General features: G+C 55.8%; 76 protein-coding genes, 2 tRNA genes and 2 pseudogenes (1 of these 80 cut by a window edge). 50 read left to right on the forward strand and 30 right to left on the reverse strand.

What is annotated here, in order from left to right; translation table 11 throughout:
• Positions 1 to 54, forward strand: partial view of a WecB/TagA/CpsF family glycosyltransferase gene (locus GSQ80_RS18420; RefSeq protein WP_158789118.1) — the 3' portion only. The gene continues 705 nt to the left of window position 1, outside the view; 54 of the gene's 759 nt are visible here — the last part of the coding sequence; the start codon falls outside the window, past its left edge; its stop codon occupies positions 52 to 54.
• Between the two features lie 120 nt (positions 55 to 174).
• On the forward strand, positions 175 to 882 hold the full coding sequence (locus tag GSQ80_RS18425) for a CAP domain-containing protein (protein WP_158789119.1): 708 nt from the start codon (positions 175 to 177) through the stop codon (positions 880 to 882).
• A 4-nt stretch (positions 883 to 886) separates the two neighbouring features.
• Here GSQ80_RS18425 and GSQ80_RS18430 read toward each other — a convergent pair whose 3' ends face one another.
• A complete protein-coding gene (locus GSQ80_RS18430) occupies positions 887 to 1,282 on the reverse strand; it encodes a DUF302 domain-containing protein (RefSeq protein ID WP_158789120.1) in 396 nt (131 codons plus the stop codon).
• A 197-nt stretch (positions 1,283 to 1,479) separates the two neighbouring features.
• Between GSQ80_RS18430 and GSQ80_RS18435 the strand changes: the two genes are divergently transcribed.
• Positions 1,480 to 1,554, forward strand: a tRNA-Asn gene (locus GSQ80_RS18435).
• Positions 1,555 to 1,564: 10 nt separating this feature from the next.
• On the opposite strand, the gene GSQ80_RS18440 is transcribed toward GSQ80_RS18435, so the two are convergent.
• Both GSQ80_RS18440 and GSQ80_RS18445 read right to left on the reverse strand, forming a co-directional pair.
• Entirely contained in the window at positions 1,565 to 2,758 is a 1,194-nt protein-coding gene (locus GSQ80_RS18440; protein ID WP_158789121.1) for a site-specific integrase, read from the reverse strand.
• Between the two features lie 2 nt (positions 2,759 to 2,760).
• Positions 2,761 to 3,696, reverse strand: coding sequence for a hypothetical protein (locus GSQ80_RS18445; protein ID WP_158789122.1), 936 nt, complete (start codon positions 3,694 to 3,696; stop codon positions 2,761 to 2,763).
• Between the two features lie 24 nt (positions 3,697 to 3,720).
• Between GSQ80_RS18445 and GSQ80_RS18450 the strand changes: the two genes are divergently transcribed.
• Positions 3,721 to 3,975 (forward strand): helix-turn-helix domain-containing protein, encoded by a 255-nt coding sequence (locus GSQ80_RS18450; RefSeq protein WP_158789123.1) that lies wholly within the window; start codon positions 3,721 to 3,723, stop codon positions 3,973 to 3,975.
• A gap of 490 nt (positions 3,976 to 4,465) precedes the next feature.
• Positions 4,466 to 6,070 (forward strand): YfjI family protein, encoded by a 1,605-nt coding sequence (locus GSQ80_RS18455; RefSeq protein ID WP_158789124.1) that lies wholly within the window; start codon positions 4,466 to 4,468, stop codon positions 6,068 to 6,070.
• A 947-nt stretch (positions 6,071 to 7,017) separates the two neighbouring features.
• Here GSQ80_RS18455 and GSQ80_RS18460 read toward each other — a convergent pair.
• The 9 genes and pseudogenes from GSQ80_RS18460 to GSQ80_RS18500 form a co-directional block, all read right to left on the reverse strand.
• Positions 7,018 to 7,176 (reverse strand): annotated as a pseudogene (locus GSQ80_RS18460) (IS5/IS1182 family transposase); the annotation flags it as partial.
• Positions 7,177 to 8,129: 953 nt separating this feature from the next.
• The gene (locus GSQ80_RS18465; RefSeq protein WP_158789125.1) at positions 8,130 to 12,230 is read right to left on the reverse strand and encodes an RHS repeat-associated core domain-containing protein; all 4,101 of its coding nucleotides are present in this window, start codon (positions 12,228 to 12,230) and stop codon (positions 8,130 to 8,132) included.
• Positions 12,231 to 12,505: 275 nt separating this feature from the next.
• Positions 12,506 to 16,273, reverse strand: a complete 3,768-nt coding sequence (locus GSQ80_RS18470; protein ID WP_158789126.1) for a hypothetical protein — start codon at positions 16,271 to 16,273, stop codon at positions 12,506 to 12,508.
• 713 nt (positions 16,274 to 16,986) lie between these two features.
• Positions 16,987 to 17,541 (reverse strand): non-canonical purine NTP pyrophosphatase, encoded by a 555-nt coding sequence (locus GSQ80_RS18475; RefSeq protein WP_158789127.1) that lies wholly within the window; start codon positions 17,539 to 17,541, stop codon positions 16,987 to 16,989.
• Positions 17,538 to 18,338, reverse strand: coding sequence for an SIR2 family protein (locus GSQ80_RS18480; RefSeq protein WP_158789128.1), 801 nt, complete (start codon positions 18,336 to 18,338; stop codon positions 17,538 to 17,540). The genes GSQ80_RS18475 and GSQ80_RS18480 overlap by 4 nt, the downstream gene beginning before the upstream one ends.
• A gap of 16 nt (positions 18,339 to 18,354) precedes the next feature.
• Positions 18,355 to 18,993 (reverse strand): bifunctional 2-polyprenyl-6-hydroxyphenol methylase/3-demethylubiquinol 3-O-methyltransferase UbiG, encoded by a 639-nt coding sequence (locus GSQ80_RS18485; RefSeq protein WP_158789129.1) that lies wholly within the window; start codon positions 18,991 to 18,993, stop codon positions 18,355 to 18,357.
• Complete coding sequence (locus tag GSQ80_RS18490; RefSeq protein ID WP_158789130.1) at positions 18,990 to 20,513, reverse strand: HTH domain-containing protein; 1,524 nt, start codon at positions 20,511 to 20,513, stop codon at positions 18,990 to 18,992. The genes GSQ80_RS18485 and GSQ80_RS18490 overlap by 4 nt, the downstream gene beginning before the upstream one ends.
• 4 nt (positions 20,514 to 20,517) lie before the next feature.
• Complete coding sequence (locus GSQ80_RS18495; RefSeq protein WP_158789131.1) at positions 20,518 to 21,369, reverse strand: Dam family site-specific DNA-(adenine-N6)-methyltransferase; 852 nt, start codon at positions 21,367 to 21,369, stop codon at positions 20,518 to 20,520.
• A 147-nt stretch (positions 21,370 to 21,516) separates the two neighbouring features.
• On the reverse strand, positions 21,517 to 21,759 hold the full coding sequence (locus GSQ80_RS18500; protein WP_158789132.1) for a hypothetical protein: 243 nt from the start codon (positions 21,757 to 21,759) through the stop codon (positions 21,517 to 21,519).
• Between the two features lie 149 nt (positions 21,760 to 21,908).
• On the opposite strand from GSQ80_RS18500, the gene GSQ80_RS18505 reads away from it, so the two are divergent.
• Positions 21,909 to 22,751, forward strand: a complete 843-nt coding sequence (locus GSQ80_RS18505; RefSeq protein ID WP_158789133.1) for a hypothetical protein — start codon at positions 21,909 to 21,911, stop codon at positions 22,749 to 22,751.
• Positions 22,752 to 22,978: 227 nt separating this feature from the next.
• Positions 22,979 to 23,062, forward strand: a tRNA-Pro gene (locus tag GSQ80_RS18510).
• A gap of 948 nt (positions 23,063 to 24,010) precedes the next feature.
• Here the strand turns inward: GSQ80_RS18510 and GSQ80_RS18515 are convergent.
• The 3 genes from GSQ80_RS18515 to GSQ80_RS18525 all read right to left on the reverse strand — a co-directional run bounded on the left by GSQ80_RS18515 (position 24,011) and on the right by GSQ80_RS18525 (position 26,306).
• Complete coding sequence (locus GSQ80_RS18515; protein WP_158789134.1) at positions 24,011 to 24,604, reverse strand: DUF308 domain-containing protein; 594 nt, start codon at positions 24,602 to 24,604, stop codon at positions 24,011 to 24,013.
• 68 nt (positions 24,605 to 24,672) lie between these two features.
• A complete protein-coding gene (locus GSQ80_RS18520) occupies positions 24,673 to 25,254 on the reverse strand; it encodes a TetR/AcrR family transcriptional regulator (protein WP_158789135.1) in 582 nt (193 codons plus the stop codon).
• 173 nt (positions 25,255 to 25,427) lie between these two features.
• Positions 25,428 to 26,306, reverse strand: a complete 879-nt coding sequence (locus GSQ80_RS18525) for an SDR family oxidoreductase (RefSeq protein WP_216850430.1) — start codon at positions 26,304 to 26,306, stop codon at positions 25,428 to 25,430.
• 919 nt (positions 26,307 to 27,225) lie between these two features.
• Here GSQ80_RS18525 and GSQ80_RS18530 point away from each other — a divergent pair.
• The 8 genes and pseudogenes from GSQ80_RS18530 to GSQ80_RS18565 all read left to right on the forward strand — a co-directional run.
• A complete protein-coding gene (locus GSQ80_RS18530; protein ID WP_254059756.1) occupies positions 27,226 to 28,215 on the forward strand; it encodes a glycoside hydrolase family 16 protein in 990 nt (329 codons plus the stop codon).
• Positions 28,190 to 31,279 carry a sensor histidine kinase gene (locus tag GSQ80_RS18535; RefSeq protein ID WP_216850432.1) on the forward strand — a complete coding sequence of 1,030 codons (3,090 nt, stop codon included), beginning with the start codon at positions 28,190 to 28,192 and terminating at the stop codon, positions 31,277 to 31,279. Before GSQ80_RS18530 ends, GSQ80_RS18535 begins: the two co-directional genes overlap by 26 nt.
• Positions 31,276 to 31,905: a response regulator transcription factor gene (locus tag GSQ80_RS18540; protein ID WP_158789137.1), complete on the forward strand. Its 630-nt coding sequence runs from the start codon at positions 31,276 to 31,278 to the stop codon at positions 31,903 to 31,905. The genes GSQ80_RS18535 and GSQ80_RS18540 overlap by 4 nt, the downstream gene beginning before the upstream one ends.
• Positions 31,906 to 32,194: 289 nt before the next feature.
• Entirely contained in the window at positions 32,195 to 32,446 is a 252-nt protein-coding gene (locus tag GSQ80_RS23125) for a hypothetical protein (RefSeq protein WP_216850434.1), read from the forward strand.
• A gap of 636 nt (positions 32,447 to 33,082) precedes the next feature.
• Positions 33,083 to 33,298 (forward strand): DNA-directed RNA polymerase subunit omega, encoded by a 216-nt coding sequence (locus tag GSQ80_RS18550; protein ID WP_158789139.1) that lies wholly within the window; start codon positions 33,083 to 33,085, stop codon positions 33,296 to 33,298.
• A 58-nt stretch (positions 33,299 to 33,356) separates the two neighbouring features.
• Entirely contained in the window at positions 33,357 to 33,848 is a 492-nt protein-coding gene (locus tag GSQ80_RS18555; protein WP_158789140.1) for a hypothetical protein, read from the forward strand.
• A gap of 433 nt (positions 33,849 to 34,281) precedes the next feature.
• Positions 34,282 to 35,118 (forward strand): PAS domain-containing sensor histidine kinase, encoded by an 837-nt coding sequence (locus GSQ80_RS18560; RefSeq protein ID WP_254059757.1) that lies wholly within the window; start codon positions 34,282 to 34,284, stop codon positions 35,116 to 35,118.
• A 466-nt stretch (positions 35,119 to 35,584) separates the two neighbouring features.
• A pseudogene (locus tag GSQ80_RS18565) lies at positions 35,585 to 35,988 on the forward strand (IS30 family transposase); the annotation flags it as partial.
• Between the two features lie 92 nt (positions 35,989 to 36,080).
• On the opposite strand, the gene GSQ80_RS18570 reads toward GSQ80_RS18565, so the two are convergent.
• Positions 36,081 to 38,729, reverse strand: coding sequence for a glycosyl hydrolase 115 family protein (locus tag GSQ80_RS18570; protein WP_158789142.1), 2,649 nt, complete (start codon positions 38,727 to 38,729; stop codon positions 36,081 to 36,083).
• A 1,167-nt stretch (positions 38,730 to 39,896) separates the two neighbouring features.
• Here GSQ80_RS18570 and GSQ80_RS18575 point away from each other — a divergent pair.
• The 6 genes from GSQ80_RS18575 to GSQ80_RS18600 all read left to right on the forward strand — a co-directional run bounded on the left by GSQ80_RS18575 (position 39,897) and on the right by GSQ80_RS18600 (position 50,803).
• Positions 39,897 to 43,370 (forward strand): TonB-dependent receptor, encoded by a 3,474-nt coding sequence (locus tag GSQ80_RS18575; protein WP_158789143.1) that lies wholly within the window; start codon positions 39,897 to 39,899, stop codon positions 43,368 to 43,370.
• 67 nt (positions 43,371 to 43,437) lie between these two features.
• Positions 43,438 to 44,445: an aldolase gene (locus tag GSQ80_RS18580; RefSeq protein WP_158789144.1), complete on the forward strand. Its 1,008-nt coding sequence runs from the start codon at positions 43,438 to 43,440 to the stop codon at positions 44,443 to 44,445.
• A gap of 68 nt (positions 44,446 to 44,513) precedes the next feature.
• Positions 44,514 to 45,770, forward strand: coding sequence for an MFS transporter (locus tag GSQ80_RS18585; protein ID WP_254059758.1), 1,257 nt, complete (start codon positions 44,514 to 44,516; stop codon positions 45,768 to 45,770).
• Complete coding sequence (locus tag GSQ80_RS18590) at positions 45,767 to 47,533, forward strand: HEAT repeat domain-containing protein (RefSeq protein ID WP_158789146.1); 1,767 nt, start codon at positions 45,767 to 45,769, stop codon at positions 47,531 to 47,533. Before GSQ80_RS18585 ends, GSQ80_RS18590 begins: the two co-directional genes overlap by 4 nt.
• 174 nt (positions 47,534 to 47,707) lie before the next feature.
• Positions 47,708 to 48,889: a nucleotidyltransferase family protein gene (locus GSQ80_RS18595; protein WP_256369917.1), complete on the forward strand. Its 1,182-nt coding sequence runs from the start codon at positions 47,708 to 47,710 to the stop codon at positions 48,887 to 48,889.
• 153 nt (positions 48,890 to 49,042) lie between these two features.
• A complete protein-coding gene (locus GSQ80_RS18600; protein WP_158789148.1) occupies positions 49,043 to 50,803 on the forward strand; it encodes an ABC transporter ATP-binding protein in 1,761 nt (586 codons plus the stop codon).
• A 234-nt stretch (positions 50,804 to 51,037) separates the two neighbouring features.
• Here the strand turns inward: GSQ80_RS18600 and GSQ80_RS18605 are convergent, their stop codons facing one another.
• The gene (locus tag GSQ80_RS18605) at positions 51,038 to 51,340 is read right to left on the reverse strand and encodes a hypothetical protein (protein ID WP_158789149.1); all 303 of its coding nucleotides are present in this window, start codon (positions 51,338 to 51,340) and stop codon (positions 51,038 to 51,040) included.
• 2 nt (positions 51,341 to 51,342) lie between these two features.
• Complete coding sequence (locus GSQ80_RS18610; protein ID WP_158789150.1) at positions 51,343 to 52,308, reverse strand: hypothetical protein; 966 nt, start codon at positions 52,306 to 52,308, stop codon at positions 51,343 to 51,345.
• Positions 52,309 to 52,794: 486 nt separating this feature from the next.
• Here GSQ80_RS18610 and GSQ80_RS18615 point away from each other — a divergent pair, with 486 nt between their 5' ends.
• The 16 genes from GSQ80_RS18615 to GSQ80_RS18690 all read left to right on the forward strand — a co-directional run bounded on the left by GSQ80_RS18615 (position 52,795) and on the right by GSQ80_RS18690 (position 72,927).
• Positions 52,795 to 53,616, forward strand: coding sequence for a class I SAM-dependent methyltransferase (locus GSQ80_RS18615; RefSeq protein ID WP_254059760.1), 822 nt, complete (start codon positions 52,795 to 52,797; stop codon positions 53,614 to 53,616).
• A gap of 461 nt (positions 53,617 to 54,077) precedes the next feature.
• The gene (locus GSQ80_RS18620) at positions 54,078 to 56,825 is read left to right on the forward strand and encodes an SLBB domain-containing protein (RefSeq protein ID WP_254059761.1); all 2,748 of its coding nucleotides are present in this window, start codon (positions 54,078 to 54,080) and stop codon (positions 56,823 to 56,825) included.
• Between the two features lie 48 nt (positions 56,826 to 56,873).
• Entirely contained in the window at positions 56,874 to 58,523 is a 1,650-nt protein-coding gene (locus GSQ80_RS18625) for a capsule assembly Wzi family protein (RefSeq protein ID WP_158789152.1), read from the forward strand.
• The gene (locus GSQ80_RS18630; protein ID WP_158789153.1) at positions 58,523 to 59,845 is read left to right on the forward strand and encodes a Wzz/FepE/Etk N-terminal domain-containing protein; all 1,323 of its coding nucleotides are present in this window, start codon (positions 58,523 to 58,525) and stop codon (positions 59,843 to 59,845) included. The genes GSQ80_RS18625 and GSQ80_RS18630 overlap by 1 nt, the downstream gene beginning before the upstream one ends.
• Complete coding sequence (locus tag GSQ80_RS18635; RefSeq protein ID WP_158789154.1) at positions 59,842 to 61,182, forward strand: lipopolysaccharide biosynthesis protein; 1,341 nt, start codon at positions 59,842 to 59,844, stop codon at positions 61,180 to 61,182. The genes GSQ80_RS18630 and GSQ80_RS18635 overlap by 4 nt, the downstream gene beginning before the upstream one ends.
• 5 nt (positions 61,183 to 61,187) lie before the next feature.
• Positions 61,188 to 62,423, forward strand: a complete 1,236-nt coding sequence (locus tag GSQ80_RS18640) for a glycosyltransferase family 1 protein (protein ID WP_254059773.1) — start codon at positions 61,188 to 61,190, stop codon at positions 62,421 to 62,423.
• Positions 62,410 to 63,876 (forward strand): exopolysaccharide biosynthesis polyprenyl glycosylphosphotransferase, encoded by a 1,467-nt coding sequence (locus GSQ80_RS18645; protein ID WP_158789156.1) that lies wholly within the window; start codon positions 62,410 to 62,412, stop codon positions 63,874 to 63,876. The genes GSQ80_RS18640 and GSQ80_RS18645 overlap by 14 nt, the downstream gene beginning before the upstream one ends.
• Positions 63,873 to 64,778 carry a WecB/TagA/CpsF family glycosyltransferase gene (locus tag GSQ80_RS18650; RefSeq protein WP_158789157.1) on the forward strand — a complete coding sequence of 302 codons (906 nt, stop codon included), beginning with the start codon at positions 63,873 to 63,875 and terminating at the stop codon, positions 64,776 to 64,778. The genes GSQ80_RS18645 and GSQ80_RS18650 overlap by 4 nt, the downstream gene beginning before the upstream one ends.
• Before the next feature lie 140 nt (positions 64,779 to 64,918).
• The gene (locus tag GSQ80_RS18655; RefSeq protein ID WP_158789158.1) at positions 64,919 to 65,284 is read left to right on the forward strand and encodes a cupredoxin domain-containing protein; all 366 of its coding nucleotides are present in this window, start codon (positions 64,919 to 64,921) and stop codon (positions 65,282 to 65,284) included.
• Positions 65,285 to 65,286: 2 nt separating this feature from the next.
• Positions 65,287 to 65,757: a c-type cytochrome gene (locus GSQ80_RS18660; protein ID WP_158789159.1), complete on the forward strand. Its 471-nt coding sequence runs from the start codon at positions 65,287 to 65,289 to the stop codon at positions 65,755 to 65,757.
• Between the two features lie 33 nt (positions 65,758 to 65,790).
• The gene (locus tag GSQ80_RS18665) at positions 65,791 to 67,074 is read left to right on the forward strand and encodes an O-antigen ligase (protein ID WP_158789160.1); all 1,284 of its coding nucleotides are present in this window, start codon (positions 65,791 to 65,793) and stop codon (positions 67,072 to 67,074) included.
• A gap of 132 nt (positions 67,075 to 67,206) precedes the next feature.
• A complete protein-coding gene (locus GSQ80_RS18670; protein WP_158789161.1) occupies positions 67,207 to 67,926 on the forward strand; it encodes a response regulator transcription factor in 720 nt (239 codons plus the stop codon).
• A gap of 37 nt (positions 67,927 to 67,963) precedes the next feature.
• Positions 67,964 to 69,793, forward strand: coding sequence for an ATP-binding protein (locus GSQ80_RS18675; protein ID WP_158789162.1), 1,830 nt, complete (start codon positions 67,964 to 67,966; stop codon positions 69,791 to 69,793).
• Entirely contained in the window at positions 69,774 to 71,387 is a 1,614-nt protein-coding gene (locus GSQ80_RS18680) for a hypothetical protein (RefSeq protein WP_254059762.1), read from the forward strand. Before GSQ80_RS18675 ends, GSQ80_RS18680 begins: the two co-directional genes overlap by 20 nt.
• Entirely contained in the window at positions 71,387 to 72,109 is a 723-nt protein-coding gene (locus GSQ80_RS18685; RefSeq protein WP_158789163.1) for a hypothetical protein, read from the forward strand. The genes GSQ80_RS18680 and GSQ80_RS18685 overlap by 1 nt, the downstream gene beginning before the upstream one ends.
• 287 nt (positions 72,110 to 72,396) lie before the next feature.
• Entirely contained in the window at positions 72,397 to 72,927 is a 531-nt protein-coding gene (locus GSQ80_RS18690; protein ID WP_254059763.1) for a hypothetical protein, read from the forward strand.
• 141 nt (positions 72,928 to 73,068) lie between these two features.
• Here GSQ80_RS18690 and atzF read toward each other — a convergent pair whose 3' ends face one another.
• The 5 genes from atzF to GSQ80_RS18715 all read right to left on the reverse strand — a co-directional run bounded on the left by atzF (position 73,069) and on the right by GSQ80_RS18715 (position 81,009).
• On the reverse strand, positions 73,069 to 74,880 hold the full coding sequence (gene atzF / locus GSQ80_RS18695; RefSeq protein ID WP_158789164.1) for an allophanate hydrolase: 1,812 nt from the start codon (positions 74,878 to 74,880) through the stop codon (positions 73,069 to 73,071).
• 6 nt (positions 74,881 to 74,886) lie between these two features.
• Positions 74,887 to 78,483, reverse strand: a complete 3,597-nt coding sequence (gene uca, locus GSQ80_RS18700) for an urea carboxylase (RefSeq protein ID WP_158789165.1) — start codon at positions 78,481 to 78,483, stop codon at positions 74,887 to 74,889.
• Positions 78,476 to 79,165, reverse strand: a complete 690-nt coding sequence (locus GSQ80_RS18705) for an urea amidolyase associated protein UAAP2 (RefSeq protein ID WP_158789166.1) — start codon at positions 79,163 to 79,165, stop codon at positions 78,476 to 78,478. Before GSQ80_RS18705 ends, uca begins: the two co-directional genes overlap by 8 nt.
• Positions 79,166 to 79,185: 20 nt before the next feature.
• The gene (locus GSQ80_RS18710; protein WP_158789167.1) at positions 79,186 to 79,899 is read right to left on the reverse strand and encodes an urea amidolyase associated protein UAAP1; all 714 of its coding nucleotides are present in this window, start codon (positions 79,897 to 79,899) and stop codon (positions 79,186 to 79,188) included.
• A 78-nt stretch (positions 79,900 to 79,977) separates the two neighbouring features.
• Complete coding sequence (locus GSQ80_RS18715; RefSeq protein WP_158789168.1) at positions 79,978 to 81,009, reverse strand: hypothetical protein; 1,032 nt, start codon at positions 81,007 to 81,009, stop codon at positions 79,978 to 79,980.
• Between the two features lie 317 nt (positions 81,010 to 81,326).
• Here GSQ80_RS18715 and GSQ80_RS18720 point away from each other — a divergent pair, with 317 nt between their 5' ends.
• The 7 genes from GSQ80_RS18720 (at position 81,327) to GSQ80_RS18750 (ending at position 90,678) form a co-directional block, all read left to right on the forward strand.
• A complete protein-coding gene (locus GSQ80_RS18720; protein ID WP_254059764.1) occupies positions 81,327 to 82,112 on the forward strand; it encodes a glutathione peroxidase in 786 nt (261 codons plus the stop codon).
• A gap of 238 nt (positions 82,113 to 82,350) precedes the next feature.
• Positions 82,351 to 83,397 carry a putative urea ABC transporter substrate-binding protein gene (locus GSQ80_RS18725; RefSeq protein ID WP_254059765.1) on the forward strand — a complete coding sequence of 349 codons (1,047 nt, stop codon included), beginning with the start codon at positions 82,351 to 82,353 and terminating at the stop codon, positions 83,395 to 83,397.
• 6 nt (positions 83,398 to 83,403) lie between these two features.
• A complete protein-coding gene (locus GSQ80_RS18730; RefSeq protein ID WP_158789170.1) occupies positions 83,404 to 84,264 on the forward strand; it encodes an ABC transporter permease in 861 nt (286 codons plus the stop codon).
• On the forward strand, positions 84,249 to 85,259 hold the full coding sequence (locus tag GSQ80_RS18735; RefSeq protein WP_158789171.1) for an ABC transporter ATP-binding protein: 1,011 nt from the start codon (positions 84,249 to 84,251) through the stop codon (positions 85,257 to 85,259). Before GSQ80_RS18730 ends, GSQ80_RS18735 begins: the two co-directional genes overlap by 16 nt.
• Positions 85,260 to 85,297: 38 nt before the next feature.
• The gene (locus GSQ80_RS18740) at positions 85,298 to 88,534 is read left to right on the forward strand and encodes a PSD1 and planctomycete cytochrome C domain-containing protein (protein WP_158789214.1); all 3,237 of its coding nucleotides are present in this window, start codon (positions 85,298 to 85,300) and stop codon (positions 88,532 to 88,534) included.
• Positions 88,535 to 88,616: 82 nt separating this feature from the next.
• On the forward strand, positions 88,617 to 90,104 hold the full coding sequence (locus tag GSQ80_RS18745; RefSeq protein WP_158789172.1) for a DUF1501 domain-containing protein: 1,488 nt from the start codon (positions 88,617 to 88,619) through the stop codon (positions 90,102 to 90,104).
• 85 nt (positions 90,105 to 90,189) lie between these two features.
• Complete coding sequence (locus GSQ80_RS18750; RefSeq protein WP_158789173.1) at positions 90,190 to 90,678, forward strand: cytochrome c; 489 nt, start codon at positions 90,190 to 90,192, stop codon at positions 90,676 to 90,678.
• Between the two features lie 7 nt (positions 90,679 to 90,685).
• On the opposite strand, the gene GSQ80_RS18755 is transcribed toward GSQ80_RS18750, so the two are convergent.
• The 3 genes from GSQ80_RS18755 to GSQ80_RS18765 form a co-directional block, all read right to left on the reverse strand.
• Positions 90,686 to 91,093 (reverse strand): c-type cytochrome domain-containing protein, encoded by a 408-nt coding sequence (locus tag GSQ80_RS18755; RefSeq protein WP_158789174.1) that lies wholly within the window; start codon positions 91,091 to 91,093, stop codon positions 90,686 to 90,688.
• 41 nt (positions 91,094 to 91,134) lie between these two features.
• Complete coding sequence (locus tag GSQ80_RS18760) at positions 91,135 to 92,145, reverse strand: MBL fold metallo-hydrolase (RefSeq protein WP_254059766.1); 1,011 nt, start codon at positions 92,143 to 92,145, stop codon at positions 91,135 to 91,137.
• Between the two features lie 81 nt (positions 92,146 to 92,226).
• A complete protein-coding gene (locus tag GSQ80_RS18765) occupies positions 92,227 to 96,006 on the reverse strand; it encodes a carboxypeptidase-like regulatory domain-containing protein (RefSeq protein ID WP_158789175.1) in 3,780 nt (1,259 codons plus the stop codon).
• 418 nt (positions 96,007 to 96,424) lie between these two features.
• On the opposite strand from GSQ80_RS18765, the gene GSQ80_RS18770 reads away from it, so the two are divergent.
• Both GSQ80_RS18770 and GSQ80_RS18775 read left to right on the forward strand, forming a co-directional pair.
• The gene (locus GSQ80_RS18770) at positions 96,425 to 97,363 is read left to right on the forward strand and encodes a LysR family transcriptional regulator (RefSeq protein WP_158789176.1); all 939 of its coding nucleotides are present in this window, start codon (positions 96,425 to 96,427) and stop codon (positions 97,361 to 97,363) included.
• A 343-nt stretch (positions 97,364 to 97,706) separates the two neighbouring features.
• Positions 97,707 to 98,453, forward strand: coding sequence for a RodZ family helix-turn-helix domain-containing protein (locus GSQ80_RS18775; RefSeq protein ID WP_158789177.1), 747 nt, complete (start codon positions 97,707 to 97,709; stop codon positions 98,451 to 98,453).
• A 36-nt stretch (positions 98,454 to 98,489) separates the two neighbouring features.
• Here GSQ80_RS18775 and GSQ80_RS18780 read toward each other — a convergent pair whose 3' ends face one another.
• Genes GSQ80_RS18780 through GSQ80_RS18790 form a run of 3 tightly spaced genes read right to left on the reverse strand, consistent with a single transcriptional unit; the run spans position 98,490 to position 100,085 of the window.
• Positions 98,490 to 99,053, reverse strand: coding sequence for a hypothetical protein (locus tag GSQ80_RS18780; protein WP_158789178.1), 564 nt, complete (start codon positions 99,051 to 99,053; stop codon positions 98,490 to 98,492).
• Entirely contained in the window at positions 99,053 to 99,826 is a 774-nt protein-coding gene (locus tag GSQ80_RS18785; RefSeq protein WP_158789179.1) for a hypothetical protein, read from the reverse strand. Before GSQ80_RS18785 ends, GSQ80_RS18780 begins: the two co-directional genes overlap by 1 nt.
• Before the next feature lie 49 nt (positions 99,827 to 99,875).
• A complete protein-coding gene (locus tag GSQ80_RS18790; RefSeq protein ID WP_158789180.1) occupies positions 99,876 to 100,085 on the reverse strand; it encodes a hypothetical protein in 210 nt (69 codons plus the stop codon).
• Positions 100,086 to 100,464: 379 nt separating this feature from the next.
• On the opposite strand from GSQ80_RS18790, the gene GSQ80_RS18795 reads away from it, so the two are divergent.
• The 4 genes from GSQ80_RS18795 to GSQ80_RS18810 all read left to right on the forward strand — a co-directional run bounded on the left by GSQ80_RS18795 (position 100,465) and on the right by GSQ80_RS18810 (position 107,633).
• Entirely contained in the window at positions 100,465 to 100,713 is a 249-nt protein-coding gene (locus GSQ80_RS18795; protein ID WP_158789181.1) for a KH domain-containing protein, read from the forward strand.
• 134 nt (positions 100,714 to 100,847) lie between these two features.
• On the forward strand, positions 100,848 to 100,991 hold the full coding sequence (locus GSQ80_RS18800; RefSeq protein WP_158789182.1) for a hypothetical protein: 144 nt from the start codon (positions 100,848 to 100,850) through the stop codon (positions 100,989 to 100,991).
• Between the two features lie 156 nt (positions 100,992 to 101,147).
• A complete protein-coding gene (locus GSQ80_RS18805) occupies positions 101,148 to 104,081 on the forward strand; it encodes an FAD-binding and (Fe-S)-binding domain-containing protein (protein ID WP_254059767.1) in 2,934 nt (977 codons plus the stop codon).
• A gap of 162 nt (positions 104,082 to 104,243) precedes the next feature.
• Entirely contained in the window at positions 104,244 to 107,633 is a 3,390-nt protein-coding gene (locus GSQ80_RS18810) for a S41 family peptidase (protein WP_158789183.1), read from the forward strand.
• A 44-nt stretch (positions 107,634 to 107,677) separates the two neighbouring features.
• Here the strand turns inward: GSQ80_RS18810 and GSQ80_RS18815 are convergent, their stop codons facing one another.
• Positions 107,678 to 110,146: a zinc-dependent metalloprotease gene (locus GSQ80_RS18815; protein WP_158789184.1), complete on the reverse strand. Its 2,469-nt coding sequence runs from the start codon at positions 110,144 to 110,146 to the stop codon at positions 107,678 to 107,680.
• Positions 110,147 to 110,584 lie beyond the last annotated feature (438 nt).

Below are 110,584 nucleotides of genomic sequence, written 5' to 3' on the forward strand. Positions count from 1 at the left end.
TTGTTGTATTTGTTGATTCGTTATAGAGAACGCTTGCCAGTGCCACCCGTTTAGGCCAATATAGTAACCACTAGTGGTAACTAATTTCTGGTTACTTTGATTGGTGTTGGCATGAACTTTCGTCTAATTCCGGTAGCATTGTTCTTGTACTGCGGTGTGGCTTCGGCGGCATCTGTGTCAAAGCTCGTGAGCGGCCCAACGGTTGCGGAGCAGTATCTTCTGTCCGCAGCGAATGTGGAGCGGGCACAGCGTGGATTGCAACCGTTGCATTGGGATCGCGCGCTCTACGAGGCGGCGAGCTATCATGCGGAACGGATGGCGGAACGCGAGTCGATTTCGCACCGGTATGTAGGTGAACCGGAGTTGATGGCGCGAGGACAACAAGCCGGCGCGCGGTTCAGCGTGATCTCGGAGAATGTGGCTGAGGCTCCCAGCGCGGTGATGATTCAAGACGCGTGGATGAACTCGGAAAAGCACAGGGAGAATTTGCTGGATCCGAGGGTGGATTCGATCGGGATTCGCGTGATTGGCAGAGGAGACCACTTGTACGCGGTTGAAGACTTTGACCGGTCGGTGACGAGTATGTCGCTGGAGGAGCAGGAAGTGGCAGTAGGGCAGCTCCTGCAGTTGAGATCGTCGGTGACAATTTTGCCGACGACTGCGGATGCTCGGCGCACGTGCTCGATGGAGACCGGTTATGCGGGTGAGCGCAGGCCATGGTTTGTGATGCGGTATACCGCCGATGATCTGACCAAGATTCCGACGATGCTGGAGGAACGGTTAGCGACGGGAAACTATAACGCAGCAGTGGTGGGAGCTTGCCCGGCAGAGGGCGAGCACAACTTTACCGCTTACAGTATCGCGGTGCTGTTGTACCGGTAGACAGCTATTCGGCAGCGCTGCGTGCCAGCGGTTCGATTACGGCAAGGTTCGGCAGCAGTTCGTTGGGGATAGCGTGGCGTTGCTGCAGGTAGGATGGCGCGTTGTAGGTGATCCACACCTTGCCTTCGTTGTCTTCATGGACGAGGATCTTCAGTGGTAGATTGAGGGCGGCGCTTGGTGCGACGAGCATGATGGGCGTGCCTGCGCGAGGACTTCCGAAGATTAAGAGCTTGGTGGGCGGCATGGTCATGCCAGCCTTTGCAGCTTCGCCACTATGATCCACGAGAGCGAAGAGGGTGATGCTCCTGGCGGCTAAAGTTTTGGTGAGCGAGTCTACTGTCTGATCGACCGAGTGATGGCTGGGGATAATGATGATGCCGTGGTAGTTGTCGCTTGTCATGATCACCCTTTGTGGTGTGAGTTGGAGAGACGCTCGAGACTGAATTGCGGCGGAGGCTGGCTATGTCGGCGTAGGAAATGGGTTGCGTGGGAGCAGCTCGCAGTTGATGACTAGGATAACGCCGCTTTGACCCACCCTCGCGCATTTGCTATAAAGGTTGAGGAGCAACCGCCCGGTTGCCTGCGTTCTCCACGCGATCCTGAGTAGCTCAATGGCAGAGCATTCGGCTGTTAACCGAAGGGTTGTAGGTTCGAGTCCTACCTCAGGAGCCATTCAATACAATCAGTTAGCGCGATTCCTTCGTGAAGTATCTTCCGATACCGGGGGAAATACCGGGGACTCTGTTTGAATTGGTGCGCTGCTGATACTATCGACCGCACCCCTCAGCTCGTTTAAAGTGAAGTGGCCATAGCGGGCCGCCATACGAACCATTGTCGCGGTGCTCCAGCCGGCGATCTTTGCAACTTTGGCGATGGGTATTCCCGCGTTCAGCATCCGCGAGACCGCTGTGTGTCGCAAATCATGGAAGCGGCATGGCAATGGATCAATCGCCCCTTTCGAGTCCACGTCACCTTTCAGGATCCGCGCTGCTCTAAGCTTCGCCGCCTCCCATGCTTCTTTGATACTGCCGATGGGCTTCGTGGGGTCACAGTTGTACACCTTTGCGGAGAACAGGTCACCAGCAGCGCCATAACGCTCCGTGGGAAAGACGTAGTGCTCAGGTTCCCGCGCAGGGAAGTGAGTTGCCCAGAAGCCCAGAGCGGCCATTGCTCGCTGGTTAAGAGGGACGATGCGGCCTGTACCGGACATCGTCTTATCTTTTCCCCAGCGTAGGCAGCGGTCCTCGAAGTCAACGCTCCCCCATTGCAGTGTCCGAATCACACCGAACCTTGCACCAGTCTCGATTGCTAGCGTCACAAAGGCAACGAGGGAGCGAGATCGTGACTTGCCGCACGCCTGCAGTAGGGCCGCTTCCTCGTCCGGTGTAATCGCTCTTCCCACGTCATCCCTGGTCGGAAGCATCTTCACGTCTGGCTGCAGCCTCGCCCATTGGCCGGAGCGCTTCAAGACAGCCCGGAGGGTGCCTAACTCGAGATTGACAGTTTTGGGTGAAGCTCCTCCATCCATGCGCTTAAGCTGATACTTAGCCACATCGCGCGGTTCAATGTCACATACGAGCTTTCGGCCAAACTCCGGGAGCAGATGCGCGAGGTTCGCCTTTTCGATCATCACCGATCTCGGTGCCAGTGTTGCCTTCTTCAGGTCCAGCCATGCCTCCGCTGCGACGGAAAACAAGCGGGGCTGTTGCTGCCTGCGAATGCCAGCCGTGCCCTCTTCCAAGTCGCGCCGCCGCTTGGCTTCGACCTTTTGTGCGAGCGTTTTGGAAGCGGTTCCCGTGCTCTCGCGAATTCGCTGTGCATGAAAAACGAAGTCCATCGTCCAAACTCTGCTGCCTTTGTAGCGAAATACTGCCATAACTATTTCCTTTCTGTGCTCTTTTTGCGCCTTTGAGCATTAATTCCGGATTTGCTTTTAGTCCAATACCGCTGATTCCTAAGTGCTCTCTGGCAAGACGGCTTGCAGCCACGCGTACCGCGCTTGAACACAGAAAAATGACCACCACAATTAAGGCAAGTGCCGATCGCTCTATGAGCGAGGTAATCCAAGCGAAGTTGAAAGTAGAGCGCATCCCGGATGCCTGTGAAATCCACGTGTGGCAATTCGACAGCCTCTCCGTTGAATGCGAAGAGTCGAGGCGCATGCTGATTGAATTTCAAGCAGAGGGTGAGATGCGCCATCGGAACTAGATCCGCAGCTTTGACTGACTTCGGGCTGATCCCCGCTATGGCCGACAACGCAAGGATCTCTTGGTCGAAAGTCTCAACGTCCGTTGTGTTCAGCAGATCGCGCAACACGTCGAGGTCGGCGAGTCCGTTTCGGTTCACCTGTTGAACGATCTGAACCATTGTTCGAAATATTCCTTGCTCACGCCGGAGACTGCCCAAATCTTCGCGCACCTTAACCTCCCAGGCTGAAGAAGCATCAATTCCCAACAACCTGCCAGATACCGGACCAAATTCCGTTACGAACGCAATGAGCTTCTCGTCATCCGTGGCGTCGGCAAATTCGTATATGCTCGCGATCTCATCAGGCCGTCCCAGATGTCTCAGGCGGTACCCGCGAAGTCCCTGCAGGATGTCTAACTTTGAACGAAGCTTCGGAGGAACCTGATCCGCTCGTAACGGGTCGGGAGTGTGCCCCCAACCAGTAATGAACAGAGCATCCTTTCTGCGCTCCACTTCTATGCGTTGTGCCCAAATCGGGACGATGGCTTTGTGCATTCCTGGTTTCACTATCCCCTCGATCGCAAGACGCTTACTGTTGCGCAAGACGCTTGTAGATTGATCTAACATCTTGCGATACAAAGGGAGTATGCCATGCGTGAACGCACTAGTCAACGCAAGTTCGCATTAGGAGAAAATCTCATGTCCGCACTCAAACCAAAAAGCAGACTGCTTTCCCTTCCTCAGGCCGCTGAGGAGCTGGGGATGAGCGTCAACACAATCCGTGCTTGGATCTATCAACGAAAAATTACGTTCGTTAAAGTTGGCCGTTCTGTGCGAGTCAGCGAAGAGACAGTGCAGATGATCATCAAGGGTGGCACGGTTCCGGCACTTGTGGAGGGGCGGTAATGACGGCCGAGTCATTCACCGCTCTGCTGGGATCCCGGCGCAGCGGAAGTGGGAAGTGGCTAACGCGTTGCCCAGGCCACGAGGACCGATCCCCAAGTCTCTCCATCTGCGAAGGGCAGCGTGGCCGCGTTCTCCTGCATTGTTTCGCGGGCTGCCGAGTGGTCGACATTCTGTCGTGTATGGGGCTGTCCCGGAGTGACCTATTCGCGGGTTCCCCACCGTCACCCGAGCAGCTTGCGAAACTGCAAGTGGAACAGGTGCAGCTGCAACTCCTGAGACGTAAGGAGCGGGAATGGCTCGCGGAGCCGGCAACAAAAGAGCGAAACTTTGCCGCCGCTTCGTTGGCCTTGGCCGCGAAATTGGCCCTGGCGACAGAGGACAACGCGCTGACAATGGCCTACCACGAAGCGCTCGACAAGGCACGACGCTGGGAACTGGAAGGACAGCAAAGATCCCTACTTCTCAGAACGATAAGAGAGCGTGTGACGGCATGAGCAACGCCACATTTGAAGGTCTGTTCGAGGATCGAGACCGCCTTGGCGACATCAGGGCAGAGGACGTGGGGGAGAGGATAGCCCGCGAGCTGGGTTTGCCAACTGGTACCGGATTTGCACCTCCGTCGAATGATGGGTGGGCCGAACCAGAACGTCTCTTAGAGTCACTGCCTGAGGTGATGCAATTCGATCTGGATTTGATGCCACAGTCGATTCGCCCGCTCGTGAAGGACGTGGCGGAACGCATGCAGGTTCCGCGGGACTTCCCGGCTGTGGCAGCCCTTGCCACACTTGCAGGGGTAACAAACCGTCGGGCCATGATTCAACCAAAAAAGAACGACCATACGTGGCAGGTCGTGCCGAACCTCTGGGGCGGCATCGTAGCCCCGCCGGGGATGCTCAAGTCCCCAGTAATTTCGTGCATGACGCAACCGGCGCGGGCAATCGAGAGCGAATGGCGCGAAGTCTACGAAAAAGGCGGGAAGGACTACCGATCCGCGGTCGAATTTCAAGAGCTTGAGAATGCGGCGTGGAAGGAGCAGTACAAGCGGGCTGCGAAGAGCCCGGGCAACAGCGACCGACCCGCAAAGCTTGAAGCCGGGCTCACGCAGCCAGTGCTTCGCCGACTCATTACCAGCGATGCGACTTTTGAAAGTCTCCATTCCGTTCTATCTGAAAATCCAGCCGGGCTGTTCGTCATTCGAGATGAGTTGACCGGTTGGCTCGCCGGACTGGAGAGACAGGGAAGGGAGCAGGAACGAGCTTTTTTTTTAGAAGGTTGGAATGGCGATGCTGCTTTCACGATTGACCGGATAGGGCGTGGGAGCGTCCATGTCCCCCATGTTTGCATGTCGATGTTTGGCGGCATTCAGCCGGCTCGCTTGCGGAGCTATCTTGCCGATGCCCTGCTGGATGGACCGTCCAACGACGGCCTGATCCAACGCTTTCAGCTCATAGTGTGGCCAGACAAACCATCAAAACTCGGATATATCGACCGGCTGCCGGATAACGACGCTATCGAGCGGGCTGCGCAGGTTTACCGCCGCATAGCGGCTATTGACCCAGCGAATCCGCTGCGGCTGCAATTTGACAACGAGGCTCAGACTCTATTTGAGCAATGGTTGACCGATCTGGAGATGCGCATCTCCGATGATGACGTCTCGCCGACCATGCAGGCACACCTTTCCAAGTATCGGAGCTTGATGCCGAGTGTCGCCTTATTGCTTGCGTTGGCGGATGGCGCAAGCGGAATCGTGGATCTTCATCACGCTCAGCAAGCCTGCGACTGGTGCGAGTATCTGGAAACTCACGCAAGGCGCATCTACTCATCGCAAGGAAGGCCGCAGCATCAAGCAGTGACTCTAAGTGTCAGACTGGCAAAGGGCTGGAAGCGCGACGAAGGATTGTTCACACTGCGGGAGGTATACCGGAATGGATGGACAGGGCTTGATTCACCGGACGCGGCTCGAAAAGCTTTAAGTCTGCTCGAGGAGTACGGCTGGGTCCGCGCCGCCAAATCATGCGGCGACCGTTCAGCGGGGCGGCCGGCGGAAGTGTACATTCGCAATCCGCGAATTGAGGTGCGTCATGCAGGCCAGTAGACGCTGGAGAGATTGGATAGCGCCCGAAAAGACGCAGGAGAATCTCATATCCGAGCTGCCAAAACTGTCAGAACCTAGTTCTGTCAGTTCTGTCAGTCCAGTACTTGGGTATTCTCAGACCGTGGCGCAGTTCGAACGGGCTTTGTCCCCATTGCATGAAATCTTCGATCCTTATGCTGCTCTTCCACCAAGCCCGGAGCAAGACCCCGCAGAGTGGCGCGAGCCGCTGGACAGATGGATAGCATCGCAATGCGTATGTCATTGGAGGCTGCACGGCAACGTCGGCGGTTTACACGTCGCTTTTTCCGAATGGGAGGTTGAGCAGCACGAGCCTCCGTGTTCGCGAACCGTATTCGAGCGCCTGTTGCTGGAAAATGGTTGGAAAATGAACCCTACGCTTGCGTTGGTGTACGGCCTGTCACTTCGCACGTATGTATGTGGGGATGAGAACCTCTCAAAGCTTTTGTCGCGTTGATCAGTTTAGATCACCGTTCTCTTTAGGTGATTGGCTTGAAAATCGAGGAAGAAGATGATGATTGAAGCAAAGCCTCAGGACAGGTCAGCCATCGCTGACCGTTTCATTTCCGTACGGCGGAGGATGAGATTGTCACAGGCTCGCTTAGCGAGCTACATGGGTGTGTGCCGTCAGACCGTCTCTAAGGTTGAAAATCGCCGAGTGTTGATCCACACCACGACATGGTATCGATTTTGCGACTATGAACTCAGGGCGCATGAATTCAGAATTAGGTAGTTATCGAGAGATTTCATGCAGTATCGGCCGCGTGAGATGACTGGGCAGAAAGGCGACATGCCCGCATTCTTACTTCGTGACACCATTTCGTCGCAATCGAAATAAGGAGAACCGCGTTTCGAACGTCGGAGTATTTCGGCATGTGGTTTTCGAGTACCAGAGGCGAATTATAGAAGTCGACTAGGGCGTGTTCACGCTATCTGAGGGCTTCGACGATGAAGGCGAAGTTGAGGAAGCCGATGAACAGTATGTCGAGCTTCTCGAAGCGGGAGAAGATTCTGCGGAAGCCCTTGAGTCTCCGGAACAGCCGTTCGATCTCGTTGCGCTTCTTGTAGAGGGCGCGGGCGCTCCAAGGGGGGATAGGAAACAGAGCGCTCGGAAACTGCCCCCTCGACCTCCTAAACTCACTTTTGTGCAATCTGTAGAGGAGCGGCGGCTTCACAGCGCACCCCTTGAGAGGAGTTCGGGGGGGCCACAAGGGTGTTCGCGAGCGAACGTTGAGGAATGTTTGGCGTCGATGAAGGCACATGTGCCGAGACGGTTATGCGCGGCGATCGTCCGCCAAACCTTGTCCTCCAATCGAACAGCATTTACTAGCCAAGCTGCTGTTATGGCGCCCGGCTTGAAGTTACCCAAGTTGCTCTGCGCATCCCGTTCTTTGCTAATAATGAATGCGTTTCCCGTTTGATCGATCCATTGGTCATTCCAATTCGAGACTTTCCGAAAGCACAGTCTTCATGATTTCTTCTGACTCGTTTACATCCGATGGCTCGCCAATGAATGTAAAGGACCACGCAACATCCCCAGATAAGCAATCCAAGACAATCGCGCCGCCCCCTTTGGGAAGCGCCATTCGAGCGCACATCACCCTGACTGGACTGCCATCTTTGAATTTGGTTTCAAAGTCACTCCTTTCCAAGAACCCATTATGAATGTTATGAACTGATGACCATTTGGCTATGACGTGGTTCCGATCTCCGATTGAAGTAGTTTTTCTGCGAATCCATAGATTACCTCGCATACCCTTTAGAAGGGACGATGGCTTCTCCACCGTCAGCGGCGGCCCTGAGTGGCTGTAAACCCATCCCATTGGCAATCGCAAACTTATCCCCTGATACGTGACGCTGGGCCGGATATACCAATATGCGAATCCTTGGAGAATGGGGTACGAGATAACAAGCGTCACCAGTACTACCATCATGATTGATGATGCAATCCAGAATCTTTTGCCAAGCGGTCTGTGCCAGAAGGAGCTCATCATTTACTCTCTTTGCCGTCTGATGGTAGTGATAAAAAACATAGGCGCGCTTATTGTTGGTCTGGTGCAGGTGGTGGCGGTGGCGGTGGCGGTGGTGGCGGTGGCGGTGGAGTTTGTGTCGAATCAGGCGGCGTAAGCGTTGGAGCAATTGGGGGGGACGTCAAGAGATCCTCGGCTTTCTTTGCTCCGTCCGTTATAGCTTTTTCGGTCGGAGTTGCCGTCTCTGGGACTAGTAAGCTTTGTAGATTATCGGCGATCGTCTCAGCAGCGATGGCCAACGCGCCTCCAAAACCCGGAATATTCTGTCTGGCCCGGTCATAATCTTCCTGAGCCCGTCCCCGCTGGTCGGCTGTCAATCTGTCATTCCCCATCGCATCAAATGAAGTTTGCATCAGGGTCTTATTTGTGTCGGCTTCTCGCAGTGTCATAACAATAACGGTCGCAGCGACCATGGTCTGCCCGACCGGATTATGCGCTGAGATTGTTATAGCCACTTTGTTGAATGCGTTTGCAAGCCACTGGCAGCAATGTCCGTCTGGGTCGGTCATGTAGACCGGATTGTTAAGCACGTAGCCATAAAGATTGAGACTCTGGGGATTTCTCAGATCAGCATACGGTATGCCGGTTGGAGTATTGCTCCAGTCAGGAGACATCCATCTCCCCATTGAGCTTGCGTAATAGCGAGCGCCGAAGTAGTCGAGCCCACTCTCTGCGTCTCTTTCTTTGCCGGTGAACAGATGTTCGGTGGGCGTGGGCGAGCATCCCGCACCATTGCCGTATGGAAGACTCGGGCAAGTCCGTTCGAGTACGCCAGCGGCGTCCGTTTGTGCGCGGCGGGTGCCAAGCGGGTCGTCGAAGTAGAAGTGAGTGCCATCCGCGTCGTAGGTTCCCAGCAACTTGCCGCCTGCCCAGATGTTGGTGTGGTGCCAAGCCATGACGCCGTTCGAATCCATCTCCAGTTCAGTGAGCTGTTCATTCGACGGACCGAGAATGTAATCGCTTATGGTCGCAAAGTGATTGGCCACCGGGTCGCAGCTCATCGACGAGATGGATCCCCTAGCAACCCGTGTTCCATCGGCGCCATATATATAGCCGGTCATCGCGCCGCCGACTTTGTAACTGTAGACGGCGCAGAGGCGTCCCTCAGCATCGTAGAGATATTGATTTGAACCGTCATCTCGCATATCGCCGGCCGCATCATAAAAGACCGCCGCAGCGTTGACGGTGTATCCAGCCGATGCACCAATGCCCGAGGGGATACTTGCAAGCTGGTTAGAGCTGTTGCTTTGGTAAACATATGTGGCTACAACACCCGTTTCCGAGGAAGGGCATGCAGCGGTTTGCAAGTTTTCAGCGAGACGATTACCAAACCCGTCATAAGCCCAGCAGAGATGCTGGTTACCATACGGGCCCGAAGACGAATTTCCGATTTGCAGGCGGTTCAAAGTGTCGTAGCTGAAGCCCCAACTACCCATGACGGGATTTCCCATGGAAAGGTCGGAATAGCTGGTCACGTTGCTTGCCCCGTCGTAGCCAACATCGAAGCTAAGAATCGGCTGCGGTGGCCCGGTGTCCGGGTTAGCTCCGCCGCTGAGGTTTCCGGTTATTGGAGGAGATGCGAAGGAAGGTTGGCTGAAGTCTGTGGAATCGTAGCCACCGGTTGGTGTCTGGATCAAATACGCGTAGTTTGTTCCGGCTCCTTGTACCTTTGCCACGAGATTCAATTGGTCCTTCACCGCAGTGAGGCTGACGAAAGATCCAGCCGTGACCCCGCTCGCGAGGCCCGACGCAATCGAGCTTGGCGATGCGTTGGCCCCATATGTAGTGGTTGCCGCCAATACCCCACCAACAGTCAACGTCACTGTTCCTGTATCGGAGATGCTTGAAAGCACGGTCAGGCTTACCGTTTTAGTGACAGTGGAATAAGCAGAACTGGTAGGGATAAAGGTCACTGAAAGCGTGCCAGTGCCCGTCGCCGGCACCGTACCGGCAAGTGGATTATAGATAAATGTCCCCGGCACCGAAGCTGTCGCGTTCAACTGGATTGCAGACAGAGCCGTACCGTATGCGATCGGAGTCGGCGTCGACCAGGTGACCGTGGGTGTCGTTTGGGTTACAACGAGATTCACACTCTTGGTCGCTGTCGTGTAATTCGCGGCGTTGGTTGGTGTGAATGTCACCGAGAGGGTATCGGTCCCGCCCCCAGGTACGGTGCCGGCGGGCGGAGTATAAGTGAACTGCCCAGCAGCGACATTGCAACTTACCGGGTAGCCGCCGCCATATGCGTTAAACGTTTGCGGGCCAGTTGGGGGCGTTGTCACATAAGCGTTCAAGTAGTAGCCGCCAACCGCTTGGCCGCCGTATCCGGGCTCGGTCCCGCTAGCCGCATAATAACCCACCACCTGACCCGTCGTTATCGCAATGGGTGGGGAGGCAAACGTCTGCAGCCCCGAGCTAGCGGCCGCTGTCACGGTGAAACTATTGGCGACCGTGTACGACCCGCCGCCATTTGGATTGAAGATCACAAAATTGAGCAACTGTCCGGCGACCGGCGCTGTGTTGTAATACGTCGTGCACGACTGCAACACCCCTGCTGAGAGTGGAGCAGTGCTCAATACAAGGCCCCCGATATTTTGTACACCCGTAGTGGGTGAAACGCTTGTGTTTGGTGCAGCGGATACCGAAGCGTTCAACTGCGCCGCCGACAGCGCAGTCCCATACGGAATTGGCGCTGGCGTTGCCCACGTGATCACAGGTGTTGCCTTATTCACCGTCAATGTCACAGTTGATGTCGAAGCAGTGTAATCCACCGTATCAGTAGGCGTGAAGGTCACCGAGAGCGGAACGGTACCGGCCGGCGGCACCGTTCCTGGTGGTGGACTATAAGTAAACTGACCACCTGAAACTACACAGGCTACTGGGAAAGTGCCGTGATAGTTGGTGTAGCTTGTCGGGCCACTTGGAAGCGTTTCCACGTTATTGAGGAAGTAGGAGCCAAACTCATCGGGCGCTTGATAAATCCCGGGCTCCGTCCCGCTCGCCGTCCAAAAACCTACCCTCTGACCCGCCGTTATTGCGATGGGAGGGGCGGTAAAGGTTTGCAAACCGGAGCTCGCAGCTGCCGTCACTGTGAAGCTATTTGCGACGGTGTAGGAGCTAGTGTTGTCAAACGTACCGAGGCTTGGTCCATTCGGAGTGAAGATCACAAAGGTGAGGGACTGGCCAGCGGCTGGTGCAGCGTAATAGTAGGTCGAGCATGACTTTAATACACCTGAAGCGAGAGGGGCGTTGCTCATTATGAGAGTCTGCGCGCTCTGTGTATTAGTAGGCGTGGGTACGCTCATGTCTGGGGTAGCCATGTCCGATGCAACCTTGCAGCTTACCGGGTTCCCGCCATAATTTAAGCTGTAGGTCGTGGAACCGGTTGGAAGAGTCGCCTGACCGCCGAGGGAGAAGCCCCAGGTCGCTTGGCCACCGGTCCCTGGCTCCGTTCCGCTTGCCGCCCAATATCCCACTAGCTGTCCCGCCGTAATTGCAATGGGAGGCGTAGTGAAGGTCTGCAAGCCCGCGACCGCGCTTGCGGTCACAGTGAAGCTATTGACGATCGTAAAATTCCAACCGCCGGAATTATTAAGGATCACAAAAGTGAGTGATTGCCCAGTAGGTGGTGCTTGTGGGTAATACGTGGTGCACGACTGCAGCACGCCGGCCGAAAGCGTAGCCGTGCTCAACGCGACAGTCTGCGTACTCTGTGCAGAGGTAGTAGGCAAGACCGTTGTGTCTGGAGCCAAAGCTGCCGACGCATTGAGCTGCGTCGACGATAGCGCGGTGCCATACGAAATCGGCGATGGTGTTCCCCATACGATTGCTGGCGTTGCCTTGTTTACAGTGAGCGACACAGTCTTAGTTGCAGTTGCATACAGGGTGGTGTTCGATGGCGTAAAGGTGACTGAGAGCGTTTGTGCGCCAGCCGGCGGCTGTGAGCCGGCGGCAGGTAAATAAGTGAATGTTCCCGCTACTGCTGTCCCGTTGTAGGTTGCTGTTGCGTTCAGTTGGGTCGCCGATAGAAGCGTGCCGTACGTGATTGCGGCTGGATTCGCCCAATTGACGACCGGAGTCGATGTCTGGGCAGAAAGTGACAGCGGGGTCAAAGCGAGGAGTAGAGCCCTGACCCCGCGCCTGACCCAATCACGTGTCTGACTCCCCTCATATTCGACGTCATAACGTCGAATATCTCGTCGGTCTCGTTCCAGCCTGATTGACCGACGGTTATCGTTCCTCATGATATGTCCCATCCGGCTACCTTCTCCGTATTCACTTGCCGTGTTTGAAACAACTGTCTAATTGCCACTCACTAGTTGTGGGCACGAAGGTGCCGAACTGAGCTGGCGAAGGTTCTCAACCTAATGAGGTCTTTGGATCAGGACTATTGCTTAGTCTGCTCGGCGCCAGTGATGGTGACGGTCGTCGTTCCACTCGTCGGTCCCGTGTTCGAGCCAACATCGTTCTCGCATGTGAGTCTTAACCTAGCGTCATAGGCGCGAGTCAAGGTCAACCCGGCACCGTATGTGGCGTTTGCCAAGGCTCCGAATGCAGTGTAGGGAGACGTGATCGAATTGACACATGGTGGACTATTCGTGGTGGCGGGTGCGGAAAAGAGTGGCGAAGGATGAGTGGCTCCATCAGCCCAATTGCTTGAAACATTCACCAGATGCTTCGCGCTGTCGTAATTGTTGGTGAAGGTGACCATCGCAGTTGGGACGGAGGTCGGTGAGGGCGTCGTTCCATCGCTCGATGTGAGCAAATCTCCTGCCAAGTCGTAGGTATAGGCAGGCGCATATACCTTCCCGCTCGCTTGACTAGCGAAGGTAGATTGTTGTTCGTTCAGCAGACGCCCCATAGAGTCATAGGCTGTAACTGAGCGCATTGTGTAAAAGCCCGAGCCTGGCGCGGAAGCAGGGCAAGCACCACTCAAAGCGCTCTGAGTCCACTGCTTCCATAGACGGCCGACTCCATTACTTGCGGCGGCTAAGTCGTACTGATAGCAGGATGATGGAGTAGCTGCTGCATCGCTGGAATAAGTCCTTCCTAACGGACGATTTAGTGCGTCATAAGAGTATGCGATCTTTACGCCTCTCGCATCTGTCTTCAGCGTTAGATTGCCGTTCGGGTCGTAGGTGTAGTTGACCGTTCCAGTTTCGGGGTTGCTCGACGCCAGTAGTCGCGACAAACTGTCATAACTAAAAGCGCGAGTCCTCACGCCGCTAGATCCGGTGATTCCTCCCCATTGCGTGACCGCCGTCAAATCATTGAGCGCGTTATACCCATAATCGGTCTCCATGGATGGCGCATGTGCAGACCCATTCGGCTCCAGAACCTTTGTTAGCCGGCCGAAAGAGTCGAAGGTCCGTTGCCACTGGTTTCCCAGTTCATCGGTGGATGTCGTCACATTGCTCGAATAGGAAGTTGTGAACGTTCCGGTACCCGGGTGCGCTAATGAGGTCTGACGCCCCAATGCGTCGTAAGTGAATGTCGTCAAACCGTAGGTAGGATCGCTTGTACTCCGATAAGGATTGGACACAGTATAAGGAAGACCCATTCCGTCGTATACGGTACTTATATAGTCCGGTTGATCAGGATCTGACGTGACTTCGGTCATAATAATGTGCCCTACTCCATCCATAACGGTGGTTCCGCCTTTGGTCACCGTCGAACTCAGCAATTGCGTCGTCTGAATTGTGGGTTTAGGACCTGCATCATTATAGGAATAGGTCATTTGTCCACCGTCCGGGAAACTTGCGAGCATGAGTCGGTTCCACGGATCATTGCCGTAGGAATAGCTGGACGACTGCCCGTTCTCATCGGTGGCTTTGCGGAGTTCGCCTTTATTGAAATCGTATTGATAAGAAGAAACGTGTTGAACATTGTTCGTAGTCGGGCGGGTAATCTTCGTCAAGTACGTGTTCGTGTTTCCCGAAGGTGACCCGTCGTCTCCCGTGTAATTATCGGCATACGAGAGCATTGTTTGATTGAGATTTGCGTCAGTGACCGTCACAGGCTGCCCTGTCGTGTCATAACTCACTTGCGTGACTGAATTTGCACACGTTTGACTACTGGTAAAGCACTTCTTCGTGATCGTGGTGGGATTGCCGCGAGATACGGTTGAACTAGAACCGTAACTTGCCTCGTCGTGGTTAAGAGGGGCAGGGGACACGGATGCCACTGCGAATTGATCGTACGCGTAGTCTGTCTCTGCAACTAGCGATCCGTGATCATAGGTCTTGACCGTTGCAGGCTTGCCCCACATGCTCGGTAGACTGTCGCTATAAGAGCCGCTCTGCGTGACCGAATAGACCGGAAGGGACGGAGTTGGACCGAAGGCCGCGTAGGTCATCACGGTCTCGCGGGAAGGAGTAGTGCTGGGACGGGTGCATGTTGAATTAACAACTCCATAGTCGAACTCCGCAATGTCATTCTTCACGTCGGTTTGAGAGAGGTAAGGGCTCGTGCCTGATTGTGCGTAATCACTGGGATATGTTTGATAGCTATAAAATGCTCCGCTAACAAGACCGTTGGGGAGGACTGTGCACTCACCTGCAAGATGAGCTTCGGCGTACGGGCCTGACCAGACCTTCACGATAGTCTTGAGCACGCTTCCAGAAGTATCGTAATAAATAATCGTACCTTCTTGTGGAACGCCCGAAGTAGTGATGTGCCCCAGGGTTACAGGGAAATTCACTCCAAAGTTGTAGTTATAGACAGTCTTAAAACTTGGGTGCCCCGGTCGGAGTAAATCAATTGTGGTCACCGTTGTCTGTTTGGTCGCCCACTGAAAATCGTTTTGATTCGTCCAGGTGGTGCTATATGAGAAGTCCTGCTCCGTTGCCGGATTGACTCCGTCGTAGCTCACGACGCGTTTGGTAATTGCTGGAAAATCATGGTGAAAATTGCAAAACGTCGAGTTGGCTGTGGGGGGGCCGTTGTTCCAAAACCATGGGCCCGTTCCTGCCACCGGCTCAACCGTCCCTGGCATAGCCCCGAAAGCGTTACCAAAGCCCATGGATTCAGCGTTGACGTTTGTACCCCATGTGTACGTTACCGACGCCCCCGTTGGATAAGTAATCTTGTCGATTAGACCGTATGCGGGATCGTAAGTGAAGGTGTAATACAATCCGTCTGGGAGTTCGATTCCGGTGTATTTTGCATACATCGTTGTAGAGCCGTTACTGGTGGTCCATGTTTGGACGTTGGCGGAGTTTGTGTTGTATTTACCTCCACAAAGGGTCTCCCCAACCGAGGTGATGTCGGTATACCCAATCCGGTAAGTCATGGACTGATTAGCTACTGTATATGTGTAAGGTATCGAGTAACCCGGAAACGTAATCTGGTGAGTTCCGACGCTCGGGGCGAAACCCGAGGAACCGGGCATTGCTGTTCCATCGCCAGGCGCGTAACCTGGCCGTCCAGTTCCCCTCGGTGAATTACCATTTGCATCGCCTCCAATACCATTTCCGTACACGTCTGCAACGAGGGCGCTAAATGGACCTGGATCGCCTGGCAGTGTCTCGGCGGGAACCACCCCGGCAGTGACGGCTTTGTACTGAGCGTCCCCCCCCGTTAGAAGGGGTTGAATGCCGTAATATGTAGCACAACTCGCTTGGCCATCCATTGCAAGGGCGTTGTTAAGGACACTCATTATGTTTAGTAGGAAGAGATTGTGCTTTCTTCCTTCATCATCCTCATACACAAACCCAGTGTTGACTTGACAAGCCGTGTCCTCAACGTCCGTTACTGGATAGGTAAAAGTCCGCTGACGTTGGTACGTGAGAGTGTTCGGACCCGTGTTTACGGAGTCCGTGCTGCCACCAGTTGCATAGTTGAGATTATTGGTGTCCCAAAGAATCGGTTGACCGACGTTGGCGACGCACATCGGAGGTCCATATTGGAATGTTTCTACAGAGTAGCCAGTCTCCGGCGGGCAAATCGTCATTTGCTGCCACATGTTGACGGTATGCTCTTCATCGGAGTCATACATAAAGGCATACATCGGATGATTGAAACCGCGCTCCTGAGGTGGGTGAACTGCGATGCGCACACTCAACGCGCCGTTGGCCGGATTAACCGTCTCGTCAAGATCATGTATGTAGTCATGCCCATCTCCTGGGCTCGGTGTCCGAGTGATATTTGTTGTCATCCCGTAAGTGTTCGCGGGGACTTGCTGTGCGCTCAATCGGCGAGGTGGCGCAAGCAATGCAAGGAACGGCAGGAGTAGGAGGATCCCTGGAGCATTAGCAATCCATAGTGGAATGGGCTGCCGAACGAGGCCACCAAGCTTCCCCTTCTGAGCAAAGGACCGCTCACACGACAAAGAAGAACCTGACGACCCAGGCCGATTATTCACGAAGACTGGGAGTGAGATCGATCGGGATGGCACAGCAATGAAGCGGTTGACAAGACGCTTGCAGGGGAAAAAGCTCGACTTACCCACGTGTTCTTAGTCCTCTCCGTACAAACCAAAGGAAGGGATGGTGCATTTGCAGCTCGTCGGCCGCTTTTGATATCGGATCGGCAAAACATACTGAATCAATAGCCGCATGTCAAGAAATTTAAATCGTTCTCCGAAAAGCATTAGGCAACGCGATTTTTCGAAGAGGTTGTCGTCAGTGATCGTGATAACAGTGACTCACACTACTTTTGGCCGTCCCGCTTTTCTGTCGTGATCTCGTCCACCCCAGTGGGAACTACCTTTGTACTAGTGACTGAAACGAACTGAAGTTCATCCGGCGAATGGAGTGCCCGATCTTTTGTGCCATTGGATGAGGATCGTTTGCTTAGCAAACGCATCAACCCGGGTTCTTCTCGCTTGGTGTCCGACCTCTATCGAGAAAATGCAGAAATCATTTCGGGTTACCCCTGGTTTGCTCTCAGATAAGCTGCGAACTCGCCCCAGGCTTTGGCTGCCTGGGAGTACCTCGCCTTTTCAGGGAAGCCCATTTCGGCGTAAGTCCGCGTATCGCCGTTTGGGATAAATATAGGATCCCATTGGAATGCATAGTCTCCCCGGGAGCATTCGGAAATGGTTCCCTTCGTTTCGCCCTTGAAAAGGTGTACGCGTTTCCCGTCGCAATATCCAATTACAGTTTGGGCACTTGCAGCGCGTGATTCGTTCGCGTCTAAGAAATTACAAACTTTGTCAGCTACAGAGTCCCACACGACTTTGGAGAGACCGCCCGGTAGACCTTGTAGTGCTTCAATCGAAAGCCCTCCATGCTCAACTGCACACGGTCGTCCGAGGCGAGCATAGGCCTTCAATGCCTTATCCCTCGCGATGACTTCCAGATTGAGGTTCAAAATCTCTTGAATCGGATATTTGAACACCTGAAGATCTACGGGCGCGTCTTGGAGGTATTGAGTTACTTCCTGCTCTTTGAACGGGTTCATCGTAACGAAATAAAGCTTCATGACAGATTTTCCATAAAATCATCGAGTCCTTTCGACTGATCCATCGGATTGAGCTCAACTACGACCACGTCCCATTTTTCCAACAGATTCCTCTGAATGGGAGTGAAACTTGAACCCGTCATTATTGCAGTCGGTAATTTTTCGGAAAGCTTATGAGCTTTTCGTAGTTTCATAAGTTTATAGAGCATTAGTCGGATGTTCATATCGCTGAAACTATAACCAAGGAACAATAGCGTTTTCCCAAGCATATCGCCGCGAAGCTTTATATCAAGAGGCGACTCGAACTCGAGGCGTTCAAAATAGTCCGACTCGGTTAAGACAAGACTCTCGTCATCCGTAAACGTTCCATGAAACTTGACAATTTGTGGAACACCCTGCCGCATCTCTTGTAGATGGTCGATATTGGCTATCACATGGCAATCTTTACCATGCAGTTTGAACGCTCGCTCGATCGTGTCTTCGTAGTTTGTTGTGTATATCAATGGGAAGTTGAGCGTGGAGAGTTTTTCATGGGCCTTGGACTTTATGATGTCTTCGTCCGAAGCGTTTAGCAACTTATCAAGCTTGCTCCTCAATTCACCGACCGAGCCTTTCTGTGCCACGTAGTACTCAGCCAACTGAAGATAGTCCCCGCTGAGCTTGAACACATCCGGGTCCCATGAAAGATCCTCAGCAATCAAATCCAGTAAACCGCTCCATGTTGGAAACCTGAAGCGCGCAGACAGGCCAGCTCCCACGAATGGTATGAGCTTGCCTGCGAGGAGAATATCCTTACACTTCTGGATTTGATCGTTCATGGGACTCGTCATGTACTTATTTAGGTTCGATGGTCTGCCTCATCCCGAGAATCCGTGTCATCGAATGCGTATGAGCGATTCCGTTATGCGGATGAGTTTCATGCAAATCGCGATCATGGGCTTCTAAGATCTGCAAGTTTTTGAAGATATCGACATAAACTTGGTGCCTAAGTGTGGTGGGATAGAACCCGGGATGTGCCGCCGCCAGATCTTGCAGTCTGCTATTGAACGCGCAAACCACAAGGTACCCACCTTTTCGCGTCATTCTAATCAGGTGTTTCGAAACCTCGCGTATGCTTTGCTCATCGGCCAGGCAATGCAACAGCCCATAGGCGATTACCACATCGAATGATTCGGACGGGAAATTTTCGGCCATAGCATCACCGACGTAAAAGTTGACGTCTTTGACCTGGAGGGCTTCTCTGGCCGCAAGCGCATGATCAATGGCAATGTCTGAAACGTCGTATGCGTTAACCAATGCGCCTTTGCGAGCGAGATAGAGAGCATTCTTTCCTTCGCCACACCCGACGTCCAGAATCCGGAGCCCCTCAAATGATGGTATTTGTGATTCTAGCGACAGCACCAGGCTGCTAGGCTGTGATCCCCAGAAGCTAGGGCATGCTCGATAACCCGCATCGTAGCCTCCATCAGTCATTCGTATATCCCCTGCATCAGCTTCCGAACAGCCTGTTCATATTTCAATTTGCCAGTCCAGTTGTATAGAATCGCATCAGCATCGGCAATGAGTTTCTTAATGTCGGCCTCAACGGGAGCGTCGCAAAGCTTCAGAAACTTCTCGATCTTGACAGTTAGTCCGCCTCGTCCTAGATAGAACTCATAAGCAATATGAGGAGGTGTGTAGACAAACAGGAGAGCGATCTTCGTGGGATAAGCGAGTTTTTTTAGAGCTTCGACGGTCGCTCTCTGGCGGATTCCATCGATTAAAACATGACCGTCAACTCTCTTAGCCTCTTTCAGCAGAGCAGCCGCCAAACGCTCCGGCCCCCGATTCCTCTGAATGAATGCCCATGCCTTATCTTGAAATACTTCTCTTGTGGTCGATGAAACGGGCGGCATTTTGATGAATTTGGCCATTACCCGCCCGGTGTTGATTTCACTATATCCGTATTCTGCCGTGAGAATCCGAGTTGCCGCCGACTTACCGCTTCCAATTCCACCAATCAAACACAGAATGTGTCTGCCTTGAAAGGGCGCCTTTCGTCTAATTATCGAGGATGGCTGTGTTCGAACCATGTGTGGATAAAATTCGGTGAGACAGAGTTGAGACCAGTATTCAAACTCTCGTAATTCTTCGCTGAAGTCTGCCAGATCGATCCATCGGAGCTGGTTAATCGATTTCTCCCCTTTGACCGGTCGCTCCCAAGAAGTTGAGTGTGAGAGCTCGTACCTGAGAACGACAGCGAGGTGCTTGCGCCCCGTCGCGGAAGAATCATCGTTGAGGAGACCAAGGATGCTCAACCCCTGCCCGGCGCGGAGGCGCGCGACATCTTGTTCTGGTAGCTTGAGCTCTTCTAGAAGTTCACGTGATGCGTTATCAAAGATTAGCTGCTTGTAATCCTGATAGTTATAGAGTGTTCGGTCCAGATCCGAAACATGTCCGCCAAAACCGATGCAAAGAGACCCCCTCAAGTAGTCCTCAACTCGATTAAACTTTCCGCGTCTGAAGCAAAGAAGTCGATTGTTATGCGTGACCAGTGTGTAGGTCAAGAGTTGCTTGATATCTTCGCGCTGTTCCGCTTCCATTCGGGCAATCGGCTTGCAAACTGCGTCGTTCAGAACAATCTGGAAGTAGGTCTTCCAACTTCGTTTGATGCCTTGAAATCGGCCCGCTTTATCCAGGATCTTGCTCGGACAAACCAACACGACCTCATTCGCACCAGAAGGTAGCTGGGGCGTAGCGCTATACGCGGTAAGGTGGCTGGCAAAAAGCTCCCGTAAAAAAAATGTGTTTGGCGCTGTCCTTACGAACCGAGAAGCGCTATTTCGGATGACATCGACAGTGAGCTTCGCCTTCATTGTTTGATGAGGAGTGTTTCCGCTGAGTTTGTCAGAGAATAAATCGTCGTCTTTTGCTGCATCAACGATTGCCTTAGGCTTCATCGGACGCAGGTGTTTGCGCAGGACCGTTTCGGCGATGTCTAAAAATTGTCCCATCAGTTCAACTCTCAAGCTTTCGGCGAAGCCTTGCGCGGCTCAAATCGATTGTTCGTGAGACCAAAAGCCATTCAATACAAGAGCCTCTGCCTGCAGAAGTCGCAGCCATGCACGTTGTCCTTTCAACTTCGATTGCATGGAAGAGCGCGTTGCTGTAGAGTTTGCGAACGTCTGCGTGGTGAGCATTGGATATGATAATCCGCGATCCGCGCATCGCTAATCGCTGCAGAATTCGCGCCAGATCCTCCTGGTCTTCCCAGCTGAAAATGCGATTATTGTATCTTCTGAATCCATTGTTATCGTGCTTGACCGTGTACGGAGGATCGACATAGACAATATCACCCCGAGGACTCACCTCATCCAGCGTCTCACGAAAATCCTGGCACTTAACCGCCGCGTTCCTTAGCGCCTCAGACGCACCGTTGATTCCACTCGGATCACAAAGCTTGGTCCCGGGCTTACAGCCGAAAGGAACGTTGAATTTGTTGTTCTGATTTACACGGTAGAGTCCGTTATAGGCCGTGCGGTTTAGGTAGATCAGTCTGACGGCTCGGTTCGCATCCGTACGTGGCCGGGAGTCCCGCATGAGGTCAAAAACATCCTTGTTAATCTGCATGCTGCCGAGACGCTGTAGGAGCAAAGCCGGGGTGTCTCGTACTGCCCGAAAGGCGGCTATCAATTCCTCGTTGCTATCAGCGAGAAGAGCTTGTTTCGGCCGAAGATGGAAAAACGCAGCGCCGCTGCCTACAAACGGCTCGACCAGACGCGAATGAAGCGTGTCACCGAAGATCGCGCGCAACCTCGGCGCGAGCCATCGTTTTCCGCCAGCCCACTTTAGGAAAGGAAGTTCGCTCATCACGTCGGATGTCTTGAGGATACGCTTCGGGTCATATCGCTACAACGCGCGCCTAATCGACTAGCCGCACTACCCGATGCTCGGGAAATGTCTGCTTACAAGCAGCTCACGCGGATTGCCGTGCGATCAAATTCGGAAGTATGTGCTTTACGCAAGGGGCGGAGGATTTTGAGCCAGCAAAGCGTTGATGGCTAGGATTTCCGCATCATCTGGCCTCGCGCATTCCTCCGCGTCCCCGTCATAGATAAACATCTCGACCTGTTCCGAAAAACGCGGATCGCTGCGAAACAGAAATTGCTGCTCGCCGCTATGGTTGATTTCATCGTGAATAGTGCCTCGTCCCGCCTGCGGCGAAAGAACTAATCGAACATAAGAACCATCTTTCAACATTTGACCTCTCATAAGTCTCGGTTAGCCCAGCCAAACGGCTAGAATTGGTGGATTCTAGTAGCGAAAGCCCGGCACGGTGGCCGGGGCATTCGACGTGAGGCTCGATACCCACATCGTAACGCCCCACGTCGCGCCGCAGCAAGGGTGCGATGCCAAAAGCTCCAGCAATACCTCCAATTCCTGCGCTTTCGGTAAAGCACGCGCATCAGCTCGAAGCTATAGAGCATGAGCTTTCCCGCGCTTTGGAAGGATGTGTGGATGGGTACGGTGAAATCCATAGTCTGCTTAAAGCTGAGACATACCTACAGGCGTACACCGTGCGGATTTTCGACTTCTACGTCGGTTCCTACAGTGGTTTCATGGACACACATCTAAAGGCGTGGTTACCCGATCTAAAGATGAAGTCCATTGAGTGGGTTATTCACGCTCTTGCAAACTTTAGCGGCGTTACCAGAGAGATGCTGAGAGAACAGTTTGTGAAGCTCAGCGCCACTGTTGATACACATCTCACATCCATTTATGGCACCTCACCCAACCCACTCTTAGCCGGACTCGCTGAGTCTCCGCCGGCACAGGCTTCGCCTAAGTTAGTTCCGCTGCCCCCATTGCCGCCTAATGTTCGGGAACACATGGACGCGGCACCTGCATACGAGGCGGTTTCACGCGCTACGAACGACGATTACGCAAAGGCGGGGGTTGATATGTCTTCCGCTTCACCACTGCTCATCATGGCTCACGCCGCTACGCACGGGGCTAAAACCACACCCGCCAAACGACCACGTCTCTCAGCGTCTATTCACTCACCGTCGGCCGCGTCAAAAATGGAAGCGTATATGAAAGCTAAAGGGCTGAATCAGACGGAGTTTGCGATTACGGCGGACACCACGGATAAGACAATTCGGAAGTTCCGGCAAACAGGGCAGGTCAAACGTAGCATTCTCGGCGGCATAGCCAAGGCAATGGGGACGACTAGGGAAGAATTGCTTTCATAGTAGATTCATGGGTTTACAAAGATATCTTCCGTTCAAGTTCCGTTTAGATTCCGATCCGCCGATTAGTTTCCCCTTGTCTTCCGCAACAATCCCGTTCACGAGCAGTTCGCGTTTTCGCGCATCCCGGCAAGATGGGAAGCATAGAAACGAAATACCCAATTCGCGGCCCTCCTGCCCAGTAACCCAAAAGCAAAGGGGAGCGCCACAAAGGTGCTCCCCTCCCTAATGCGGGCGTGGCGGAACAGCAGACGCACACGACTTGGGATCGTGCCTTGACCGGATTGCGGGTGCAACTCCCGCCGCCCGCACCACAGCTTCAAAGATACTGCTGCTGCACCACGGCAGCAACTGCAAAGTTGACGTCCATAAACTTTACACCTGACGCAACTAATGAGTGGAAACGTTTTAGTCAAACTCTGCGCCTCCCTCTCAGAATCGAAAGCGGACTGAGGAGCCAAATTCGGTCCACGTCGTACCGGCAGGGAGGAGGCAGGACAACTCAAACCTGCGCTCGATTTTCAAGTTCGTCTCAATTGGCGCAATCGGAATACCGAAGCCTTACTTGCTCCGGGTTCTCGAATAATGCAGCCGTGTGCAAATTGGTGTTGGAGAGGTTCCCACCGCGCTTATCAATGTTCCAATGGGCAAAACTCATACCGGGGAAAATACCGGGGACTCTGGACAGCGAACCACACTAAATGGGAACACCTTCAAACGCCACGAAACAATCCTAAACACGCATGGCCAGCACTCCAAATGCAACCACAGTAGCCAGCAGCGTCGGCTCCCGCGCAACTGTTAACCGAAGGGTTGTAGGTTCGAGTCCTACCTCAGGAGCCAAAACATTAATAGAATCAGTGAAATGTGAGGCAGCCAACGGCTGTCAATTTTATTTTGTCAGGTGGCTGTTTTGGTGGATGTTGCGATTGAGGGTGGCAAGAAATATTTCTTGCTGTGACTCTGTTCAGGATGCTTTCTGGCCCACTGGTGGCCGTTCGAGCCTGTTGAAACTCGCCGACCGCTGATTACTATCTTCGAGACGGTCATTGACGAGAGGCCGACTGCACATCACGAAGCCAGGCGTCTGCAACACAGTCCACTTCCCAACCTGTTGGATGAGGCATTCAATTTCGCAACTGCAGTAAAGCGCTCCCGCCCTCGCCTGGACGGCGTGCTGTTGCACGGTAAGCCGAACAGACGAGAATATTCATGGCGAAACAGAGACATGCCTCGAAGCCAGAGCATTCGCTTTCAGGTCATCATTGGCGTCCGGTGGCGACGGCTGCACCAGCCCCCGAGCTCTGGGACAACTTGCGGTGCATCAGGAAACCGGCGATGAGAAAGTAGGCTCCGCCGAAGATTGCGTAGCCTCCCAGGTCTTTGATATGGGTCTTATCGTGCAGCCCACCCAGAATGAAGGCCACACCAGCCGCCGCGGACTGCAGGCCGCTCAGGATCATTGCCCACTGCCCGCCCAGCTGTTTTCTGCGAGAGATGCCGACGGCAAGTTGCGCGAGTCCGGCAGCGAACGCCCAGACGCCAAAGGTGACGACGGCTTGTTGAGGAGACTTGAAGGCGGTGAAGGCTATTCCGATCGCTGCGAGAGATCCCAGAATCACGTTGACGTATTGTGCGGTGGGTGGGCCGGAGCGGGTGGAAGACCTCAGGTCGAACAGGGTGCAGGCGACGTCCCAGAGTGGGTAGAGGATCAGGAGACCAGCGGCCAATGCAGGATTGCTTGCTGCTGTCGCAAGGACGATGCCAGCCCAGAGTAATTGGACAACGGTGCGAGTGAAGTAAAGGTTGCGTAACGAATACGCTTGTTGCTGTTCGATGGGTGCCGTGCTAAACATGTAAACTCCTTGACTATCTTCTAGTTGGTAGGTTGAATGAGGGAACGAAGTCTGGGCAAGTTTGTGCGCTAGGACTCACGCGTGGAGATACGTTGTAATGCGCTGGTGGTCACGGTCTGGAACACATCGCAGTTTCCAAGGGCTCGGGCAGACAGCATGGCCCCATGGACCGTCGCAATGAACGATTGTGCCTCGTCTTCAGGGGTTCCCTGGAGTTTTAACTTCCGCTTCCTGATACCTTCTTCAAGCGTCTCTCGAACCCATACACTTAGCTCTAGAAAGTGTTGCCGGACCTCGAAGCGAACTTCCTCAGGAAGGCTTGGCAATTCGGCTGCCAGCAGGGCGGCGATGCAGAACGGCTGGCTCTTGTCTCGAATGCAGCCTTCCCAGTGCTGTACATAAGCACAGAGTCGCGCCAGAGGGTCGTCAATCTTTTGTGTTAACAACTGTGTCCCCTGTTGTAGCCTCTCTCGATGAATTTTGAGGACGGCAACAACCAAGCTTGCTTTCGTCGGAAAGTGATGATGGATACTGGCCTTCCGAATGTGGACTGCCTCAGCGATATCGGCGTAGCTGAATGCCGAGTAGCCTAGATCGGAGATCAGGGTCTTGGCGGTTTGGAGGATGCGATCTGCTGTTTCTCCCTGCATGTGTATATGACTACCTACTAGTAGGCAGCGATGCAAAGAATTTTGTTCGATAGGCTTGTCCTCGGAAGAGTCCTCAGAAACGCGCATGCCGGAAGTGCCCCGATAGCCTCCGATATGCCGACTTAGGGGTTACTGATCGTGCGATCTTCGGCTAGGTGAGGAGTCTTTAATCGCTAATAGGCAAATTCGGCTTTATGCCGCTGGATAAAGTCGGTCAGTTTCGCCGGCTGCTTTCCAGTAATTATGGGAAAGTTATCAAAGGTATCGTCAGCGCCGGGAATCGTGCCCGCTGCATAACGTTTCCAGTGGTCGTAGACGCAGTTCATGTAAGCCATCTCAGCGCCCGCACTCCTCATGGCTTCAAGAAATACCTCCGGCGGGAGCGGTTCGTAGCGGAAGGGCTGACCGACGATAGCGGTCAACTTTTCCGCCAATTCACCGAAGGTAGCGGCATCATACCCAAGCCGATATGTTTGCCCGCTGTGCCGGCCCGGATGAGCCAACGCGAGAGCAGCAACTTGTGACACGTCGTCAATGTCCACCCAACTCAGGCGAGCGCCTTCCACGAAGGCGTTGACGATCCCGTTCTTGATTGTCTTCTCGCCGCCGTAGCTGAGCAAATTCTGCATGAACGTTTCAGGACGCAGGTGCGTGAAGGAAAAGCCAGCCCACTCGATGTAACGCTCAACGAACTGGTGCCAGGCCCAGTGAGCGATCGTGGTGTCGTCTCGGCCACATGCGCCCAAGTGGACGACATGTTGCACGCCGGCCTTCTTCGCGTTATCCAATAACGCTTTACTTTGGCGGAGCATGTCGACGGTATAGCCGGTGAGCACGAACAATCCGTGGATACCCTGGAGGGCGGGCAGATGGGTGCTCTCATCGTCCAGATCGAGAATGACGGCGGCAATGCCTCTGTCCGTAAAGGCGCGTGCTTTCTCTGGGGAGCGCACTGCGGCCACGATCTCGACTTGTTTTTCGTCCATAAGGCGGTCGATTGTTCTGCTGCCGACTTGCCCAGTGGCTCCGGTAATCAGAATTTTCTGCTTCACGCCCACGCTCCGTCCTGACTAGTAGATGCGCAAGGCATAAGGAAGCTTCCTAACGGAATCCTAAGTACCGATAGACCCGCTTCGCCGAATGAAACTATCCCACCAGGCGTTCCGGTTTGTTCGGCTGAGAGAATTTTCGCAGCTCATGGACAGGAATGAGAAGCCTTGTGCCGACTCCTCGAACGAGGAGCTGTTTATTAGCAACGAAGTAATCGAGCGCGAAAACTGATAGAGAGCATCCGGCGGCACCGCCAATTGCGTTTACGTTTCGAGCTACGGCAATGACCTGGAAGGCAGGTATGAGCTTGCCTCACCTGACCGCGACAGCCCCAATTTGCGCATTTTCCCGATGAGGGTCATGCGTTTGAGTCCGAGTCTCGTTGCGGCACTCTCAGGTCCGCCGATTTTCCGATCTGTATACCTGACAGCTCTCAAAATATGATCGAACTCCGTCGGGGCGAGGGTCTCAATTGAGACGAAACGAACACTCCCGAACGGTCCAGGCTATCCAGAGGCGATCGAAACACCAAACCCGGCGAGAGAATGACAGCTCGTTCTATGAAATTTTGCAGTTTGCGCACATTGCCAGGCCAGTTGTGTTCCACCAAGGCTGACATCGTATGTTCCGGAATTGTCTCTATATATGACTGAGAACAAAGCTACGATAATCCAAAAACGTGGTGCGATAGCCGGTAGATTGTGTAAGCTTTTGCTTGCGGAGTTGTGATTTCCTGTCAATCCTCTTGCGCGCTGCATTTCTGCCCCTCGTTAAGACGAATCGGCTTCGCTCACTGTCAGATATTGCGACATTTGGAGGAATATGAAACCTTCCCGTTGCACGTCCTCCATCAAAAAGCATCGATCGAATAGACTTCTCATTTTCATGAGCGTCCTTCTCTCTGCCTGCAGTTCGAATAGGATGCCTCCTAAGCCAAGCGTTCAAATCACGCTAGTCCCATCCGCTAATCCTGGAGGTCCGGTACAACTGGATTTTATTGAAGGACGGGCAAGCGGTGTGAAACCCGGTCAACAGATCGTACTTTACGCACGCAGTGATATTTGGTGGATTCAGCCTTTTGCGAATCAGCCGTTTACGAAAATTCAACCCGATTCGACATGGAGAAACTCGACCCATCTCGGCACCGATTATGCAGCGATCTTAGTTGAGCCCGGCTTTCACCCTGCAACCAAGGTTGCGACTTTGCCCGCACAAGGCAACGGCGTGGTCGCAATCGCTACTTCAAAGGGCATGCCTGCGGCACCGATTGTTTCTAAGGTCATCCACTTTAGTGGATATGACTGGAGCGTGCGTAACACGGCGAGTGACCGAGGAGGGCAACCCAACTCTTACGATCCATCGAATGTGTGGACCGATAAGAACGGTTTCCTGCATCTTCGCATGGAGGAGCATGATGGCCTATGGACATGTGCCGAGGTGAGTCTGACTCGCAGTCTGGGTTATGGCTCATACATCTTTGTCGTTCAAGATACCGGTCATTTTGGGCCATCTGCGGCTCTGGGGTTGTACACAAATGATGACTTTCGAACGGATGACCTTCCTGGAGAACTTGACATCGAATTGAGCCGCTGGGGTATTGCAGACAGCAATAATGCGCAATATGTTGTCCAACCTTTTTATGTCCCTGAAAACGTCTCTCGATTCACGGCCCCGGCCGGAGTGCTGACGCACATATTACGTTGGGAGTCCGGACGTGCTTCCTTTAAGACTGTCCGTGGATCGGGGATAGGCTCCGGAGCCGCGACCATTAGTGAACATATCTTTACCTCGGGGGTTCCGACTCCTGCCAAGGAAACGGTTCACATGGGCTTGTACAGTTATCGACCTACGAAGAGCTCTTCTCAGCAACCGATCGAGGTTGTGATTGAAAAATTCGAATTCCTACCGTGAAACCGTGATGCAGAGGCATCGGCTACGCAAGGGACTCATACAGGGGATCGTGCTCTTATGTCTTGTGAATACTGCTTTTGGATTAGACCCTAGCCGGAGACTCTCACAATACGTACATGACAAGTGGGGTGAGGATAAAGGATTTATTGGAGGAAGGATTTACGCCATTCGCCAATCGGCCGATGGTTATTTGTGGATTGGAACCGAAAGAGGTCTGGTTCGATTCGACGGATCGAATTTCATTCTGATCCAGCGACCTCTTCCGGATTCGCCTCCGATTGGTCCCGTGCGCGGCCTCGTTACCGATGCCAGCGGGAATCTCTGGATTCGTCTCGAAGGTCCCCGCATGCTGCTTTATCATGATGGGAAATTTGAGGATCCATACAGTCGATTCGATCTTCAGGGCATCACGTTTACAGCGATCGCTTCCGACGACAGGGGTCGCGTCATTCTCTCCGGACTCGGGGACCGGACAGTCCGATTTGAGGGAGGACGCCTGGAGACCATAGTCGGTGCAGAGCAAAATCCCGGTACTGTCATCTCCCTGGCTGCGACGCGAGACCAGAGTATATGGCTCGGCACACAAGACAACGGTCTCTTTCGTCTGAGCCAGAATCGCATTTCCGCAGCTGCCGAGGAGCTCAAGGGTTCGAAGATCAATGCCCTTCTACCCGCAGACACCGGCGGCCTATGGATTGGAACCGACAACGGCATTCATTTGTGGGAGGGCGGCGTACTGGCCACCCTTAAATTAACTTCTTCGCTGAAGCAACTACAGATTCTGGCGATGGCCAGAGATCGTGACTTAAACATCTGGATTGGAACGAACCATGGCATCGTGCGCGTTACTCCATCCGGCGCTGTTTCGCTCAACCCTAAGCCTGGGTTCGAAGTAACAGCAATCTATGAAGATCTCGACGGAGATATTTGGTTTGGGGGTTCTCGAGGAGTCGAGCGACTGCGAAATGGAATGTTTACAACCTATTCGGCTTCTGACGGTCTTCCGACAACCGGCATTGGCTCAGTCTACCCCGACTCCACGGGTCGGATCTGGTTTGCGCCGCTCTCCGGTGGCCTCTATTGGATGAAGGAAGGGCAAGTCGGTCATATAGCTGTTGATGGACTGGAACATGATGTTGTGTATTCCATTAGCGGTGGTGACGGTGAAGTCTGCGTCGGTCGGCAACATGGCGGTCTCACCTTGCTGACCGACAAGGGGGATTCATTTGCGGCCCATACCTATACACAGGCGGATGGCCTGGCGCAGAACAGCGTTTATTCCGTGCACCGTGATCGCGATGGGACGATCTGGGCTGGGACTGTAAGCGCTGGCGTAAGCAGATTGAATGGCGGGAAATTTACCAATTATTCGGACTCCAGTGGACTCCCCTCAAATGCTGTCAATTCCATAGTCGAAGGCTTCGATGGGACAACATGGTTGGCTACCCCCAGCGGTTTAGCTTCGTACGCAAATCGGCATTGGACGATTTACACGGCTAACGACGGCCTACCATCGTCAGTAGTAAGAACAATCTTTGAAGACACAAAGCACGTGGTGTGGATCGTAACTCCCGGCGGTCTGGCGTACATATCCTCCGGAAAGATCAAAGTTCCAGCGAGGTTGCCTGAAGCGTTACGGGAGCAGATCTTCGGAGTTGCGGAAGACGGGATGGGTTCTCTATGGTTCACCACCTCGGATCACGTACTTCGCGTCAACAGGGACGGGCTTTTGAGCGGACTGCTCTCTGATACCGATGTGCAAAGCTATGGAATCGACGACGGCCTCCAAGGGGTGGAAGGCGTGAGTCGGGACCGCACCGTAGTTGCTGATCCTGAAGGACGCATCTGGATCTCACTTAAGTCGGGATTGTCCATGGCCGATCCCATCGTCATCTCCAGAAGTTCGATCCCGGTCGCAGTGCGAATCGAATCTATGTCCGTTGGAGGCAATCGGGTTAATGCGCAGAACCCCATCAAGATTCCCTCTGGAATTCAGAGCATTACCTTGAATTACAACAATATTAACTTGGCTGCACGAGAACGCATCCGTTTTCGCTACAAGCTCGATGGTTCCGATCAAGGCTGGAGCGATATCGTTGCGTCAAGGCAGGTTGTCTATAAAAACCTGGGCCCTGGAACCTATCTCTTTCGCATTGTTGCCTCCAACAGTGTCGGACTTTGGAATGGTCCGGAGGCTTCTGTCCCTTTCGTGATTGAACCTGCGTTCTGGCAAACGTGGTGGTTTCGAGTGGCTTGTCTTGCAGTGTGTTGCTTGACGATCCTCGCCATTTATCGCTTGCGCATTCACCAATTGACGAAACGATTGAATGTTGGCTTCCAAGAGCGGCTCGCCGAGCGTACACGCATTGCGCAGGAATTGCATGACACGCTGCTGCAAGGTGTTCTGAGCGCCTCTCTCCAGCTTGATGTAGCGGAAGACCAACTCCCGGAGGACTCTCCCACTAAACCTCTCTTGAGACGGGTCCTGCAATTGATGAGTACAGTCACTGAAGAAGGTAGAAATGCGCTGCGCGGGTTGCGCACCACGGATTCGGGCAACCAAAACCTTGAGACCGCCTTCTCGCGACTGCGACAGGAATTACCCCTCGATGACAAAACTGATTTCCGCGTTATCGCGGATAGTGTTACGCGTCCATTGCGGCCGCTGATCCGAGATGAAGTCTATCGCATTGGCCGCGAGGCTTTATTGAATGCATTTATGCATGCACAGGCGAACCGTATCGAAGTCGAAGTGGAATATGCGAGCAGACATCTTAAAGTGTTGGTGCGAGACGATGGCCGTGGAATCGACCCTCAAGTGCTGCATTCAGGCCGTGAGGGGCACTGGGGACTCGTCGGCATCCGAGAGCGCTCCGAAAGAATTGGCGCTAATCTAAGACTTCGAAGCCGCATTGGCGCGGGAACTGAAATAGAGTTAACGGTTCCCGGCACGATCGCATTCCAAAAAGGTTCGAATGGCCCGATAGTGCAGTGGTTTCGTTGGCTCAGCCGGGAGAGGCTAGAGACACCGGAGCATGACAAAGCGAAGCGAGTACATAAATGAGCACTACCCCAAGGATTCGAGTCTTCTGCGTTGACGACCATCCTCTAATGAGAGAAGGCATTGCGGCCGTCATCAGGAATGAATCCGACATGCAATTGGTTGGAGAGGCATCAACTGGATACGAAGCCATTCAAGGATTTCGTGAACATCAGCCCGACGTGATACTCATGGATGTCCGGATGCCGGATATGGGGGGCATCGACGCATTGCTTGCCATTCGCACAGAGTCTGCAGATGCCCGGGTGATCATGCTAACGACGTTTGAAGGAGACGCCGAGATTCAGCGCGCGCTAGCGGCGGGAGCGCAAGGTTACATGCTCAAAAGCATGCCCCGAAAGCAACTCGTTGATATGATCCGCAAAGTGCACGCCGGGAAGAAACAAATCCCCCCCGAGGTCGCAGTTCAGCTCATCGAGCATATTGGGGATGAAACGTTGAGCAAGCGAGAGGTTGAGATCCTTCAGAAGGTCGCAGGGGGAAATCGCAACAGCGACATCGCAGCGCTCCTTTTCATTTCTGAAGAAACGGTGAAGGGACATATCAAGCACATCATGGAAAAACTTGGCGCAAACGACCGCACCGAGGCCGTCGCTGTCGGAATTAGGCGCGGGATCATACATCTCTAGTTTTACCCACACTTCCGAGTGCCCTGGAATTTCCAAGTGGTACAGATAAAGCACTCCTTCTGGGGGTTCAATTCGCAGAGAAAGAAGCTAGCCTCCTATTGGCGCATCTTTGTGCCTGAGGAGGCACCGGATGCAAAGGCTCTTTTCCAGCTTCCCTGAGGGTTGGCCAGGCATCGGCCTCATCTTTCTGCGGCTTACCGTTGCCGTCAATGCAATCGTTTGCGCAATTGACGCGTTCGCTGGACCCAACAGTCATGCGATTTGCGCTTGGGTCATTGGATCGCTCGCAATGGCTGTTGGAGCGGCAATTTTCGTCGGCTTCCTCACACCCGCTGCAAGTGCAGTGGCAACGATTAGTTATCTCCTGATAGGCGTTTCGCCGTCTTTGATGACTGAAGCGAACAACCACATCAGTGCGCTAACTGCATTCAATCTGGCTGCGATATCTGGCGCGCTTGTCTTACTTGGCCCGGGAGCTTTTTCATTTGATGCGCATCTCTTCGGTCGTCGCGAAATCATCATCCCTGATCGCCGCGTTTGACTCGTCGATGATCCTCAGGAAATTTCCGAACTTCATCGAGATTGAACGCAACCAGTGGTCCCCATGCCTAGGAATCAAATCCCTAAATAGTGGTATCCGATACCCATCCGTCGCCAGCGTTGAAAATACCTTCCTTCGCGGGATGCAATCGTCCGAGTCTTCCTTCATAGTCACTTTAGCAGTATCGAGCACGGAAGACGAATCAGAGAATTGCGAATCGTCGGTTCTCTGAATCGGATGAAGCTTCAATTGGAGGTTCAGTTTTCGTGATGTTCCATTTGGATTATCTTTCTTGTCTCTTCACCATCCTAGCGACAATACTGCTCGCGCGAAAATCTTGGATCGGATTCCCCGTCGCAATAGCCAACAGCTTGATCGTCTGTGTAATTGCATTGCGAACATCACAGCTTGGCTTTAATTCCGCGAAGCTGTTTTGCATTGGCGTATTCGCGTTCAGCGTGCGGTCGTGGCTCAAGGAACGAACCAATCCAAGTCGAGATCAGGCGCAGCGACAGAGATCGCTAGTCGTACCTACACCTAAGGGTGCGCCTCAAAAACAGCTGCCATCGTCACACTGCAGATCATCAATCCTAAAGTTAACGTCTACAACTAAGATTGGGCTTCCGGAGGAACACAATGCGTGCTGACTTAACATTTATGGCTCTCGGCTATGAACCGAATCGCTATTTACTCGCTCGGCTGATAGCGAAGGCAACCCGCAAACTGCATCGCCCTAACACCCGGGTGCAGGATACGATGAACGACGTGTTCGAGCGGTTCGGCTGCTCAAAACCAAGAGCAGACCGCGGTGCTGCGGAGGCGGCCAGCAGTTCGGAAGGCCATGCTGCATGACGCCCCCGCAGTTAATTAGATTTCAGCCCTCCCCCTTACGAAGCTAGGAGTAACAACCATGGCAACTTCATTCACATCTGTATCATTTGCCCCATCACCGAAAAGCGCATCATGGTGCTTCTTACTGCTCGAGCATCTGGATGAGTTCGCGATGCTGGCATGGTATCTCGTAGCAGATGGCAAGCTCGTCGAAGATACATTCGCGCGCACGATAGTGAAGCTCGATATGACTGCATTTGAATCTTCCATGCCAACACTCACTTACAGTCAGGCTCGAGACGTTCTCATCACCCAATCGATTGCTGTACTGTCAGACGCGCGAAGAGAGGAAGATGAGAACCAGTTTTTTCAGCCGAGTTCGACTGGTAGCTTGCCCGATCTCCCCCGCCTGGCATTCATACTGAGATTGATCATCCGTTCGTCTGAAACAGAAGTTGCGAAGTTTCTCGGTGTATCTCCATCTGAGGTGCAAGGGCTTGTCATGGATGAGATTGACCGTCTTAGCTCAGTTCCGCCTCTCTCCGTATCGGCAGTTTGTTATGACGCATAGGTGGCCTTTAGTTTCGGACGCACCATGAATAGGTACAAAGATCTGCGAATTTCATGGCGGCCCAGCCATGGGTGCGATTGCAAGAGTGCTTGTAGCCGATCGTCCTGCTGAGCTGGCCACCGTATAGCACGATTGCAGGTATTCGACGCAGTCAACAATTTCAAAGAAGTGAAAGAAAAGACAGATAGAACCATCAACTCCTGGTCTCGAACGATGGTATGCCGCACGAGCCGGGAACCACACCCTCGAAGTCGCAGGCGCCAGTCATTCGATCTATGTCTCCAAATCACAAGGAGAAACGGTGAGTACACACCCTGGGAAAACAGAGAGTTCAGGCCGAGGCAATATCCTTATGTTTGATAAGTGCGTTGATCTGGATCTGCGAAAGGAGCCGCAGCGGCCTGCGTCACGTCAACTAATAGAGACAGAGAGGATGTCGACAATCGGCAGGATGGCATGCTCGATATCCCACGATATGCGCCACTCGCTCACGGCCATCTATGCGAACGCCGAGTTCCTCGAGCGCGACGATATATGTGCGTGCGTACGGGCTGAGCTGCTGCTCGAAATTCAAGAAGCGGTGCTCGCGATGACAGAGCGTATTGAATCATTGCTGCAATTCGGTAGTAGCGGACGGAAAAGCCCGCTTGTCCGTGTACGTGTTTCCCAGGTTGTTGAGAAAGCCGTTGCGGCAGTGAAGTTTCATCCAGACGGGCGGAACGTGTCCATCATAGTCGGCAAGTTCCCGCCGACGGAAGCAGACATCGATGCGAGGAACCTTGAAAGTGCCATATACAACTTGCTGCTCAATGCCTGCCAAGCTGCGGCATGCTCGACTCACGTGCCTGAGGTGAAGGTCCATTTTACGGAAGTCGATGAACGGATCTACCTCACAATTCTAGACAATGGCCCTGGCATACCTGTCTCGGTCCGAAGGACGTTGTTCGATCCGTTCGTGACGGCAGGAAAACCCAACGGAACAGGCTTGGGACTCACCTTTGCTCGTCGAATAGCTGAAGAACACGGCGGTAGCGTCTGCCTCGAAGAATCGAATCGAGAGAGAACGGTATTCACACTGAGTCTTACGAAGAATAGATTGTTACCTTTAAATGATCTGATTGCCGTAGCGCCTGCTCTCTCCGATGAGAGGATCGTCGGTTCCTTCCGGGGAATAGAGTCTGGCATCGACGAACTCGACGGGATGGTTACCTCGCCCTCAAGCGGTGAACACGGGTACAAATCGGAGGCTGTTATCTGCGGAGAGGAATAGCTCCCGGCTGATCCAAAGGAAGAACGTCTTGATCAACTCAATACCGGACTCTGATTACGGTTGAGAATGAATTGGCAGCGGCGGCCTCGGCATCACGGCCGAACCAAGGTCCTCGAGGTAGCGTGGCCGAGGACATTATTGTACCGAGTTTCGCGCCTACGAAGACGCGAAGAGAACAGTGCTTTAGGTGGCCCTTCCGTCTCATTGATGTCGGCATTGAGATCGAAACAGGCCTGTTGTTCGACAGTGTTTGAGGTCATCGCTCGTCACCTACATTGCGTTCACCATGTTATTTTCGGGCGATAACACAGTGTGTGTCCGGACCGCTCAACAAAGTCGCGGGCTAACTTCGAGGAGGACTTTCCCTCCACGGAGCGTGTGCGCTACAGCTTCCTTGATGGCCGACAGTGGATAGATTGCAGCGATCGGAGCGTGAAAGCGGCCCGCGGCTATTAGCGCTGACGTCTTGGTGGAACGACATTCGCGTTTTGTCATCCTGGTTAAAACGCAGAGCAAAGATACAGCAACCGTCGTCGCCGCGCTGAGCCGGCAGGTTCGTGAACTCCCCGCGTCTTTGCGGCGCTCGCTGACCTGGGACCGCGGACTGGAGATGGCCAAACACAAAAGCTTCACCATAGCTACGAAGGTGAACGTCTACTTTTGCGATCCGCAGAGCCCCTGGCAGCGCGGTACAAACGAAACATCAACGGGCTACTGCGACAGTACTTCCTCAAGAAAACCTACTTGTCCGGCTACTTCCAGGCCCACCTCGACAAAGTGGCACTGCAACTCAATCAACGCCCGAGGAAAACTTTGGGCTTTGAAGCTCCTGCTAGTAAACTCCAAGCCAGCGTTGCATCGACCCGTTGAGATCGCCAGACTTTGCGGGAACTTCGGGCAGGTAGCTTTGGAAGACGCCGTTTTTCAAGCACCAGGAAGGAACGTATGGACACGTTAAGAGCTCAACGTTGGCTGAACGCCGCCGCAGCGACAGCATCGTGTGGGCTTTCGGGGGGCCCAAAGTAGCTGGGTCTGAGTTGGCCGTGCGCGATGATTACGCTCTCCAGGACGACGGCAGGGTCTACCGCCCAAATATGCAGCGTATGCTCGCCGGGCTCCGAGATCGGGAGTGGGACCTCGACATTTCTGGCGTCGTCGCTGACAGCAATGTCCCAGTCAAGATTGGTGTTGTGCTCCAGGGTGTCGATCACTTGGCGCGGTCCATCGTCGAAGGAGATGGCCACGCGAAGCCCGCGACCCGGAACGAAGTTCAGGGTCGGGGCTAAACGCAAGTGCAGCGTGAGGTCTTTCGTGTCATATAGGTACACGCTGTAGCTCAGGCTCGCGGGTGAGTGGATATCACTCGACGCATCGACAGGAAATACAGTCATAGCGGACTTGCCCTCGCCGTAAGCTGGCAGATCTACCCAGTGCGCTTCCGCGGAGTTGAGAGCTCCGCCAGTGCGCGCGGATGTGTCGGCTGCTTCTATGGCCACGACGTTGTCCTGCTCGACGAAGCCTTTGAAGTCATCGGGCGGCGGCTGACCGGAAGCCTGGACCAGTTGAGCGTTGTGCAGGAATCCGAGTAAACGGCTGGAAGGTTCGTTCGGAGTGATGTGCAATTCGTGACCCCCCGGCTGAAGCTCAGTGACAGCGGGCATGGCGTTGGCGGGAGGCTCGTTCCAGTACGTGTAGCCGATGTGGGTTTGATCCATCATGTGGTCCCACTTTCCACCCAGGAGTTGATGGTTGTATTCGTCGGTTAGCTGCTTGTCCAAAGTGAAGCGACGCTCTACCTCGGACTTGTACTCGTTGGTCTTCATATCGCCCAGGCGTGAGCTGAAGGCATTGCGGCCGGCAGCGATGTACATGAGCGCGACATTGCCGCTGGCATCCACCGGGTATTTGACCAATTCGAAAAAGCTTGCCTGTTCGTCGGCGGGCAGTTCCTTCGCGAGAGCGTCGGTTCGCTGGATCAGACCATTCCACTCGGCCGCCACACGATCGGCCTCGTTGTAGTTCGTGATGGAGAATGTGTTCGGATCCAGTAGTTCGGGTTTACGGGCGCTGTTCAGGCGAGTGTATCCCTCGACGATGGAAGCAATATCCTCGGCATGATCTGAACCAAATTCGCGCTTAGCCCAATCCACGGTAAATTGATGCAGGTTGTCCTGATTCCAGCGTGCCGGTGTGCGGGCATAGTCGAGAAAGAACTCGATGGGGAATTCCATCGGTTTCAGATCCCCGACATTCACAATCCAGATGCGATCCGCACCGTAGGTTAGCGCGATGTGCATCTGCTCCCAGATCTTGGGAACATAGTTGGTGTTAAGCCATTTGTAGGAGCGAGGCCCTCCCACATAATCGAAGTGATAGTAGATACCGGTCCCACCCGAACGCTTTCTCTCCTCTGACGTTGGGACACGGCGCAGGTCGCCCCAGTTATCGTCCGACCAGAGCAGGGTTACATCGTCGGGCACCCGCATGCCTTTCTCGTAGTAATCCTGCACCTCCTTATACAGTGCCCAGAGCTGGGGGACCTTTGTGATATCCGAATTCACTGTCTCTTTCAGGATCTCGCGCTGTTTGGTGACGATGGTTTCGAGCTGCTGACTGCCCGCCGCGGCGGACATCGGAGTGTCGCCCAAACCACGCATCCCGACGGTCACGATCTGCTCATAGTTCTTATTGCGGATCATTCCCTCGCGCCAATATTCGTCAATCTGTTTTGAATTGGTTGAATAGTTCCAGGGACCATGATTCGGATTCTGAGTCCATTCTTTCTCGGCGCGCATCATCGGTTCTTCATGCGATGTACCCATCACGATGCCATATTCATCCGCGAGCCGAGTGTTCTCGGGATCATCCGTAGCGAAGGCGTTGTTCCACATCGCCGGCCAAAGGAAATTCGCCTTGAGCCTCAGTAGAAGCTCAAACACCTTCGTGTAAAACTTGGAATTCATCCCGCCGAACTTTTCACTTGTCCACCCGGACAGCGCAGGCGCCTCGTCATTGAGGAAGATGCCGCGGTATTTCACCGCAGGCTCAGGTTGCAGGTGTCTACCGGGATTGACGATCAAGGTGTCGTGGTGCGGAATGCGGACGTCTGCCCACCAATACCAGGGCGAAACCCCGATTTGTTCGGAGAGATCATACGTGGCGTAGATGGTGCCGCGCTTGTCTGCTCCAGCGAGAACGAGCGCGCGGCTTATACCGGGAAATGGATTCCCTACGATAGTGGTTACTGCAGATTCCCAGTGGCCCGCAACGCCGGAGGCGTCCAGCTTGTGGCGGCGAATGAGATCGTCGATCAACGGGCTATGGCCGATAGTGCCCAGGATGATCGGGGTGGTCTTACCCGCATCGCCCACCGCGTTGAGAACGACCGGAGTTTCTCCTGAAACGCGTTGAATATCGTCGCGAAGGTCCCCCGCAACCCGCACCACGCCAGGCCAGTCGTCCTTGCTGACTAGAATCGGTGTCGCTTTCCCATGGCTGACAATCGGAAAACCTGGAGAGTTGGCAGTGAATGCGACATACGGCTGCTCCCCGATGCTCTGGGTACGGCTCACACCCACAAAGAACATAAAGAAGATAAAAAGCGCTTCCAACCTAACAACTTGCTTCACTCCGAGTACACCCCTAATGTCCGGATGAGAAAGAACAAACACTCATCTCATATGCCCACTCCAAACCCATTAGAAATCTAGTCGCGAGCTATAACCAAGGCGTGTGTCATCGGACCATTTGTCCACGCCCACCAAGAATACGGCTATGGACGGAAAGTTTTGGAGCTGAGAATACGGCTGGTCGGACAAATACTAGAAATCCCCCCGATAACCAGGGAATCGGGGAGATTCGCACTCCAGGCTGCGCTGTTCCTGGTTGGTGCGTAGAACATGAGGTGAGGGCCATTGTGGCCGTCGTTATCGGTAAGATAGGACGGATTCGCCACCATGTAGGACACGGCACCCGGCTCAAGAGCGGGCAATTCTTTCCTCTCGAATGCCGCCTTGATTGTGGCGATGACTCGACCTTGGAATGGCCGGCCAGGATTCATTCGGTGCGTTTGTAGGCATACGGAGGGCGTCTGGAGCGGCGCGGCGGCCAAGGGCGGTTTCCGCGTTGCAATGCATGGTCACAGCGAGTGGTTCCTTAGCAAGTCGCTTATAATGAACGATATATGCGGCCTTGAGCTCTCGCGGTCCGTCATCTCGTTAGGTGCAACGTCGCCGTAAATATTCATCGTGGTTCTGATGTGGCACATCACCTTCTGTTGCACGGCTACGGTGGTGCCCAGGCGGCCAGCCACAAGCGGAAGGTGTGTGTCCCAAGGTGGCAGCAACCGTGGCCCGCTCAAGCTCACAGCAGCCCCCGTATATGAGCGGGGAAGCCTGCCTGGCCTGATGGGGATTGCGATTATCCAGTCATTGGCCCCAAGAACGTGGCGCGGTGCTTTGTCGATTTCGGGCTTTGGAGCAATTCCGGTGTGAGTCGAAAATCCGTGCGGAACCTTCGGTATTAACATCGACTACACGTTGATATACCACGCCACGTCGAATGCTCAACCGAGACCCCAATTGATCTATTCGTACCCTTTTTACGTGTCATGCCCTCTGGATCTCGTGTAGAAAGAGTGACAAAGTGTGGACAAGGCGGTGACAAGCGCGCGTTCAACCGTCCGTAGACTTTGATGGACAACGAAAATTTCCAATCAAAAGGTATACGTGAAGCATTCCAATCATCTCGCTAAGTTTTCAATATGTTTTCTACTGCTGATGGGAACTGTTCTTGGCCAGACACCCGGCACAGGCGCAATCTCAGGTCTTGTGTACGACCCGGCAGGCCGAGTCGTACAAAATGCTGAGATTCTGGTTTCGAATGAGGCAACGCACGCGGCTCGGAAGGTAACGACAACCGCCGAGGGGTTCTACCGCGTGCAGCTGCTACAGCCAGGCTACTACTCAGTCATGGTGACGTCTGTTGGGTTTGCACCTCATACTTCGCGAGCAATTGAGGTCACAGTGAGCGAGACGACGTCGCTGAACGTGTCCCTGACGATTGCTACGGCGAGTGCGAGCGTGCAGGTTGCGAACGATGCGGAGGTGGCTGAGCTGGAGAGCTCAACACTCGGCGGCCTGGTCAACGAAACCGCTATACAGGGACTGCCGCTTTCCAATCGCAATTTCACGCAGATTCTCGGGTTGTCGCCAGGCGTGGTTGTAGACCTGCCGAACGCGACACTGATGGGAACCGGATCGCAGAATGTTGCATCGGATGGCGCGACTCCGACGGCGAACAATTTTCAATTCAATGGTGTGGATGCCAACAACCTTGTGGAGAACTCGTTTGCCATTGCGAACACCTCAGAAGTTGGCGTGGCGATTCCTGCACCAGATGTGATCGAGGAGTTTCAAGTACAAACCGCAAACTTCGACGCTGCGTACGGGCGCGGCACCGGGGCGAATGTCGATATGGTGAGCAAGAGCGGCTCCGATCGATTCCACGGCAGCGCCTGGGAGTTTGTACGCAACAACATCTTCAATGCGAATGACTTCTTCCTGAAGCAGGCTGGACAGCCCAGATCGGAGCTGAAGCACAATCAGTTTGGAGGGACGGTTGGTGGCCCCATCGTACGAGACAAGACATTTTTCTTCGTTGGCTACGAAGGCTTGACCGAAGTCAATGGCCTGAGCCCAGGGTCGAAGGTAACGGCTATCTACCCGCTTCTCACCTCTGATAGGTCGGCGGCGGCACTGGGTGCTTTGTTCTGTCCCGCAGACCATTTGAATGACATGGGGCAACCCGCATCGGGTTATCTGACACTAGCCGGTGGTACGCAGGTTGCGTGCGATGGATCGAATATTAATCCGGTAGCGCTTGCGGTCCTGAACGCGAAGCTTCCCAGTGGGCAATTGGCTGTACCGAACCCCCAGATAGCATTGCCGAATACGGGCCCGGATGCTTCGGACCAACTGCCTATGGGGCAGTCGACGTTTTCTATTCCGGGGCGCTTCCGTGAGGATCAGTTTTCGATCAACGGCGATCAGATGCTGAGCCAGAAGAACACGCTGGCCGGACGCTTTTTCTATTCACGTGCGACCCAGTCACAGGCGTTTGAACCGAATTCTGCGGATGTTCCGGGTTGGGGTGGACAGCAACTGGCACGTAACACAATGTTTGTGCTGGCGGATACCCACGTCTTCAACTCGAATTTATTGAATATCGCGCGATTTGGTTACATGCGCTTCGATGGTACTTCGAGCATCGTGAACCCGCTTACTGCGGAAGCCATTGGAATTGATACGCCGACGGGTATGGTGGGGCCCGATTCCAACGCCCCAGGCATCTGGGCTGGCGGACTGATGATTGGCGACGCCGGCACGCCCTCGCAGTGGCAGGTTACAAATTCCTTCATCTACCAGGACACCTTTTCATGGACGCGTGGCCGGCATAACGCACGATTTGGTGTGGAAGTGAAGCGGCACGAAGTGGACGAAGACCAGCCGGTGGAGACGGATGGGTTACTGCAGATTGCGACCTTCAGCGATTTTCTGGTTGGACAGAGCGCAGAGCAGAATGGCAGCCCTTCAGGACTGAGCAATGTGACGAGCTCTACGGCCGGTGGAGGCATCTTCCGCAGAAACGAACGTTATACAGATTTTGGCGGCTTTGCGCAGGACGATATCAAGCTCACAAGGCGGCTGACGATTAATGCAGGCTTGCGTTACGAGATCTTCAGCGCTCCGATAGAAACAGACGGACGGCTAGCAAACTTCAATGCGAATATTGCCTCTACGGGGCTAGTCCCAGAAGCGGGCACTTTCAGCGGATTTACTATGCCGGCGAACTTTACAGGAGCGGTGCCTGCGGGTGTGGAGAAGACATCGTTCTCGGGACTTTATAAGACACCGCTTGGAGACGTCTCGCCTCGATTTGGATTTGTGTGGCAGATGACGGACAAGCCGGTGCTGGTAGTCCGTGGAGGAGTTGGCCTGTACTATGACGAGCACTCAGGCAATCTTGCGGAACAGACTCTGACGCAGCCGCCATTTGCGTCGTTACAGATTCTTTCAGGAAGCCAGAGTGCGGCGGCTACGTTGCAGAATCCATTTGTTCCTCACGTGCTGCCCAACTCCAGCTATCCCGTTTTCACGCCCCGCACACCAACGTCGACCCCGTTTATCGAGGGAACGAACCCGAACATGCTCGATGGCAGAACCACCGAGTACAACCTGAATGTGCAGTACGCGTTGGGACACAGTTACGTGCTTCAAGTGGGATATGTGGGGACGAATTCGAACCACCGATCGGGGCAGATTGAGTTCGATCAAGCTTCTCTGGCCAGTCCCGAGAACCCGGTGAACGGCCAGACGAACAACTCCATTGCGAATGCCGCACTGCGTATGCCGATTCAAGGCGTGAGTGAGGGCTCGTTGTTTACGGACTCGGTCTTCGTCGCGAACTATAACGCATTGCAGGTGAGCGTCACCCGACACATGCAACATGGATTCCAGTTCCAGGGTAGCTATACGTGGTCGAAAAACCTGGACCAGGTAGCCAATGAGACTGGAACTGATGTCTTCGAACTCCAGTTACCAACGGACAATCAACGCAATCTTCTGACATCGTACGGTTTGGCTGGGGACGACCGCGACCAGCGGGTCGTGTTCAACTTCACGTGGCAGACCCCTAAGCTCCATAAAGGACCGACAGCCACCCGCTATCTGCTCAACGACTGGGTTTTTTCGGGGATTGGCGTATTCCAGTCGGGTATTCCTCTAAGCGTTTTCGACGGCAACGCAGGTTCCGTCTATGCACTGTTGGGAGGAGAGGTAAGAGCCGAGCGGACGGGTAGTAATCCATCGACACACGGGTCGTTGTTCTCCCGTGTGCAGAATACGTATCTCGACGCGACTGCATTTACGCGAGCTCCCGAGGCACCGAACGGGACGAGTCTTGCCGATCAGGACTTCGGCAACAGCGGCGTAGGTATTGTGCGCGGCCCAGGACAACACAATATAGACATGGCAATTGAACGCCGATTCCCGATCAAAGGCGGGAGCGCCTTCGTATTCCGAGCAGAGGCCTTTAACCTGACGAACACGCCCCAGTTCGCCAATCCGAATACAAGCCTGGGTTATACGGACGCCACACAGGTGAACCCAGTTGCCAGTTCTACTTTCGGGAAGATTACCTCGACATTAACCAATCCGCGCATTATCCAATTCGCGGCAAAGTATCAGTTCTAACTAGAGAGGATTGAGCGGGACGGAGCAGGCTTCTGCACCGTCCCGGTCGTTTCAACTGCAAATGACGATGATGACGATTCGAGAAATTGAAGCGGCGTGCGAGGCAAAGCAATCCCTGGATTTTTCCAGGCACGAGGTTGACGCTCCCGCGCTTTCGCTGAAGAAGATGTTTTACCCCTTTGGTTTTCCTGCCGAGGTGAGTACGAACTGCGCCGAGGTGTTAGAGATCATGGACGACCTCTGGGGGAAGTTCGAGGAACAGTACGACACGGAGCCTATCCTTGTGGACGTTCATGTGGTTGAGTGCAGCTCGATGGAGTGCCCGCCGATGCCGACCTACCGATTCATGACGCCGCTGCATATCGTGGTTGCGGATGGAGACAATTACTGTGTCAACGATCTGCAACGAAGCAGGTCGCAAATCACGATCTCACGAGCGGCACTCCAAAACAGGCTTTACGCAGGCTATTTTCTTCTAGGCACCCCAGCTACACACGTAGCGACGCGGTTCACGACGCCGGTGCACGCGGGATGCGTCGCGCTGGATGGGAGTGGGGTGCTGCTGTGCGGTGATTCGGGTGCGGGCAAGTCGACTCTCTCTTACGCGTGCGCTCGAGCTGGATGGACGTATATTACGGATGATGGAGCTTTCGTGATCAACGATCGAGAAGACCGCATGGTGACAGGCGATTGCCATCGTGTACGTTTTCGTCCGCCAACTGCGGAGTTGTTTCCGGAATTGAGGGGACTCGAGATCACGCCGCGCGCTACGGGAAAGCCTTCTATCGAGCTCCAGACAGCACCGATGTCGCATCTGCAGTGCGTGCAGAACGCGCAGGTGGATTACATCGTGTTTGTAAACAGGCACTCAGGCGGTCCGCAGGAGCTTAGGCCCTACCGCTTGGACGTGGCCAGGTACGCCATACAGCAGGTGTTTTATGGGATGCCGGAGATGCGTGAGAAGCACAACGAGACAATCGAGCGCTTACTCGAAGCCGAGATCTTTGAGCTTCGTTATACCGAGCTGGACTGGGGCATCGAGCGTTTGCAACGGTTGGTCCGGGAGGGAAGATAGTGGAACCGCCGCTAGCTCAAGCAGGCGCCGGGAAGGGAACACCTATCTGGAAGAGCCCTGGAGCGTGGTTGCAGGAGAAGAATCTGAGCCGTGGTTTTTGGATATTTTTCACGGCCGCATTCTTTTTCGATTTTGGGTTTGCGATCTATGTCTTTCTCTTTAATCTTTACCTACTGGACCTTCACTTCAACGAACGGATGATGGGGTTGATCGGTGGGGCGATGACGCTGGGTTCCGTGGTGGGGACGCTTCCTGCGGGTCTGCTGGGACGGAAGTTCGGGATCCGCCCGCTCATGATCGTCTGTTTTATCGCTTCCACGGTGCTCTGTGCTTTGCGGGTGGTGATCGTGTGGGAGAACGCACAGCTTATTCTGGCATTTCTGAGCGGATTAGCCATGTGCCAATGGGGCGTATGTTTTCTTCCGGCGCTGGCGCGGCTTACGACCGAAGAAAATCGCGCCTCGGCCTTCAGCCTGATCTTCTCCGTGAGCATTGGTACTGCCACGCTTGGCGGTATTGTGTGCGGATACCTGCAGCAGTGGCTAAAGATGGCCGGATTCGTGCTGCAGCCAGTCGAGGTGAAGAAGATCATTCTGCTGAGTGCCTGCGGCATTGCAGCGATGGGGTTAGCGGCGGTGCTGCGTCTGAAGATGCCTGCGCCTCTGCAGGAGGAGCAAACGCCGCAGGAGAGTCAACGAAAAAACTGGATGCCACATCCCTTCCTCCTACGCTATCTGCCGGCAATGGCATTATGGGCAGCCGTGATAGCGGCGTTCACGCCGTTTGCCAATGTCTACCTGTCGAAGAACTTGCACGTTCCTATGTCGCACATCGGGCTTATTTTTTCCCTGGCCCAAGTTGTGCAATTTTGTGTTGGACTGCTGACGCCTGTGTTGTTTCGGCGTCTAGGCATGATTCCTGGGATCGTTGTGACCCAGGTCGCTACGGCTGTGAGCTTGGGATGCCTGGCCGCGACGCACAATCCGCAGGTGGCAGTAGGCCTTTACCTCGGCTTCTCTGGATTGCAGTGGATGAGCGCTCCAGGACTGTACAACCTTCTGATGAGCAGGGTGCCGGACGAAGAACGTAGCACTGCGGCTTCGGGTGCATTGTTCTGCAATGCGGTGGTTGCATCGGGAGCGACGGCGGGAGCGGGGATTTTGTTCGTTCGATTTGGATATCCGCATGTGTTGATGGGCATTGCGGCAATGGCCTTTGTGGTGGCGATGCTGTTCTGGTTGCTGGTGGGGTCTATGGACCGCGGCGTGCCGATGCAGCCAAAGACCAAAGTCGGCTCGCTTAGAGAGATCGAGGTCGAGGGATGAAACGAGTCTGCGTGGTGCTTCTTGTTATGACGTTTGCTAGTGTTTCAAAGGCCAGGGCATTGCAGCCGGGAGGGGTGCAGCTCCTGTGTCATCGGACTGCGAATCAGGATGTTCCGGAGAACACGCTGGAGTCGCTGGAACAGGCGGCTTTGCTGGGCTGCAACGTGGTGGAGCTCGACGTGCGGCGCACGCTGGATGGGGAGCTGGTACTAAACCATGACGGCGTTCTGGAACGGCTGACGGATGGCATCGGAGAAGCGGAGACGACTTATTCCGGCGATCTGGAGCTGCGCGATTTTGGCGGATGGATGGGCGACCGGTTTGCCAGGATGCGAGTCGCCAGATTTGAAGATGCTCTGAGGCTGGCCCGCAAGATGGATATCCGGCTGGTTGTAGATATGAAGACGAAGGGCATGGGCGCGGATGTACTGGAGCTACTGCAGCGCGAGGGTATGCTTGAGCGTGTTCAGTTCAATGGCGAGTGGTCGGATGTAAAGCAACTTTATCCAGCGGCAACCGACGCAGGCACCGGGACGGCGTGGGTCCAGCCTGGAGTGACGGCTGAACAGGTAAAGGCATATCACCACGAGGGCAAAGCTGTCGTAGCGAATTTTTCCGCCAATGAACATCAGTTGGATCTGGCCGCTATGAAGGCCGCCGTGGCTGCGGGTGTGGATGGAATCAACGTGGACTATCCGCGTCTGGGTGCCGATGCGGTGGGGCGTCCGGTCGAGCGGAAGATCCATGAATTAGGGGTCGATGCCAGCTCCGGACAAAATCCTTCGCGAGCGAAAGCCATTCTGGCGCTGTCGAGGTATCGTGGGTTTCCTCTGCAGGAGAAGTTTGCCGGCTGGATGCTGGATGCCGACGATAATGTTTCGCGTGCGGCGGCTCTAGCGCTCGTAACGGCGCGGCCACAGCCACCTCTGTCGGTGTTTGCCGAGGCACTGCAGTCGGAACATCAGGATGTGCGGGCCAATGCGGCATGGGCCCTGGGGATTCTCCACGCCCCTGCCAGTATGTTATTGGCGCTGTTGCAGGACAAGGATCCGCGCGTGCTGCAGGAGGCGTTGATGGCACTGTCGCGTGCTCCGGGCGATGTCCCTACTGCGGCGCTGTTGCCGTTGTTATCGAATGAGACTGCGGCGGTGCGCGGGGCGGCGGCACTGGCGTTGGCACGGCACCAGCCTGAAATTGCGGTCAAGGCGATTCCAGTGCAGATGCGGTTGGAGATGAAGGCCTCGTTGAAGCTGGGAGAGGACTATGCGCGGCGCGGCAAGCCAGAGCTGACGCAGCCAGAGATCGATGAGATTTCGGGCCGTTTCCGCAGCCAGATGAAGATGCTGCAAGCGCTCTCCATGTTGGAAGGGCCGGGAGCCACCCAAGCGCTGGAGGAATTAGCGTTCGAACCGGGTGAGGGATTCACACAGTTTGACAGCATGGTGGCGGGATTTAAGCTGTGGGACAGGATTGGAGCCGATGCGCAGCCGGCCGTCGAGGCGCTGGGATCGAGCGACAGCCAGATGGCGGATCGCACGGAGTGGATTCTCGTGCAGGCAGGTCCAGCCGTGCTGCCGGACGTGAGGAAGGCCCTCGGAAGCGAGAAGCCCTCAGTTCGAGAGCGAGCGATTCGGATTGTCGCCTGGCAGGGGGATACAGAATCGTTGGAGATATTGCGGACGATGCTGAAAACGGATGAGCCGGATGCTGACCTGGTGTCGTGGGCCATCGAAAAGATCGAGAGTCTTCGATCTAAGGAATAGACGCGCCCGACAACATCGTGGCAATCCGCTGACACCGTCTTGACAACTTCGTTCAAACGCTGCACAAAAATCGAGGTTGGGCCTATGCAGCGCTCTCATACAAACACGAAGAACTATTCTCTTAGCAGGGTGCAGCAACTTCGCGAGGCCATCTTGTTGACCTTTTGCGACCCTATGCCTGCGGAGTGTGAGAGGCTGCAGAAACTTCCCAGCAGGAGATGGCAACCGCTGCTAACGTGGCTGGATACTAGCGGATTGGCTCTGTATTTCCTTGACCGCGTCACGCAATTGGGACGGTGCGAGATGCTTCCACCAGCGGTGTTGGCGCGTTTGCAGCAGAATCTAGTGGACAGCACTGAGCGCACTAGCAGCATGATCGCGGAATCGACCGCAATTCATCTCAGTCTGCAAAAAGCCGGTCTCTCCTATGCAGTGCTAAAGGGATTCTCATTGTGGCCAGTCTCCGTGCCTAAACCTGAGCTGCGCTCGCAACTGGATCTGGACTTTCTGATCCCGGCGGGGAGCGCGCCTGAGGCGCGGAGGATTCTCGAGGCGAGAGGCTTTCGCCTAAAAGCCATCTGCGGCAGGAGCTGGGAGTTCAAGGCGGGTACACCCGGCAGGGCTTCGCTGAAAAACCTCTACAAGCCCACACTTCATCGCAGCGTGGAGCTGCATCTGGAGACGAATGATCGAGGGTCGGACTCACTGTTGGTCCGCACTGAGAAGCTCTGTTTTCATGGCGTCTACATGCCGGTTCTTCACCCGGTTGACCTGTTCCTGGGGCAGGGGCTGCATCTTTATAAGCACGTGTGCGGAGAGTTCTGGCGTGCGGCCCACCTGATCGAGTTTCGCCGACACGTTCTGACGCGATATCACGACACAGCTTTTTGGCAGGAGCTACGGACGCTTGCCGAAGGCAACTTGCGGGCAACCGTAGGACTGGGCGTGATTACACTCTTGATCTCGCGTACGATGGGCGATTTTGCCCCGGAGGAGCTTACCTGTTGGACAAGCGACCCGCTACCAATTCGGATCCGGTTATGGGTCGAAAGATATGGCCATCAGTCGGTCTTTGCCAGCCATCCCGGAAGCAAACTTTATCTCGTGCTTCAGCGGGAGTTAGAACGTGCAGGCCTGTCGGCAAAACGGTCACTAAGCCATGCGTTGTTGCCCACCCGCTTACCGCCGGCTATCGCTCAAGCCTCGGCGAATGAGAGTTTGTCGGCGCGTCTCGTCCGGTATCGCAGGCAAGCAGATTTCACGTTGTTTCGACTACGGTTTCATCTTGTGGAGGGATTGCGCTATCTATGGGAGTCTAACCGCTGGCGGCAATATGTAAACGCGCGTGATCGGTAGATGGAATGTAGGGGAGTGCACGGTCTGGGCCACCGCGGGATTTTAGCTCCCTATGGACAGACGCAGGCACCGTGCACGCTGGTTACAATTCGTTAACAATTCGGCGACAGCTACCTGACAACTTGACCGCGGAAGATTGGTAGATTCATCGTGATGGAAACCCAGCCGCGTGCACGTTCTAAGGATCCATTGGATGGAGAACGGTCCGTTGGCTGGCGCCCTACGATTGGTGAGCGTTTGAAGTTAGCGCTTTCTCTTGTGGGAAAGCAGGAACGTTTAACTTTTCCTTTGTTGATCGCAGAGAGAGTAATTGTAGGTTTTTGCGACCTGTTGCTCGCGGGTGCGATGTATCTTCTTTTCCTATTGTTGCAGGGCGCATCGCCTGTACACCATGGGTGGTGGACCCCGAAGTCCACTCTATCGGCAGCATTCCTCACGGCAACCCTCCTCCTCCTAAGAGTTTTGTTGGATCTCGCGTCGACACGCTCTGTTGTAGGCCATATTCAAAAGATCTATACCGATATTCTTCTGCGGCTGACACATGGCTATAACGATATGCAGTGGGTGCAGTTCGCCCAGCGAAATCGAAGCGAGCTTCTCAACCATGCAATGCATACGGCTCGTGAAGCTTCCAATTTCTACCATCTTGGTATCGAGATAGCAGCCAGCTCTATCGTCATCGCGTGCATGACGATGGCTCTCATATATCAAAGTCCTTCAGCCGCCTGTGGACTTGGTCTAACGACAGGAATGCTTTATGGTGTGCATCGATTTCTAATTCGTAGAAAGTTGCAACGGTCCGCAACTGAACGCGAAGAAGCGCTGCGCACCCTTCAACGGAGCCTGGCGGACATGTTTTCGTCGGCAAAGGAGCTGCGTAGCTATGGGGTGGAGGATTTCTTTTCCAAGCGCATCGCCTCGCAGGCGCGAACCGCAGCAATAAGCCATCAGAACGTAGCCTTTCTTCCCCAGGTCGCACGTATCATCACCGACCAGGGAGTGGTGCTGCTCTTTCTGTGTGTGGTGATCGCTGTAGAACTTCGTCACGGAGATGTGCGTCAACTACTGTCTCTTCTTATGTTTTATTTTGTACTCTCGAGGCGTCTGCTCCCCCTGATAAGCCAGATATCGTTCATGGCGGGTCAAATGGAGAGTTCATACAAGAACGTTCAGATTATCGCAGGGGAGCTGAACGAATGCTCTATACACCGCACAGCGCGACCCGATGCTCAAAGGACAAATGGCGACGTACTTGCCGAACTCGAGCAGGTGAGTTTTTCGTTTCACGAAGGAGTGCCACTCCTTCGGAGTGTGAGCCTATGCCTGCGGCGAGGCGAGACGGTGCTATTGCAGGGGACCTCGGGAAGCGGAAAGAGTTCGCTTTTGAGTATCCTTGCAGGCGTTTTACATCCTGATTCTGGCGCGATACGTATTGATCGCACGGCGGTCGCTTACGTGCCGCAAGATGTAATTTTGCTTGATGATTCGATACGCAATAATTTGATTTTTGGACGCGATGTCAGGAGCGATGCAGAACTCATGAATGCGTTAGCTACCGCCAACCTGGAAGAATTTGTGGCAGCGCAGCCATTTGGACTGGATACAGAAGTCGGGGACAATGGCATCCTTTTTTCAGGTGGCCAACGTCAGAGGTTGGGACTCGCACGGGCGATCGTGGGTGGCGCGAGCCTGCTCTTGTTGGATGAGGCGACATCGGCCTTGGATGAAAAGACTGAGTCAAAGGTGCTCGCGAATTTGCGCGCTTCAGGCGTAGCGATCCTGCTTGTGACGCATCGTGCACCAAGTTGTGATTTCGCTCAACGGGTGTTTCGACTTGAGCATGGCTGCCTAACCGAAGAGTCGATCCGGGCGCATTCATTGTTTGAGATCGAAACGGTCGCCCTGGCGCTGTGAATCGACTGAAGGCGCGCTGTTACTTGTGTCGGCGAATGCATAAATGGGTTGGCCGCCGTCCGCGATAATTACACCGAAGCCGTTGAAGGCCAAGAGTTTCCTGGACTGTGGACCCTGATGCCAGGCTCGACGCGAGGACTCTCCTTGAGCATGCAGGTGGGCGTTGCGAAGCACAAAGAAGCCCTGTTGATTGCAACTCAACAGGGCTTAGTGTCCGCCGAAGACAAGGCTTGGTTATGGGTTGAGGAAGCGCAGCAACTCGGCTTCGTCGCGCATGCTGAGGGAGGCCCTTACGCGCATGTGGCGAACGACGGTGCCAGAGATTCTGGGCGAAAATCCCTCTGGCGTGTTATGGCAACGCGAGCAGTTCTGCTGGAAGATGCGGGATCCTGCGTCCTCATGTTTTTGCTCGACATGAACGGCGGGATGGCCTTTGTCTGGTTGCGTGCTGGGTGGTCGAGCCTGCGTCGCCGTCTGCGCGAGAGCAACCGATGAGCTGAGCAGTACGAAGAAAAGGAGGTTACGTTGTGAATTCATGATCATTTTCCTTTCCAGGCCGGGGTGAGAAACCGGTAGACAATCCCCGTCTGCCAGATGTTGTAATTGCCGGTAGAGGCGAACTCTCGAGAGTAGCTGGTGAGAATTCGCGTGTTGTGGGGGAGGTTATAGTCCAGACCGAAGTCAGCGATCTGCGTATTCACCGGCGGGAGTCCATCGCTCACGACGTCGTCCCGGCGGAAGGTCTGCTGCATACGAAAGAGAGGTTCAATGCGCCCGATGAGGCTATCGAACCCACCGAACGCCTGGGTCCGGTACGCGGTTTCAACCCAATATCCTTGTGCGTGGTGTCCACGAGCGAACTCCGATCGAAGCTGGAATCCGGAGTTCACGGGTTCCCACCACACATGAGCTCCATAGAAATTCTCCTGAACTCCCTGCAGCAGTCGGTTATAAGATAGTCCAACCTCGAGGCCGTGGTTGGGGATGAAAAGGCTGACGCGGCCGCCCGTGGACCGCTTAGCCTGGAAGTATGAATTAGTTACGCGGCTTGAAAAATAGGCGTTGTAACTTAGAGAGTATTTGCTGCGTGAGATCGCGGAGCCGCTCAGCATTCCGCCGGTACCTGTGCCGGTACTCTCTGTGCCGAGGTTCGCAATCAGAGGCCCCTGTTGAAAATTCCCGATCCAGATTGGCGAGAGCCGATCGTTGTAGGTGTTGAACGGGATTAGGTAGCTACCGCCCACAACTGTGATGTGGGGTGAAAGGGTATAGTCGCCCTGGAGATAAGTAAGACCGATGAAATGGGAGTGGTTGTAGCCCGGAAGACCGTTGCCGTTTGGTGCGAAGGATTCAAGCAGGACCGCCCGGGACTCTATAAGCAGTCGCGGACCAATGGGCGCGGCGAGCAGGGGCTCGAATATAGGAAGGTATGTTGTTTGCCCTGCGGTCGTAGCCGAGAAGAATCCGATACCGCCGGAGAGCAGAGGAGTGTTCTGGGCGGCCATCGAACGAAAGGAACAGAACACTACCAAAGTTAGGATGAAAAGCGTTCTTGACCTTGAAAATAGTGAAAGGAGGAATTGGAGTCGTGATCCTGGCATATCCACGACAGTAACTATTCGCCTCGGTTAGGGTGTCTCCCGCTAGTCTGCGTTGTGTCAATTGATTGTCATTCAGTTAAAGTGGGTAACTTATGCTTGGTGCGGCCTCGAAAGAGGACAAATGATGGGCGGCTCATTCATAAATAAATCCGAGAGACCGCAGCAACAAGACAGTGACAATCGCTTTACGCTGACGTGACAACTCAGTGATTGAAGGCCGACTAAAGTTGCCACTATCGCTTTTCGTGTAGCAGCGACTTGGAATTCGAATCGCCACGTCGCCGGATTCTAGGGTGTGCGCTTCAGCGTAGTTCCGAATAGATGACAGTCTTTCAGGAACGATTTGAGACCGAGTGTGGACCGTGAGGGAAATGTTGAAGGACAATCGCCATGGGGATTAGTACTGATCTGAACGAGACCATGCGCGACTGGGATTCGCTTGCGGAAAGGGATGCCCTATGGGCCATTCTCACCGATGCCAGCAAGGTCAACGGTAGATGGGATATCGACGAGTTCATGGCGACGGGCGAGGCCGAGATTCAAACTGTCATGGATCACCTGGCGAGAATCGGCTGTCCTCCGATGACGAACGGCGTCGCTCTGGACTTCGGGTGTGGGGTCGGCCGTCTGACCCAGGCAATTGCCTGCCGGTTTGCTTCTTGTATCGGTGTTGATGTTTCCGGGGAGATGATTCAAAGGGCCGTGCTGCTCAATCAACACACACACTGCCGATACGTTACGAACTCGGATACGAAATTGCCCTTTGCCGATGGCAATTTTTCGTTCATATATAGCAACATTGTTCTCCAGCATTTGCCGCGCCGCCTCGCTGCAGAGTATTTAAGGGAATTTGTAAGAGTACTTGCTCCCGATGGCGTATTGGTATTCGGCGTGCAGGATTCTTTTGCCGTCAATGATACCAGGTCGCTATTATTCAGGGTTCGTCAACAGGTACGAATTCGCTCGAGGATCAAGAACTTGTTGAAGATTGGTTCTGCGGACATGAAGATGCATTGCATGTCCGAAGCCATCGTCCGCCAAGCCCTAGGCGCCGCCGCGGTGGTAGATATTCAGCTCACGAATACCGCGGCAAAGAACTTCAATGGAAGCCTGAGATATGTGCAGCACGCGCCGACGACGGGATACATCGGAAAGCAATATTCCGTTACAAAGACGCCTCGTCCTTTGCGTACTTATAGAGATGTCCGTTAGTTTGCTCAGTGCTGCCTGGGGTTTCCTTGTGTGTCGGGATCACCTGGACGCTACAAAGCCTTCCTCTCCGGCACTCTAACAAGACAATGACAATTCGTTGACCGACGCATGACACCCGGACTGTCTCGGTTATTTACGGTGAGAGTGAAGAGAGAAGCCCAATGCCTGACTCCTCCAACATCTCCCGTTATTTCCGTGCCGCGAAATGTCATCCTTCGCAGACGTTACCCATTTGCGATCGACTGCTCTGGGCGGTGTTGATTGCGGTGGTGCTGACAATATGTACGTGCCTTCCTGCAGCACGAGCGCATGGTCAGATCCCGACTGGCGCAGCTCCGTCGCAAGGTACAGCGCAGACTGGAACAGGGGATACCTCGTCGGATTCGACAGGAATTTTGTCAGGCTTGTCACCTTCAGATTCCGGAGCATCTTCGGATACCGACCAGGATCGCAATTCCTCGATGACTTCAGGTAACGGGGGAATTCCGCTCTCTCTTTCTTCCGACCAGATTATTCATATCCTCCAGCAGAATCCGGACCTCGTCGTTGAGTTGAAGTCTCAGGTCGCTGATCGTCTCCAACAACAGGGAACGGAAGTCGACGCAAATAACATTACGGACCAGATGCTCTATGACCAGATTGCGACGAATGCCGATTTGCGCACAAACATCACAACATTCTTGCGAGCGCGTGGGTATGTATCCTCCAACGATCTTCCTACGACGAGCGCAAACGTGAGCGATGGAAGCGTGGATGGCGAGCCATTCCCCGGGCAGCACTCGTCCGGGGGGACTGACGCGGCCAGACTTGCCGCGGCTTCTGGCCTTGATTCCGGGACATCACCGACGGATCAAACGGATAATGCCGTGACATCGATTCAATCCATGAACTCTGTGGGGAACACAACGGTTAGCGAGGAAAGGCGGGGACGTGTGGCGGGGAATGCGTCTACTGACGTGCCGAAGGTTCTTCGGCGGCCGACACCTTACAACCTTCAATCGATGCGGGATCTGTACACGCAGATTCCTGAACAGTCGGCTTCGTTGAAGCGGTTCGGTTCCGAGGTCTTCGTGAACCGGAATATGTCCGCGATGGCGCGTGGAGGTGCGGGTCGCGACACTCCACTCGATGTGCCGTTGGGCCCAGACTATGTTATCGGGTCAGGGGACACCCTCACGATCAACATGTGGGGTGGGATGACCCAGAGCATTAGCCGCGTCGTCGATCGGGATGGCCGCATTCTGTTGCCCGATGCCGGATCCCTTGATGTTGCCGGGCTCCCGTTGCAACGAGCAGAAAGCTTAATTGAGGAAGCGCTCAAACGGCAGTATCGAGATGTACAGGCGACCGTCACAGTCTCGCGTTTGCGGTCGGTGCGCGTCTATGTTGTCGGCGATGTGCAACGCCCCGGCGGCTATGACATCAGTTCACTCGCAACGCCATTGAGTGCGCTTTATGCGGCTGGCGGACCGACATCCGTGGGTTCTCTCCGCGTCGCACGCCATTATCGGGGGCAACAGCTGATCGAAGATGTCGATTTGTATGACTTTCTGCTGCACGGTGTCCGCAACGGAAGCGCTCACTTCGAAAGTGGGGATACTTTGCTCGTGCCGCCGGCCGGCCCGCAGGTGGCGATCTCCGGTGCGGTAAAGCGGCCTGCGATCTACGAGGTTAAGTCTGGTGACGCAACGCTTGGTTCCTTGATCAGCGATGCCGGCGGTGTCACTGCTTCGGCCTCGCTCGGCCATATCAGAATCGATCGCATAGACAGCAACCATCAACGCGAGACGATAACGTTGAAGGGCGCTGACGATGGAAGTTCTCCAACCGGAGGCGATGCCGTTGCAACCTACCAGCTGAAAGACGGTGATCGCATTCGCATCGGCCTCATCTTGCCGTACAGTCAGCGAGCGATTTATCTGGAGGGTCATGTGGCCCGTCCTGGCCGCTTACCTTACACCGACGGCATGCGCCTCAGCGATGTGCTTCACAGCTATCGCGACATGCTACCGGAGCCGGCCGCGCATGGTGAAGTCGTTCGGCTTGTTCCCCCAGATCTCCATGCCGAAACCATTGAATTCGATGTGCCCGACGTACTCATCGGTAATGCAAATCTAGATCTTCAACCGTACGATACCGTTCGCATTTTTGGTCGCTATCAGATTGACGCGCCGAAGGTCAGCATCCAGGGCGAGGTGCTCAGGCCGGGGACCTATCCGCTGTCGAAGGACATGACGGTCGCTCAGCTTGTCCGCATGGCTGGCGGTTTCAAGCGTGATGCGCTTCTGACTAGCGCCGATTTGACGAGCTACGGAATAGTCGACGGAAACCGAATCGACGGAAGACTCGCGACGGTTCCAATTGGAGCAGCAGTCAGTGGAAGCAGTCCAGGCGCGGATGTTTCGCTCAAGCCTGGAGACATATTAACGATTCATCAGATCACCGGTTGGAACGAGATTGGCGAATCGGTAACGATCGTCGGACAAGTGAGATTTCCAGGGACGTACGGGTTTCAAGAAGGAGAGCGGCTTAGTTCCGTTCTTCGGCGGGCTGGAGGGTTCCGCGATACGGCCTATCCCACTGGAGCGGTGCTGGTCCGGGAACAGGTGCGCCAACTGGAAGAGAAGAGCAAGCAAGAGCTCATTCGTCAGATAGAGACCAGTTCGGCCTCCGCGCGCCTTTCGCCAAACCTGGGATCGGGGGATTCCGGAACAACACTTAAGCTCATCCAGGCGCAGCAAGACCAGGTTTTATCGCAACTGAAGAGCCAGCCGTCGAGCGGCCGCCAGGTCGTCAACATAACCGCTGACATTGATAGCTGGGCCAATACAGCTGCAGACATCGAATTGCGTCGAGGAGATGAGTTGACTATTCCGAAGCGGCCGAGCTTTGTTCTCATAACCGGCCAGGTCTATAACGTCACCGCACTTACCTTCACCGAGGGCAAGACCGCAAAGTGGTATCTCCAGCACGCCGGCGGGACTAGTGATGCTGCGAACCGTAAAAGCATCTTTGTAATCCGCGCGAACGGATCGGTGGTTGGACGTCACTCAGGAGGTGAAAGCGTGCTTTCCACGAAGCTTGATCCCGGCGACGTTGTAGTCGTGCCTCAGAAGGTGATCGGCGCTTCGCTCTTTTGGCGAAATCTACTAACGGCCGCACAGCTGGCCTCATCGATTGCTATTACTGCAGCTGTGGCGAACCTCTAGTAAGCGATGGTCTCGCCACGTTCCATAACGTTTTTCCTCGTATGTCTGATGCCCACGACGATGACTCAAGCTAGCTACCCATTCAATACGCGCAACTCGGCGGACATGGCATCGACATACGTGCCAGTGGAGAGTTGGGTTTATCCCGCTCTCGATCGTCTCGCAGCCGAGGGCTTCGCTCCGAGCGCTATTTTCAGTCTTCGTCCGTGGACGCGCATCGCCTGCCTTCGCTTGGTCGAGGAAGCGGAGAGACGCCTCGCGCTTGATCAAAAGCCGCCAGCGGATGCTGCTACGCTCCTGCGCAGTCTTAGAGAAGAATTTGCCGTAGAACGGCTGCGGGTAGATGGAATGCGCAACAGTGACCTCCGTCTCGAGTCTGTTTATGCGCGGAGTACAACAATTGTGGGAAGCCCGCTCACGGATGGTTATCATTTTGCCGAAACCATCGTCGATGATTACGGGCGCCCGTTCGGCCAGGGAGAAAATAACTATACGGGAGTCTCCTTTCACGCTGCGGCTGGGTCCTTCGCCGCGTATGTCAGCGCGGAAGTTCAACGTGTCCCATTCGATGCCGCACCGGATGCGACGGTCCAGCAGGCGATCGCTGCAGCCGACTTCACCTCTGAAGGAGCTCTTGGTCCTCCTTCTGGCTTTACGCGTGGACGGTTGTTGGACGCGTATGTCTCCTATACCTTTTCGAATAACCAATTCACCTTCGGCAAGCAGACGCTGTGGTGGGGACCGGCACGGAGCGGAGCGACCCTCTTCAGCAATAATGCAGAACCGGTGACGATGCTCCGCTACGATAGGGTGAACCCTCTGATCCTCCCGGGTTTCCTGAAGCTCCTGGGTCCGATGCGCATGCAATTTCTTCTGGGGCGGCTATCGGGTGCGCAATTCGTGCAGGCGGACGACAGTATTATTGGGCGCCCCGGCTTTGCGTTAGGAGATCAACCTTTCATTCATGGGGAAAAGCTCGCCTTCCAGCCCACGGAGAACTTTGAGTTCAGTGTCTCGCGTACGGTGCTCTTTGCTGGCGAAGGCGCGCCGTTCACGACCCACACCTTTCTGCGCAGCATCTTTTCAGTGTCCGGGGGAAATGAACAAAACGATCCCGGGGACCGGCGCGTCGCCGTCGATGCGACGTATCGAATACCAGGATTGCGCAAGTGTCTGACCGGTTATGTCGATGGGTTTTCTGAAGACCAACCGTTCCCGCCTATCTATCCGACGGAAAGTGCGTGGATCTCCGGCTTTTTTCTTCGCTGCGTGCCAGGCCTGCCCCGTTTGACCGTCCGCGCCGAAGGTCTTCTATCGCCCCATCGAGACCTTGCCTTTCCCGGTTTCTTTTATTTCAACGTTCATTATTTGAGCGGATACACCAACAACCGACAACTCATAGGCAGTTGGATTGGGAGGGAGGGTGACGGTGAGCAAATATGGACGACGTGGAATCTTTCGCCGCGGTCGTCGATCGAAGCCAGCTACCGGGGCATGACCGTCAATCGCGAGTTCCTGCAAGGTGGTGCGTTACACGATTTCAGTGTGGCCGCCAATCTACAGGTTCATCACGAGTGGTACTTGAGGCTGGAAGATCAAGCAGAATGGTGGCGATTTCCTTTGCTCTCAACAACGCCCAAACGCAACGATGAATTCACCATTCAGCTCTCCTATATGCCCATTGGGAAGGTGAAATAATGACAAGCTCAGCCACAGTGCCCGCCGTTGATGAGACGGAGTTGCTCGCGGCCGAACACAACACGCACTGGGCGACGCGGGCAAGCCTTCTTTGGCAGCACCGGCGAATACTCGCACGTGTTGCGGCGATTTCTCTGGCCGTGGGCCTCTCTGTAGCGTTCGCCATTCCGAAACAGTACACGGCGGTGACCACCATCATGCCTCCTGACCAGCAGGGTTCCAGCGCGATGCTGCTGGCTGCACTGGCAGGACGGAGCGGTGGTTTAGGTGCGCTCGGCAGCCTTGCAGGTGGCATTCTAGGCGAGCACGCCACAACGGCGCTCTTCATCGATCTCTTACAGAGTGGAACAGTGAGCGGTCATCTTATCGAGCAATTTAACCTCAAGCACGTCTATCACAAACGCTACAACGTTGATACGGCCAAGCATCTCGCCCGCGTTACGAAGATTACCGACGACAAAAAGAGTGGGGTCATCACAATCAAGGTGGAGGATCATGATCCGGTGCGGGCTCGCGATCTCGCCCAGGGATATCTCGACGAGTTGAACCGGCTTGTTACGCGGACCAGCACCTCCGCAGCGCGCCAGGAACGTATCTTTATTGAACAACGGCTCCGCAAGGTTCAAACGGATCTTGAACGTACAGAGCTGGAGCTCAGCGAATTTTCAAGCAAGAACAGCACCATCGACATCAAGGAACAGACGCGAGCGATGGTGGATACGGGCGCACGTGTGCAAGGGGAACTTCTGGTTGAGCAATCCGGCCTTCAATCGCTCCGCCAGATCTATGGAGACGGCAATGTGCGTGTGCGCGAGACAGAGGCACGTATCGCCTCACTCCAACGCGATCTCGACAAGATGGCTGGCTCATCGGCTCCTCTCATTCCACAGGTCGCTGACGGCAGTGATGCAAAATCTACTCCCGAAGAAAAGGGGGAGCTCTACCCGCCCTTGCGGCAGCTTCCTCGTCTGGCTGTTCCCTACGCGGATCTCTACCGCCGTGTGAGAGTGCAGGAAGCGGTCTTTGAACTCCTCACGCAACAGTATGAAATCGCCAGCATCAACGAGGCGAAAGACACCCCTGTTATCAAGGTGATCGACCCTCCGGGGGTACCTGAGCGGAAATCCTTCCCGCCTCGTATTCTGCTCGCTCTTCTATTTACCTTCATTTCATTCGGTGGAGCATCGGCCCTGATTCTGGTACGGCACCACTGGTCGAGCGTCGATCCCCGCGATCCTCGGAAGCTGTTGATGTCAGAAGTCCTGTCGGTACTGCGTAGACGCTTCCCGACCGTCTTTGCGCGGAGGGGACGTGCGGTATGAAAAGACACCTCACCAATGCCGTGTACGGTGTCCTGGACTATACCTCGTATCCCTTCGGGATGTTGATGGCGGCGCCTGTTATTCTTCACAAACTCGGCGCAGCGGAGTATGGCCTTTGGATGATCGCTACGGCAGTCGTGAGCGCCGGCGGCATCATCGCCTCCGGCTTCTGCGATGTCAACATTCAGCGAGTGGCGCGCCTTCGCAGCAACGGAGAAATCCCTGCCGTGGTGCAGACGGTTCGCAGCATGATGGGTATTAACCTTGTGCTCGGCTTCACGATTGCATTAGCCGTATGGATTGCAGCGCCCTTTGCGGCACGCCACATTGCGGTCTCAAGTCTCACGCCAGTAAGGGAGTGTCTGATCTGCGTCCGGATGGCGGGTGGGATGATCCTGGTTCGCGCGGTTGAAAGCGTCGGTGTCAGCACGCATCGTGCCTTCGAGCGATATCGCGGCACGGTGCAGATCAGCGCAGCGCTCCGTCTGCTGACTCTCGCTTCTGCGGCGATACTCGCGCTCGTTGGATGCCGCACAGTGAGCATCCTCATGGCGACGGCGGTCTTTCTGGCTGTGGGTACCTACTTTCAGTTTCGAGGACTGCGCACCCTTCTCGGGCCTGTCGTCCTGTGGCCCACCTTTCACCTTCGTGAGGCGAAGGCATTGGTTGGGCTCGGCGTCTTCCCGTGGCTACAGACGCTCGGCGGCGTCGTCTTTGGGCAGTTCGACCGGATCCTCCTGGGTGTCTCCCTCGGAGCACTTGCAGTTGCCCCATACGCGTTATGCGTTCAGTTTGCGCAACCTGTCTTCGGCCTGACTGCCTCCGGCCTTCACTTCCTGTTTCCTTATCTTTCCGGACGTGTAGGTACGCTTCCAAACGCAGCGCTGAAACGAACGTTACTCAAGGCATTCGTTGTAAATGCGTTGTTGGTGGCTAGCGGTGCAGGCCTGCTGATTCTCTGTGGCAATCGCTTGATCCGACTGTGGGCAGGTTCGGCAGTGGCGAACAGCGCGAAGGAAATCTTTGTCCCAATTGTGCTTGGCTCGGCGCTGATGGGATTAAGTGTCACTGGGACGTATGCCATGCAGGCGCTTGGCCTCTTTCGGACAGTTGCCGTGGTCAGTCTGGGTGGAAGAGCGGCGATGTTGCCGGTCATGATCTATCTTTTGCACCACGCGGGCCTGCGTGGATTGGCTGCAGCGCGCGTGTGCTACGGATTGATCGCTTTGATTGTTTACCTGCCATTGGTTCGTGAACTGGGGAATACCAGAAAAGGTATGAGTTCTGCGTGGGCCATGGCCGCTCCTGGGGACCTTCAGGAGGGATCGCAACCGTGAAAATCATGGTCACTGCGGCTTCTTTCTCCTCGGAGATCTCCGGGATCCAGCGCCACGCCTTCAACCTGGTCCGGTGCCTCCTCCGCCGGCCAGAAATTTGCAGAGTGGACCTCGTGGTGGCTCCATGGCAAACGCAGCTCGTGCGAACCGCCGGCCTTCACCGTGACGTCCGCCTGACCACCCATGTCGCAGATATGAAGGAAGCTTCGCTGAGTCGAAATTTCTGGTACTACCGAAAGCTGCCATCGCTGGTCGCCCGGCTTCAACCCGATCTTGTTCACCTTTCGTACCCTGTGCCCATCGATGCCGGAACGTTCGGCTGTCCCACGGTGCTGACCCTGCATGATCTCTATCCTTATGAGATCCCTGAAAATTTCCGATTTCCTCAGGTCATCGTTAACCGCCTCATCCTGAAACAGTGCCTCAGAAGTGTAGATGCTATCGCCTGCGTCTCGGATACGACGATGTCATGCCTGCGACAGTACGTACCGGCTTCTACGTATGAAAAAGCTTTACGAATCTACAACTGTGTCGAGCCAGAACCGCAGAGGATTGTACGATCGCCGATCCCAGACTGGTCGGGTGAATCATTTCTGCTCTGCGTAGCGCAGCATCGCCGAAACAAGAATATTGTTCTACTCCTGGAAGCTTTCCAGCGTCTGACCCTTGCAAAGTCTATCCGTCCAAGCATGAAGCTGGTGGTGGTTGGTATTGAGGGTCCAGAGACGCCGGGCATTCAACAGCGGATATCGGATCTTGGATTAGCTGCCCGGGTTGTTCTGCTTCGAGGTTTGTCCGAACCGGAATTGCAGTGGTGTTACACGCGTTGCGAAGCGGTTGTCGTTCCATCAAAAGCCGAAGGTTTTGGTCTACCTGTTGCTGAAGCTCTCCTGGTGGGGTGTCGTGTTCTTTGCTCTGATATTGCATCCCTTCGTGAGATAGGCGGAACACATTGTGACTACGTTGCATTGGGGACCGATGAAGAAGACGCGCTTGCCAAAGCAATCGAAGCAACTATTCAAGAGCCGCGGAAGGAGCCCGTTTTGCTTCCTCATCTGTCGGCTGAGGTTCTTGCGCTTGAGTATTTGAAATTTTATCGCCAACTGCTGTCATCTCGAAGGTCTCTGCCGAACGTGAAACGCAATGTGCGGTTCAGCACGGCGGCGCCGGGAACACAGTCATCAGACTCGAACCTGTCCTCTGGAGCTGTGGAGCAAGGGGGGGTACATGGCTGCATCTGAGTCGCAGGTTCCAAGTCTTTATGCGGATGCTCTAGAAGACATCCAAGTGCGACGGCCAGCTCTTTCGCGGGAGTCATTCCGCAGAGCAATGATTCTGTCGGAGCTGTCTGCGGACTTTCTTACCTGCGCGATCGCTGCGATCGGGGCATACTTTCTCCAGTTATATTTCGGCGCACATGTTCAATGCCCGATCCGCCAGGTTGTCGCCGTCGGCATTCTTCAAGGGATCTTCGCCGTGCTTCTGCTGCAAAGGATGAGGGCATCGGAGGTTGACGCGAGCCTGCTGCGCATTCGGGAAACCGAACGCGCCTTCCGGACCTCCGTCCAGACACTTTTTCTTGTCTTGTTCATGACGTTTCTATTTAGGCTCGACTTCCCGCGGTCCGCAATTCTCATAGCGCTCGGACTGACTCCGATCCTGCTGATCGTGCAAAAGCAGACGTTTTCCTCGATCTTGCGAATCCTGCATGCAAGAGGATGCGGCATCGAACGCGTGGTTGTTTATGGTGCGGGAGAGACCGGGAAGCACGTTGTGTCGACGCTGTTTTATTCACCCCGACTAGGGTTCCGTCCGGTAGGCGTAATTGGGGACATGTCTGCGCGCGCCGGCAGTTCTATGTTCGAACTGGGTTATCGGCGCAGTCACTCGGTTCCAGTAGAACGCGGACCGGTCACTCCGGCTCTTCTGAAATCTCTCGGTTGCAGCTTACTGATCGTAGTGATGCCGCCAGCGTGCTCGGAAGACATCACTGAAGTGATGCATGCCGCGAATCAGGCGGAAACGCCAGTTGCCCTGATGTCCCGGATTTTGCCGCAGGACAGGAGCCGGGAGGCATCCATTGAAGTGGATGGGTGGCAAGTAGCTGCTCCCTCGGAGCCGAGTTCCCAGTGGCCCTACCTGTTCATCAAGCGTGCTATGGATATTGTTGTGTCGTCACTGCTGTTGATATTGCTTGGCCCTTTCCTTCTCTTGGTTGCGCTGATGATTCGACTAGGGTCGCCAGGCCCCGCACTCTTTGTACAGAAGAGAGCGGGGAAGAATGGTGAGCTTTTCAATATCTACAAGTTCCGCTCAATGTATACAGGAACCCCGAGATACGATGTCTCTCCGACTGAATCGAGCGATCCTCGGATCACCGGGCTGGGACGATTTCTCAGGCGGACTAGCCTGGACGAGCTGCCCCAGTTGCTCAACGTGTTTCTGGGGAACATGTCGCTGGTGGGGCCGCGGCCGGAGATGCCGTTCATCGTCGAGCGCTACAACGACCAGCATCGGCGAAGGCTTCAGGTGGCTCCGGGAATCACCGGCTTGTGGCAACTGAGCGTTGACAGAGCGTTGCCCATTCACGAAAACATTGAGTATGACCTCTACTACATTCGGAACCGCACGGTCTTTATGGACGTCGCTATCCTACTGCACACTCTACTTTTCGCGATGGGTGCCGGAGTATGACGAGGCCGGTTGAACTTCCAAAGCCTGGATCATCGCTTGGAGTAGCCCGCATACCCGTTCGCCAATACGATGAAATCCCGATTGTGCCTGTCTCGGACTTCTTTCAGGAGTACGCAAACGTCTTGGGAGTCAATGTTTCGGCTATCGATCTTGACCGGGCAGTCGAGATGGCTGATCGATGGATATCCGCGGAGAATCGAGGATACATCTGCGTCACTGGTGTGCATGGAGTCATGGAAGCCCAGTCGGATCCGGAATTCCAGCACATACTCAATCACGCATTCATCAACACGCCAGACGGGATGCCGATGTCGTGGGTCGGGCGACTGCAGGGATTCAGCAAGATGGATCGGGTGTTTGGTCCGGATCTTATGGCGTCCTTATGCCAGCTTTCGATTGAGCGAAACTATCGAAACTTTCTATATGGTGGCGAACCCGGGGTTGCGGAGCTCCTAAAAGAGAAGCTCGAAAACACATTTCCGGGTTTGCAAATCGTTGGCACGTATACGCCCCCGTTTAGAAACCTCACGAGTGAAGAGGAAGAAGATATCTTCGGTCAGTTGCAAACGTCGCGACCGCACATTCTCTGGGTCGGCCTCAGCACTCCAAAGCAGGAGCGATTCATGGCACGTTATATCGATCGCCTTCAGGTGCCGCTCCTGGTGGGCGTGGGTGCGGCATTCGACTACCACACCGGGCGTATCAACGATTGCTCTGACTGGATCAAAAGCGCAGGCTTGCAGTGGTTTCACCGCCTCCTCCAGGATCCAAGGCGCCTCTGGAAACGGTATTTGAAAAACAATCCCGCGTTCCTCTGGAAAATTGCATTGCAGCTATCCAAGCTCAAACGATACCCCACGTCAGGCAAACAGACGCAACGAATAGTAAGAACAAGATCGTGACAATCTGCTAACGCGGGTATGACAAGCCGCCACCGTTCGACTAGGTAGGGTAGATGTGACCGACCAATACGGTTGGTGCTGCGGGGTGAGTCGCCGGAATGCACCACTCGGATTGGGAGCGCAGACCTAAAGGAGATGTAATGAAAACAAGCTTTATGAGACGGGGAATTTTGGTTGGGATTTTGGCTGCGGGCCTCTTCCCGGCGTATCTGGCTGAGGCCCAGGATGCGCCTCGCAGAATCGAAGTAACAGCGAAACGCTTTGCATTTGAGCCCGGAGAGATCACTTTGAAAAAGGGTCAACCGGTCGTTCTGGTTTTGAAAAGCACGGACGCCGCGCACGGACTCCGCTTTCGCGAGTTAAATGTAGATATCAAGGTTGGTGCGAATGGCACAAAGGAAGTGCAGTTCACACCGGATAAGGTTGGAGACTTCGTCGGGCACTGCTCTGTCTTCTGCGGTTCCGGTCACGGCAGCATGATGCTCACACTGCACGTGGTGGAGTAGAGATGCACCGGCTCCTGACATTCACTTCGGCGATTCTTGTGCTGGGGATGGTCGGCTGTAAGGCAAATCCTCCGGGTAAGGTCGAGGCGAAGACCATGACCTTCGCTAAACATCACATCTTCGTAGGAAATAAAGGCCAAACGAACCCGTTGCCATCGGACGCCAACACCTGGGCCGATGGCAAGGAGGCTTTCTCCCATTATTGTGTTGCTTGTCACGGGATGGATGGTCAAAACACGGGTGTTCCCTTTGCCGATCACATCTCACCGCCGATTCCGCTGTTGAACTCTAAGGAAGTGCAGAGCTACACCGACGGCCAGCTCAAATGGATATTGGACAACGGAATCAGTCCGTCCGGTATGCCTGGGTCGAAGGGAACTTTGAGCGACGACGAACTCTGGTCCATTATTGTTTACCTGCGACGACTTCCACCTGCGGGCAGTCAAGGTGCGCCGGACATCTATAACCACTGAAACCACTGAGTGATTCGCTTACGCGAGGCGTAAATGAGCATGCGCGGCAGCCCAACAGAGAAGCAGCGAATCAGAATCCCAGCCGCGACCGGGCTGTCGGTTCTTGTGGGGTCCTTCTTCTCCTTCAGGGTTTTCATCATGCTACTTTCCGTGCGGCTTCTCGGAACTAGCGAGCAGGCCGGCGTTGAAATCAGTCTCGCACTGAATTTCCTTCTACTCGCGCTCGTCGCCTTTCAAACAATCGGAGCGGCTGACCCGGAGGGCGCAAGGGTGCTGCGGCTCACAAGTGCGCGTTGGGTATTCATTTTTTTGTGTATTTCCTGCATGAGCCTGTTTTGGAGTGCCACGGCGTCGATGCCAGCTGCCATCGTTTATTGGTGTGCAATGGCGGCGGACGTTGGGATGGTCGTCCTTTTACTTCGTATGGGTCCGGTGAAAGAGGTTGCCACCAGTCTCATGAAGGGCTACGTCGTCGGTGCGTGCGTGGTTGCAATCATTGCCTGGCTACTACCGGCCCAGTCGGACCTTCGCCTGGGTGATGAGGAACTACTTGGACCCAACCAGATCGGATATCTTTGCGCATTCGCTTTATTCTTTGTGCAGTACCTGATGCGCGAGAAACTTGGGAAGTGGGTTCCGGCGACGTTCATTCTTGCCGTAACACTGCTGCGAAGTCTCAGCAAAACATCCATCGTCGCGTTTCTTATCGCGGAGTCATTTCTGCTGATGAAAGACAGATCCATACGCCGCAGAACGAAGGTTATGCTTATCTTCGCCGGCATAGCGACAGTAGCCGCATTTTCAGGTCTTCTCACGTCTTACTTCGACATTTATACGAATGCCGGAAACAGTCCCGAGACCCTTACCGGCCGCATCGGCATTTGGACCGTCATTTTAAGTGAGGCGGTTCAACAGCCATGGATCGGCCATGGTTTCCACGCAGTGTGGAATGTGATTCCGCCCTTTGGAGATTTCGAAGCGAGGCATGCACACAACGAGCTCATCCAACAGTTCTACGCGTATGGCATAGTTGGGGTTTGTATGCTGGGCGGTCTCTACGGGAGCTTTTACGCACAGGTTCGACGGGTTTCCTCGCCTTCCATGAGAACTTTCTGGCTTTCTCTTCTGCTCTTTGTTCTGGTACGTGGGCTGACGGATACAGAACCGTTCGACCTCTCGTTTCCCTTATGGGCGATCGTCATGATCAGCATGCTGATTGAGAACAGTCAGGCTCTAAGGGACGCACAGCCGGCTGGGAATCCTCGAGGACAATTCACCAGAGCCACCACGCCCCAAGTTCTTGCCTCGAACTTATAGGGGGAATCTGGCGCCTCGTGCGAACGCAATTGTCATCCGAATGTCATTTCTAAGCTCTTCGATGGAAAATACCAAGTCACTTCCACGAGAATAGAATGGAGGTCTTGAACGATGATCGCGGATATGAATGTAATGGAAGAACGAATTGAGCTCGATACAACGCCGTCGGCAACTCTAGGCACGATCCTTATCATTGAGGACGACCCTCGCATGCAGAAGGTCTTGCGCAGGATTTTTATCGAGGAGCAGTACGCGGTTGTCGTTGCGGGTGATGGCCAAACCGGGCTTGATTTATTTCGTAGCGAACATCCTCTCGCCGTCGTTCTGGATCTTATTCTTCCGCGAATTTCCGGGCGCGACCTTTGCCAGGCCTTTAAGAATCTTTCCAGCGAGACGCCAATCATCGTGCTGAGTGCAATCAGCGAGGTTGTCGACAAAGTGCTGCTGCTTGAGTTGGGTGCTGACGATTATGTTACGAAGCCCTTCAGCCCACGAGAGCTCACAGCTCGCGTTCAGGCAGCAATTCGGAGACAACGTAGACCTGTGGGAGCCTCCATCTATCGTTTTGGGGACTGTGAGATCGATTTCAAGAGTATGAATGCGCGGCGTAAGGGAGTTCCCGTAGTCCTGACTGCGCACGAGTTCAAGCTACTGAAGTTCTTCACCGATAATCTTGAGCGGGTACTTACACGAGAGGTGCTCCTCAACGAAGTGTGGGGATATAGCTCGTATCCGACCACGCGCACCGTGGACAACCAGATCCTGAAGCTCCGCCAGAAGCTGGAACCGGATCCCGCCAACCCCAAACATCTGCTGACGATTTACGGCGCAGGCTACAAATTTGTCCCATAATCTTAACGTCGGTCGATGGCGGGATGATGAGGACAGTATGGAGATAACCAGCACTCGCGGGAAGCACGGGATACGAACGCATGTCCTGCTGGTTGTCGCTATGGCGCTTGTCATCGCAATCGTCACATGCGGGTGCCTGTTGCTCATCCGTCATCGCCTCCGTGCGCAGGTTACCGACGATCTGTCTCAGGATCTCGATCATTCTGTCATCACATTTCAAGACCTGCAGGCCGAGCGAGTAAGCGCATTGGATCGCGAGAGTTCACTTCTTGCGGAGCTGCCCACGTTGAAAGCGCTGATGACGAGTGGGGATGAGCTCACCATCCAGAACGGAGCCACGGAATTCTGGCAGCTTAGCGGAAACGATCTGTTTGCGCTCGCCTATCCGGACGGCCGGGTAGTGGCCGTCTATACCAAGGGCACGCCAGTGGATGCCACTATCCGCCAAGGATTGAAGACGCTACTGGCTTCTCCCCAAAAACGCTATCTCATCGATGGGCAGGGGCTGTACGTCTGTTCTGTGCGTCCGTTGTACTTTGGTAGTGATGAGGACGGCACCCTGCTCGGGTATGTCATCAGCGGTATATCGATTGAACGAACTGTGCGGCAGATCAGCCAGCCGACCGGCGTGGAAGCAACCTTTCTCAGTGAGGGGCAAGTCGTGGCAAGTACACTGAGCCAATCCGGCCAGACGAGCCTCAGGATGCAGCCAGGATTGTTTTCAGGCACACCCCAGGCGCCGTCTACCGTGAATTTCGGAAGCATTCGGTATCTCGCCGCAACGGAGGATCTCACCGCGGCTGCCACATCTCCGCTGAAGCTGGTGGTCCTGAAATCCTTCGAACCGGCAGAGCGTTCGATCAACCGAATCAACCGAATGGTGTTAAGTGCAGGCTTCCTCGCGCTTCTCTCAGGTACTGTTCTGATGATTGCTCTTTCGCACCTCCTGACTCGTCCACTCGAAGAGCTTTCGAGGAGCGTCATTGCATTTGGCAGCGGCAACGACCCATACCGAATACCGCGATATGGTACCCAGGAGGTAAGACAGCTAAGCACCGCATTCGCCGGAATGATTAACGAAATCAAGCAAAAAAATCGGGCATTGCTGGAATCCGAACGACTTGCGACCATCGGACGGATGGCAAGCTCGGTCTCTCATGACTTGCGTCACTATCTCGCTGCGATATACGCCAATTCGGAGTTTCTTGCATCCGGCCGGCTATCAGAAACTGAACGAGCAGAGATCTTTGCGGACGTTCGCGCGGCGGTGCATGGCACGACCGACATGATCGAATCACTGCTGATCTTCAGCCGTACAGGTGCAAGCGTGAGAAGGTCGCCCGAACTCATGGCAATATTGCTGGAACGAGCGGCCGCTGTGGTTCGAGCGCATCCCGATGCCGAAGGCGTTTCGCTGGTGACTCGTCTCGGCGAGCCTACGGAGACGGCCGTCGTCGTCGACGGAAAACAGATTGAACGCGCGGTCTGCAACCTTCTCCTCAACGCTTGCCAGGCTGTTCGCACGACTGGAAAGGAGGCCAGAATCGTGATGACGCTGGAAGTCCATCAGGAGCACATGACCGTCAGTGTCATAGACAACGGCGATGGCATCCCGGAAAGCATTCGCACCAGTCTTTTTGAACCATTTGTGAGCGAAGGGAAACAGAAGGGAACGGGCCTCGGGCTTACATTAGCTCATTGCATCGCCGTAGAACATGGAGGAGAGGTCGTTCTGCTGAGCAGTATTCCAGGCGAAACGATATTTCAAATGACAGTAGCGCGGGAGATTCAAACACCAAATGCACTGACCATGTCAGCAACGGGCCCTCACGACGAGGTTCACCAACATGAAAATTTACAAGCCTAAAGCAAAACAGCAACCCATGATGCCGCTTCGGAATTTATGGCCCATGTTGTCGGTGCTGATCTTCGTTTGCGGCTATTCCGGACCTTGGTTGCTCGCACAGTCGACCCAACCCGCGAATCAAGAGAGCGTTCCGGAGCAGATTCAAAAATTGACTGAGGCGATGGCAAAGGCACAAAGCCAACTCGAACAATCGCAGCATCAGCTGGACGAGCTGCGCCAACAACTGGCCGCACTGCAGAGCCAGATGGCACAGGCGGGATCTGCAGTGACCCTTCCGGCATCAACCGCTCCAGCTGCGACATCATCATCGGTTTCTTTGCCACAGGTCGTCTCCCCAGCTAAGCCGGCCGCGATAGCCGACCTTCGAGAGCGGCAGGACATGCAGGAATCTCAAATCGCGACCCTCGACCAGACCAAGGTCGAAAGTGAGTCAAAGTATCCGGTGAAGATCACCGGGTTATTGCTGTTCAACGGCTTCGTCAATACGCGGCAGGTGAATATAGCGGCGACGCCGACGTTGGCTCTCTATGGCACCGGAAGCACAGGGGCGTCGGTACAGCAGTCGATTCTCGGCTTTGATGCGCGCGGGCCGCACCTCTTCGGTGCACGCAGCTATGCCGACCTGAGAGTCGATTTCGACGGCAGCCCAACGAATAATGCTCCGACTACCATCTACGCCGGCTACTACAACACGAGTGTCGCGATTGTGCGTCTGAGAACCGCTCACGCGGGCCTGCAATGGCAAAATACAGACGCTTACTTTTCCCTCGATCGTCCCATCTTTAGTCCGGACGCACCGACGTCGTTGACGGCTGTCGCCGAGCCAGCGCTTGCCTGGTCTGGAAACTTATGGACGTGGAATCCTCAGGTCGGGGTTACTCAGGACATTCGGTTTGCGAGCACTCATGAGGTTCGCTTGCAGGGTGCCTTGATCGATGTCGGCGATGCGCCGGTGTCCACGGTATCCGCCTCTGCCGCGATGTCAACGGTTATCCCCACCGCCGCGGAACAGAGCCGCTGGCCTGGAGAGGAAGCTCGCATCGCTTTGCTTGGCTCGAATCTGGAAGAAGGGAGCCACGTCGGTGTGGGTGGGTATTTCGCGCCCCACCTAAGTCCGGCCGGCACCCGGTTCGACGCTTGGGCAACCACGGTCGATACCAAGCTCCTCTTGCCGGGTCGGCTGCAATTCACGGGAGCCTTTTATCGTGGGGCGGCGCTGGGCGGTCTCGGAGGAGGAGCCTACAAAGATTTCGGCTTTCAAGTCGACGCGGAGTCATCCAAGTACTATTTCCGCCCATACGACGATGTAGGGGGATGGGCGCAACTGAAGGAGAAGCTTACCGAACGATTGGAATTCAACGCAGCCTTCGGACTGGATAACGTGTTCGCAAGTCAACTGCGCCCCTACTATGTTCCGGGTGGAACCATGTATCAGAATTTGGCAAGAAGCCAAACCTACACGGGTAATGTGATCTATAGCCCAGTCGCGTATCTCCTCTTTTCTCTAGAGTACCGACACATCGAAAGCATACCGGTCATTGGTGCTCCGGCTGAGAGCAACATTATCGGCATCGCCGCTGGGTACAAGTTCTAATGAAAAACATGCGCATCGCCCTTGCGATCTTTGTCGCCCTCCTGGCGTCGGACACGCTACGGTCGCAAGATCGTCCACCGCCTGGCTCCGCGGCTCAATTACGCCTGCACATCGCCTTCGCACAACCTGGAAAATATCGCGCAGTACCCGCTGTTGCGTGGCTAGAACCGCTGGCGGGGACGATTGTCCCACCGTTCGTCCAGCACGAGACCTACACGTTGACGCAGAAGAATCGCATGTTCCTCCCGCATTTGCAGGTCATTCCGATCGGCGCAGTCGTTCAGTTTCCCAACGCCGACCCGTTCTTTCACAACGTCTTCTCGCTCTACGATGGCAAGCGATTTGACCTTGGACTTTATGAGGCGGGCTCGAGCAAATCAGTTACGTTCTCTCGAGCGGGCGTCTCCTACATTTTCTGCAACATTCATCCTGAGATGAGTGCGGTGGTGCTTGCCCTCCCCACGCCTCTATTTGCCATGGCGGATCCCCAAGATTCTTTCGAACTCCGTAATGTGCCCCCAGGCGATTACAAGTTGCATCTCTGGATTGAGGGCTTGCCTTCATCCGTTGTCGATGGCATGACTCGGTTTGTGCATCTGTCCACGGGAGTCGTCGATATGGGTACGCTGATTATTCCGACGAAACCGAACAGGCCCGCAGGCCACACGAATAAGTTCGGAAACGAATACGACTCGCATCCCAAGTCTCCCTATGATCACTAAGATTCCCGAATCTCCAGGGAGAGTCATCTCTTAATTTCCAGATGCATACAGCCGGAGCCCAGTGAATCGGCAAGTCCTAGCCGATTCACCGTGGCCCTGTTAGTTCTTACAGTTCACGGCAATGGCGCAGCAACGTATTGTTTGTGAGTGTAGGTTTCCATGCTGACGTGCGAATCGGTTGCGGGCATGAAAACCGAACAAATTCTATGACCTTTAGCGCGGCGCGTGTTGACACTGACGCCGCAAATGCATGCACAAGAACCAACATCCGAATAGGAGAACTGAAAATGCAGAACCAAAAGACCCTGATAGTTCTAGCGTTGCTTGGCGCAATGTCCGTCGTTAGCAAACCGATAGTTGCTCAAACGGCGACGCAGAACTCGTCCGGAGCGGGCGCGCCATCCACGGCAAGTCTTGACCAAGACGTCAAGATGCTGCGAGCTGACGTCCAATCATCAAAGAAAGCGATCACAGCGGAGAATATGAACTTGACCGCGGATGAAGCCACCAAGTTCTGGCCAATATATGACCAGTATGCAGCTGAAGTTGCCAAAATCGGCGATTCACGCGTGACGCTCATTAAAGATTATGCGGTGAACTACGACACGATGACCGATGCTCAGGCGAATCTCTTCATACAGAGATCGGCGGCTATTGACCAGCGCTTTACGGCCGCTCGCACGAAATATGTGCCGATTTTTGAGAAGGTCATCTCCGCAAAGAAGACCGCGCTGTGGTATCAGATCGACCGCCGCCTCGATCTTTTGATTAACTTGCAGTTGGCAGGAAATATTCCCGTGGTGGATACCGGCAACTAAGCTCGCAACAAATCGTTGAAGAAGAGCATTTCACAGAACCCCCTTGGAATTCTGGAGTGATGCCCTGCGTCCGGCCGCACTCTTCGAGTTCCGGTTGAGTCATCCCCGACCTTGAAGTGGCTGCCTCGTGAAGCTCGGTCGTCATTTGAGCGATTGAAGGTACTTTCGCCAGCCTCCGAAGTGGGTGATCTCGGTGGCGTTTTCGATTCCGGCTGGTTCGGCGAGGAAGCCTTTGACCTGGGAGCCGTCTTCGAGCCTGAGCGTGCCGATACAGAGCGGTGGGGGAACGCCTTCGACGAAGCTGCCGACGGTGTCTTCGGGGAGTGCCCAGATTTCGACTTCGATGCCTGGGCCTTCGTAGCCGGGGATGTGGACGAGGCCGGGCTTAGGGGGGATGGTGCCTTTGAGTGCGAAGAATTTGTAGTCGGGATGGGTTCGGCAGGTGCGGAGGAGGCGGCCGTTGCGCTGGGTGAGTTGCCAGTTTAGTGGCTGGCCGGAGAGATGGGCGCCTACGACGGCCATTAGGAGGGTGCCGGCGGGGGGGATGGTTGCGGGTAGGGGTTTGGTGTCGGCTAGCTTGCGGTTGGTGCCGCCGAGGGTCGTGGTGGCGTCCGCGGCGCGGTGGAGGCGGTCGGCGAGGGTGAGGAGGCCGGCGTCGTGGAAGGCGGGCGCGATGAGGCTGACGCCGAAGGGTAGGGCGTCGGGGCGGAAGGCGGTGGGAACCGCGATGGCGGAGAGGTCGAGGAGATTGACGAAGTTGGTGTAGGTGCCGAGGTTGCTGTTGAGCTGGATGGGGTCGGCAGTGACTTCGGCGATGGTGTAGCTGCGGGGCGTGGTGGGGAGGACGAGGACGTCGATGGTCTGCCAGACGGGCTTGGTTTTGGCGCGGAGGTCTTCCAGCTTGTAGGCGGCGTTGAAGGCGTCGACGGCAGAGTAGTTGGTGGCGCCAGAGATGATGGTGGCGACGGTGGGATCCATTTCGTTGGCGTGCTGCTGGAGGAAGGGGGCAATGGCGGCGTAGCGCTCGGCTACCCAGGGACCTTTGTAGAGGAGTTGAGCGGCGGCTAGAAATGGAGCTAGATCTATTTCTACGGGTTCGCCGCCTAGGGAGATTAGCTTGTCGACGGCGGATTGGAAGAGGGCGGGATTGTGGGTGTCGCCGAAGAAGTTGAGGGTGGAGGCGGCGGGGACGCCGAAGCGGAAGGAGGTGGCGGCGGACCAGGGTGTGGCTTGAGCGCCGATGGCCGGGATGCGGGAGTAGGGGTCGGCGGGGTCGAAGGCGCGGGCGGCGGTGAGGACTAGGGAGGCGTCGAGGGAGGTTTCAGCGAAGATAGAGACGCAGTCGAGGGTGCGGCAGGCGGGGAAGACGCCCTTGGTGCTGAGGACACCGCGGGTTGGCTTGAGGCCGATGAGGTTGTTGAACATTGCGGGGACTCGTCCGGAGCCGGCCGTGTCGGTGCCGAGTGCGAAGGTGACGAGGCCGCTGGCTACGGCTACGGCGGAGCCCGCGCTTGAGCCGCCGGAGATGTACTCGCGGTTGAAGACGCTGGAGCAGATGCCGTAGGGTGTGCGCGTTCCGACGAGGCCGGTGGCGAATTGATCCATGTTGGTCTTGCCGATGAGAATGGCGCCGGCGGCTTCGAGGCGAGTGACGACGGTGGCGGATTCGGTTGGCATGAAGGCGTAGGCGGGGCAGCCGACGGTGGTGGGGAGACCGGCTGCGTCGATGTTGTCCTTGACGGCGAAGGGGATGCCGAAGAGAGGGAGCTTAACGCGGTCTTCGGGCGAGAGGGCGTCTAGCTCGGCTGCGCGTTGGAAGGCACGATCTGTTGGGACGAGGGAGATCCAGACTGGGTGAAGGCCTTCGGCTTCGATGCGGGCGTAGATGTTCGAGATGACGGAGGAGAGGGTGGTGCCGGAGGCGTAGGCCTGTTGGAGGGTGGTGATGTCCATGGGTTCCTAGGTGGGGCGGATGGAGACTACTAGTTGGCCGGCGTTGACGATGGCGCCTAGTTCGCAGTGGATTTGTTCGACGATGCCGTTGGTGTGGGAGAGGACGGCGATCTCGGTTTTCATGGCGTCGAGGACGATGATTTTTTCGTCGGCGGTTACGGTTTGGCCGGGCTTGACGAGGATTTGGAAGATGCTGGCGGTGAGGGGGGAGGAGACGCCTTCGCAGCCTTCGGCTACTGTCGCGGCGGCGGTCTCCTGCGGCGGCTCGGGGGGCTCGGCTACGGTGAGGAGGCCGGCTTCGCGCCAGCGTTCGCGCTCGGCGTCGAAGGAGGCTTTCTGGTGCGACTTGAAGGCGGCGGCTTCGGGGGCGATGGAGTCTAGGAAGCGCTGGTACTCGGCTAGTGAGAAGGTGGTGTCTTCAACGCGGAGAGGGTAGCCGCCGTGGGGGAAGAGTTCGCGAGCCTGGAGGAGTTCGTCGGCGGAGACTGGGTAGAAGCGGATCTGGTCGAAGAAACGGAGGGACCAGGGGATGCCAGGAGCGAAGGCAGGCGTGGACTTCCAGGCGTTCCACACTTGAATGGTGCGGCCGACAAGCTGGTAGCCGCCGGGGCCTTCCATCCCGTAGACGCACATGTAGGCGCCGCCGATGCCGACGGCGTTTTCGGGTGTCCAGGTGCGGGCGGGGTTGTACTTAGTGGTGACGAGACGATGGCGCGGATCGACGGGTGTGGCTACCGGCGCGCCGAGGTAGACGTCGCCCAGGCCGAGGACGAGATAGCTGGCTTCGAAGACGATGCGGTGGACGTCTTCGATGGAGTCGAGGCCGTTGATGCGGCGAATGAACTCGATGTTGGAAGGACACCAGGGCGCGTCGGGGCGGACGGCTTGCATGTATTTCTGCTGGGCGAGTTTGGCTTGCGGGTCGTCCCAGGAGAGTGGGAGGTGCACGATGCGGGAGGGGACGGTGATGTCCGTGAGCGGCGGCATGGTGCGGTCGAGTTCGGAGAGCGTATCGATGAGTTGCTGGCGCGGAAGGATGCGGCTGTCGTAGTGGATGTGGAGGGAGCGAACGCCGGGCGTGATGTCGATGATGCCGGGGACGTTGGATTCGCGGAGGCGCTGCTCGAGGATGTGGACGCGGAAGCGGAGGTTGAGGTCGAGTTCGAGCTTGCCGTATTCGACGAGGAGATACTTGTCGCCGTCGGCGCGGAGGGTCATGGAGGGATCGCGGTCGGCGATACGTTTGAGGATGGCGGGCTCGGGTGTCGAGATTTCGGGGAGTGCTGGTGGAGCGGCGGTGAAGTCGCGGAGGAAGAGGTCTTGCTCGCGCTCCATGGCTTCGGCTTCGGCTAGCGTGATGCGTTTGAACTGGACGAGGTCGCCGGCTTTGAGTTGGCCTAGCTTCCAGAGTTCGGCCTGGACGATGGTGGCGGGGCAGACGAAGCCGCCTAGCGAGGGGCCGTCGGGGCCGAGGAGGATGGGCATGTCGCCGGTGAAGTCGATGGTGCCGATGGCGTAAGCGTTGTCGTGAATGTTAGAGGGGTGGAGGCCGGCTTCGCCGCCATCGGGGCGAGCCCATTTTGGCTTGGGACCGATGAGTCGGACGCCGGTGCGATCGCTCTGGTAATGGATCTTCCATTGCGTCGCGAAGAGCATGGCGATGTCTTCTTCGGTGAAGAACTCGGGTGCGGTGTGGGGGCCGAAGAGCACGCCAACGGTCCAGGTGTGGGTGAGCTCGGGAATGTGGTCGGCGGGCAGGGTTGCGAGGGTTTCGAGGGCGAGATCTTGCTGGCCGAAGTGGAGGACGTCGCCTGCACGCAGGGCTCGACCAGCATGTCCGCCAAACATTCCGAGGACGAAGGTGCTGCGGCTGCCGAGGAAGGGTTGCGTGTCGAAGCTGCCGCGCACGGCTAGGTAGGTGCGGATGCCTTCTTTGGCGGCTGCGCCGAGCGAGAGGATGCTGTTGGCTTTGACTTCGATGGCTTGCCAGCGCGGGACCAGCTTGCCGTCGAGCTTCGCGGTCATGTCCGCGCCGGTGAGAGCGATGAGGGCGTCGGCGTGGAATTTGAGGCGGCCGCCCATGGTGGCGAACTCGATGGCCGAGGCGTTTTCGGCGTTGCCGACGAGGCGGTTCGCGATGCGGAAGGAGAGGTGGTCCATCGGGCCGGAGGGTGGGACGCCGACGTTCCAGTAGCCGATGCGGCCGGGGTAGTCCTGCAGCGTGGTTTGCGTGCCGCCTTCGAGGAATTCGATGGCGTGGCGGGCGAAGGGGAAGGTGCCGAGGAAGGAGGTGGTGATTTTGCCGGAGACGAACTCGGGCGTGGTGATGATTTCGCGGAGGTAGCGGAGGTTGGTTTCGGTGCCGTCGATGGCGGCGGCATTGAGCGCGGTGGACAGTTTGGCGAGGGCTTCGGTGCGGTCTTTGCCGTGGACGATAATCTTCGCGATCATGGGATCGTAGAAGGAAGTGATGGTGGTGCCGGATTCGATCCAGGTTTCTACGCGCGCGATTTCTGGCGGGGGGAAGGTGACGAGCGTGAGCTTGCCGGGCGTCGGCTGGAAGTTGTTGGCGGGGTCTTCGGCGTAGACGCGGGCTTCGATGGACGCGCCGTGGGGTTGGATGTTGAAGCTGGAGAGCGGCGGCATTTCGCGGGCGGCTTGCAGGATCATCCACTCGACGAGATCGATGCCGGTGACTTCTTCTGTGACGCCGTGCTCAACCTGGAGGCGGGTGTTGACTTCGAGGAAGTAGAACTGCTGGGTGTCGTCGTCGTAGATGAATTCGACTGTGCCGGCGGAGGCGTAGTTGACGGATTTTGTTAGGAGGGTCGCGGCGGCTTTGAGGCGTTCGCGTGTTTCGGCGGTGAGGCCGGGGGCTGGCGTTTCTTCGAGGACTTTCTGATGGCGGCGCTGCGCGGAGCAGTCGCGTTCGCCGAGAGCGAGGACGTTGCCTTTGCCGTCGCCGAAGATCTGGACTTCGATGTGGCGGGCGCGAGCTACGTATTTTTCGAGGTAGACGCCGGAGTCGCCGAAGTTGGCGCGGGAAAGGCGAAGGACGGAGTCGTAGGCTTCGGCTAGCTGTTCGGCTGAGTGGCAGACACGCATGCCGATGCCGCCGCCGCCGCCGGAGCTCTTGAGCATGACCGGGTAGGTGAGGGCGTTGGCTTTGGTGAGAGCGTCGTCGAGGTCGGCGAGGAGACCGGTGCCGGGGAGGAGCGGGACGTTGCAGGCCTGGGCGGTGGCGCGGGCGGTGTGCTTGAGGGCGAAGGCTTCGATGTGCTCTGGCGCGGGGCCGATGAAGGCGATGCCTCGGGCGGCGCAGGCGCGAGCGAAGTCTACATTTTCGCTGAGGAATCCGTAGCCGGGATGGATGGCCTCGGCGCCGGTTTCGGCGGCTGCGGCGAAGATGGCGTCGAAGGAAAGATAGCTTTGCGCGGCGGGGGCTTCGCCGATGAGGATGGCTTCGTCGGCGTTGAGGACCTGGAGCGAATTTTTGTCGGCGGTGGAATAGACGGCGATGGACCCAACTCCCATGCGCTTGAGCGTGCGTTCGATGCGGCAGGCGATGGCGCCGCGATTGGCGATCAGGACTTTCTTAAACATGAATGCTCTTGTCGGATTTTTCGGCTTCCCAGATGAGGACCTGGATGGGTGTGGGGTTGTAGGCGTTGCAGGGGTTGTTGAGCTGCGGGCAGTTGGAGATGGCGATGAGGGTGTCCATCTCGGCGCGGAGCTCGACGTATTTGCCTGCGTCGGAGACGCCGTCGGCGAAGGTGAGCTGGCCGGCGGGGGTGACGGGGACGTTCATGAAGAAGTTGATGTTGGCGGTGAGGTCGCGCTTGTCGAGCGAGTGGCGGGTGTGTTGCGACCAGTCCATCGCGCCTTTGAGGAAGGTTTGTCGGCAGGCGTGCATGCTGCGCTTCTCGATGGCGTAGCGAACCATGTTGCTCTCGCAGGAGCAGGCGCCGCCTAGCGTGTCGTGGCGGCCGCAGGTGTCGGCGACGATGGTGAGGAGGACGTTGCGCTCGGTGGAGATGAGTTTTGTGCCGGTGGTGAGATAGATGTTCTGCTGCTCGCGGATGGTGTCTTGCGCGCTGTAGCGGTCGGCGTAGTTGCGGGCGTTGTAGAAGAGCGTGTCGACGGCCTGGTTGCCTTCGAGGTCGACGATGCGGACGTATTGGCCAGCGCGGATCTCGTGAACGAAGGGATCGCCGGCGTCGACTGTGACGGAGACGATGGCGTCTTCGGGTAGGCGCGGGCTGGTCTTGATGATTTTTTCTGGCATGGCGAAGAGGTTCTCGGAGTTTAGAGGAAGTAGCGTTCGGTCAGGGTGAAGCCGCGGGCGTTTTCGGGACGGAAGGTGCGGCAGGGGTCGTCGGGGCCGGGCGCTGCCACTGTCTTTAGCGTGAGTTTGACGGGGCGCTGGGCGTAGACGGGGTCGGGATCCATGGGGTGTTGGCAGGTGTTGAGGATGACGAGGGTGTTCATCTCGGCGCGGAGTTCGACGGCGCTGCCGGCCTTGGCGTGGTTGGGGATGAAGTGCATGCTGCCATCGTCGTGGACTTCTACCTTGGAAAAGAAGTTGATGTTCATCATGAGGTCGCGGCTGTTGAGGCCGTATTTTTCGAGCTCGATGAGAAAGCCGTCGAGGGCGTTCTGGTGCCAGTCGTTGCGCGCCTGCTGGTAGGTGGAGACGCCGTACCTTTTTTCGACGAGCGTGCGGTCGGAACAGCCACCTAGCGGGTCGTGCCAGCCGAGGGTGTCGTCCGTGATGGAGCAGAGGATGCGGGCCATGTCCGAGTAAAGGACGGCGCCGGTGGTGAGGCGGGCGATGTGTTGGGCCTTGAGAGTGTCGGGGAGGTTGAGGCGCTCGGAGAAGTTGTCGGCGTTGAGCAGGAGGGCGCCAACATTGCAGTTGTCCTCAACCGCTTCGAGACGCAGAGCTGTTCCGCGTTTGAGGATGTGCGACCAGGTAGACGATCCTGGGAGAGCTTCCTCCCATAAGACTGAAGAGTTCAAAAAAGGCCATCCGTTTCCGTGCTAGTGTTGCGGCGTGTTGATAGCTTATCGCGTGCGGCTTGGATTACTGTGTACTGCTTACGGCTGATCGGGCGAGAGGCGCCAGACGGTGCCCTGGCGACCGTTCGAGAGCCAGAGGGAGCCGAGGCCGAAACGGAGGCCGTCGCCGCCGGGGCCTCCCCATTGCTTGACGACCTTATTGGTAGCGGGATCGATTTCGGTGATGGGGAAGTCGAACATGGTGGCCCAGACGTGGCCTGCGCCGAAGGTGATCTCGCCGCCGAAACCAGGGATGCCGCAGGCGATATTGGCGATGAGCTTGCTGGTCTTCTCGTCGACGCGGGAGATCGTGCCGTCGCCTTGGTTGAGGGTCCAGATGGAGCCTGCGCCGGTGGTGAGGAAGCGTGGCTTGGGGCCGATGGGGATGGTGGCGACTACCGATGCGGAGTTGGGATCAACCTTGAGGAGCTGGTCGTGTTCGTAGGAGGAGATCCAGACGAAGCCGTCGCTGAAGAGAGGATTCTCTGAGCCTGACGGCAGGGGGATGGAGGCGATGACGGCGTTCTTGGTGGGATCGATGCGGACGAGCGTGGAGGGCTTGGTGACGAGCCAGATGGAGCCGGCACCGACGGTGATGCCGCCTTCGGAGTTGGCGGAGTCGGCGGGGATTTGGGCGATGATTTTGCCGTCGGCGGGATCGAAGCGGGTGAGGACATGGTCGCCGCAGCTGGGAGACCAGAGCGAGCCGAAGGCGCTGGCTAGGCCGGAGCACGGGTCTTTGACGGGAAGGACTTTGCCGATGGTATTGGTCGCGGCGAGGAGTTGGACGATGTGGCTGTCGCGGCCGGTGGTGACCCAGAGGGAGTCGGCTGTGACGACGGACCAGTCCGGACTGCCTGGGGGGGTGAAGACTGCGTCCTTTTTGATGTCCGCGATGGAGCGCGAGACGCCGGGTGTGTTTACGCCGGTGCGAACGATGTGGGATCTGTTAGCGGGGGGCGGCGCGGGGGCTGTGGCGGTCTCCTGGGCTGCGAGGGATGACGGAAGCAGGGTTGCGGAGAGCAGGAGCGCGAAGCACACGGCGACTCGGGGATGGTTCTGAACGGGCATGTCTTTTGAATCCTCGAACGGGAGGGTTGGATTAGGGAGTGGAGGTTGAGCTGTTGAGTCCGATGGTAGAGCAAACGGGTTCGCGGGGCAGCAAGATTGAAGAGTTGAATGTGGGCGATAGAAAGGATCTATCTATAGAAAGTTTCTATACAGTCCATTCTCGTTGGCGATAGGGATTGGAATTACGCGGGCGGGGGGCTTAGTATGACGGAAACCCACAGATTGATGAGACGGACCTTCACGCCGGGGGGATTGAACCTTCCGAAGCTCCGGCATCCATAACGAGCGCGGATGCACCGTTCTACAGGAGTTATCGAGTGTTTGAAGTGAAGTCGGCTGAGCCTGCCAGGTGTTCCTTCGTGACTTTCTCCGGGTACTTTCGTTGGGGCAGTCTGGCCTCCGCATTGTTCGCGAGCGCGTTGCTCGCGGTTCCGGGGCATGGACTGCAGCCAGCGGTGAACGCAACGGACAAAGGACAGGGCGCACACGCCGCGGGCAAGAAGGGGGCGGCTCCGCCGGACGCAGAAAAGGCGAAGGGCGACAGGGCGGACAAGAACGCCTACGACTTCACGCTGCCGGGCGCGGATGGGAAGGATGTGCCGGTTTCGAGCTTCAAGGGTAAATACATCCTGATCGTGAATCTGGGCCGGAAGTCGGCTTATGGTGAGCAGTTGGCGGCGCTGATCAAGCTGAACGATGAGTACAAGGATAAGGGCCTGGTGGTGATCGGCGTGCCCTCGAATCAGTTTGGGCTGGCGGAGCCGGGGACGTCGGCTGAGATTCAGAAGGCTTATGCGGAGGCCAAAGTCGACTTTCCGGTGATGGCTGTTTCGAAGATTACGGGGGACGAGGAACTGCCGCTGTATGGCTATCTTACTAAGAGCAAGAGTGCACCTCCCGGCGGTCCGGTGCACTGGAATTACACCAAGTTCATCATCGATACAAAGGGCAACGTGTTGGCACGACTTGACCCGGATGTGACGCCGGATTCGGCGGAGATGAAGTCGACGATCGACAAGGTGCTGGCAGGGACTTATAAGCCGAAGAAGGCAGAAGGAAAGCCTGGCGCGAAACCTGCGGATGACGATGACGATGATGACTGAGTCAGAGGCCGTTATGGCATCTTTCTATGCTGTCGATTGCAACTTCAAATGCAGGCCGGAATTGTAACTGTTCGAGTTAAACTTCAGTCGTAAGCCGATCTTGGATTTCACTCTAAACGGTTTTGCGAGCTCACCCAACAAGCAATGCCTGCAGCATGTAGAGAGCGGGCAAGCGCAAACGTAACCCTTAAAGACCCAGGTGTCTATGCAATCGAAGCGGCTCGGAACTTTCTCGTTATTGTGCAGCCTTGCGCTGCTGGTTGGTTTTTCAGATGCAGCGACAGCAAGCGCGCAGGCACCGACCTTTACGGTTGGGTGGTCGGTCTATGCGGGATGGAATCCTTACTTCTACATGCAGAAGTCGGGGATCTTGAAGAAGTGGGCGGATAAATACGGGATTGCGATCAAGGTCCAGCGGTTCGACTATGCAGCGTCGCTGGATTCGTTTGTGGCGAAGAATATTGATGCTTGCGCGATGACGAATATGGAGGCGCTGGATATGCCGGCGGCTGCGGGCGTGGATTCGACGGCCATCATCGTGGGCGACTATAGCAACGGTAACGATGCGGTGCTGGTGCGGGATAACCTGACGTTCCAAACACTGCCTAGCAAGCCGGTCATGCTGGTGCAGAAGACGGTTTCTGAGTATCTGCTGGAGCGCGGGATGGTGTTGAACGGACAGCAGGCACAGTTGGGCAAGCTGCACTTGATCAACACCTCGGACTCGGATATTGTGGCGGCATTTTTGAACAACAAGTCGAACGAGGCTGTGGTGACGTGGAAGCCGCTGGTGAGCCAGATCGTGGCGGATAAGAGCGTGCATTCGATCTTCGATTCGTCGAAGATTCCTGGCGAGATTATGGACCTGATGGTGGTTCGGAGCGAGGTTCTGAATACGCCGAACGGGCAGAAGTTTGCTAGGGCACTTACGGGCGCGTGGTACGAGACGATTCAGCAGGTAGCGGCGGGACAGGCGAATGCGCTGAAGTACTCGGCCGCGGCGTCGGGTGATTCGGTTGAGTCGTATAAGGAGCAGTTGAAGACGACGGCGCTGTTTGTTTCGCCGAAGTCGGCGGTTGATTTTACGGATGGGCCGGAGGTGCAGCAGAAGATGGACCTGGTTCGGCTGTTCTGCTTCAAGCATGGATTGCTGGGGCAGGGAATTCACTCCGTTGATGACGTTGCGATCGCTTATCCGAATGGTACGGTGCAGGGAAATAAGGCGCGTGTGCGGTTGCGTTTCAACTCCGCTTATATGCAGGCGGCAGAACAAGGAAAGCTGTAGCACTCTATGACGAATCTTTCGCCATTCGACATCCAGGCCCGACCCAACCGGCTGTTGGCGCAGGCGCTTTCCTGCGTATTGTTCGTGGTGTGCATTGGGCTGTACATGCATACGTCGGTTGAGCGGCACAAAGAGAATGCGGAGGATCGGGTGGTGCCGAGCGGGCACCAGTTGGTTGCGGGGATCCGGTCGGCGGTGCTGGAGCCGGCGGAGGAGGACGACTATATTCCGGCCGAGAGTGCGTCGACGTGGGAGCGGCTGCGGCACTCGATGATCTGGAAGGACACGGCTTCGAGCGGGGGGCGTTTCTTCATCAGCCTGGCGCTGCTGATTCCCTTTGTGGTGCTGGCGGTGCACATCGGATTGTTTCCGTGGTTTGGTGCGGGATTTCTGCGATTTTTTCTTTTCTTCGACAAGATTGTTGCGCTGTCGCTGCTGCCGATTTTGTTTATTGCGTTTGGGATCGATCAGTGGTCGAAGATTGCGCTGATTGTGATTGGCGTGGCGCCGACGATGATTCTGGATGTGACGCAGATGGTGAAGGCGGTGCCGCAGGAACAGATCGTGAAGGCGTTTACGCTGGATGCGAATAACTTCGATGTGGCGTACCGCGTGGTGTTTCGGCAGGTATTGCCGCAGGTGATCAATAGTCTGCGGCTGAATCTGAAACCGATGATGCTGTTTTTGTTTGCAGGCGAGATGATTGCCGCGTCGGATGGGCTGGCTTATCGGATCGCGATTATGCGGCGGCACATGGGGATGGATGTGATTTTGCCGTACGTGCTTTGGGTTGCGCTGCTGCTGTTTCTGATTGATTTTTCGCTGCGCGTCATCAACAGGAGGCTGCATCCATGGTTTCAGGCATGAGTACGCCCGAGATGACGGCTGGCCTGCACCTGATCGGTGAGCAGGCGACGCGGGCCGCGGCAAAGGCAAAGGTGCAAGCGGCGAAGTCGATTTCGATTGAGGATGTTTCGGTTTCCTATGCGCTTGAGCGTTCGGCGCGGCGGTGCGTGCTGGAGAATATTTCGCTCGAGATTGAAGAGGGAGAGTTTGTCGTTTTGCTGGGAGAGACGGGCTGCGGCAAGAGCACGCTGCTGCGAATGCTGCTGGGGCAGGAGCGGCCGACGGCGGGGCAGATTTCGGTGGCAGGATCGCGGGTGGAGCGGGTGGATGCGCGGTCGGGATATGTTCCGCAGCGCTACTCGCTGTTTCCGGATCGGTCGGTGCTCGACAACTTGATGATGGGGCCGCTGACCTCGAAGTTCCATATTCTTGGAAGGCTGCGGCCGAGCTATTGGGAGGCGCGGCGCGCGGTAAAGGCAGAGGCGTTCCGGCAGATTACGCACATGGGACTGCAGGCTTCGGATGCCGGGAAGTATCCTTATCAGCTTTCGGGCGGCATGCAGCAGCGGGTCGCGATTGCGCAGGCGCTGATGATGAAGAATCGGGTCCTGCTGATGGATGAGGCGTTCAGTGCGCTGGATCCGTCGACACGGTCCAGTTTGCAGCGGCTGTTGCGTTCGGTGTGGAGCGAGACGCGGCCGACGGTGGTGTTCGTTACGCATAACACGGCGGAGGCGCTGTTCCTAGGTACGCGCTTGATTGTGCTGGCGCGTGAAAGTAAAGACGACGCTTGCGGCTCGCGCGTGACGTTGGATATGAAGCTGGCTGAAGGCGGTATGACGTTGCGCACGCATGGGCAGGAGTTTCTGGACCTTGTGGAGCATGTCGAAGCCGTTTCATGTGGACAGAGGCTGACGGCTCCTGGCGAGCGGCGGACGGCATCAGATGCTTGGGGTGAAGAGTTGGGCCGAGTGGAGCCGGTACGTGTGTCTCCCGAAGATGGGGTGAGACAGTGACGAGGATCTGGAGATCTCACAAGGCGTTTGCGTTCGTGATGGGTGCATGTACGATTGCGACGATTGGGTATGCGGCGTCGACTGTGACGACTGTGCATGGACAGGAAAAGGCGGCTGCGCCTGCGCCTGCAGTTGCGCGCGCGCAGACTGCGGCGCCGACGGAATCGAACGAGGATAATACGCAGTTCTTTACGCAGAGGGTGCGTCCGGTGTTGGCGCAGAACTGCTACAAGTGCCACACGGACGAGGCGAAGGGTGGACTGCGGCTGGACTCGCATGAGGCAGTGTTGAAGGGCGGCGATTCAGGACCGGCCATCGTGCCGGGGGTGCCGGACAAGAGCCTGATGATCGATGCGGTGAGGCAGACGGGCGATTTGAAGATGCCTCCCAAGGGCGTGAAGCTGAGCGATAGCGATATTGCGAACCTGACGGAGTGGGTGAAGCGTGGCGGAACGTGGGATAGCGCGGAGGCGACCGTGCCGGGGGTGGCGCTGACCGCGGCCGAGGCGAAGGGTGCGCCGGGCGCGGATTATTTTGAGAACAAGGTACGGCCAATCCTGGTGAACTCCTGCGGGAGTTGTCACGAGGAACGGACATCGGGCGGGTTGAGTATTACGTCGCGGGCTGCGTTGCTGAAGGGCGGGGACAGTGGACCGGCGATTGCGCCGGGCGATCCGGAGAAGAGCCTGCTGCTGGTTGCGGTGCATCAGACGGGCGCACTGAAGATGCCCAAGGGCGGCAAGCTGAGTTCGGAGGATGTTGCGGTGCTGACCGAGTGGATTCGGATGGGCGCACCGTGGCCGCAGACGAAGGCACCGATGGTGTTGGCGGGCAAGCAGATCACGGAGCAGATGCGGCAGTTCTGGTCGTTCATGCCGCTGGTGGAGCCGCCGGTTCCGCCGATTAAGGATCCGGCGCTGAAGGGTTGGGCGAAGATGGACATCGACCATTTTGTGCTGGCGGAGTTGGAAGAGAAGGGCATGAAGCCGGCCCCGATGGCGGATAAGCGCACGCTGATTCGGCGGGCGACTCTGGATTTGACTGGGCTGCCGCCGACTCCGGAAGAGATTGAGGCGTTTGAGAAGGACAACACGCCGATTGCGTTTGCGAAGGTGGTGGACCGGCTGCTGGCGTCGAAGCAATATGGCGAGCGTTGGGGACGGCATTGGCTGGATGTGGCGCGGTATGGCGACGATGATATTCGGGGACTGGATCCGCGCGGACGCGGCTATATGCCGATGGATGGCGCGTGGGTGTATCGGGACTGGGTGATCAAGGAGATCAATGATGATCTTCCCTACGACCAGTTTGTGAAGCGGCAGCTGGCGGGGGATCTGATGTCAGTGCATCCGACGGCAGAGGATTTGAAGGGCACTGGCTTTTTGGGAGGAGCTCCTTGGATCTGGGATCAGGCGGAGCCTATACAAGGGCGCGCGGATGAGCGTAACGAGCGCATCGATGCGGTGACGCGTGGATTCCTGGGACTGACGGTTGCGTGTGCGCGCTGCCATGATCACAAGTACGATCCGATTCTGGCGAAGGACTACTATGCGCTCGGCGGCGTGTTTGCGAGTTCCAACTATAAGGAATACGCGTTCATGCCGGACTCTGAGGTTGAGTACTGGCGCCAGCAGTTTAAGGACGCCAACGAGAAGGACAAGGCAGCGCAGGATTACAGCCGGGACGAGGCGCAGATGTTGGCCAAGGCGTATGCCGCGCAGACCTCGAAGTACATGGTTGCGGCGTGGCAGGTGGCCGGCAAGCTGAAGATGAAGGTACAGGATGCGGCTGACGCAGCACAGCTCGATCCCGAGATGCTGGATCGGTGGGTGGCGTTTCTGGCTAAGAAGCCACTGTTCTATCCATACCTGAAGGAATGGCAGTTGATGATCGCCGAGGGAGGCACGGAAGACCAGGCGAAGTATCTTGCCGATTCGTTCCAGAGGCGAGTGTCGGATCTTGTGATTGAAGAGAAGGCCATCGAGGACGAGAACGACAAGATCAAGGCGAAGGCCGGGGTTCCGACTGAGCGCGAGAAGGATGTGAAGCCGAACGAGTTCGACACGTATGACCAGTTCTGTCCGGGTTGCACGCTGGAACTGAAGGTGATGAGCACGGAGAAGGCGAATCTGTACGAGGATCTTTTCCTGCGGCAACTAGGAACGGGAATTTTCGACGAGCGCGGGTTACCTGGGTTGTTTGTGTTCCGCGGATGGGATCTGGAGCGGCGGCTGGGACCGGCTGAGCAAGCTTACATGGCCGAGTTGCAGAAGGACGGAAGCCACTATAAAAAGCTTGGGCAGATTTATCCATTCGTTCATGGCATGTCCGATAAGCCGCAGGCGGTGAACATTGCGCTGGACCTGCGGGGAAATCCGCATGCGCATGGCGATCCGGTGCAGCGCGGATTCCTCACGGTGCTGAGCCCTCCGGGCGGAAAACCTTACACGCAGGGAAGCGGGCGGTTGCAGCTTGCTGAGGACATTATTGCGAGTCCGATTGCAACGCGCGTGTTTGTGAATCGCGTGTGGAAGTGGCACTTCGGGACGGGCATCGTGAACTCAGCGGATAATTTCGGTAAGGTTGGTGATCCGCCCTCGGATCCGGCGTTGCTGGAGTATTTGTCGGTGCAGTTCCGGAAGGATGGCATGTCGATGAAGAAGCTGCAGCGGATGATCATGCTTTCGGCGGTGTATCAGCAGAGCAGCAAGGAGACGCCGGACGAGCACATCAAGGATCCGCTGAACCGGTATTACTCGCATTTCTCGGTGCAGCGGTTGGACGCGGAACAGTTGCGTGATTCGATGCTGTTTGTCGCGGGCGACTTGGATACCAAGGAGCCTGGAGGACCGGCGACACCGCTGGGAATCGATAACGACAAGCGGACTGTGTATGCCAAGGTGAGCCGTTTCCGGATCGATCCTTTTCTGCAGGCGTTCGACTTCCCGAATCCGACGTTTACCGCGGAGCAGCGCTTCTCGACGAACGTACCGGTGCAGCGGCTTTATTTCATGAACGATCCGTTTGTGTACAAGCAGGCGGAGGTGCTTTCGAAGCGTGTTTACACGGCAGGCGACGATACGGCGCGCATTACCGAGGCGTATCGGCTGCTGTATGGGCGAGCGCCGACTCCATCGGAGTTGCAAGCAGGGCTCGACTTCCTGAAGACCACTCCAGAGAAACCTGGGTACATGGTCAACCAGGAACCGATCAGCGCGTGGAAGGAATATTGCCGCGTGCTGTTCAGCTCGAACGATTTTGAATTTTTGAATTGAGCGTTAATCGATACACTGGATCCAGTAAGACGGGTCCACGGCCATCCAGGAACGTACAAAGTAGTACGCGGGAGATCAGATCATGTCTTGTGAGAAACCGAAACCAGTTACACGCCGCGACGCCCTTCGCAAAATTGGCGGCGGATTTGCGATGATGAGCTTCGCCAGCATGATCGGCGAATCGTTGGCAAAGGCCGAAGTTCTGGATAAAGAGAATCCGGGATCGGTGGCGGCGGATGCGTCCACCGTGAAGCCGTGGATGCTGCACGATCCGAACTTCAAACCGAAAGCGAAGCACGTCATCTTCCTGTTTATGAATGGCGGCTTGTCGCACGTGGATAGCTTCGACAATAAGCCGATGCTCGCGAAGTATCACGGGCAGCCGATGCCGGGCGGAGACCTGGGCCACGAGCGCAAGACGGGCACGCTGATGAAGTCGCCGTTCGAGTTCTCGCGCTATGGCAAGAACGGACTCGAGGTGTCGGAGCTGTTTCCGAACGTGGGCGCGTGCGCGGACGACATCTGTGTGGTGCGGTCGGTGTATACCGAGATTCCGAATCACGAGCCGGCGCTGATCATGATGAATACGGGCGCGAACATTATTGGGCGACCCTCGATGGGTGCATGGTTGACCTATGGTCTGGGCACAGAGAACAAGAATCTGCCGGGATTTGTGGTGCTTTGTCCACAGGTTCCGTCAACGGTAGGACCGCCGCTTTGGAGCGCGGGCTTTCTTCCGGCGGTGAACCAGGCAACGTATGTTACGAGCGATACCAGGGATAAGAATTTCGATCCGTACAAACTGATTCCCGACATTCACAACGACAAGTACGACATTACGCAGCAGCGCAAAGAGATTGACCTGGTGAAGAAGCTGGACGCGATAAGCGAGCAGCAGACCTATGGGATGAGCGCCGATGCCGATGCTGATCCGCAGCTTGAGGCGACGATCGGCTCGATGGAAACAGCGTACCGGATGCAGACGGAGGCTCCCGATGTATTCGACGTGCGTAAGGAATCCGAAGCCACGATCAAGATGTACGGAGAGGGCTCTACGGCGCGTGGATGCTTGACGGCGGCGCGGTTGATTGAGCGCGGGGTGCGGGTGGTGCAGGTGTATTACTCGATGGGCGATCCGTGGGACGCGCACCAGGATATCCAGTCGCACCGTAAAAACGCGAAGGATTCGGATCAGCCGTTTGCGGCGCTGATCAAAGACCTGAAGGGACGCGGACTGCTGGACGAAACGATCATCGTGTGCGGTTCGGAGTTCGGACGCACGCCGGTCGTCGAGCTGGGCGGAGCAGGGACACATGCGGGGCGCGACCACAATCCGCATGGGTTTACGATGTGGCTGGCGGGCGGCGGTATCAAGGGCGGCATGACGTACGGTGCGACCGACGACTTCGGGTGGAAGGTGGTGGATAAGCCGGTGCATGTGCACGACATTCACGCTACGATTCTGTACCTGATGGGCATCGACCACACCAAGCTGACGTTCCGGTCCAGCGGGCGTGACTTCCGGTTGACCGATGTTTCGGGAAACGTGATTCACGACATCATTGCTTAGGGATTTAGCACTGGCCCCGTCCTTGCCTGTTAGCTAAAGGGTAAGGGTGGGGCTTTAACTTTGCAGGCCTCAGGATTTTCGATTTATGTCGCTCAGGAAGACAATCTCAGTCGCTGTTTTGGTTTGTATGCCCGTACTGGCGGGCTGCCGTGCGACTCCGCCTTCCAAGGCGGAAACCTCCGTCGCGAATTGGACGAAACATCACATCACCGTGCGCGGAAAGAAGGATGTGAATCCGTATAAGGCGACGGAAGACAATATCGCTGAAGGCAAGGATTCGTTCACCTCATACTGCGTGGTGTGTCACGGGTTGGACGGACAGAATACCGGGGTTCCGTTTGCTGAGACGATCTCACCACGGGTGCCGTCGCTGGCGTCGCAACAGGTGCAGCAATATGCCGACGGGCAGCTGAAATGGATCATCCAGAACGGGATCTGGCCATCTGGAATGCCACCGTCGAAAGGCGAGTTTTCCGATCGGGAGATGTGGGAGATGGTGCTGTATATCCGGCATCTGCCGCCGGCGGGGAGTCTTGGCAGTCCCGCAGTTTATAGTGGCGGGACCGGCAAGTAAGGCGCGACTACTGGGGCATGACGGCTCCGGCTTTAACCCACTGGGTGACGATGGCGATGTCGGTGTCCGAGATCTGAGGCTTGTTGGGCGGCATGGGGCCGGGGTCATCCACAGGTCCCTCGTGACGGATTAGCTTGATGAGAAGCGAATTGGCCGGGTCGCCGGGAACGACGACGGGGCCGTCGTGGCCGCCCTTGAGCAGGCCCGAGCGGGTGTCGATGTTGAGGCCGCCGCGGTGATTGGTGCCACCGTGGCAGCGAGCGCAGTTGGCGTCAAAGATGGGTTTAACTTTAGTGATGTAAAACTCGGGCTTGGAGGCATTCTCATGGGCTGCCACGGTGGTTGTGTTGATTAGTGCAAAGCTGACAAGGGCGGCAGCGCCGAGTCCTGGAATTATGGCGAAACGTAAGTTCATTTAAACCCCGGGTGATTGTTTTTGCGTTCGATTTAGTGTTGCTACGGTTGTGACTGCTCCCACATCTTTGATCTTTGTTCTTCTACATGCTTCTTGTAGGCTGCGCGGTCCGCGGCACTATTGGAGCCGGAAGGCCAGACGGTAAAGTCGCGCAGGGCGAGACGCTTCGGCGTGCCATGCATGGAGAGCAGCGCGTCTTCGAGCTCGAGCAGGGAACCGAGCGACATAGCGAGCTCGTGCTCGTTGGGTTGATACATGGTGCCGACGGGGTAATCGAGGAATGGCGTAGCGGACTCCTCGATGTGGTTGCCGAGAACATTTGCGATCGGTTTGCCTTCTGTGAACTTGATGAGCCGCTCAACGCTTGCCTGGAAGGCGGGGAAGTCCTGGACGTAGAGGCGGCCGGGATACATGGTATCTCCGGAGAGCAGGACACCGGTGTTGTGATCATAGAAAGCGACGCTGGCAGCGCTATGGCCGGGGATCGGGATGATATCGAGGACGCGACCGCCGAGGTCGACATGGCCAATGTCCTCCGGCCAATGCGCGATGCCGAAGAACTGGCTGTTGGCTTCGACCGAGGCAGCGACGAAAGTGACGGGTATGGAAGGGTCGTTCATCGACTGTAGGGCTTTGTCACCCCACGTGTGGTCTTCATGTTCGTGGGTGTGGGTAACGATGAGCGGGATGCTGGTGCGGCCATTGCGTTTGAGCCAGTTCTTGATGGTGAGCTGCAGCATCGGCGTGAGGTCGCCGTTGCGCGACCCGGTGTCGACGAGCATGGCTTTGTCTTTGCCGAAGAAGAGAAAGACGAAGGGTTTTTCGTAGTCGGTGCAGGGTGATTGGCGGAGGATGAAAAAGTTCGGGTTGTACTCATGCACCTGCCACTCGGGGATCTCCATGCACTTGGGTTGCTGGGAGAGCCAGTGGGCGGGAAGCGTGCCACGCTCAAGGTTGCCGCCGTCGGGTTGGGGAAACTGCGCGAATGCCGGCGTCATCGAGAGGCACAGAGCAGCCGCGAGAGCATGTGCGACTAAAGAGTTGCGGAACATTGGGACCTCGGTCTTGCTAAGAAATAGTACAGTGGGGCTCACCCCGGTTGGGATGAGCCTCAGTCTTCCTCGACCCATGGGCTAGAAGATGTACTTGCCAGAGAACTGCATCTGGCGGGGTTGAAGTAGCAGCGCACCAGGACCATTGAAACCAGCGGCCTGGTTTTGATATACGCCGAAGTTGGGGCTGTCCCCTGCGATTTGGGGTATACCGAAGCGATTTGTGTTGATCACGTTGAAGACCTCAACGGTGATCTTGAACTGTTGCTCACGCCAAGTGCGGATCGACTTCGAAAGACCATCGTCGACAGACAAGTAGCCGTCTGAACGAAAGTTGTTTCGTTGGCCGGATTCGCCTGGATAGGCGAAACGCAAGTTAGCGGCCGCCTGAGCCGACGAGATGCCGTTAAGTGCAGTCTCTTCCCTGAGGGAAGCGTCGTAGTGATGGCCGCCCGTCGGAATGGGGCCAGTTTGCACCATATTGCTGTTGAACGCGAAGTTTGTGCCCCAGACGTTTTGAGCGACTGCGCTGAAGGGAAAGCCGGTGCTGTAGTGCACGACGCCGTTCAACTCCCACCCGCCGACCAGGCGATCCGTCCATCCACCGCCGTTCAGGAATTTCTGGCCCTTGCCGAAGGGGAAAGGAATCGAATAATTGGCAGTGATATTGTGGCGCACGTCGAAGTCAGAGTTTGCGTACCACTGGTGCGGAGAGAATGCGTTAATGATAGGGCTGCCGTTCGTGTTGCGTTCTGGATCGGAGCCCTCGTCGAGTGAGTGCGACATCGTGTAGTTCACGTCGTACTCGAGTCCGGAGTGAAGCACCTGCCGTACGGAGAGTTGCAACGCGTTGTAGTTGCTCACACCCGTGGTGGACTGTACGTAGACCGAAGACGTCTGCGGGAAGAAGAAGCGGAAGCTCTGTCCGCTGGGTGATGCGGTAGGGTCGGTATCTGCCTGAAACAACGTATTGGTCTCATTGCCACTGTTGGCCATGAGCGACGCGTAGTAGCCCTGAGCGCCGGTGTAGTTAATGCCTGTTACGCTATCGGTTGCGCTGAAGTTTGGAAAGAGATTTTGAAAGTAACCGCTGTTTGGGATCACAGCTGCATCGACGCCTGCGTCGATCATCTTGCGATAAATAGTAGCGGCCTGGAAGTAGGTCATCCCGCTGCCGCTGTCGTAGAAGTTGGTTGGCATAGCGACGTCTAAGTTTTGCAGCAGATGACGTCCAAGACGGCCGACATAAGATGCCGTGACCGAGAGGCTCCTGGCAAATTCATGTTGGACCGTCAGGTTGAATGTCTCGGCGTATGGCGTCTTTTGATGGTCGTTGATGCTGTAGTCGAAGGTGAAGGGGCTCTCCGCGGGCGTGTAGGGAAGTGGGAGAGGCGTCGTGGCACCCGGTACTGCGGGGACATCGTGGTATCCGGTGAACCGTGGATTGGAGTTGATATCGGTGTAAGTCGCAAGATTAGTCTGCGAGAGCGAGAGCAGCGATTGGGGGTTGGACTGGTAGGAGTCGATCACGCCCGCGCCAAAGTGATCGTAGGCGATGGCGAAACCGCCCCGAACAGAGGTCTTATTGTCGTTGGTGGCCCAGGCGAACGCAATGCGCGGAGCGAAGTTCGCCTTCTGTGCGGTCCAGAAGTTGGGCTGTCCGTTATGCGAGCCGGCCGCCCGGAACGAGATATCCGTGTCGTACGGATTTGCGTTCACCGCACCGTTCACTCTGTTCGCGAAAAAAGTGTTGAGCGAGATCACGGGTGCAATCTCCTGACCGTTCTTCTCATCAGGAACACCGAGATAGACGTACCGGAGTCCCGCAGTGATCGTCAACTGGCTGGTCGCCTTCCATTGATCCTGGAAGTAGTACTCCTGCTCAAGATTTCTGAAGGTGTGGGTCGGAACGACGCCTGCGCCCTGAGGAACCAGTTGGTTGTTTTGAACCAAGAACTCTGTGCCGGAGGTGGCTGCTTCGATGACGCCCGCATTAGATATGATCGCGTCGTTGTAGTTCGATTCGAATGCCCCCGCCACTGGAGCGCAGTCGGCACCGCACTGGCCGGTACTTGGGTCGAAGCTGCCTCCCTGGTTTGCGATCGCGGCGGTGGCCAGCAAGTTTGGCGTCACCGAAGCTTCTCGCAGGAGTGGAGCGTCAAAGTACTGAGAGTTGGACAGGTAGATGAAATCCACGCCCGCCTGGAAAACGTGACGCCCCCTCACGTACGTAAAGTCGTCGTCGAAGTCGTTGGTGGTTACGTGGTACACGGTAGAGGTCGTGGCAGCGGTCAGCGTGTTGAACGCACCGAAGTTGACGAAAGGTTCGCTACCTGTTCCGCGCGAGGCGTTCCCAAGCCGGACGAGGCCGTAGCGGAAGTTGTTTGTCATGCGGTCATTGATCGACCAGGTATGTCCGGCAGCGATTCCCTTATTGTTGCCGAAGATGTTTGACGCGGCCGGCAGACCCGGAAACTGCAGGGATGTCGACTGATTGTCCGACTGCAGGTTTCCACGCACAAACAGCGTCTGGCGCGGGGTTACGTTCCAGTCGATGCGCGCGATGTTCGTAATTTGATGGATGGGTGCGGGCGATGTGAAGTTATATCCCCCTGTGTTCAGTAGATCCCCGGCCCCGTTCGCATTCGAGATAGGAAATTGCTGGAAGTAGGCCACCGATGCTGTGTTCGTAGCGGGAGCGTAGCAAGTCGCCGTTGCACAAGCGGGATCCTGCGAACGCTGATCGAGCGTAGCAATGTCCGCCGGCGTCAGCGTCAAATTCGTTGGGTTGGCGCAGTTGATCGAATTGCCTACTCCGCAGGTTTGATAGGTGACGTTCCCGGTGACGAGCCCGCCACCGCCAAGGGTGGAGGGGACAGTCTGGCCTACCACGATATTGCTGGCCTGCTTGAAGCCTTCATACGCTCCGAAGAAGAAGAGCTTGTTTTTCTTGATTGGAAGTCCGAGTGACGCGCCATACGTATTCTGAAGCACCTTCGCTTGAACATTGGCATCGCCGCTTTCAAGTTGGGACTGCTTGTTGAACCAATTGTTCGAAGCAGTTGCGGACCCGCGGTAGAACTCGTACGCGCTACCGTGGAATCCATTTGTTCCGCTCTTGGTGACGAGCGAAACTTGTCCGCCGGAGGAGCGGCCTGCGTCAGCATTGGCATTGGTCGTGGTTACGCGAAACTCTTCAACCGAGTCACGCGTCGACCGCAGAGCGCCGTTGAAAGCATAGCCGAAGATCTGGTCGTTGTTATCGACACCGTCCAGGGTGATGTTGGTTTGATCCTGGCGTGCACCATTGACGATGCCGGTGCGGGAATCGACGTTGAGGCCGCCGGTTTGAGCACCGCTATCGAGCCCTAGAACTCCCGGCTGCAGTGAAAGCAGGTAGGTTACGTTGTTCGCAAGGTACGGCAGGTTGGCGACCTGTTTGCTGTCGAAGGCTTTACCGAGGGTAGCGTCGGTGCTGTTGATCGTGGCAATGCTGCTCTCGACGTTGACGACTTCGCTGGAGCCGGCAGTCAACTTGAATGTTAGGTTGACGGGGGTGGAGACTAACAGTTCCACCTTTTCGTCCAGCTCGGAGAAGCCGGCGGTACTGACTTTTACCTCGTAGGTGCCGGGCGCAAGCTGCTCAAAGGAGAACTCCCCCTTAGACTTTGTCGTCGTGCTCTCGATCTTTCCTGAAGCTGCATTGGCGATATTGACGGTGGCGCCGGGGATTATGGCTCCACTGGTATCGACGACTGTTCCCGACAGCGAGGTCGTGTTGGTCTGCGCCGTCAGCCACGGCGCGGCCAGCAGAAGAAGGAACATACATGTCGTGCAACACCTGATGATGCGGTTCTTCATGAACATCCTCCTGGGCGGGGAAAGAGGTGAGTCAGCGAGGCAAACGATCCGCCGGAACGGATGATGCGCCGAGTGGTATCCCGACGAGACCTCTGCATGTGGTGGTTGTGGCAGTCCAATGACTGAGTGAGCTGCTCGGTCACAGCCTTGAGAATGCCTAATCCATAATTGGTGTGCGCTGATTATGCGGACACCAGTCCTAGAAAGCAATCAAGTCCGGACTGACTCGATGGGGGGAATAGAAATCTTCTATTTATGCTGAAGAATAGAAATCTTCTATTGTGCGCTAGAATCGCAGAAACGATCTGTTCGGGGCCCGGAATCGGCTACTTGTTATGAGACGCACGATCTGGTCGGCGTGCGGGCAGCTGAACCATCTATTGCTAGCTGAACAAACCCCCTTTGGGAGAGGACACGCGTGGACTTCGATTGGCTAACTACATTTCTTGAAGTCGCTCGACAGAAGAGTTTTTCGCGCGCTGGCGAGAAACTGCATTTGACACAACCGTCGATCTCGGCACAGATCCGTGCTCTTGAATCGCACCTGGGACACCGTCTGCTAAATCGCGGCGGCGGCAAAGTTACACTGACGGCCGCAGGGCGTGTCTTCCAGCCGTTTGCCGAGCAGTCGCTGTCCCAGCTTCGGCACATACACCTGACGCTGGCGGACATGGAGCGGATGCCGCGCGGCACGCTCACGGTGAGCGCGAACGACTCGACCGCGCTGTATGTTCTGCCACTGCTCATCAGCAAGTTCAAGAAGCAATATCCTCGGGTGGCTCTGAACATAGTGCGGGCAGAGCGAACGAAGACAATTGAACTGGTGCTGGAGCGCGAGGTTGAATTTGGCATCGTGTCGCTGCCGGTGAAGGATGCAAGGCTGCATGTCGACATGATTCACAGAGACAATCTGGTGCTTGTGGTGCCAGCGGGTCATCCGCTGACAGAGCTTGAGACGGTGACACTGCCGCAGGTATCGAAGTATGGCTTCCTGTTGCCAAACCGAGGCCGGCGCAGGGAATTGCTGGACTACATGTTCGAGCAGCACAAGCTAGCGCAGCGCATAACGATGGAACTCGATTCGAGCGAGTTACTGAAGCGGCTTATCCTTGCGGGTCTGGGTGTAGGCTTTCTGCCTCGGATCAATGTCGTCACCGAAGTGAGGCAGGGACTATTGCAAACAGTTGATATCGAGGGGGTCGATCTGCCAAGGCATCTCGCGCTTATCAACCGGCAGGATGCGACGCTCACACGCGCCGGCAATGCGTTCTTCACCTTTGCAACGGGACGGGCGCGCGGAGTGCTGATGAAGGAGACGGTCGCGGCGAGTTCCGCAGCGGATCTTGAAGAATTCTAGTAGGCTCCCCATCTTTCTGCTGGCGATGCCGCGAAGGCGGCTATCCAACGTGATGATCAGAAGATGGCCGCATTCCTGGAGAAGGCGAACGTTCTAGCGCCCAAGTACCGCACGGAACTCCTGCAGGAAGCGTAGCCCGAAGCAGCAATGGGATGGGGCTGGCCGCAACCTTACATCTTGGTGTATTGTTTAGTACAAAATATGCACGTAGACATAAGCAGAGGATTCTAAATTGGAAGCCGGCTGAGGCCCGATCGATGTTGATACACGACGGAATGTGTGCGGGCTCACCAGTTGTATGGTGTCTTCTGGACCCTTTTAGAAATTATCATGAGGAATCCGCGTGGACGGAATAGGAACGCAGTTGCGGGCAGCCCGACTTCGGCTGGGGCTCACTTTGCGCGAAGTGGAAGATCGTACGAGTCAACTTGCCCAGCAGTGGGGGAACAGCGCGTATCGTATCTCCGCCAGCTGGCTTGATCGGGTGGAACGCGAAAACCGAGGGCTTTCGGCGACGAAACTCATCGTTCTCGCATTTATCTACAACCTCACTATGGAACAGATGTTGGCATTGTGTCCGGGCGTGAGCGAAAGTCCAGGACAACTCGAATTGGTATCGAGCCCAAATTCCACGCTCCTGCTGAGTGAAGGGCCGCTTGCCGATCATGCCAGGCTTTGGCTACCGGATTCGCTGTTGACCGGACCCCCGCCCGAGGACACGACGCTGTTTCGGTCGGATCAGGGAGTTCTTCCGGTTCACTATCGGCGGGGGATCATCGGCCGGAGAGATCGGACCATGGAACCGATGATTCTGGCGGGGTCGATTGTCCTCATTGATACGCGTAAGCGCGCCATCGCAAAGAGAAAGGACTGGGTCAACGAGTTTGATCGTCCTATCTACTTTCTGCTGACGCGAAGCGCCTATTTCTGCGGATTTTGCGAGTTGGACAAAAACGGAGAGTACCTGAAGTTGGTGCCACACGCTCTCTCGCCTCAAACCGAAGACGACGAACAGAGGCGCTGGCAATACAGAAAACAGGTTGAGGTCGTTGGGACGGTTGATGCAGTATTTACGCGTCGTATCGCGTGATCCGAAAGCGCTGAGGCATCTGCGGAAGCGAGTGGGCTAGAGAGCTCGCTGCAGATCGGCTAGCCCAGGTAGATTGGCCTGTTCATATAAAGCTAAAACTTCACGGGTCATGTGATAGTAGATGGCCACCGCCTGCTGGAGGTATTGTGCCGCATCTGCCGGCGGACGACCCGACTTTGCGGTCGCTTTCAGGCGGCCGATGTGCCACTCCACCTCCCGCGCGTTCAATCGAAGTTGCTCGGCGATGAGTAGAGCCTCCGGATACCATTGCTGGACGTAAAAAACCAGGTCGACCAGTACCGAACAATTCTTTTCCATGACGTCGATGCCGCGCATTCCACCCAGCAATTGCCAGATATCTTCCGGGCTCATCGTGTCAACCCAATGGATGTCCTGATCAGGTTGAACTGCAGGATCCTCTGCGATTCGCTCGAGGTTCTGGTGATCCAGAGGGGCAAGCCGCTTGAGCAACTCCTCCCACTTGCCATAGGGATAGAGTTCGCGCCGGCGATTGCGCAGATAATAATACGTCCCAATTCCGAGGATCGAAGCAAGGAATACGAAAAGCAAACCGAAGAAATCAAGGTTGCGAATGGTCATTATCGTTTCAAGGCCCGGAGCTTGCGTAAATCGTATTCCACGCGTCTTTGCAAAGTAAAGAGTTGTCGCTGTGCCTCTTCGGGAAGCTCCTGCGGAGCGGGTGCGGGCAACCACAGCATGACGATCCAATAGGAAGCGCAGAGGAGATATGTCGACATACGAACATAGGTCAAACTCTCAAAGGCCGTAGTATTTCGGGTCAGAATGTTGTGTCCAGCTTCGGTTAGCAGGCCTATCAAGGAGTAGAAACCCAGACCCTGGGCGATCCGGGCAACATGAGTATTCCATGGGAGATTTGCGGTCGATGAAAAGGCGATCATCCCAACGAACAGCTCGCACTGTAACGCGGACGAGAACAGATTTCCCCGGTCGAGAAGCATGCCTAAGACGGTCTTCTCTGGAGGGGAGGGAAGGCAGGACAACCCAAATGCAATGGCGACCGAGGCGACCACCAAAATGAAAAAGCCCTTGCGAATGTCGGGCGCCCATGTGCCCGTCGGGCAGAAAACATGACGCGCAAGCTCGTAGGTTACGGACAATTGAAGGACAAGATCCAGGACGGCGAACGCAAAATATGCGACGAAATAGTCGTGCTTCGATCCATGCAGCGCGACCTCGTAAAGCACGATGGAATTCAGAACATTGGCTGCGATGAGGGTCGTGAAGACGGGGAAGCTCCCTGCGCGATGGCGACCCAGAAGTACTAACAGCAACAGGATTTGCGCGGTTAAGCCGGCCGCCCAGAACGCAAAAATAGTCCCGTTTAAATGCATCTCTTACGCTCCTGAGGGCGGCCGATCGTCGCTGCCGATTCCAACTATCTCATGCTGGTGGAAGGATGCCGAGAAGAATCGTGACGATTATCTGAGGTTCGGGCGCGGTTCCGGTTACTACCTGGGGTTCGGGATTGGATCCTGTCACAACGGTGGGTTTGGTTGGTGTGGTGGATTGTGCCGCTACCGTCCCGATGGACAGAGCGAGGCTTGTGAAAGTGACGGCAACGCTGGATATGCGGGAAATGTTCCTGACCATGATTCGCTCCTTAGCGCTGGATAGCGCTGCGGGGAAGGTAGGCGTCAGGAGGCTGGATCTTTACGAATGATTGCGCCAAGTTGCGTAAGAGAAACATCCATACCCTGTGAGAGCGGAGTGCTCAAAGTCACAGAACATTCAACATTTGCCATAAATAAGCGATTTAATCCATTTTCATCGCCGGCCTATTGTTGATAAGCAACAAGTTAGACATATAATGGACGCAATTTTGAAAGAGTATTAGTGGTCGTTCGAAGCGCCGCGCAGAGCCTTGCGGCCAAAGAAACCAGTTTCATATTTTGCGTAAGACACACCTGCCAGCACGACCTCAGATGCAGGTACATTCCTGGGAATCGGGAACACGATCGGGGTCCTCATCATGGAGCATTCAAAAGACATTGCTGACGCGATCACTACATTGATCAAACTGATGGTCGATCACCCGGAGGGCGTTAGAGTGGAATGCGTCCCGATCACCGACGGGAGCTCTCTTCGCATCTCGGTCGACGCTGCTGATATTGGCAAAGTCATCGGAAAGCAGGGGCGGACGGCGAGGTCCTTGCGGATACTGGTGACAGCGATGGGGATGGCCAGTAAGCAGCGAATCAGCCTCGATATCCAGGAGTGACCCGGCATCCAGGAGTGGCCGGCCTACAGGCTCTGGACGATATTTACCGCCTTTGCCAGAGAAACCTTACATATTTCGCGTGGATGTGGTTAGAATCACCGTGGGCCACAATGTCTCTGGTTTAGGATCCCGGCATGTATCACGTTTTGTTGCGAGCGATGTTTGGCGTGTTGCTGGCATCCCCTTTTATTGTTGCGATTGCCTACCTGATGGCAATCTTCGATCGTGCGTGCTGGAGGTTTCAGCGCAAGCATGCCTATCGTCCAGGACCGCGTTAGCCTGTCCGTGGCATGCCGCACACGAGAGCGTGGATCTAGCGGTATATCGTCTGATATTGCGGTTCTCTCTCTATCCAGTTCTTCCAGTCTTCTGAAGCGTCTGAGACCGGACTACCCTAATGTCTGGATCGCTTTTACCTGTCTGGAGGAAATTTTGTGACTGCAGTGGTTGTGCCCATCGATTCGATTCGGATGCCAGGCGCTTCTAAACGTGGGTCGGGCGCGGATAGCGTTGGGGCACAGCTCGGAAGCTTCATCGATGAATCGCGGGTCTTGACGCGGATGATCGACCGCATTGCGTTCGCCTCGGATGCAAGTCTGTATCGCCTAATTCCTCGCGCCGTGGTTCAACCCGTGAACTCGGAGGAAGTGCGCAAGCTCTTCCAATTCAGCCGCGAGCGGAAGATCCCTTTGACGTTTCGTGCAGGCGGCACGAGTCTTTGCGGGCAGGCGATCACGGATGGCATCCTTGTCGACATTGGCCGCTATTGGCGTATGGGCGCGGTCGAGGAGAACGGGCGATCGGTGCGCGTGCAGCCCGGATTGATCGGGCAACAGGCTAACCAGATGCTCAAGCAATATGCGACGAAGATCGGCCCGGATCCGGCGTCGATCAGCGCTGCGCGGATGGGTGGAATCCTCTCCAACAATGCCAGTGGCATGTGCTGTGGCGTGTCGCAGAATGCCTATCACACGCTGCGCTCGATGACCTTCGTTCTGCCGTCGGGAACGGAGATTGATACCGCCCTTCTAGATGCAGATATTCGTTTTCGCGAGAGCGAACCGCGCCTGGCCGCCGGCCTCTTGGAGTTGAAGCAGCAGGTGGAAGCGAATTCAGAGCTGTCCGGACGGATTCGCGCGAAGTATCGAATGAAGAACACGACGGGATATTCTCTGAACGCGTTTCTCGATTATTCCGATCCGGTGGAGATCTTCAGCCATCTGCTCATTGGGTCTGAGGGAACGCTGGCATTTATTGCCGAAGCGGTTCTGGAGACGGTGCCGGATCTGCCCGTCAAGTACACTGGCCTGCTTTTGTTTCCCGATCTGCATGCGGCATGTGAAGCCATTGCACCGTTGCGTGAGGCGGGAGCGGCTGCACTCGAGTTGATGGACTGCGCCTCTCTGCGCTCGGTTGAACATAAGCCGGGCATCCCGGCGGAGATTCGCGAACTGCCGAACAACGCCGCGGCTCTCCTGGTTGAGTTTCAGACGGCGGACAGAAATGCGGCTCAAGAGAACGCAGATCGCGCGCAGACTGCGGTGCAGGGACTGAAGCTACTGAGTGAGGCGCACTTCACTGACGATCCTGTGGCACAAGATCGCTTATGGAGTATCCGTAAAGGATTGTTTCCATCGGTAGGCGCGGTGCGAGCCGCCGGCACCACCGTCATCATTGAAGATGTTGCGTTTCCGGTCGATCGCCTGGCCGACGCTGCGGTGGATTTGATTCATCTGTTTGAGAAGCATCACTACGACAACGCGATTATCTTCGGTCATGCCAAAGACGGAAATCTTCACTTTGTCATAACGCAGGGCTTCAATACGGAAAGGGAAGTGGCGCAGTATCGTGATTTCATGGCGGACCTGGTGCGACTGGTCGTGCAGAAGTACGACGGCGCGTTGAAGGCCGAGCATGGAACCGGCCGCAACATGGCCCCGTTTGTCGAGACGGAGTGGGGTCCCGAAGCGTATGCGATGATGCGAAAACTCAAGGCGCTTGCCGATCCGGATGACTTGCTTAACCCCGGGGTCATTCTCAACTCGGATCCCGAGGCTCACCTTGCAGACCTTAAGAAGATGCCCGTGGTGGAGGCGGAAGTCGATAAGTGCATTGAATGTGGATACTGTGAGCCAAAGTGCCCGAGCCGCGATCTAACCCTGACCCCGCGACAACGGATTGTGGTGCGGCGTGAGATGCAGCGATTAAAGGATTCCGGGGCCAGCAGTGCCGCGCAAAACGACCTCGGTGCAGACTTTCAATACATGGCCCTGGATACCTGTGCCGTGGATGGATTGTGCGCCACCGCGTGCCCCGTGAATATCGATACGGGGACGCTGACCAAGCGCTTCCGCCGTTTGCGCCACACCGCATTTGCGAATCGCGTGGCAGCGGGTCTCGCGCAGAATTTCACGCTGGTAGAAGCCGGAGGCCGTCTCGCGTTGGCGGCAGGGCATCTTGTTCAGGAAGTATGCGGGCTTCCATCCATGCGCGGCATCACCCGACTCTTGGATAAGGCTACTCGCAGCATGATGGATGAACCCTTCTGGCAGTGGTCGGCGGAAATGCCAGGAGCGCGGCGCGGCTCACTGCCTATTCGCACCCCGACAGAACCCGATGCCGTTTACTTTCCTGCATGCATCTCGCGGATCATGGGTGCGCATCCGGGGGAGCAACCGGAGATAAGCGTCATGCAGGCAATGCTTAACGTTGCGGACCGCGCGGGAGTGAAAATGTATGTACCTGGAGATATCGCGGGAAATTGTTGTGGCGTGCCATTCTCCTCAAAGGGCTTTGAGACCGCCCACTCCGCCGCTGTCAATCACACGGTGGAGAACTTTTTTCGTTGGTCCAAAGAGGGAAGGTTGCCGATTGTGATCGACACCAGTCCATGCACCTATGGACTCAAGACCGCGCGTCCTTATCTGAACGCTGAAAACCAAGTCAGGTTCGATGCACTAACGATCCTCGACTCCGTGGAGTTCGCGCACGACCAGTTGTTACCCAAGCTTCCGATTTATCGCAAGGTTCACTCGGTCGCGGTGCACCCTGTATGTTCGGCAGTAAAGATGGCGATCACACCGAAGTTGGTGCGAATCTCAAACGCGTGCAGCGATTCCGTGTATGTGTCGCCGGACGCGGGGTGCTGCGCCTTCGCCGGCGATCGGGGATTCTTGTTTCCCGAACTGACTGCTTCTGCTACTGATGTGGAAGCAAGACAGGTTCGGGAGGAAGAACACGATGGATATTACTCGAGCAGCCGAACCTGTGAGATAGGATTGACCCGAGCGACGGGTAAGGTCTATCAGTCCTACTTGCAGTTACTTGAATACGCCTCGCGCAGCGGCCGCGACAGCGAAGCAGATTGAGAAGCTAGAGCCCGTGGTTCGAGAAGGGGGCAAGTTGGCATTAGGCTTTGCCCTAAGCCAAGCTGGGAAATTGCGTTCCTCCGATCAAAAGGCTGTTCTTCTCGAGCGATCGGAGGGTAAAGTATTAGTTCAATCCACCATTTGTCTCGAGGTTTCTCCTACATGACTTCATTGCAACTCGACTTGAAGCGTCTGTTTCTGACTGCCCTCATCGTTATGACAACAAGCATTAGTCTGTGCGGTGTCGCAACAGCCGCAGGTCCGCTCTTGCTGAGAAATCCTTCTCTGAGCAAAGACAAGATTGCCTTCCTGTACGCAGACGATATATGGACCGTGCCCCGCACTGGTGGAGAGGCCGAACGTTTGACCTCCGTGGGTGCAGTCACCGAAGGACCGTACTATTCCCCTGACGGCACACAAATCGCCTACTCCACGCACGAGCATGGGCAGGTCGATGTCTACGTTGTAAACGCCGAAGGAGGAGTGCCGAAGCGGCTTACGTGGGAGCCGACCGGTAACTATGCGGTGGGTTGGACCCCAGATGGAAAAGACGTCCTGTTCGCATCGATGCACGCGAGCTACTCAGACTATTTCCGGCTATTCGAGACGCACGCCGACGGGACAGGAACGCCTACGGTGCTTCCGCTGCCAAGTGCGGAGACGGGCAGTTTCTCGCCGGACGGAAGTACCCTGGCCTACGAGCCCATTCTCCAGTGGGAGGACGCCTGGAAGCATTATCGCGGTGGTCAGACGAAAAAAGTCTGGCTCGTCAATATGAAGAGCCTCGACCTGGTCAAGGTCCCGCGCGAGAATTCGAACGACTTCAATCCGGTGTGGGCAGGGAATTCGGTTTACTTTCTATCGGATCGAAACGGGCCCGTATCGCTCTTTCGCTATGACACGGAGAGCAAGGCCGTGACGCAGGTGGTCGACAATCACGGATACGATCTCAAGACAGTCGCGGCAGGCCCGGGCGCATTAGTGTATGAGCAGTTCGGCTCGCTGCATTTGTATGATCTCAATACAAAAACGGAGCAGCCAGTTCCGGTCACCATTCACGGAGATCTCGCCGAACTAACTCCTCACCTCGCGAATATTTCGGCGGACCAGGTGCAGAATATCGGGGTGTCTCCGACGGGTGTCCGTGTGCTCGCAGAGGCTCATGGAGACATCTTCACCCTTCCGGCAGAAAAGGGAGATACGCGGAACCTAACGAAGACACCGGGGGTTGCAGAACGCAATCCGTCCTGGTCTCCCGACGGAAAATCGATTGCGTATTTCAGCGATGCGTCCGGAGAATATCAACTCTATATTCGAGACCAGGATGGGCTCCACCCTCCAAAGGTGATCGACCTCGGGCCGAATCCCTCGTTCTTCTACGATCCGCGCTGGTCGCCGGATTCCAAGCATATTGCTTACTTGGATAAGCACCTGCACCTTTGGTATGTCGACGTCGACGGTGGCAAGCCGGTACTTGTCGCTACGGGCTTGCGGGGGAGTTTTGGTGCGTCAACGGAGCTAAGCTGGTCGCCCGACTCGCAGTGGATCGCATACACGCGCGATCTTGAGAACCAGTTGCACGCGGTGTTCTTCTACTCGCTGGCGACGCGCACGTCCACCCAGATTACAGATGGAATGAGCAACGCTGCGCACCCCGTTTTCGACGCCAGCGGGAAATTCCTGTACTTCGCCGCCTCAACCAACAATGGACCTTCGGATGCCGGAATTGATCTGTCCTCGTTGGATCGGGCGACCAGCAGCAACGCGTATGTGATCGTGCTGGCAAAGTACGGAATCTCGCCAGTGCCGCCTGAGAGCGATGAAGAAAAGACGGCAGAAGAGGCGGACAAGAAGACCGACGACACCAAGCCGGCGGCGAAGAAGGACGCAGACAAAACGCAGGATAAAGAAGTAGCGAAGGGCGATGAAAAGAAGGACGCCGCAAAGAAAGACGAAGTGAAGCCGACGGTCATCGACCTGCCAGGGATTGGCAACCGGATCCTCGCGCTTCCTATTCCTTCACGGAATTACGTTGACATGCAGGTAGGGAAAACCGGGGTGTTGTTTCTGGCGGAGGGAAGCCCTGTTGGGCGCGTTTCGAGTGGTGGTGGCGCGCCGATCCGCTCGCTTTGGCGATTCACAACCGAGAAGCGCAAGACCGAGGAGATATTCAATAATCTGACCGGCTTTGCAATTAGCGGAAATGGAGAACAGTTGTTGGCCATGCGCGAGGGGAGTTGGTTTATCACGCCGATCTCCGAGCTGAAGACGGGTTCACCCGAGGCTCCGCAAGGTAAGCCCATCAACAACGAGGGAATGTTCGCCACGATCGATCTGCGCCAGGAGTGGAAGCAGCAGTATCGCGAGACCTGGCGTATCCAGCGAGACTTTTTCTACGATCCACATCTGCATGGCCTTGATCTGGCGAAGATCTCCGCGAAGTATGAACCGTATCTGGAGGGACTGGCATCGCGGTCGGAGTTTACCTATCTGAACAATGAGATGCTGGGGGAAATTCAAATCGGGCACATGTTTATCCGTGGCCCGGAAGACCCAGATAAATCCCCAAAGCCTGGCCTGCTTGGTGCAGATTATGTCGTCGAGAACAACCGATACAAATTCTCAAAAATCTATAACGGCCAAAACTGGACGCCCGCGCTGACCGCGCCCCTTACGTTGCCCGGCATCAATATAACAGAAGGCAAGTACCTGTTGGCGGTGAATGGGCGCGAGCTATATGCCACCGACAACTTGAACAGCTTCTTTGACGGGACCGCCGGAAAACAAACGGTACTTCGAGTGGGAAACAAGGCTGACGGCACTGATGCCAGAGACGTAACGGTAGTTCCTACGGACTCGGAACACGGGCTTCGGAACCTGGATTGGATTGAATCCAACCGGCGCAAGGTTGATGAATTATCCGGTGGCAAAGTGGCTTATATTTATATGCCGAATACCGGGGGCGCGGGCTACGACAACTTCAACCGTTACTTCTACTCGCAGCTGGATAAGCAGGGAGTGGTCCTCGATGAACGCTATAACGAGGGCGGTTTCATCGCCGACTATGTCGTGAACGTGCTGGGACAAAAACCATTGAGTGCCGCGATCGAACGCGATGGCGAACCAGTCCATGATCCCGAGGGTGCCATCTTCGGACCGAAGGTGATGATCATTAATCAGTCCGCAGGTTCAGGTGGCGATGCCATGCCGTGGTACTTCCGCAAAGCCGGTCTCGGAACACTTGTAGGCGTTCGAACATGGGGAGGCCTGGTTGGCATTGGAGGCTACCCGACCCTGATGGATGGTGGTTCGGTGACATCCCCGCGGTATGCCATCTATGGACTACATGGTGACTGGGAAGTAGAAGGTCACGGCATCGCGCCGGATGTTGAAGTAGAGGAATATCCGAAGGATGTCGCGGCAGGACACGACGTGCAGCTCGAGCGCTCAGTTGAGATTGTCATGCAGCAGTTGAAGGAGCATCCTGTAACAACGCCCCCGATCCCCGCTTATCCGAACTACCATCAGAACGATGGTCTGGGCCATCCATAGCCAATGAGAGAGTACATACGCACTCTCTCACCGAGTAAGGCAGCTTAGAAAACCTCATCGTCGCCGATCGGCATGCCGGGCGGGGCCGCAATTGGTTTGGCCGGAATAAACTTTTCCGGATCCCGATTGAAGTCCTCGATGCGCTGAATGATGGCGGCGCGATGGATGGCCTCGGCGGTATCGCTTAGCGTCGCAGCAGAACTCCACTGCTTGAGAAGATCGTTAATGTGCGACCGAGCGATAGCGCGTGCCTGCGTGGACGCCTCTGGATTGATCGCAAGAGCAAGCATCGCTTCGAGGGAGCGAAACTCAACCGCACGTTCCACCTCGGACGACATAGAGTGCCCTGCCTCGGGCCGTTCCGCAACCGTAGTGGAGATTGCCTCGAGGATAGACCGCAACGAAGGGCTCCCCGGAACGCGCATATGGTATTGCACGAGACGGGATGCCCGCGATGGATCAAGAAGTACCTGGAGCGTAAGATCCGCGGCGCATTCCGCCGCGGCAATCGGATCGAAGGTGAGGCCAGTCTGCGAAGGGAATGACTCCTGCGTGCGAGGATAGCCAGGCGGAACGGGCGGAAGAATCTTGAGAAGCGACTCGGGCAGCGTCAGCGTTTCGGGACTCAGCGTCCGTAGAACGGCTTCGAGAGCTTTGCGCTGGTCTGCAGGCGCCACGATCTCTGGATCCGCTAATCCATCGCCTCGCCCGTTGTAACGATAGTCGAGGCCACCGATCTCTTTGATAGCGGCTTCGGTCTGGTAGCGGTGGAATAAATAGATAGGCACCAGCGCAAGCTCAAGCTGCGACATGGGTGTACCGGGCTGGATCACGTCAGGGCCGAAGTTCTTGAGCGCGGTCGCTCGCACCTGAAGGACCCGCGTAAGTTCTGCAGCAGGGTCAGCACCGTTGTCCCAAAGATGCGCACGAGGTTGAGCAGAACCAAAAGGACGCGCATCTTCATCAGTAATGAACAATTGGCCGCGATGATCGGCGTCGGTCAGAATCTTCCTAAGCGCGGCATCGACATCGGTATCCGACGCGAACTGCCGGTAACCGTAATCAATCGCAACCTTGTCCCAGTCGCCAATATGATCGGCATAGGCGTGTGACGTATCAATGGTTCCATTCTTGTCCAGCGTGACGTAGGGATGCGGATAGTCCATGACGCTGTCGGATTGAGAGACGCTGGAGGCTGCAAAGTTATGCGCAAGTCCGAGCGTGTGGCCCGTCTCATGGGCCGCAAGTTGGCGAATGCGCGCCAGGACCATCCGGAGCATCGGATTGTCGTCGGACTTTGGCAGATGACCATCTTTATATGGGGCGAGCAGACCTTCGGCGATGAGATAATCCTGGCGCCCGCGCAACGAACCTAATGTGACGTTGCCCTTGATGATCTCTCCAGTGCGCGGGTCCGCGAGCGCCTCGCCATAGCTCCAGCCACGTGTATACCGATGGACCCACTGGATGATGTTGTAGCGAATATCCATGGGGTCAGCGCCCTCGGGAAGCAGATCAACGCGGAAGGTTCCAGCTGCCCACCCGGCCGCCTGGAACGCCTGGTCCCACCAACGCGCGCCCTCGACTAACGCAGTGCGAATCGGCTCAGGCGCGCCGCGATCGACATAGTACTGAATCGGTGTGACGGCCTCGCAGTTCGTCGTACAGTTTGGATCTTTCTTGACGAGGCGGTGACGAAGAATGAAGCGCTGCATAACGTCGTCACCAAGTGGCGCTGTCAGATCGCGGAATGAGGAAGGGAAGTAGCCTGCACGCGGATTGAACCGACGAGGGATGAATCCAGGCGGAGGCAGCTCAATGAAGGAGTGACGCTCACGCAGCGTCATGGCGTGCGGGTCCGGCGTGACGTCGGCGACATACGGAGCTTTCAGTGGGCCCTCGGCCGTGAAGGTGAGCACTGCTTCTATCTCGGTGTTCTTCGGAAACCCTTTCGTGTCCTCGAGCGCGACGGTGGATCGCGTTGCGTCGACATGATAAGCGCCCTGGTGGAGCGCAGCCAGCGTTTCAACAACCCGATGAGCATCGTGAAGAAAAAAATCGGTCGCGTCCACGAGCACAGCACCGGAAGGATCTTCGGCGGCGACAGTAAAGCCCCAAAGAATGGACTCTGGAAAAGATTGCGTGACGGCGAGAGTTTCGGCGGAGTCGGTAGAGGAACTGCGGAAGCTACTGTTCGGTTGCACCAGGAGAACCTTCGGCCCGGACCTCTCGAAGCGAACAATTCGACCTTCGGATAATTGACCGCGATCGAGGCCAAGATCGTTGGAACCAGTGCCATAGGGCAGCGAGTTGGTGTAGAGGAGATCGGTGTCAAGGTGCGGGATTTCAAGGTATAGCTTTCCCGCTGCCGGATCCCAGTCGAGTGGCAGAAAGCCATCGATGCGGTGCATGCCCGACGACTTCGCAGCGATCGATGGCAATTGGTTGGCGGGTGTCTCGGCGTTAGCGGGAACGAACGTCAGAAGCAGGGCGAGAAGAAGGCTCGTGCGCATGGGTATTTTTACCATGCCTCTTTGGTTATCAGACGCATTGAGATGCTTGACGGTCGGTGACGGCAGCGAATGCGCGTGAGTGGCGAATAGCTGCATGGAAAGGGAACATGATTCGCTTACCGGTCCGGCAAACCGAATAACGTCCAGCTCCAGTGGTCGCTGCTAAGCATGTATCTCTCTTCCAATCAGGCACATCAGGTGCCGTAATTCTTCGTTTGACAAGATGGTCAGTTTATAAGTCCCCGCCCTGTGACGAAGGTCACAGGTTGTTCGCTATGTGGAGACTATGGTTGCACTTGTTGGGATCCAGGCCAATCTCCAGCGGTTTTATCGCAGTTAGAACGCGCCAATAGAGGTGTTTTACATGGGACAGATGCCCCGCAAGACAACGAAGTATTTTCTTCTGATCGCAGTGGTTGGGGTGATGACGATGTGGGG

Origin of the sequence: Granulicella sp. L46, from assembly GCF_009765785.1 — a bacterium.
In the GTDB taxonomy this organism is placed as follows: Bacteria; Acidobacteriota; Terriglobia; order Terriglobales; family Acidobacteriaceae; genus Granulicella.

Bases quoted from the DNA above. Each gene is read 5' to 3' on its own strand.
- GSQ80_RS18430 (WP_158789120.1), bottom strand. From the start codon at position 1,282: ATGACAAGCGACAACTACCACGGCATCATCATTATCCCCAGCCATCAC.
- GSQ80_RS18440 (WP_158789121.1), bottom strand. From the start codon at position 2,758: ATGGCAGTATTTCGCTACAAAGGCAGCAGAGTTTGGACGATGGACTTC.
- GSQ80_RS18445 (WP_158789122.1), bottom strand. From the start codon at position 3,696: ATGTTAGATCAATCTACAAGCGTCTTGCGCAACAGTAAGCGTCTTGCG.
- GSQ80_RS18450 (WP_158789123.1), top strand. From the start codon at position 3,721: ATGCGTGAACGCACTAGTCAACGCAAGTTCGCATTAGGAGAAAATCTC.
- GSQ80_RS18455 (WP_158789124.1), top strand. From the start codon at position 4,466: ATGAGCAACGCCACATTTGAAGGTCTGTTCGAGGATCGAGACCGCCTT.
- GSQ80_RS18470 (WP_158789126.1), bottom strand. From the start codon at position 16,273: ATGACAACAAATATCACTCGGACACCGAGCCCAGGAGATGGGCATGAC.
- GSQ80_RS18475 (WP_158789127.1), bottom strand. From the start codon at position 17,541: ATGAAGCTTTATTTCGTTACGATGAACCCGTTCAAAGAGCAGGAAGTA.
- GSQ80_RS18480 (WP_158789128.1), bottom strand. From the start codon at position 18,338: ATGAACGATCAAATCCAGAAGTGTAAGGATATTCTCCTCGCAGGCAAG.
- GSQ80_RS18485 (WP_158789129.1), bottom strand. From the start codon at position 18,993: ATGACTGATGGAGGCTACGATGCGGGTTATCGAGCATGCCCTAGCTTC.
- GSQ80_RS18490 (WP_158789130.1), bottom strand. From the start codon at position 20,513: ATGGGACAATTTTTAGACATCGCCGAAACGGTCCTGCGCAAACACCTG.
- GSQ80_RS18495 (WP_158789131.1), bottom strand. From the start codon at position 21,369: ATGAGCGAACTTCCTTTCCTAAAGTGGGCTGGCGGAAAACGATGGCTC.
- GSQ80_RS18500 (WP_158789132.1), bottom strand. From the start codon at position 21,759: ATGTTGAAAGATGGTTCTTATGTTCGATTAGTTCTTTCGCCGCAGGCG.
- GSQ80_RS18505 (WP_158789133.1), top strand. From the start codon at position 21,909: ATGCCAAAAGCTCCAGCAATACCTCCAATTCCTGCGCTTTCGGTAAAG.
- GSQ80_RS18515 (WP_158789134.1), bottom strand. From the start codon at position 24,604: ATGTTTAGCACGGCACCCATCGAACAGCAACAAGCGTATTCGTTACGC.
- GSQ80_RS18520 (WP_158789135.1), bottom strand. From the start codon at position 25,254: ATGCAGGGAGAAACAGCAGATCGCATCCTCCAAACCGCCAAGACCCTG.
- GSQ80_RS18530 (WP_254059756.1), top strand. From the start codon at position 27,226: ATGCCTCCTAAGCCAAGCGTTCAAATCACGCTAGTCCCATCCGCTAAT.
- GSQ80_RS18540 (WP_158789137.1), top strand. From the start codon at position 31,276: ATGAGCACTACCCCAAGGATTCGAGTCTTCTGCGTTGACGACCATCCT.
- GSQ80_RS23125 (WP_216850434.1), top strand. From the start codon at position 32,195: ATGGCTGTTGGAGCGGCAATTTTCGTCGGCTTCCTCACACCCGCTGCA.
- GSQ80_RS18550 (WP_158789139.1), top strand. From the start codon at position 33,083: ATGCGTGCTGACTTAACATTTATGGCTCTCGGCTATGAACCGAATCGC.
- GSQ80_RS18555 (WP_158789140.1), top strand. From the start codon at position 33,357: ATGGCAACTTCATTCACATCTGTATCATTTGCCCCATCACCGAAAAGC.
- GSQ80_RS18560 (WP_254059757.1), top strand. From the start codon at position 34,282: ATGTCGACAATCGGCAGGATGGCATGCTCGATATCCCACGATATGCGC.
- GSQ80_RS18575 (WP_158789143.1), top strand. From the start codon at position 39,897: ATGGGAACTGTTCTTGGCCAGACACCCGGCACAGGCGCAATCTCAGGT.
- GSQ80_RS18580 (WP_158789144.1), top strand. From the start codon at position 43,438: ATGATGACGATTCGAGAAATTGAAGCGGCGTGCGAGGCAAAGCAATCC.
- GSQ80_RS18590 (WP_158789146.1), top strand. From the start codon at position 45,767: ATGAAACGAGTCTGCGTGGTGCTTCTTGTTATGACGTTTGCTAGTGTT.
- GSQ80_RS18595 (WP_256369917.1), top strand. From the start codon at position 47,708: ATGCCTGCGGAGTGTGAGAGGCTGCAGAAACTTCCCAGCAGGAGATGG.
- GSQ80_RS18600 (WP_158789148.1), top strand. From the start codon at position 49,043: ATGGAAACCCAGCCGCGTGCACGTTCTAAGGATCCATTGGATGGAGAA.
- GSQ80_RS18605 (WP_158789149.1), bottom strand. From the start codon at position 51,340: ATGAATTCACAACGTAACCTCCTTTTCTTCGTACTGCTCAGCTCATCG.
- GSQ80_RS18610 (WP_158789150.1), bottom strand. From the start codon at position 52,308: ATGGCCGCCCAGAACACTCCTCTGCTCTCCGGCGGTATCGGATTCTTC.
- GSQ80_RS18615 (WP_254059760.1), top strand. From the start codon at position 52,795: ATGGGGATTAGTACTGATCTGAACGAGACCATGCGCGACTGGGATTCG.
- GSQ80_RS18620 (WP_254059761.1), top strand. From the start codon at position 54,078: ATGACTTCAGGTAACGGGGGAATTCCGCTCTCTCTTTCTTCCGACCAG.
- GSQ80_RS18625 (WP_158789152.1), top strand. From the start codon at position 56,874: ATGCCCACGACGATGACTCAAGCTAGCTACCCATTCAATACGCGCAAC.
- GSQ80_RS18630 (WP_158789153.1), top strand. From the start codon at position 58,523: ATGACAAGCTCAGCCACAGTGCCCGCCGTTGATGAGACGGAGTTGCTC.
- GSQ80_RS18635 (WP_158789154.1), top strand. From the start codon at position 59,842: ATGAAAAGACACCTCACCAATGCCGTGTACGGTGTCCTGGACTATACC.
- GSQ80_RS18640 (WP_254059773.1), top strand. From the start codon at position 61,188: ATGGTCACTGCGGCTTCTTTCTCCTCGGAGATCTCCGGGATCCAGCGC.
- GSQ80_RS18645 (WP_158789156.1), top strand. From the start codon at position 62,410: ATGGCTGCATCTGAGTCGCAGGTTCCAAGTCTTTATGCGGATGCTCTA.
- GSQ80_RS18650 (WP_158789157.1), top strand. From the start codon at position 63,873: ATGACGAGGCCGGTTGAACTTCCAAAGCCTGGATCATCGCTTGGAGTA.
- GSQ80_RS18655 (WP_158789158.1), top strand. From the start codon at position 64,919: ATGAAAACAAGCTTTATGAGACGGGGAATTTTGGTTGGGATTTTGGCT.
- GSQ80_RS18660 (WP_158789159.1), top strand. From the start codon at position 65,287: ATGCACCGGCTCCTGACATTCACTTCGGCGATTCTTGTGCTGGGGATG.
- GSQ80_RS18665 (WP_158789160.1), top strand. From the start codon at position 65,791: ATGAGCATGCGCGGCAGCCCAACAGAGAAGCAGCGAATCAGAATCCCA.
- GSQ80_RS18670 (WP_158789161.1), top strand. From the start codon at position 67,207: ATGGAAGAACGAATTGAGCTCGATACAACGCCGTCGGCAACTCTAGGC.
- GSQ80_RS18675 (WP_158789162.1), top strand. From the start codon at position 67,964: ATGGAGATAACCAGCACTCGCGGGAAGCACGGGATACGAACGCATGTC.
- GSQ80_RS18680 (WP_254059762.1), top strand. From the start codon at position 69,774: ATGAAAATTTACAAGCCTAAAGCAAAACAGCAACCCATGATGCCGCTT.
- GSQ80_RS18685 (WP_158789163.1), top strand. From the start codon at position 71,387: ATGAAAAACATGCGCATCGCCCTTGCGATCTTTGTCGCCCTCCTGGCG.
- GSQ80_RS18690 (WP_254059763.1), top strand. From the start codon at position 72,397: ATGCAGAACCAAAAGACCCTGATAGTTCTAGCGTTGCTTGGCGCAATG.
- atzF (WP_158789164.1), bottom strand. From the start codon at position 74,880: ATGGACATCACCACCCTCCAACAGGCCTACGCCTCCGGCACCACCCTC.
- uca (WP_158789165.1), bottom strand. From the start codon at position 78,483: ATGTTTAAGAAAGTCCTGATCGCCAATCGCGGCGCCATCGCCTGCCGC.
- GSQ80_RS18705 (WP_158789166.1), bottom strand. From the start codon at position 79,165: ATGCCAGAAAAAATCATCAAGACCAGCCCGCGCCTACCCGAAGACGCC.
- GSQ80_RS18715 (WP_158789168.1), bottom strand. From the start codon at position 81,009: ATGCCCGTTCAGAACCATCCCCGAGTCGCCGTGTGCTTCGCGCTCCTG.
- GSQ80_RS18730 (WP_158789170.1), top strand. From the start codon at position 83,404: ATGACGAATCTTTCGCCATTCGACATCCAGGCCCGACCCAACCGGCTG.
- GSQ80_RS18735 (WP_158789171.1), top strand. From the start codon at position 84,249: ATGGTTTCAGGCATGAGTACGCCCGAGATGACGGCTGGCCTGCACCTG.
- GSQ80_RS18740 (WP_158789214.1), top strand. From the start codon at position 85,298: ATGGGTGCATGTACGATTGCGACGATTGGGTATGCGGCGTCGACTGTG.
- GSQ80_RS18745 (WP_158789172.1), top strand. From the start codon at position 88,617: ATGTCTTGTGAGAAACCGAAACCAGTTACACGCCGCGACGCCCTTCGC.
- GSQ80_RS18750 (WP_158789173.1), top strand. From the start codon at position 90,190: ATGTCGCTCAGGAAGACAATCTCAGTCGCTGTTTTGGTTTGTATGCCC.
- GSQ80_RS18755 (WP_158789174.1), bottom strand. From the start codon at position 91,093: ATGAACTTACGTTTCGCCATAATTCCAGGACTCGGCGCTGCCGCCCTT.
- GSQ80_RS18760 (WP_254059766.1), bottom strand. From the start codon at position 92,145: ATGTTCCGCAACTCTTTAGTCGCACATGCTCTCGCGGCTGCTCTGTGC.
- GSQ80_RS18765 (WP_158789175.1), bottom strand. From the start codon at position 96,006: ATGAAGAACCGCATCATCAGGTGTTGCACGACATGTATGTTCCTTCTT.
- GSQ80_RS18780 (WP_158789178.1), bottom strand. From the start codon at position 99,053: ATGACCATTCGCAACCTTGATTTCTTCGGTTTGCTTTTCGTATTCCTT.
- GSQ80_RS18785 (WP_158789179.1), bottom strand. From the start codon at position 99,826: ATGCATTTAAACGGGACTATTTTTGCGTTCTGGGCGGCCGGCTTAACC.
- GSQ80_RS18790 (WP_158789180.1), bottom strand. From the start codon at position 100,085: ATGGTCAGGAACATTTCCCGCATATCCAGCGTTGCCGTCACTTTCACA.
- GSQ80_RS18795 (WP_158789181.1), top strand. From the start codon at position 100,465: ATGGAGCATTCAAAAGACATTGCTGACGCGATCACTACATTGATCAAA.
- GSQ80_RS18800 (WP_158789182.1), top strand. From the start codon at position 100,848: ATGTATCACGTTTTGTTGCGAGCGATGTTTGGCGTGTTGCTGGCATCC.
- GSQ80_RS18810 (WP_158789183.1), top strand. From the start codon at position 104,244: ATGACTTCATTGCAACTCGACTTGAAGCGTCTGTTTCTGACTGCCCTC.
- GSQ80_RS18815 (WP_158789184.1), bottom strand. From the start codon at position 110,146: ATGCGCACGAGCCTTCTTCTCGCCCTGCTTCTGACGTTCGTTCCCGCT.